The following is a 113,168-nucleotide window of genomic DNA, read 5'->3' on the forward strand; positions in this document are numbered from 1 at the left end:
CTGGCTGGCTGATTTCGCAAAAGATGTTCCTGTGGCGTTGCAGTTCCTCCAAAAATCAACCCCTCTTCTGGACAAAAGGTTTAATGTTCCCATGAGCAAGGCAGAGTTTTACTCACTTAAGGCACTGTTTGAGTCCTGTTTCTCCAAGGTTATTATCAGAGAATAACAGTTTTTTATTGTCTGAAATTCTCAAAAAATGTAAGCTTCCGAAATTTAATTCGTTTTTTTGGGGGCTTGCATGCTCGGTTTATCAGGATGGGCAGTGCCGCTTGGGTTTATACTCATGCTTGCCAGCGCTGTACTCTGTATTGTTTACGGAATAATGAACTGGAACAAAGGCTACATGACTGATGAGGAATTTCTTCAGGAACAGGAATGGGCCGAAGAGGAAAGAAAAGTTGAGGAGACGCTCTGATGGAAATGAGTCTCCCTCTTCTTACCCTCGTGGTGATCGTTTACCTCGCCATTGTGGGCGGACTAACTGTAAAGGCATATAAAGGAACAGTCAGCGCCGCAGACTACATGGTTGCCGGGCGAAAGATACACCCTTTTGTCATGGCTATGTCATACGGAGCCACATTCATCTCCACATCCGCAATTGTCGGCTTCGGCGGGGCTGCTGCGGTTTTCGGAATGAGCCTTCTCTGGCTTACTGTTCTCACCATATTTGTCGGAGTCTTCATCGCCTTCGTCTTCTTCGGCAGACGCACAAGGGTCATGGGGCTTAACCTTAACGCACATACATTCCCCGAATTTATCGGTCTTCGTTTTCAGTCCCGCACTCTTCAGGGTTTATCAGGGCTCCTTATATTTGTTTCAATGCCTCTTTACGCAAGTGTGGTTCTCATGGGCGGAGCAAAATTCATAGCGCAGATATTAAGCGTAAACTACAATGCCGCTCTGTTCTTTCTCACTGTAATTGTTGCCGTTTATGTCGTTATGGGCGGTTTGAAAGGGGTTATGTACACTGATGCTTTTCAGGGGTCTGTGATGTTTGCGGGGATGATTATTCTCCTTTTCTTCACCTACTGGAAAATGGGCGGAGTTGTGGAAGCTCATCAGAAACTTACAGATATGGCGGATATAGCAGTGAACATCTTCGGTTCTCAGGGGCACACAGGCTGGACATCCTTTCCCACCCTGGGTTCCCCGTTCTGGGTCACAGTGGTCACAACCATGGTTATGGGCGTGGGGATAGGCGTTCTGGCGCAGCCACAGCTTATTGTCCGCTTCATGACTGTTAAAAGCAACAGAGAGCTTAACCGTGCGGTGCTTATTGGCGGAATATTCGTTCTGGTGGCAGTGGGCGTGGCGTTTATAGTCGGCGCATTATCAAACGTGTATTTCTATTACATGAATGAGGACACCGCCGGAAAAATATCCCTCATAGCCGCTAACAAAAATGTTGAGGAGATTATTCCTCTCTATATAAGTAAGGCTATGCCCCAGTGGTTTACCGCTGTTTTCACAATCACCATGCTTTCCGCCGCCATGAGTACCCTCAGCTCGCAGTTTCATGCAATGGGAACATCATTAGGCAGAGATATTTATGAAAAATGGCTGGGAAAAACCGGCAACTCTGTGCTGATAACAAAAACAGGCATCCTGTTCACCATTATGCTAAGTTATTTTTTCGCATGGGGGCTGCCCCTCTTCTTTGACGGCGGCACGGCGATAATCGCAAGGGGAACGGCAATCTTCTTCGGAATATGCGCCGCTGCATTTCTGCCTTTATACTTCGGAGCTATATACTCTAAGAGAGTAACAAAATTCTCCGCATTTACAGGCTTTACAGCGGGTACGCTTATCAGCTTTTTCTGGCTGTTTTTCGTCCATGAAAAGGTTTCCGGACCCATGATGATGTGCAAGGCAGTGTTCGGAGTTGACTCCCTCGCCGCAGGCTCAATATGGTCAGCGGTCGATCCGCTTGTTATAGGTCTGCCTGCATCAGCAGTGATAACACTGGCAACAGCGTTCATAGGTAAACAGCTCCCGAAGGAGCATCTGGACAAGTGCTTTCACGGCATCGGGAAATAAACATAAATAAGGGATTTATCTGTTGACAACGGATTAAGGAAATCATAATATTTCTTTCCTTATTATACTACGCCGTGGTGGTGGAATTGGTAGACACGCAGGTTTCAGGTACCTGTGGGAGTTAATCCTGTGGGGGTTCGAGTCCCCCCCTCGGCACTATAAATAAAGGGTTTCAGCGCATCGTCCACCGAAACCCTTTTTTAGTGGAGTGACTACAAATGACTACATTGACCACGGCAAAAAAACAGACATTCGAAACCCTTCTGAACAGTTCCGAATCATTCCGAACCTTTCCCGAACCTCGCCTTCACTTCCGCCACGTGGCTTTCCCATGTTCCGGCATACTGTTTATCAAGCTGTTCCTGCCAGCTTCCATATGCACCCCTGCGGAGAGCGGCATAATGCCTGATTCGGACATCCTCAATCTCCTCTGCCGAAGGCTCATGAGCGACATTCCCGTCATCGTCATATTCCGTTAGATGCGCCGCAATTGCCCCGTTTATCTCTTCATCCGTCATTGAAGCCGCAAGCCTTTCAAGCCATTTTTCAAAAACTTCCATCATCCGCCCCCTTAAAATTTGTTGGTGTACGCACTCAACGCCCACCACTGACTACCGTGATTGCCGTATGGGATACAAAGTATCTGCGTAGCGTTAAAAGGTATTCCGTATATTTTGCCGTTCGGGGCTAAAACGCCGCCATACCATTTTGATGATCCGGTCAGATTCCCGATAAGATCGGTTGTGCCAGTCGCAGGATCAAACTCAAGTATCTGCGTAGCGCTAAAAGGTATTCCGTATATCTTCCCGTTCGGGGCTAAAACGCCGCCCATCCACTTGCTTGTGTCGCTCAGACTGCCGATAAGATTGGTTGTGCCCGTGGATGGATCAAACTCAAGGATCTGCGTAGCGTTAAGAGGTATTCCGTATATTTTGCCGTTCGGGGCTAAAACGCCGCCAACCCATTTTGATGTTTCGGTCAGATTCCCGATAAGATTGGTTGTGCCCGTGGATGGATCAAACTCAAGTATCTGCGTAGCGTTATAAGGTATTCCGTATATTTTGCCGTTCGGGGCTAAAACGCCGGCAACCCATTTGTTAGTATCACTGCTCAAACTACCGATAAGATTGGTTGTGCCTGTGGATGGATCAAACTCAAGGATCTGCGTAGCGTTAAGAGGTATTCCGTATATTTTGCCGTTCGGGGCTAAAACGCCGCCTCGCCATTTGTTAGTATCACTGCTCAAACTACCGATAAGATTGGTTGTGCCCGTGGATGGATCAAACTCAAGTATCTGCGTAGCGTTAAAAGGTATTCCGTATATTTTGCCGTTCGGGGCTAAAACGCCGCCTGCCCACTTGTTTGTGCCGCTCAGACTGCCGATAAGATTGGTTGTGCCCGTGGATGGATCAAACTCAAGTATCTGCGTAGCGCTAAAAGGTATTCCGTATATCTTCCCGTTCGGGGCTAAAACGCCGCCTGCCCACTTGTTTGTGCCGCTCAGACTGCCGAAAAGCAGTCCGCCGCCCAATGCGCCCGCAGGGTCTGTTGATGCGTAACCTTCAAGCGGGTTGGAGTACGGCGGGATAATCTGCTCAAGTGATTTGCCGCCGAGCTTTGCCGAGTCCAGCGCCTGTTCGGTTTTGCCGAGCTTGCCAGCAAGGGCAGATTCATTTGCTTCAGCCGCCGTTTTTAGATTTACAAAATTCGCATCAAATTCAGATGCCGAAAGCGGCGCACCTTTTTCATTTACTGTCGTGATATTCACTGCCATTTCTTATTCCTCCCCTATTTCTATGCTGTTCGTATATAATTAATTTTAAACGCAATGGTTATATCGCTAAATATCTGCGCACCGTTATCGGACAGCGGGTTGCAAAAAATTATAACTTCATAAAGCTCCGCATCCCAAAAATTATCAGGGAACAATTCAAGATCCAATTCGACAAGACCTAAATCTGTCATACCTGCCGGCGCTGGTGTCGGCAAAATCTCTTGTCCCTGAATAAAAATACCGTTTTCATTCACTCTTAAAACTTCATGAACAAGACCAAAAGGCTTATCCTGCCTAATTTCTAAATAAAAATCTTTACCAGCCAGCACTATAGGGCGTGACCACAGAAACGTCACCTTCTCTATTTTATCTGCCTCATTCGGCAAAAATAAAGACGGAAGCCTTACATAATCGAGTCCCGTGATATATTCTGATTTAATATAACTAGACCAGATCACACCATCCGACACTTCCAGATATTTGTCCGCTGTAATAGACCCGTTCGCTACAAGATCCATATTCAGTACCAAAACTCCATCTGACATGTTAAAAAGCGCAAATTTATCATTACCTTCCGCCGGACTTACAAACTTCACTTTATCCGCCATGAGTGCTATTTCTGATACATCCTGCGCAGGGTCTCCCAGAACCTTCAGCCCGCTTATTGCCTTGCCCGTTGCGGCGTCGACCACAGCCAACATAAACTGGCTCTCCGTCTGCTGCATCCGGCTCACAAGCCCCGTCTCACTGTCATAAACAGTTGTCTGTATCTGCCCGATTTCCGCCGTTATATCCGTGAGAGCATCGGCAATAACGTTCATATCTCCGTCATACTCTGTTTGAGCCACCCGCAACGCTATCTGCTCCGCATTTTGCAGGATTGCCGTTCCCTGCGCTATGAGAGTACTCCCCTGCTCTGTCAGCTTTAAAAGAGCCTCGTTAATGCGGGGATGAAGCGGCGGTATATCTGAAAATTCTTCCACAACTCCGGGCTCAACTATGTTTTCTTCAAGAGCCAAAACACCCGTTATTTTATTTTTAATCTCCGGAAGATTGACAACATCAGCAAAACCCGCACGCACATCATCCGGATTAGCATCACCCGCCAGAGCATCAAAAAGCTTTCCCGGATCTGCATCTGTTGAGCCATGAACACCGGAAGAAAAGCTTGAGAAAAACCCGTAAATATCATGAGTACGCACAAAATAATAATAATCATCTAATGCGCCCAAACCGCTGTCTATGTACGCATTGTTCACAGATGCGCCGACAAGATGTTTTGTGCCATCTTCTGTATCTGCCCGCCAAATCTCATAATAATCAGCATCAGCAACAGCAGCCCAACTCAATTTAACCGCAAATAAATCACCCACAGCCGCTAAATCAGCAGGTGCTGAAGGAGCAGTAATAAGAACACTTACGCCCGCCGCTTCACCATCGTTCCCCCACGGGTCTGTGGGGATGACGGTGTAATTATAACGCCCCGCCGTAAGTGCGGACGAGTCTGTGAAAACAGTGCCGTTAAACTGCTCAACCAACAGCACCGGCGGCTGAATCGGCGCAGTTGCACGGGCTCTATCTATACGATAATGAGCAACATCCGCAGAAACACCGACCCTCCAACTTAGACGGATACCCTCCGGAGTGCGCACAGCGGCTAAATTCTGCACAGCCGCAAAAGTGTTTTGTTCGCCGCCGAGAGTGATAGAATATAAAGTACGGTGCGGATAAAGAGATTCCGGAGCATTCACAACGCCGTAGTTTGTGCGACTACGGATTACAAAATAATAAGTCCGCCCGACAAGAAGCCCGCCAAGTTCAAAACGGCTGCTCTTCGTCACCCCTGCGGAACGCCAGTTCTCCGCATCTTCAGAATACAGAAGCTCATACTCTTTGACATAAACAGACGGATTGCCGCTTATTTCAACCTGCCTGAACGACACAATAACCCCACTTAAAGGGTTTTTCGGCGTGTACACTGCGAAATCTTCAGCAATAGTTATATCTGTGACAAGCGGCGGAGTGATGTTCACCGGCTGACTGCCGACAACAATTTCCCCGATTTCCGCAACGTCCCCGACCGCACCTAGTTCATATTTTTTTTGAACTTGAACTTTGCTGTATCTTTCAGAATTTATGAGCGATGTAAAATCATCTGTGTAAATACTTTCGTTATATTCTTCCAAAGTCAGCTTGAGAGAAAGCCCCTCCTCTTTCTCTATACCTATGAGTCTATAAGGTTTATTTTTAGCTTCGCCAACGCCCATAATCCACACATCGCCTTTATTTACAGTGTCGTTATGAACTATAGAGATAGAGCTTATTTCAATTGACGTCATAGCAGAATACGCCACTTTCAAAATTTCGCCGTCTGCCCGCCGGACCTTGAAAACAACCTGTTCACCCGCAGCAACCGAGACAGGCACATCAAGAGTCAGCAAATTCCCGTCTACAGCCTTCACACGCCCGCCGTAACCATATTGCGGGGTATCATGCTGAAATTCGATTATATCGCCTATTTCCGCCACGACAGCATCAAGCCCTGCGGAAAATTCCAGAGCCTTCTTTTTTGACTTTGCTTTCCGCAGTGCGAAAGCAATTTCTCTTTTTACTTGTGCTTTGTCTGTGAAACCGTAGAGCTGAATAGTGGTACTATTAACCGGCTCTGCTATTCTGTCAGCATCAAAAACGCTGACCATTTGCTGTTCATAATCGCTTGATTCATCAAGATATTGCGCCTCAAGCTGATTCGGAATACTACCGAAATCGGCATATGATTCCGAATAGCTGTCTTCAATAATATTCCCCATGCTGAAAATCTGCGAAACTTCAGCCGGACGATCAATCACGATACGCAGCTTGTCACCGCTCCAAATACCCGTTGCTCTGCATGAGCCGAGGATTTTTTGTATCATCTCTGTGAGACGAAACTCTTTATCAATAACAAGGTTCATTTCAAACCTTTTCTGATAAACCAAATCACCGTTATCATCGGTGTAATAGACCTGTTCATCACAGAAATCTGCAAATTCCTGAAAAGATTCCAAGTCTATCTGATCAGCATCCAGAAACCGCCCCGCTCCGTAGCGTGTGTTTGTGAGCAGATCATAAAGTATATTCGCCGGATTTGAGCTTGAAAAAGATTCAGCGTCTAAATCCCGCACATCTTTTATCAGTCTGCCTGAAATTACAGTTGTGACCGAAGGAGTAGAACCGCTTATCGAGTCCGTAGCACGCACACGCAGAGCTAACAGAGCCGTGTTATCATACGCCACATCAACAGACTGGATTTCAACAACACGGGAAAAGTACGAGTCCGCCGCATTTTTTGTATCCCCATCAGACACATCCGCAGTCAGACGTGTAACCCTGATCACCCGGCGGGCAGTCGAATTAAAATTAAGCCGATAACTAAAAATAACTTCAGCTCTTGTTGCCGCCGTGCATATAAACTCTGTGTCTCCGTCCTCCGGGTCAACAGCAGTAACCCAGTTTTCAGATTCATCATACAGCCGATACTCAATAATAAACTTTACAGACTTATTTTTAAGATTTCCTTTATCATCAAGGTTATAAAGCGCAGGAAACGCAACAGAAACAACAGCAGAATCGCACACATCAACAGTTGTAAAAGACTGACTATTGTTATACGTGATCTTCTTTCCGCTTATTGCCGTGTCTCTCCGGATATCCGAAAAACCCTTTATCGGCGTCTGATCAGCAGAACCGAGGCGGGACGCAAGATAATATATTCCGCCTTTTCTTGTGTATGAAACACGAACTATCTTTTCCCCTCCTAACGAAACTAAATCACCGTCTTTTCTTAATTCTGCACGACAATTAACAACCCATCCCGTATCTGCAAAAGGTAAATCTATAGACACTTTGAAATTCCGATTAGACTTATCACCGTCTCCGCTGCACAAAACAACTTTTTTAGTTGAACTGCCGAAAGTAAAATAAAGCGTCAACTTAAACGATGAACTAGAAACAACCGGCTTTCCCTCATCGTTTATAATAATCTCCTGCCGGAAAAGTTTATCAGGCACAAAAACGCTAACGTTTATCTTATCAACAGAATATACCGCAAAATCATTGTTAGCATTAAATATTTCCTGCTGCTCTGCTGATAAAATAATATTCTTTTCAACTGATTCAACATAAGACGCATCAGCGAAATCACTTAAAAAAGTGTCGTTCACCTTAACTGTCTCTTCGCCTATTCCGCCGATTTCACCTTCAGACAAGCCGATAAGATAATTCAAGTATTGCCCCGTCTGTTTGCCGGATTCCGCATCTCCGTCAATAAACCCGCTGATTATCACCCCGCCAACTCTATGACGCCCATAGACAACAGGAACAACATTCCCCTCGCCGACAATATTCTCGATTCCGCCCCAGTTATACGTCCGGCTGTCCTCATAATCATTGCGCAGGGTGTTGCCGGGTATGCTCGGCGTAAAAAGCCCCAAAGCCCCGATAGCCCCGGTTGCGAGCATCGACCCGCCGAAGGCATAAGCATATACAGCCCAGCTTGCGCCACCGCTCAAAAAACCCGCCGCTATCGCCGCCGTGCCGAGAACTATATTAAAAAGATTTCCATCACCCTGAATATCATTTATAAAAATAACTTCATCACGGGGATTAACCCGCCTTTCCCATTCAACCCTTTTTCCGTTTATAACGGGGTAAAAATCACCTGCGGTAAAGTCTGTGCAATGCTCAGAAAACAGATCAAAAACTGAAACAGGCTCATATTGAACTTCTTTTTCTATACGATTCCGTTTTTCAAAAACGTTCGGGATAACCTTAATTTTTACGATAAAATCCATGAATACGCCTCCCCCATCTGCGTAAATGACTTGTATAAACTCCATGCGGCTGCATAGAGTGAATAAACTGAAAACGGTTGATAACAATACCGATATGCCCCGGTACTTCCCCACTGTTGCAAATCAACACAAAATCGCCGGGCAAGGGCTTTTCTACCCGCTCAAACCCTTCGTGCATATTTTCTGCTATTAACGCCGCTGTTTCGTCCTCCGCATACTTTGCATCGGGCAAATCAACGCCGTACACCTCTTTATAAAAAAGCACACACAGCCCCCAGCAATCCACCCCTGCCCGGCTTCGCCCGCCGTGAGCATAGGGTATTCCGAGAAAACTAGCGCACATAGACATGAGCTTTCACCAACGCCGGAAATCCGCCGAAATTCTGATTATTTCCCTTTGCTATGCAATCATCAAAAAGCTTTGTGCATGTGCTGTCAGTTCCCGCATATTTGCAGTTAGAATCACGAAACTGATTGTAACAAAAATTTGAGTAAACTTTCCGCCCCGGCACTGTCACACCGAGAACATCAACCCCAACGCCGAGGGTAAAAATAGCCTGTTTCTTAGAAACTTTTGCAGATTTAATACGATATGTGTACACAACAGAGCCCTTGATAACGTCTTCCGCATCCGCAAATACTTCACGTATCTTTACCGCCCGCCCCATCATTTCATACTGTTCCAGATAATATTGCATGAGTCTGTCAAGATTTCCGGTAGTCAGAGTGACGTCATTCAGCTTTCCGTCAGAGCTATATGTTATCCCGCTACTCTGCACTGCCGCCGGAGCATAAACCACGCCGTTGTAAATGGTTTCCTCTTTAATATCCGTAAGATACAGAGCATCCGCATCTGTATAATAAACATCATACAACGTAAACCGTTTAACTATTGATGAATAAAGAACAGAGTTATCGCCGATATTACGCATTAGGGTCTTCCTTGATTTTCACTGTCAGATTAAAGCTTTTTGCGTTATTATGCGTAAAATTAAGCTTGTCTTCCGCAAATAAACATTGATAAGTCACACCGTTATTGTGATTCACAAACCAAAATGGCTTCAGCCCGCCTTTTCTGTCTTCAAAAAAAGCTTCAAGCAAGTCTTTCTCAGCAGTCGTTAAGTGTACATGCCGCAGCGTAAACGCTTTTTTCCCACTGTCCCACGCTGCGGAACGCTGTTCATAACCCCTTCCGAATGTTACAGATTCCGTCTTAAACTCTATAGTCGTGTCTTCTATTGCGTTCGGTTTTTTTGGGTATGTATCCATAAATCACCTACACATATCTTTTAATCGCTTTGCGAACTTCGCCATTATTAGCAATGTTTTCTACCATTGTTGATACAATCTGCTTTTTCATTTCCGGCAGTGCTTTCAGCACCCCTTTTTCATCACTGCCATTTATCGTTATTCCGCCCATGTTTATAGTCACCCCGCCGCCGAATTTTCCTTTTTTAAACATCTGCGTTGTACTTTCGTCTATTATTGACTCACCCGCCTTTGCATAGTACGTGCCCGTTTCCGGCAGATCAAACCACCCGTCATGCGCCTGCCCCACGAGCCCGCCAAGCAGTGTTCCCGCTGCTATAGAACCAAACAAAGCCGCCCCCGCAAAAGCCCCTGTTGATGCCACTTGCGCCGCCGCCGCAGACATTTTATACTGCCCCGCCAGAGCCACGTTAGCCGGGTTCACAGATGCCGCTGTGTAAACACCGGCTATATACTGTTGATAAAGTCCCTCTATAGTCAGAGACATTGCTTTTTGCACTGCCTCAGTTTTCACCACGTCATAAATGTTCTTAAAGAGATCATCCACGGCAAACTTGCCCGTTTCACTCAAAACAATCACACTTTCCGCAAGCTCCGCAGTTACGCCGCTCATAACATCTTTAACCGCAGATGCCACCACAAGCTGACTATCAAGCTCACGCTGAAAAGTTGCTGTAGCCTCCGTCATTGCTTCCGCAGTGTTGATTATTTCATATTGCAACGCCTTCCACTCGTCCGCCGCCGCTATGATACGTTCATCCCCCATTGCCTGCATAACCATATCTTCATACTCAAATTCAACCTGTATGCGCTGTTTGCTCTTGTAGTCCGTTGCTCCGTTGATAAAAAGCTGACGTTCCGCCTCTTTGATTTTATCCATGATCGTCATGCCAAGTTTATCCGCTTCCTGCTCCTGCCCCCAGTTCGTTGCGCCACGGTCTATATCATATGTATCTTCCCGCCCCACCTGTTTAGCCAGTTCGATAGCCGCCCGTTTCTGCTCATTGTTCTTACGCAGTGTTTCCGTTGCTTTCGCTGTTTCAAGACTCACAGAGAGCCACTTATCAGCCAGATTTTTTAAAACAGCGGTAGACTTGTCCATATCATCATACTCAGCTTTGATGCGCATTACCGCCGCTGCATAGCCATCAAGCCCCACCTGCATTTTTGCCAACTGTGCTGCACTAAGGAGCTTTTCAAGCTTCTCCTGCGCTTTCGGGTCTGTGTATTGCGGAGTAGTGATATACGATGCCGCAAGAGCTTTTATTCTTTTAACATCAGCCTCATAGGCTTCTTGCGCTGCCTTCTCCGCAGCCTCATAACCTTTTTCAAGTTCATCAAGCCCGCTGACACCGCCATTTAGCAAAGCGTTTAATTCTTCCGCATTTGCGTTTATATATTCCTGCCAACTGATTAACCCTTCGCTTGCTGCCAAAGCACCCTGCAATGAACTTGAAACATTTTGCCCACGTTGCCAAACCCACTGAACACTCTGAACACCTAAATCATTTAAGTCTTTAAAATACTTACCCCAGAACTTAACCCCTTCCCACGATTCCGCCGCAGTTGTCATAAGCATATTCTTTGATTCATCAGAAACATTCTGCATTTCTGCACGAAAACGGGCAAATTTGTCTGCCGCAGAATCAACTTCCCCGCCGAGCATCGGCAATTTTTCCTGCATCTGCCGCATAGCTTCAGCCAGAAGAATTTGCCTTTTTTCAGTGTCTGTCAGCTCACGCCCGTACTCTTCTGTTTTCTGCTTCATAAGTTCTGTCTGACTTATGATAATCCCTGCATCATCAAGCAACTGTGTTGATCCACGGGTCAAACCAGTGAATATTGTTGATGTGAGCTGACCAAAATCTTTCCCTGTCTGCTTTGAGTACGCCCGCAAATACGAAAGCGCAGTAGTGATCATTTGCGGGTTCATTCCGGCAATCAGAGCCTGATTCGCAACAGTCATCATCTGCAAATCGCTCATTGTGCCCCGAACAGCTTTACGCATATCGCCAAGCAAAATTTCAGAAACAATGTTCGCTGATCTTGAAATTCGGTCAAACCCTGTGCTTATCTCGCTTATGCGTGCGCCTTCTTCAAGCGTACTCCAGAGTTCTTCGGAAGCACCTTTTACAATCCCCAGAACATTACGCATACCCTCAAAGCTCTGGTTTATCCGTACCGATTCTTTATAGAGTTTTCCGGCGGCGTTCTCTATCTTGCGAAAACCTGTTACCGCTCCGCTTGAATCACTCGTAAATTTAAACTGCGTTTCCCGTGTGTTCTTATTCATCTGAAACCCTTCCGAACCCTTTCAAACTGTTCCGAACCTTTCAGAACCATTTCAAATCCTTTTCTTTTTCCTTGCGGGCTTTTATAGCCGCTTCGATTGCGGCGTCCATTTCCTGTTTCTCAGTGTCGTTCACAACGTTGTAAAGTGCGGTCTGCATCTCTTCCAAAATCTCTTTTGTTGCGTTTGCACATTTTATCCGGCGGAAATCCTCGGTAATGGCGATATAACCTATCTGCCTGTAAAGCCTAAAAAAATGACCGAGCGGAAGCATGTTCAACTCGGTCACCGTAAGTCCGTAAAAACGGAGCAGCGAAGCATAAACAAAGTCATACTCATATTCGTCCGCTTGTTTTTCTATTGCCCGCTGTCCGTCTCCAAGTTCTCCGCCGTCTGCTCCCCCGCTGTTATAATCTCCGGATCAAACCCCTGCGCTATAAGCATCAGCGCATCAAGCATCCCGTTATCACACTTCGCTATAACAGCCGCCGGAAGCCCGCATGTTTCGAGCAGTTCCGCATATTTCGCACGTATAGCCATGAGCGAAGGCTTTTCCTTAAAAAATTCCTGAAGCTCAAGTGAACGCACATGCGCAAGCCCGCTTAATTCAAACTGCTGTCCGTCTATCTCAATGGGCGTTTTCAGGGAAAAACTGTTTACGTTTATAACCTTAGCCATGCAACTACTCCGCCGTTACGTCAGGATCACCGAAACGGTAAAGTCTGTCTGACGTGTCAGATTCCGGAAGAGCGAGAAATGTCACTTCAAACACGCTCATTTCCCCTTTAGTATATTTACGATTTACATTTTCGATTTTCGGAGCTGCTTTAAAAACAACCAAGCAATCATCAAGCACGCCGGATTTCGGCACAAGCTTCAGCACAGCAGCTTTGCTTGATATTTTCGCACCCGTAGCGTCATAAACATCCACAGCCGTTTTTTCCGCATCAACAGAGTCTGTCACAAGCTGCGCACCGTACAGCATCGCCACAAGGTCTTCTTTTGTGTATGCCACCATCGGCACTTTTACCGTTACGGTTGACTTGTCTACTTCCGAGTCAATTGGCATCGAGAGCTGATCAACTTCCGTATCTGCGTACTCTATGTTATGTACAAATTCCACTCCGCCGGCAGTGTACCCCAGTTCACGGGTCCCGAATGTCACTTCGCACGCACCAAGCTTTTTAACTGTTCTTGTCTCAGGCATTTCTAATCCTCCCACATATCCGTTTCATAGTCGGCATCCAGAAAAACCGTAGCCGCCCCAACCTTTTCAGTTCCGAAAACAACTTCGATGTTATCACCCTTGGGCGTCAACATCCCGGTTGCCCCGCCCAGTGTTTCATCATTGCCGATAATTTTATACATCTCCGAAAGCCCTGTCCGAAGCCTCTGGCGCAGGTCTGCCCCGCCTTCAAGCAGCAGAGTAACCGCCACTGCCGTTTTCCGCTCCTGAAAGTCCGCCTCCGTTACCTGACATTCACCGTCTTTTATCACTACAAGCGGGTATTCCTTCGGGTCATAATCCCGCCCCTCGTCTTCTTTCACTGCCCGTACTGTCAGGCTGTAGCCGTTTACTTCGGTATAGCCCGTCAAAGCAGTTTTAAGAGCGTCTATTATTTCCTGCCTTTTGCTCACGGCGCATCCTCACTGATATAAAGCAGGGTTATTGAATCCTGCTCTTCTACCCCGGCGATGTAACACACATCCCCACGGAAGCTTACTTCAGTGCCGATTTCGGCATCCGCCACATCCGCAGGCACGCATACTAAGTGCGGCTCTATCACAACAGAGCGACCGAGATCAAAATCATGCTCCGTCCGCTCCGCAAAATACAGCACCGGGACGGGTTCACCGCCACCGATCACCGCCGTTTCTTCCGACATAGTGTCAAGCATCACCCGCATATCATCTGCGCTGATCAGACTCATTTTTCCCTCAAATTCATAAATATTTCCGTTTTTTTATCGCTGTCATTGCTTGATCCGAAAAAGAACTGGATAATAGCGGCAACAATAGTACCGAGAAGAAACCCGACAACAGTATCAGCAAGCCTGATATTTTCCGGCGGAATCGGACAAAAAATCAATGCCGGAATCAACACAAACGCAAACAAAGACCACGCCAGAGCCAGATAATACACAAACCTTTTTGAAAAAAGGTCAGTTTGCATAAGTGCGGTTCTCTGCATTTCCCGTGCATCTGCTTTATCGCCGAACATCAGCGCATCAAGCTGTTTTGATTTTTCCGCTTCGATTCTGCGAAGCTCCGCCGCACCGGCTTCACCCTTTTCAAGCAAAGCCCCTATATCTATACCGAGCTTGTCTTTTACAACGTCAAGTCCTTTATCTTTCACGACATTGTAAAGCTTCGTCAGCCCCAAACCTGCGAGAGTTTCCAAAATCATAAAACCCTCCCCCCTTTTAATAATTATTTATAAAATTCGCCTGTTTCCATCTGACTGGCAAGTTCCGCAGCCCTGCCTTTAACCTGCCTCGCCCATGCACTATCAAGCATTTCGGCGGCAGCTTCTTTGTATTTACCCGCTTCGATATAAGCGAGAGTCTTTTTAAACCCCTTAAGCTTCGGTGCGCCCATATTAAACGCCATATTGACAAGCACGCCCTGACGTACTTCGTCTAGTTCATCAAACCACGGAAAAGCCGTCCGGAGTTCACTTTCAGCCGTCAGTATATCGTTTCTTAACAGTGTGCGGGCTTCAGCATCGGTTATTCCGTTGTCTTCGATATTGCGCCCGAAACCGATCGTCAGCTTGCCCGCCGGACACTTATACGGCATATGCTTTTCGCCGCTTTTTTTCGTGCCTTCATGGCGTATTAACTGATTTATAAATCTGTCTGAAATCAACACTTTCTCCCCCCTTCATGGCGTATCTCACAACCTTTTTCCAGAGCCGAGACACGGCTTTCCACTTTATTGTATTTTGAAAAAAGGTCTCTCTGACTCTGCACAAGCGAGTAATACGCACCTTTTGCAAACCAAGCGATTACTGTCAATAAACCGCCTATGAGTGCTAAAAGCACGGTGTTTAAATCTATCGTGAAATTCACACCCTCCCCCCATCCTTTGAATCACTCCAAACCCTGCCCCGTGGGCAACGGGGCAGGGTACAGGGAAACCCAAAGGGTCAGGCAGACGGGTTATCGTCCCCACCACCCTCACCGCTGTTATCATCAGCGGGAGGCGCAGGCGGTTTGTCATTCCCGCCGCCTTTTTTGCCCTGTTTTTTATCGCCGGAGGGCGAATTCAGTTCCATAAAAGGTTCAACTTTTCCTTCACGAGTAAGTATCTTTGCTGTTTTTTCCGATACAACTTTACCATCAACACTAACAACTTCACCCGCCTTACGGTCTTTTCCGCCAAGAACTATAGCTTTAAGAACTTTGAGTTTCATACATCACCGCCTCAAGCTATCACTATATCTTTGCAGACAGAGAACGATGCAGAGCGAGCAAGCTTGACATCTCCATACTGACTGGCATGAAGAATGATAAAGTTTTCTCCTGCTGCCGAATAAGGATCTACAAGCAGCCTCAGACCGCCCCAGAAACCTATTTTAATTGCAGAAAAATCACCATAAACAGCCGCATGGCATTTACTTACAGACGTGCCCTTAGTCAGATTTGTGGGCAAATGAGTAGTATCAATAGCATTCCTACTTGCTATCCTGCCCATTCCCTCAATCGGCACAGCCCCTGCGAATTCCGTCCATATCGTCTGACTGCCGTTAACATCATGGCGCAAAGTTTTTTCGCAATAACCCATTGTTTCAGGAGTAATCAAAAACGCAAGCTTGCCCATTTCAGCAAGCTGCGCTCTGACTTTTGTCTTCATGTCAACAGCAGTCTCAAACGTGAATGCGCCGCCGTTTTCGCCGATCTCGACCACTTCAACGCCGTCTGTGTAGAGAATACCTGTGGGGTTATAACCCGTGCCATCACCCATGATTGCCGCTTTGTCAATGGCGAGAGATATAGCCTCTGCCATCGTGCGGAGAATGCGGTCTTCAGATTCGACACCCTGCATCTGCAACAGCATGTGAGACACTTTAACTTTCGATGCGATTCTTGTCGGCTCAAGAGCTATATCATCCCAGTCTGCGTCGCTGCCGCTTACGGCATCATTTTCGCCAAGAAACTCAGCCGTAGGGGTTCCGGACTCCACAGGGAATGACTCTTTACCGACCAACCCGTAGATTGCATCTGCGCCGAGTCTCAGAACGTATGCCTTCTGCTTCAGCATTGTGATATAGTTCGGGTTAACATTAGTCTGGATAAGCGAGCCGCCTACACCGCCAACGCCACCGACGGTCATATCACGGGAAAGAACATCGTACGGAATATACGCCTCATTCCTTTTCAGATTCAGCCCGTACGCTCTGGAAACGTCCTGAACAACGCCGTATTCAAATTCTGCTTCACGGGCATTTCCGCCCGCAATAGCACTGATATAACGGCAGATATTGAACCTTTTGACATCAGAGCGGCTCAAACCCTCACTCGGATTTTCAACAGTGGAAACAGGCTTAGAACCATCCTGCTTTTCCCTCATCGCACGGCAGAAATCTTCAAAAGTTTTGCCATCACGAACAAACTGCTCCGCAAGATCTGTTTGACCAAATTTACGACCCATAAGCGTTATGTCATCCGCTCTCTGCCTTTCCGCCATGATTGCATCCTGCACACCCGCAGGATCTACCGGGTTCTGTGCGCCTCTTGCGCCTGTTTTAACAGTGTCTTCTTCTTCGTCATCATCCATCTTAATCCCTCCCTGTCTTTCGACCTCTATTTCGTATTCTCTGCCGTCTTCCCTTGCCCTGCCTATTCCTACCGATGTGTCCGCCGGAATAGAAACAATAGACACTTCATACGGCATCCATCTTGTAGCCGTATATTTCGGAGACTCTTTATCATCATGCGGGTTTTCATGAGTCAGTTTCAAAATCTGAAAACCGACTGAAACATTACGCATAATGCCGTCTACCACATCTTGAAAAACTTCTTCCGCTTTCGCATTTTTGCTGAAACGGACAGTACACATACCCTTGTTTCCGTCTATCCACGCCTTTTCCACAACGCCGATAGGCACATTCGCATTGTGCTGAAACAGCAGCGGCGCACCGTCATTCATGCGGCTGAAATCAACAGCATCTTTAGTGTGTTCCAGTTTTACCCATCCCCACCAGTGATCTATGTATTCATCACTGGAAAAGGAAAATGTCACCGTCCGGTCTTCCGCCGTCACAGACTCACGGGTGAGGCTGAACGACCGCCGGAAGGGTTTAACCTTCATTTTGTGAAGCATCTCCTCCCCCCTTTTTCGTTTTCTCTATTAATTCAATCTCTTTTTGTCTCTGCTTAATAACATCTTCCCAATCCTCACCTTTTTTGCCTACTTCAGATGCAAGCGTAGTAAGGTTCGCTTCAAGTGCAAGGCGAATCCCGTTCACATCTTTCACAGGGTCAACCCAATCAAACCCACGCCCGATGAATTCAGGAACAAAAAGGCTCTCTACTTTCCGCAGATCGAAACGGGGCAGTCTGCCGAATAAAAACGCCTGCCAGAACCAAGCTTTTGCAACAGGCTCAAGCACAAGCGAAATCAAATCATCATGCTCAACATATGCCATATCCCGCTCAACAAGGGCTTCCTGCCTTAAGCTGCTATAGTTCGCACCTTCATAATCCTGCGCCAATGCCGAATAACTAACGCCGACAGCGGCGGCTATATCACGCTTAACCGCTTTTGAAAAACTTGTGAAAGATTCAGGGTTTATGTTCGGCTGAAAAGCGTTCATCTTGTAACCGGCGGGCAGAACCTGAAACATGCCGGGTGCAATCTCCATTACATCACCGTATTCAAGATCTGAGTCATCGTCATCACCGCCGGAGTATGAGGCATCGGGGTCAATTTTTTCAATAAACCCGCCCACTGCCGCCGCCGCACGGTTCTGAACAAGCGTCCCCTCACGATATTTTTCCAGATGTTCAATATCTTTTATAACAGTGCGAAGTTCCGGCGCACCCGTAGCCTGACCTATCCTTTCCGGCAAATAATATTCGATTATATCTTCCGCAGAAACACGGATAACCTTTTCGTTATACGGGCTTTTTTTCTCTTTCAGATGCACCGCCCGCAGTGCGCCCCATTCGTCAAATTCCCTACCGCTGATTATATTGCGGTGTTCATCGTTCAAATTCTCCGCAATCTGATCCGGCTCTATAACCTGCAATGCAAAACCATAGGGGTTATCAAAACCCCGCACAAAACGTATCAGCGCAGAGCCGTCACGAGCCGCACCGATAATAACAAAATTGCAGACACGGCGGAGATTATCACGCCTATTAACGCTTGCTACCTTTGCCCATTTCCAAAATTCCGTTTCCACGGCGGAGTTAAATTCAGCGTCCGAACCCGTACACCGAAAAGCGAACCCTTTGGGTCCGACAACGTTACGCACTTTGAGCTTAAACGCTCTTACAACTATGCCGCTGTTATTATGCAGTCCCCTCGCCATGCGGCGGAGAACAGGTATCTGGTTTACGCTTGCGTTCGGGTTTCTGGAATCGCCGAGAGACCAGTCAGAGCGAAGCCGCCCGCCGATAGCCGCAGAGTATGACCGCCTTGCGCCAGTGCGGATAATATCTTCTGTGATAGGCACATACACAGGCATAACATCACTAACAGCAACAGCAGACCGCACCAGTTCCTTAATCATTTAAAAACCTCATGCGCACCGGGCGAAACGGGCTTTTCCCGCTCTTACGGCGTTTTTCTTCCGCAACTTCCGCTTTATATTTCGCCCGTATCATCATCAAATCAGTAACGGGCATACGCTCAATACGCACCCCGTTCACTTCCTGCTTAAGCTGATCATGTGTTGCTCTGCGCTCCAGAACCGCTTCGATAGCATCGAGGACTTTCTGCGCATGGCTCCGCCCGTCAAATGCGCCTTCCTGCGCTTCCAAATCAGCCGTCAGGCGGATTTCACCGCTCGCCACAACATAGCGTTCATTATTTTTTGTAATATATGCTTCGTAAAGATAAAGCCCCTGTAAGGGCTTCGGTTCGATAGAAGAGATAAGAGAAGAGGAGATAACAGCAAGAAAGCCGTCACCGTCCGCAGACGCAAGCACATCAAACGCACCGCCACGCCCACGGAACGCATATTTCAGCGTCCATCCCGCAGAGGCGGGATAATCCGCATGATTGAACCGCCACGCCACAGTTTCGTTAATTCTGAAAGTTTTCGGAATAGCATCACGTATTATCATGTAAGCATGATAAGGGTATCTCTTGCTGTTTACATCACCGTGTTTTCCGTAATTTCCGTATTTTCCGCACTTTTTTCAAAAAGCGAAAAAAACTTTTATTCTACATCATCAGAGAGAAAAAAGGAACTGCGGGAATATACAAAACCCGCAGTCACAAAAAAGGATATTCCGAACCATTCGGAACGATTTAAAAGGATTCGGAAGGGTTACGCCACACACAAGGAACGGTCAAATAAACCCGCACAGGAAAAGTATTTTCATCTCTCGCACGGATGAATTCTTTACCCTTTTTACATACACGCCCTCCCGCATCCACACAGATATAATGTTCATCTATAATTCCGGTAGACTGAAACCACGAAGCCGCCTTATTCACCCATTCGTCAAATGATTGAAATTCAAATGCAAACATAGCCTCAATTTCAATTTTTTCCATCACTCACCGTCCTTGAGGGCTTCGTCAATCATTGCATTGATAGCCGTGAAATCTTTGTTAGTCTCCCTTGCAACAGCATCGATAACAGTGCGGCTTAATATTAACGCACGATTAAGCCTTCGGTTTTCCTCCATTATTACTAATACTGACATTGCGTTTTTTTTCGGCGTTTTCTATTTCTCCCTCACCCCTGCAAAACGGGCACGGTTTAAGTTCGCTCATGGTTTCACCGCTCCTATCCGTTAAATTCAGGCAATTTTGCTATTTCAAGCCTTGTCATTGTTTTTGCCGTAATAATCCTCTGTTCATCGTCATCCAGATCCACCAACGCCAAACAATCTAATGTGATTGTCTCTGTAATCAGTTTCGTGTAATCATCTCCATAATCGATCTCAAAAACACGGACAGGCGTTTCGGCACACGCTATACATACACGCTCCCCGGCTATGTCATAGCCGCAAAAATCCCCCTCACAGCCGCAATAAGCGCACGGAGCAGATGCCTTGAGTTTTTCTTCAAGAACATCCGCAAGTACTATATACCCGTCTTTTCTCACAGCATCAGCAAACGCCTTTATTCCGGCTCTTGCGTTTTTGTCATTCCACTCCAGAACTATGCAACCCGAAACCATTGGTTTACCATCAAGCCTTTCCACATAGTATTTTTCAAAAAGCCCCTGTTTACGTTTGTCCATCTATATCCTCCTTAAAACTCTATTCTCACGCCGCTATGAAAGCGGTTATGCAACACTTCACCAAAAAACCACCCGTACCGCACCCCTGCCCGCAGGAACACATCAGGGAAGTCCCGTCCGTAGCCACTACCTTTCGCCGAACTGTCAAAAACTCTGTCATGCGCCGCAAGCCCGCCGTAAATCTCCGCTCCGCTCACTTTCGCCAGAGCATTAAACCCGACCATATTCAAACCCTTGTCATTTCTGTTCGGAAAGCTTGATAAATGCTCTCCGTACACCTCCACATTTCCGAACCGATAGTTTACGCCGATAAACCCAAGCGGGTTTTTCAGCCCGTTTTCTGCGTCACTCACAACGCCAAACCCCGCATAAATGCCAGTTTCCGCCGTTGCTGAAAATGCACACACCAGTATTGCCATGATAAATAACACTTTTTTCATGTTTCACCTGATTCCTTTATTTATTTTTCAAATAGATTTCATGCCGCCGAGTTGTAATATCTGGCAGGCTTCAGCGGTATATCCCCTAATGTTTTATATCTGCCGAAGTGCCCGAACTGCACAAGCATTGACGGGAAAGTAGCAGAATTGTTACTCCCGTTTCCCCCGGTAAACTTTAACCGCCCCTCCAGAAACCGGATCGGATTACCGACAACATACTTATGAAACCATTGTGTATCAGTCCGAGCCGGAACAAGCATTATCACAGCCGCCGCCTTATATTTTGAATACTCTGATTCTTCCGCCGCCTTCTCCACCCACAGGGCTATTTCAGAGCCATACGGCGGATTCATCCAACACCTATAACCCGCCCAACTCTGTTTTAAGCCGTCACTTTCTTTTGTAAAATACTTCTCACACTTAGCGTTTTTATCTGATGCGCACACATCCAGAGTAAAATTAAAAAAACTATCAAGCTCATTAAAAAGCCCTTGCGGTGTCCCCCACTCTACAGATGCCGATGAAAAAACTATCCCCGATTTCATCCCTGCACCTCACGCCACTGCCGAGGCTTCCAGAGCCATCGGTTTATAATTTGCAGATACAAGCACAGCAGCCATAGGCGGGCATACACTGTTCCCGCATTTCTCGACCTGCGCCGCTGTGCTGAGTTTCTTACCATTTGCGCCGTATTCGATGATGTATGAATCCGGAAAGCCCTGCGCACGAAAAAGCTCACGGGGTACAAGCATACGCATACCTATGTCATAAATCGCCATCAACTCCCCACGGATATAGACACAAACAACTGAAAAACGGTCTTTTGTTACTACCGTGCCCAGAGGATCGGTTACTGCACCGCCGTGCTTGTCCTGACCGTAGTATGACACCATAAGCGCATATACTAACGCATGATGCCCACCGCCTGCGCTCACTGTATGGAGCGGATTATCAAGTTTGTCCCCGGTGTTTGTTCCTCTCATTTTTGACATATAAGCAACCGTTAGCTTTAATTTACCGCCACCGCTTGTCGTTATTGTTCCTGCTGGGTCATTCAATGAGTGACCAATGCTCTCACTGAACTCTCTTGTCATATACCCGGTAACAAGTGTCTGCTGATTACCTGTGGTAACTGTCGGCAAAGGATCTTTTACATCACTCGGAGCATGTTTTGATGTATTCGTCATGATGTTTGCAGTAACAAGAGCATGATGATCCCATGCCGTAACAGTGCGAAGGGGTTCTTCAATGTCATTGATTCCTGCGTTGCTTGAATTCTGGTGATGCACGATGAACGGCGATATTATGTTGGGGCTGTGTTCTTCGGGTACGATATACGGGTCTTTATTGTTCACGACAAATTTGTCTGTACCCGCCGCAATGCGCATCATGCTTTTATCTGCGAGAGGACGTTTGCAGGGTAGCTTCCGCTCCTTGACTTCCTCTTTTGTCAAAAAGATTGAATATGTAGGCAATGACCAATTGATTATGTCTGCAACAGGAATCCACGGCAGAAGTCCGTTCTTCCCGCCTTTGCTGTGTGTAGGTTTCGGGAATGTAATAGGCTGTCCGTCACAACGTGCAACGAGAAACCAGCGTTTACGAATAGTCGGCACACCGTAGTCAGCAGCACACAGAACTTTCGATTTTGTCTTGTAGCCGAGGGCATGAAGCTCCGCTATGAAACGTTTATATGTTTTCCCTTTTCTCTTTGTGTCAGGGCGTAATTCCTGCTTTTCGATCGGCATATATTCGCCTGTTTTGTTTGATGCCCTGAGAGGTCCCCACGTCATGAACTCCTCAACATTTTCCATTATGATCACACGAGGGCGTACAGTACCCGCCCAGCGTTTAACAACCCAAGCAAGACCCCGGCGGCGTTTTGAAACTGGCTTTCCGCCTTTTGCTTTACTAAAATGCGTACAGTCCGGAGAAGCCCACATAAGCCCCACGGGACGACCTTTTGTTACTTCGTAAGGGTCTATTTCAAATATATCTGAATGAAAATGCTCTGTATCGGGATGATTCATCATGTGCATAGCAACTGCATTTGCATCATGATTGATTGCGATATGCGGACTCATACCGAGAGCCGTTTCTATTCCGAGAGATGCCCCGCCGCCGCCGGCAAAGAGATCAACTATCAATTCACCTGCGCTGTCCATGCGTTCAGAGCGGTCTATATAGTCAAAAACCGATTTCATCCTTCAAAACCCCCGCTCTTCTATAAAAACAAGCAAGTCATAGGGCTCTATAACCCACTTTCCGCCGGGCTTTTTCGCCCGCAGGCTGCCAAACTCTATATGATTACGGACGGTGCGGTCTGTGCAGTTCAGCAGCAATGCCACATCTGCCGTTGTGAAAACAGTAAAGCGCAAGCCTGCCCGCTGATTCTGCTCAATCGTTTCCTGAATTTTCTGTTTAACCCCGCCGGGTGTTATGCCCGCCTCTACCCGTTTATCCATCCGCTCACCCTCCGTTTTGTTCTGTTTTTCTTTTCTCTTTTCTTCTCTATCCGCCGTTCCGTAATCTCGTCCTGTTCGTTCGCCACTGCCGTTTCAGCTTCCGCCGTTGCCGCCTCAATCTCTTCCCGCAGTGCCAAAACTCTCTCATACATCTTGTCAAAATCAGGGTTCAGAATCGTCAACGCTGCCGAAGCATATACACGGCAATCAAGCGGCTCATTTCGTCTGCCGCTAGGCAGTTTCCAAGTCCATTTACCCGTCTTATCGTTATGCTCTTTCCGCTCTGCCGTGAGCTGCTCAAAATGCTCCAAAACATACTCAAACGGAAAGTGCATATATCCATATCCGTATTCCTCAATTTTCAAGCGGCTATATATCGTATCCTTGAAACCGTCCGTTCCGATGTTTGCAAGACGCACCCTTGCAGTAGTTTTTTTAGAAAACTGCACAGGAGGCGCACCCGCCGTACTCGCACCTTTAACAGCGAAAATCCGCCGCCCCTGCCTAGGCTGAACATACCTATAAACTGTTTTTGTATGATGCCCGCCGCTATCAATACAGGTACAAGCAATCTTAGCCGTCCGCCCATCTTCAAAAGTGTATGTACGGTCAAGCAAGCTTGAAAGATGCTCCCATACTGTTTCTTGTCCTGATATGCCGCCGCTTGTCAGCATTGCGGGATTCCCACGGAAGGTTTTATAACAAACGCTCCATGACTCTTCACCACGCCCCCACGCAACAACTTCAGCTTCAAGGCGGTCATCCTGCACATCCACTCCGCAAGTGAGAACTAAAGCCTCTTCAGGCAGGTTATCCCAGTCATAAGCACCCGGATTGCTGCGGTTTTTCTCAAAAATAAGTTGAGCATCCACAGTTTCAATCCTGTCAAACCACGGTAAAGCCTTACGGGTATTCACAAATGTTTTCATTAAGCTTGTATCACCCGTCCGCATAGCTTTCTTAGCAGCGAGATATTCCTTTACAATCTGCCGCCAAGACACCATACCGAGCGGTGAATACAAAGCATTGATATGATAGCCACGGGTAGGGTTTCCCGGATTATGTGGAATCCATTTTCCGGCTATCATCATTTCGTGTTTCTCACTCTCACGAATCAAGCACCCGCAGGACGGGCAGCAATATTCAACATCACTTGCCAAATCTCCAGCAGCGTTGACATTGTATTTCAGCCCATCAAAATCAAAAACAAACTCACTCTCACAGTGCGGGCACGGGACGTAATAATAACGCTGATCAGAATCCTGAAACGCTACCCAGATATGCCCTTTTGAAGTTGTCGGTGTGGAGTTTTTATATCTTTTGGCACGTATGCCGTAACTGTCACTTCGCTTTGAAAACAATGATATAGCGTTTCCTTCTTCGCCCAGTTCAGCGGGAAATCCGTCTATGTCATCCATGCAGATCACACGGGCAGAGTAAGAGCGGGCAGATGTAGCAGAGTTTGAAGAAACAATCTTAAGAAGCCCGCCGGCGAATTTCTTTTCTGTGATGCTGTCTTGATTCCTCTTGCGCCCAAATGTGCGAATACCGGACGAAGCCAAAGCAGGGTCAAGCTTTGTTTCAACATGCGTTTTAATCACTCCGTCAGAAGGCATTACAAGCAGAATATTAGTAGGGTCAATATCCATATAGTAGAGCAGCATATTTTGCCCAACTTCTGTCCCGCCAATCTGCGTTGGTTTCACTGTCACAACGTCAGTCACAGGGGACTGCGGAGACAAAACATCCATCACCTCTGTCCAGTACGGAGTTACTTCATTCCGCCATCTGCCCGGCATTTTTGCAGATTTCGGAAGAAAGCGTCTTTCATTCGCCCATTCTGAAATAGTCTTATTTTCCGGCGGCTGAATTGCCGCACGGTAAGCATCAAGACAAACTATCTTTGCATTTTTGCGGAACTTTGCCGCTTGTTCATCAAGCTTCGTCTGCAATAGTGCCAAGCTCATACGCTTTATCCTCAAAATTTTTAAGCAACTGTCTTATTTCCGTTTCAAGAATAGCCCGGCATGTGTGAGCATCGTCACAATCTGCAAGCCGTTCTGAAAGTCTATCCGGCATTGCGAAAAGAGAATCCTTTGTCATACCCGCAAGCCCCGCCACGAAAGCCTCAACGGCTTCAATATCAACTAACTCACCTTCAAGCTTTTTAAGTTCAAGCTCTTTCAGCGTTGTTTCCGTCACCAGTTTTTTAAGCTCCGTTTCGTTTTTAACTGCCTGATAATCAACCGTAGCCGCCAGATTTCGGTCAGTTCGTTTTTCAGCGGCTTTCTTTATCTCGTACTGCACATAATCCTGAACAACCGCCCGCAAGTCATATTGACCGTGACCAACCTTTTTAAAAACTCCTTCTTTAGCAAGTATTTGCACATTGCGTTCTGTCATCCCTAACAGTTCGCCCACATCCCTCGCCCCGACAACAAACTCCATCCCTCTATCCCCTCAAAACGAAACCGAACTCTCTAACTCACTACAAAAAAACGGCAATCCCCTGCGCCTCCGTCGACCCGTAGTTAGAGGGGGTGTAGAAAGGACCCGTGATTCAAGAGCCATCATCTTAATCTGACCCCGCCGCTATAGACTGACGTTGCTGATTGCGCCCGCTGATAATTGCGGTATCTTGTGAACTCTGTATCAAACCTGCTCACCATGTGAGCATTTGCGAATGCTTCAATATTCCTATGTGAAAGAATCCTGCCGAGACCGGGACCGTGCCAAACTTCAAGGGCTTCCTTGCCCTTACTTGTCTTATACCCTGCACGCCTAAAGATACCTTCATAGCCTGATTTCATCTGCGCAACAAACCATCCGTACCCTTGTTTATTCCTCGTCTTCTGCCTGCCTTTTGCTTTTGTGATTTTGTAGCTTACACCTGTATTTGCATACATAGCTTTCCGAGAGCGGGCTTTCTGCCTAATACCGACTATCTTAGCTCCGTAGTATTTCGTAAGACTTACGCCGAGCTGACCAGAGCCACGAACATAGACAGCCCGTCTTGACGGTGTAGCCCGCTGAACACTCAACATGCTTTTAATCTCTGATTGATTAAGCTTTATGTCATAGATATCCCTTACCTGTTTTGGCAGATTAGAACGCACTGAATCAGCCGCACGGTTGAGAGAGCGAGCAATAGCCAGATTCAGTTTATCCCTGTCAACCTCGTCCGTGATGCCGCTGAAATCCACATGCAAATTAATAGCCATATCACACCCGTCCGAATTCGGTCTTGAATACAACCGTCCCTGTTCTGTCAGTGATTCGGTTCTTTGCTATATTAACTTCCATGCCGTCATTGCCTTTTTCCGGATAGTAATACTTGTCACGATAGAGAAGCATAACCACGTCTGCGTCTTCTTCAAGACTGCCTGTTTGCTTCAAGTCTGACAGCATCGGGCGTTTATCCTGCCTTTGCTCCACACCTCTGTTTATCTGCGACAACAGAATGACAGGAATGCCCAAATCTTTGCTAAGTGCCTTCAGCCCGTTGACATTACGTCCATACCCTTCAATTGAATCTCTGCACCCCTTCGGAAACGGCATCTGAGAGAGCTGATCAATCACAATAAAATCAACTTTCCCTAACTTCTCCAGTGCAACAGCCCTTACCTGTTCTGCCGTGAAACGACTGTCTGAATACTCCATCGGCAATACAAAAAGCTGCTCAAACGCCGGGTTCAAATCATTCCGGCTTTGCTTCGCATACTGCAAATCATACTTTGTGATACCCGTGAGCAGAGCTATAACCTTTTCAAGAAAAACATCTAAGTTGTTCTCCATCTGAAAATAAAGTCCTTGTTTGCCGTTTGCAGCCAAACCCACGCTAACCCTGATACTGAATGAAGTTTTTCCCATCGAAGGACGCCCGGCGATAACATACAAACCCGCCTGAAACCCGTTCAGAGCTTCATCAATCGGTTTAATACCGCATAGTGCCCCCGCCTGTCTGCCCTCGTAATAGCCATCAATGCGAGACTGAAGAGCGTCAACCCTGTCCGGAAACGTCTGAAACCTAGCTCCGGTGCGTATATGCCCCTGCAAACGCTGCACAGCGTCCATGACGATTTCTCCGCACGGCTCTGACTGATACGCAGACTCGGAAACATCGGCGCAGATAGCGATAACAGCCCGCAGCCTCGCTTTTTCCGCCACTATCTCCGCATAATCCGCCGCCTTCCGCCCATCCGGCAGAATCTCAACAAGAGAAGAGAGATACTCAATCCCTCCGCACCGCTCAAGTTCACCTTTTCCGTTCACATACGCTGCTACCGTGACTACATCAACAGCCTTGCCCTGACGCTTCATATCACTGATAACTTTAAAAATATACTGATTCACCGGAGAATAAAAAGACTCCACAGAGATAATTGCACTGATACGCTCTATCAGGTTTTCATCAAGCAGACAGCAGGACAAAACAGCCTGTTCAGCTTCCGGAGAATGTGGAACAACACGTTTCATATTAACCACCGTAACCTATTATATTTTTTGGTTTTTTAGCAGGTTCACCGCTCTGCTTAGTGCCGTTTTTCGCTTTCATCTGCACAAAGAGCTTGTCAAACTTTTCCCGCAGACTTGCGGGGCTCAAGATAACCGTAGACCAGAAAGAATCATTGTTTGCAAAAAGAAAGACCGCTTTGATTTCCTCAAAAGTGCGCTTATCACGTTCACGCATGAGGCGTATTTCTTCCGCCCATCTGAAAAGATTCGGCTTGCGCATTTTCGGATTGTTGAAACGAAGCTCCCGCTCCATGAATTGAACAAAATCATAATCCCCTTGCCCGTAAACAGGGGAGGCAGCCGGTTTCCTAACCGGCTTTTTCTTTTCTTCTGTTTCTTGTTTTATATTATTATTTATATTATATATATTATCTTCTACTTCTACTTCCTCGGAATGATTCCTAACCCTTCCGAACGCTTCCTTAACTCTTTCAAATCCTTCCGAACCGTTCAGAACGCTTTCAAACCCTTTCAAGATGCTTTCAACACCACGCAGCATATTTTTGTTATACGACTGATGTTTAGTGAAGTTCACTATAATCACTATCTCTTTCTCATAATAAACCTTGCCCGCTGATGCGAATTTTTCAAAACCTGCGCTGATTTCTTCCGCAGTCAAACCCGTGTCAAACATGAGAGGGCGCATCTTAAGCTCATAAACCCCCGCAAGGTTCGACCTCGGAGAAGTTAAAAGGTATATAAATAAAAGCTTTTCTTTAGGCGACAATGAGCCGATGTAATCATCTTCCCAAAAACCGCCGGAAACAACCCGCCGTGGATATGCCATTTCTTAAACCCCCATCGCTCTTGTCAAACGCCTTATATCCGCCTCATAATTTTCAGCAGGAATTAACAGTTTCAGACGCTCATAATCGCAGTAATTAAACCTTTTGCCGCTCTTTTTAGCAGCTCTTATCCTTTCCAGAAGCCTTTCAAATTCGGTATTTTTTCTCATTTTCTTTGCTCCTCAAGAATCAGGACAAACCTATATTGTCCCGATTCCAAAGGCTCAAAATGCTTCTTTTGATTAAGTTTGAGTTAAAAAATCAGCTATGCAGTATTAATCATCTCTCAACCCCGCAGAAAGTATCCCCATAACTTCAAATTTCTGTCCTCTCAAAGCTGCTGAAACTCTTTCTTCTCCCCACCCGCCGGAATATGGAATCTTATTCAGTGTGCATATTGCGTCTTGAATAACATCCTTCAGCCGCCTGTTTTCTTTTTCAAGCCTGTTCACTTGCTCTTTATCAGTCATCACCGCACCCCGCCTAATTCCCTATTTTCGGCACTATCCCGCCGTTTTTCATAAACTCGTCAAGCTTTGAATTGTCACCCCTTGCCAAAGCCTCTATAGCTGTCTGAAAATCTCCGGTATCCGGCGCAGATTTACCCGTCATAGCCGCTTTTGCCATTGCTTCTATAGTTGCTATAGCCGCTGTTGCTCTCGCTTCGATACGCTCCATAGCCTCCTGATAACGCTTCTCCATGCGAAGCATGACCGCATCATTACTGACTTGTTTAGTTCCTTTTTTTATAGCCATGATCCTCACCCTCCACATTTACTGTATCCGCAGTTCGGGCAGAACATACATCCGCCGTCATGCGCTAAAACTGTTTTATGACACTCCGGACAAAGAGCCGCCGTTGCTCTCGCCTTAACCGTCTTTTCTCCGGTCTGCCGACTTAAAACTTTGCCCGCTTCCTTGCCAAAACTCACTTTCATCTATGCACCTCTCCGCCCGCAGAAAGCGCAGTTGTTTTAACCAACCCACTACCCCGCAGACTCCATCTTAAAAATTTCTCATAGTCAGTGAACTTAACACCTTTCTTTGCTCTATCTATCTGTCCCGTCAAAAACCAGAACTGAACATCCCTGCGGATTCTTTCATCTTTATGAAAAGTCCAATCCGGATAATCCGTTTTGCCTTTTTCAACCCTGCCTCTGCTGTCATATTCCTTATGAAAAAGCTTTTCATAAGCCGCTCTGCATTCATTACCGCAGACAACCCTTTTCCGCTTATTCACTCTGAAAAACTCTTTCCCGCAGATTTCGCAAATGAACCGAACAAGCGGTTTTTGCGCCGCCTTTTCCGCCTTTCGCTGATTTGCAGCTTTCTGCTTACACAGATTGCCGCAAAACTTAACCTGTGCCCTTTTCAGCGGAGTCCCGCACACTTCGCACGGTCTCCGTTCCGGTTTCTGCCGTGCTTTATCTCTGCATTTATCAGAACAGTATTTCCGCCACCATTTCCCCGGTATCTCCATACCGCAAACAACACATTCCGCCATTTTCCCCGCCTTAAATAACTAAACAGATGCCCCCTGCCCCCGCACAGAGCATCTTTTTAACTATCCAAAACTAAACAAACACAGGCATACACACCCCCTTTTAAAAAAATCCTTGCCCGCCGACAGAAGGAACAACGAGCAAGGCAACGGTGGGTCAAACACTCTTTACGCTGTAAGCTTTAACATCCTTAATCCCTGTGATAATTTTAGTCACAAGCCTGTCTACTGCATCCTGCACAACGTTTTCATAGTCATAGCAATACATCTGCAGGATGATTCCGCCGGAGTCGTTCGTAGTGCTGTAAAGCTCACACTCAAACGCTGCAGTAATCTCTTCATCATTGCGGTAAACAGGTATGGTTATGAGGATTTTTTCAGGCAGACGCAGGTCCTTATTGTCCTTTCCGCTCTTTATCTCCACAGAGATAATTGCGCCCCTTTCATGGTTTTTCTCAGTAGAGACGACCTTTCTTGTCGCCGAGAGGGTTTCGAGGATATCTGCGAACGCTATGTCAGTGACCTTTGAATCTCTCATGCTGATATGCGGATAAAGCTTCTTCATGGACATTACAAAATCCTGATGCGAAGCCTTTTTATTGATGATTCCTGCAAACTCCCTAAACTGAAAAGTCGGCATCATCTCAAGCGTAGCCTTACGCTTGCGCCAGTCCGCCGCATCTTTCCCGCTGCCGTAATCAAATACAGCCTGAATTTTGGCGGAGTCATAGAAAATTTTGGTATTTTCGACTTTATATTCGTTCACGAACTCCGCAAAATGCCCGCAGTCAACGATGTTTACATCGATTGAATCATCCTTAAACCTGCCGACTCCGTTTTCAAATTCCTTAATTTCGTAGCCGTTGCGAATAAGCACATGACGCTTATCAATTTCCTTGAACGGCGGTAAAAATTCTTCTAACTCTTCCGCCGGCATCGGCTGAATTATCCCTTCTTTATGCAAGCACATATTCTCAATCCTCCTTTTTCAAAACTTGGACACCCTCACGCATTGCCGATGGCTCGTAGCGTGATGTTATAAACGCACTGCCCGCCAACTTTTTCGGCGGCACCGTGAATTTGCTGTAACCTTCCATATCCATCGTAAGCGAACCATCCGGCATTGTTTTGCCCTGCTTAAACTTAATAGACATAACTACTTCTGCATTTCCACGCCCCGCATGAATAGCCATACCTGCTTCTCTGATATAACTGACAAGCTCAGTGATCAATGTTCCGTCACCGATCCCCGCCACAGTGCGCACAAGACACTCAATATCAGCATCCTCCACAAGCGGGCTAACTTCCGCCTGATAAAGCGAAAGCACTTTCTTTTCTGCCTGCGTTTCCGGCGCAGACTCTTTTACTGCCGCTTCTGCCATTTTTTACCTCCGATTATTTCTTTATGTTCATAGCAAAACAGGCGGTAAGCCACATTAACGAGAACCCGAAGCCGAACCCTGTTATTATTGCTATAAATGTTTCACCGCTCATGCCGCTTCTTCAGCCTCTTTATTCATGCACTCAAGCGCAAACGGAGCATCCGAAACAAACATTTCCGGATAACGCCCGAAAAACGTTTTTGCCTCGTTTGCGTCCCATTTTCCGTTTTCTGCGTCCGCCAGAGCCCAAGCTATAAATATTGAGAAATAAAGAAGTTCAAGCCGTATAATGCGCTCTCTGTAACCGGCGGGGCTCATTACACAACCCCCTGCACACGGCGGAGAAAAACCATTGTTTTCTGCACAGCCTCACGCCCTTCAGCGAGAATAATAGTGCGCTCCTCCGGTGTTATTTTGCCGTCCTCAAGCCCTGCGGAAGCAGCGGCGGTAAATTCCGAAACTTCTTTCATAGTATTTAGAAATGATTTTGAAATAGTTTTTGCTTCAGACCGCATTTCCGGCGCAGGCACAAGCATAAAACCCAAGCTATCAGCCAAAAACCGCACCGGAGCGGAATAGTCTTTCTTGCCCCTTGCCTTTGCAATCCGGCAGACCTCAAGGATTCGTTCAAGCGGATTTTTCATGCTTCCGCAGTCCACGCACCAATGCTGTATAGTTGACTGGCTCAAGCCTACTGTTTTTGCCACAAGTGCCGTGTCACGCCCAATGACTGCCCTCATAGCCTCGTGAGATTCACGATGTTCCATAACACCCTCCGTGTTTTATGTATTCCCGCAGTTCCCAAAGCGGCAAAAGCGGGGTATGCTCTATTTAAGCGGACTTTGACAGCAGGATAGTTTCAAGCGAAGCATCAACACCCCTTTCACGAAGAAACAGCACTATTTCATAAGCTGTTTCAGGTGACGGGCGACGCCGCCCCGAAAGGTACGACCACCAAGCTTGATCACTGACGCCTAATACCTCTCTCAACTCAGACCGAAGATTTTTAGGCACTATTTCCCGCAACTTTACATAAGCCATTTTGTAAACCCCTTAAAAATAGGTTAGTACATAATGTAAAGGGTGTCAAGAAAAAAAGTACAGTTTGTAAAGAGTGAAATATGAATTTGAATTAGAGCAGTTAAGACTTGTACAATTTGTATAGAGGATATATAATTTATCTATAGAGCGTATTTTTTATAAATATCTTATATATCAAATATATAATCTGATTTTACTACAGGATAACCGAACCGTTCTTAAGCATTTCAAATCATTCTGAATGGTTCGGAACATAAGAGGAAAAATGTCTTTTAGCGAATTACTGAAAAAAGCTATTTCTGCAAGAAACCTTTCATATAGTAAACTGGAAGCACTTACGGGAATATCATCAAGCAGTATCTCGCACTACTCAAACGGACTAAGAGAACCGGATATTGAAAAAATCAAAACACTTGCAAAAGCCCTAAATGTTCCCGCCGGCTATTTTTTCGGCGAAACCGATATAGACAATAAAAACGAACCCATCCCCGCTATATTACCAGAACCCACGGTTCATTGGGGTTCAGCTCCTCCGGATGCGGCAAATCAGCAGAATTTTACTTTCATACCTATTTTTGAGAGCAGAGCAGCAGCAACACCGGCTATCGTGGAAATCAGCCGAGATAATGTGGACGGATGGGTCTGCATCCCTAAAATTAATCACACAGAAGACACATGGCACGCTTTCAAAGTGCGGGGCGATTCCATGAGCCCGTATTTACTTGAAAATGACCTCGCAATAATTCAGCCATACACAATGTCACCCGACTATCTTCAGCCTGACAAAATCTATCTTGTACATATAATTGACGATAACGGAAACACAGGCTTAATGCTGAAAAAAGCAATGATAAAAGACCATTACCTCTTTCTTACATCTGAAAACAGCAAGTACAAGCCCCTAATAATCGACTTGAGAGAAATCAACCACAATCCGATAAAAGGCATACTGCGGAGAGTTTGGAGAGAAGCATGAGAGAATATTCAAGATTTAACAAAGAGCAGAATTTTAATAAAACAGTAAGCGAATTTTATGGCATAATAAAAGGTATTATATCAGATGGAACGGTAGTGCAGAGAGAGGCGGAATACCTACTTAACTGGATGCGAAGGAATGAACCCATCTTTGATCACACGCCCGCACTGCGAATATATGAAGACTTAAAAACATACCTCTCTGACGGCTTTTTAGATGACAGCGAACAGGCAAAACTGACCGCCCTGATTGATAATTACAACATGTTTGAAGCACAGGCAGGGGATGTTACCCATCTACTAGGATTATGCAAAGGCATAGTGAGTGACACAATCATTAAGCCCATTGAAGCACAAAAACTTTTCCGTTTTCTTCGCTCTCAGAGTAGCCATCTTTACGAATTTCCTTTCAATGCACTTTTCCACCGCCTTCAGCGGTTCATAAATAAAGCAACTTTGGAAGAAAACGACCTTGAAGCCATATTAGCGCACATAGAAACCTTCACAGGCGAACAGGCAGGCATAACAGACCTTTATGCCGACCTTTCAACACGCCTGCCTATAGATAACCCTGAACCTCATGTCTATTTTGAAAATCACCTCTTTTGTCTCACAGGCGAATTCATAACAGGCACAAAAAAAGATTGCGAAAGCATACTCAAACAACTTAATGCAGTTCCGCAAAAAAACGTAACAATGAAAACTGAATATGTGGTAATCGGGCTTATAGAAAGCCCAGATTGGAAATATGGCAATTTTGGCAACAAAATTAAAAAAGCTATGGACTACCGCAATGATTACGGAAGGCAGATAAAAATAGTGTCTGAAAGTCACTGGTTAAAGCATTTTTAAGGAACAGCCCCCGAAACCGCAATCAAAAACCGCTGCACTATTTTCTCAACTGTTTCCGTTATCGCTCTCCCTTTTCCGGAGCTTGAAAGAATTTCCGCAGACGGTATATCAGTAAAATCACTAAAACGGTATCGAACACCCGGATTATCGTTATTAACAAACTCAATATCCATTTTACAATAATCAAATTCTCTTTGTGCCGCCGCCGCTGCTGTACCGCTAAAAGTGTATTCAAAATCAATAATATTAAGCTTATATTCAGCCTTTTCACCCGAAGCACCGGAATAAAACATTGCTTGCTTTAAATAAGAATCAAAGAGACTTCCGAGATCAAACCGGACTTGAGCAGCGGCACCGACAAAACCGGAAGGGTATTCAGCAACAAACAAATCTTTTGATTCATTATCAAGTGAAATCACGCCCTTTTCCCTCATGTCAATCTGCCTGAACCTCTGCTCAGAATCAAAAGTAACACGGTCATTCAGCACCGCTTTTGACGCACACCCGCCCGCAATCAGCATCATAATAATCAGCAAATAACGCATATTCCCGCACCTCCGGTTTTTTTTTCAAATAATACCCGAAAAGTGCAGAAACATCACCCGAAAAAGAAAAAGCCCCGCCGAAGCGGGGCTTGGGAACATGGAAGGAGAAAGAATCCAACCATAAGAAAAAATACATATCTATTTCGGCTTTGGCAAGACATATTCCTTGCCTGTGACAACCCCGCTGCCTTTCCAGTGGGGCGCAATCCATGTCAGGCGGCGTTCTTTATGCCCGCTTCCGTGCGCCTGTTGCCGCCAGTGTCCACGGACAATCCAAGCACCTTGAAGCGCTCTGCCTGTTCTGAAGGCTTCCCGCTTTTCCGATGTTGACTTCCAGCCTTGCAGATAAACCCTGTTGAAAGCGTTTGCGTGCGCCACAGCCCGCTTTTTCGGATTTGTGTATTTGCGCTGAAGCGCTTCGGTATATTCCTTTTCAATAGAGACAGGTTCAGCCCTGAAGCTCTCCTGAACAAAGAAATATATGGAAACCATCCAGTTCACAGCCGCTTCAAAATCCGCCGGGTCAAAAGCCCTTGCCTGTCTGCGGACATGATTCAGCATCGGTTCATCGTCCCGTGGCAAGCCACAGAGAGGAAATATAGATACCCCGCCGTCTGTTTCCGCAAGGGGAAAGAACCCCTTTTCCCTGTCCGGCTCATTCCAGACAAAGAAGCCCTCTACATCGCTTTCGTTTTTTTCTCTTTTTGTTTTTTGTTCTGCATCCATTGCTATGTAGACACAGCCGAACCCGCCCACAGACTCAAGACAGTTGCCGGAGAGCTTCAGTGAATCTGTCTCTTTCAGCATTTCCACCAGATCGGCGGGAATACGGATCACAATCTTTCCGGAATCCTTGTGTGCGGTCAGCACACCGAGGGAAACAGGGGGCAACGCCGCCCCCTTTTCAAGATTCAGGTGTAGATCAGCAAGATGCTTCATCTTCCCAGAGCGTCCCAAAGCTCTTTTGACACCCTCTTCACCTTCGGGTATCTTTCCAGAAGGTCTGTATGAGTGCAGTGGTTGAACATAGCACCATCAGAGAGGAGTTTTTCTATATAGTCTTTTCCCTCTTCAAAAGTAGGGAAATGCTCAAAAAATGTTGCGCCGGATGCAACCATGAGCTTGACAGAATATGGACAATATATCATTTCGACACCTGCCTTTGTCGCCTCGTTCAGCAGACGGTCTCTCTGGCTATCTGCCATGCAAATAGCAGACCATCCCTCACCCTTTTTTTCCCTTTCTTTGTAGTCTGCGGGGATGCAGAAACCGCCCTCTCCGAGTTCCCATTTTATATAGTCTATCACATACGTAGTTTTCATGAATTCCTCCGCTGCATATTTCAGCAGATCTTTTCTTACGGGGTCATTTTTCCCCATCAGGTATACGGCGTTGGGTGTGATGCCTAACAATTTAGCCAATTCTTTATCTTTCATTTTACCGCCTTTTTATAGCCCCGCCGGAGCGGGGCTTTTGGGTCTATTTATTCAGGACTCGTGTCCTGTAGTAATACTGGAGTGTTCCGCCACCGCCGAAGGTGTGACCTGTATGTTCCACTTCCGTTTCCTCTTCAAAATTGCGGAGGATATAGTTTTCATGCCTGTTCAGGCTGTAGCCGCTTTTGAAACCGCAGCCGCCAACAGATACACTTACCATGAGTTCTTCGCCGATTTTCAGAGTTTCTGCTATTTTGTGAAGTTTTCTCATCCTTGTCATTTTCTTTCTCCTTTCTTTTTTTTTCAGGGCGGTGTTCCCGTCCACCCTGTCTATGAGATAATAATATCTAAATATTTTTAGATTGTCAACACTTAAATCTAAATATTTTTAGATTATTTTTCAGATAAAAAAAGCCCCGCCGAGGCGAGGCATGTAATTACTTTTTGTTTGTCAGCAGTTCAAAAAACATATGATCGAAATCAAACGCTGATTTTTCTATATTCTTATCCCTTGTTGATTCAGCAGCATCTATAGCCATATCCCCTATTATGCTCCATTTTTTTTCTTTAGGGAGACTATCAAAAAGCTCCCGAATCTGACGACATTTTGCTGCTACTGCCGCTTCGGATGCTCTTGTGCTTTCATCGAGAAGAGACTGATATTCTTCTTTTGTTACATGCAGCTCCTGTTCTCCTACATAAATTCTATGATCTGCTTTCTCTGATTTGTACGTTTTACCGTTCCAAAAACCTGTGACCCCTTTGATTGTAACTGTTGCCATTTTCTTTCTCCTTTCTTTTTTTTTCAGGGCGGTGTTCCCGTCCGCCCTGTCTATAATGCAATAATATCTAAATATTTTTAGATTGTCAACACTTAAATCTAAATATTTTTAGATTTATTTCTCTCCGCTTTTCAACCGCTCCCGCAGTTGCTTTATGTATCAGATATATGATACATAACAACATGAGCGTAAGACGAGATAAAAACGGCAAATTCATCATTGACTACTACCCGAACGGGCGAAAAGGCAAAAGAGAACGTAAGGTTCTTCCTGCCTCAGTCGTGACCGAAGAACAAGCGAAAATGATCGAAGCCGCCCTTTTAAATACATCAAAGAAAAAGGTAAATATAAAAGAAACTTACACAATAAATAACCTTGCACAACGATTCTTTGACTTTATCAAAATCTACAAGCGTAAAAACACAGTCATTGATTATGAAATAGTCTTTAATGCTCAAATAATTCCGCATTTCGGCAAACTAACAATACCGGAACTAACTACCGGGCACATAGAGCTTTTTAAAGCACAACGGCAAACTGACGGCGTTTCAAACCGCACAATAAACAAAGAACTCTCTTATTTCTATGCTTTTTTGAATTGGGCAGATGATGAAGCCGGAATAACAATACCACCGCTAAAAAGAAGGAAACTTCCTGTCACAGACAAAAAACCTTTAGTCCTTTCACAAGAAGAAGTTATCCGTTTTTTAAACGCTTGCGGAGGCTACCACAAGCTCTTTTTCTGCATACTCTATTATTGCGGACTCAGAATATCAGAATGCTGCAATATCAAAATTGAAGATGTAGACACCGGCAGTAAAAAAATCTATATCAGAGAAGGAAAAGGCGGAAAAGACCGCTTTGTCCCAATCCCCGATTTTCTGACCGAACCGATAAACTATCATGTGAATATAACCGACTCTGAATACCTCTTCCCCTCTCCATATGACTCAAAAAAACCGCATTCAAGAGACCTCAGAGGCATCATTGAATACGCAAAAAAACGAGCCGGAATAACAAAGAAAATATACCCGCATCTCTTCAGACACACATACGCAACACATCTTGTAGATGCGGATGTAACCGACTCCGTAATTCAAACAATTCTCGGACATGCAGACGCAGAAACGACAAGAATATATCAGCAAATCGCAATAACTAAGATGAAATCAGCACAAAGCAAACTCACTGACTACAATAAAGAACTGATAATAAAGAAAACTGACTACAATAAATTTAAAAAAGACTGATATATCAATAACAAACACGTAATTCAGGTACCTGTGGGAGTTAATCCTGTGGGGGTTCGAGTCCCCCCCTCGGCATATGAAAAAGCCTCTGACATTTGTCAGGGGCTTTTTTGTTTACAGGGGACGAGAACGGGAATTTACGCCGACCGAACAGGGAGGAAAAGCCGCCACGACGGCGGCGGAAGTAAATGCTCTGGACTTTTATAAGCTTTCAGGACGAAAGCGAAATAAAAGCGAGTCCCCCTCTCGACACTTTAAATAAAGGGTTTCAGAGATTTTTTCTTTGAAGCCCTTATTTCATGAAATGACTACATCTGACTACATTAACCACCCTAAAATAATCTTTGCTGGCGTTCAGAAAGCAGTCCTAGATATTTTTCCTGCATAGCAGCAGATAAAAAGCTCGCCTTAATCATGCTTTCCCAGTCTGAAGAAACCGATTTCAGTTTAGAAACTGCCTTATTAATTATTTTGTCATTTAAACCAAGCCTTTCAGCAGCAAAATAATCTATCAGATCTTCTTTGCTTATTTTGTTTTTCTTCGCTCTTAACGGCAATGCAAGCTCTTCAATCGGATTCGGAATAGCTATGGTTGTATTCAAAAGATCATAGATACCCCCGGGTAAACCCGGGGTTCTATGCTTTCGCCATGCTATCGCATGTTTTTTACAGCTCAATCTTGAGCTGTCCTGAATCCTGTTGCCCTTGCATTTCGACGTAATTTTTAATTACGTCTTCATTCAAACCAATACTGCTAACGAAGTAGCCTGGCGACCACACTATATTTTCATTCCAGTATACTTTTTCTAACCAATCAAAAAATTTTCGCATACGGGAAGCCAATTGGCTTTTTAATCTACCCATAACATCTGAAATACTATATTTGGGAGGAATAATTATAACCATATGCAAATGATCTAAGTCAAAGCCAATGGCTTCTATTTCAACGCCAGGCATACTTCTCAATAAACTGGGCAACGTTTTACGAATATAAGAACAGACACCAGGCTTCAGGATCTTTCGACGGTATTTACAAACCCAAACTACATGATATTTCAAGTAATAAGCACTGTGAGAGGTCTTAATGATTTCCATAGAAAAGTATACCGTCGAAAGGCTCATTCATCCACGCTTAAAAGCGTGGTGTTCTGTCTTCGACCGCATAAACGGGTGAAAGCCGGACTTTGCCGCCTTCATATAACAGAGAAAAGTTCTTGAGGTGCATATCCTCATTGCCTGTAATAAATGAAAACAAAGCCAGCCTGAAAAGCTTTTCTTTTTCAACCTGTGGGAAGGTGCAGTATTTTTCTATTATCTTTGCAACCTGTTCCATACTGGAGCGATACTTAGTGTTTCTGGTGGCACCGGATAACTGGGCATTTTCCGGTTCGCTCGCTTCAACACTGCAAAAAACCTGTAAAATTTTAAAAACAATCTAACCAACCCGGACAGGCAAAGCAGAGATGATCCTTTCTATATTATCCTGATTTTTGCCGAAATCGACCAAGGTAAGCTTCACCGAGGAGCTGCTGGTAAAAACCGCATGAGTACCTTTTCCGGAATCAGGAGTCAAAACAACTTCAATGGTTTCTCCCCAGCTTTTCCATGTCATATCCGTTTCCGCATTTATTTTGCCATTCTCTATATCTTTCTGTGTAACTCTGTATTTCAGACCAGTTTCGAGAGTATTGCAGACAGTATCAAAAGCTTCGTCAAAACTCAGAGGGATATTCACTGTAACAGATGCAGACGGCTTGACGGTTTTGCATGCTGAAACTTTGCCAGAGCCACTGAAGCAGCTTATTACATAAATTATGCTGCTGAATATCAGCCCGAAAAGAAAGCCTGCGGTAACTCCGATTGTGAAAGCACTCTCAAACCCCAATACCGGCACTTTCAGTAAAAAGATGATCAGCCCGAAGGTTGCCCCTGAAACTGCAAATAAACGTACATAGACTCTCAAAGCTCTCTCTCCTGAGTTCTTAAAAGTTAAAACCGAGACTCATATAAACATCATCTTTATTGTCATCAGCCAAGCCGGTTTTAAATCCGGCAGATAATGATAAATCCGGAGTAATATAATAGTGCGCATCAAGTTTCAGGGTTCCTTCAGAGGTGTCATAACCCAGTCCGTAACGCATTATGTCTGCACTGAGGCGTACTTTGAAACCACCAAAGGACTTACTGAACCCGCCTTCCAGACCGGCTCCGGCGGAAAAACCCTCTTCATATCCTGTTGAAGCACGGATCTTTGTATTAAAAAGTCCGTAAAGCAGTCCTCCGTAAACTTTATAAGCCTTGCCGCCGCCCGGATTTATGAAAGCGGCGGTTGAGTGCAGTTCATCCAGATGCTCCAGACCAAAATTCATTTTCCATGACACAGGGCTGAAAATTTCCGTAACAGAAGCAAGGGAATATATATCAACAAAACTAAGCTTTTTCAGAATGAGATCCTCATTCTCTTCTTTTCTCACGGTTATATCAAAAAAAGCCAGTGAAGAGCCCTCAAGAAACCCGATGTCGCTGTCTTCAGGTGTATGCAGAGCCGGACGCCAGTTTATTTCACTGAAAAGGTTTCCGTTGCTGCTGCCTGTTTTTAAACTGACCTTTGAGGGTCTGTGCCCCTCAAGAGGCTCTTTTGGGACAGAGAAATTATACTCTATTTTTTCAGGTATTGCAGCACGGCGGCGGAGTACGCCAATAAGCTCCTCCGTGTACCGGTTTACCTCTTTTTTTCTGTTTTTGAACTGAGTGTATTCAATCCAGAAGTCCAGCAGACGGATTTTATCCTTGTTATTAAAATCTTCCGGTATATCTAGCTTATCCTGTTCAATTGCCTGAACTGCTGCCTGATAAATGGCCGGTTCCATGTCTTTGAGCATTTCTGCCATTCTGGTGGATTGTGACGGACGGAAAACAGCTTCGCCGAGCAGCCCCTTGTCTCTCAGAATATAAATGGTATCTATAGGGATAACCCACAAAAAGCCCTCTGTCAGATGGGACTCCGGTTTTGCGGCTTCAATGATAAACAAAAGGTTATACGCACAGTTTTCATCAAAAAAGTAATAACGTGACCATGTGAGCTGTATTTCATAAGAATGCAAAACCATCCTGCGGACCTCTTCAGGGGTGAGTTTAAGCTCATACTCCCATATGTCTCGCTGATTGATGTTATCATATTCTCTTATTTTTCTGTGATACGGTAAAATTTCAGAACGTCCGGCGTAAAGCCCTGTAACGCCTTTAACAGCATACATTATCCCGCCGTCTGTGCCGTTGTAATCGGCTGCGTAGGTGATCGCTGTGGAAACGAGCTTACTGTCAAGGGAGGAGTCAAAGCGTATTAATGTATGACCAAACATAGATGCAGGGCTGTTCATATGGTAAAACGGAAAAATAATGCTGGCCTTAACAGGGTTTATGCTATCCATAAACTCTTTGAGTTCAATACATTCATCAAGATGAAGATCTGATAAGGGTTTCCCCAGCTTTTCAGCAAGAAATTCCGCACGTAGCGGAAAACGGCACACGGCAGAGCCGTCACCCCTTAAATTGTCTCCATATATGTTTTCATACAAAGACAAAATCTCCGCATACGGATCATATTTGCCGTTTTTGTTAAGAAAAAAATCTGGATCGTCCACAAGGCTCCGGTTGCCGAAAACTCCTCTTTCATAGTGCAGGAGAACCTGCCACTCGTGAGAGCTTGCAGCTTTTGATAAGATATCATGCTCATCTGAAAAAGCAGCTTTGAAAGGCAGGAGCAGAAAAAGACACAAAAGGAAGGCACACCTCGCGGTGCGCCCCTCTTTAGTTTGTTTAGATTGTTGCATATATTGAATCTACTACCTGAGCATATTCAACATCAGCGGAAGGGAAAATAACAGCAAAGTTAGCCTGAAGTTTTGCAGAGAAAGCGTTAACATCAGCAACTTCCATGAGTTCAGCAAGGCTTGTTAAAGTTTCGCCGCTGCCTTTTGCTATATCAATGGCAAGAAGGTCAAGGTTAGCCTGAACAAATTCATTCACTTTTTCGGAAGAAGCAAACTTAGAAGGTTTTTCGCATCCGAGAGTACCGGAAGTGATACCGAAAGTCTGGTTACCTGAAGTTCCATTAGTTGTCACAGCAAAAGACTGAACAATAACGGAGTCCTGCTCACCGAGCAGATGGGTTCCGAGTCCGCAGCCTGTATTTCCGGCAGCAAAAGCGGCTCCGGTAAATACTGCACTTACAGCAAGGGCTACAAAGATTTTTTTCATAATTATCCTCCAACAGCTTTCAGGTTCATATGAATACAAAAGAACCGAAACTGACATGAATAATGTTATCATATAGCCCAGAAAATGCTTGTTATTTCTCACAAAAAATTAACTTTTTTTAAGTTAATATCCTCTTTATCGTATGTTCAAATTTCAGCAATAATGATTTAACTCACGCTGAACACAGGACAACTCAGCCGTCCATACCCACTAATTCACCATTGAGCTGTCATCAAACACAATCATATCTCCTTAAAATACTAGTGCAAAAGAGGATATTACTGCAAGTCTCTTTTCCCCATTGTTTGAAGGAGTACAGCAGTACAAAATGCCTAAACACTAATGGAGGTTAAGTATGCGTAAAGCAGCTTTAGTACTTTTATTTACGCTGATTTGCATTGCCGGCTACGCAGGCAAAAAATCAGTAGACAAAGCAGACGTTACATTTGTTGACTCAAAAAATTGCTTTGAATGCCACGAAACGGTCAAAACACTTCACGAAAGAGGCTCACACGCAGGTGTGAACTGCGGCTTCTGCCACTCTGTTCCGAAGGAACATTCCACAGAACCGTCCGAAAAAAACCGCCCGACTGTGCGCACAGACCACAGGGCATGCGCTCAATGTCACGATGCTGAACTTAATGACATGCTCAATACCAAGTATCATATGTCATGGGCAGGAAAAAACGGTGCTGCAAGTTACCAGCTTGTAAAAAGAGCCGACGGTTCATTCCAAAATGTCCAGACACGCATACCTCGTTACCATGTGGGAATTCTTGCTGATCTGACAGTAAACCGTATGGGCGGAAGATATGACTACAAACCCGGATATTCCGAAGCTGTTCCCGTTGAAAAGCTTTGGGACTCTGTGCAGGATCTTCATCCGGAAGACGGCGATAACATGTACAGAACAAGACCAAGCACCGCATGGCGTCCCCAGAAAATGAAGGGAATAGCAAGCACCGCCTTCTGCCTTAAGTGTAAATCTGCTGATAACATACTCGATTATTCCTACCTCGGCAGAAAGGGAACAGGAGCGCCCCTTGACTTAAAATCCCCTATCTTCCCGACAATTAAAAAAATGGAGACAAGCTTTAACTGCAACTTCTGCCATGATCCTCATTCCGCTGAACCCCGTGTTGTAAACGACATCCTTATTGAAGGGATGACCGATCCGAAATATAAAGACAACGGCTACCAGAAGAATGCAGGCAAAACAATGGCAAAAGCTGAAATTATAAAAATGGGTGAACGTGGTTACGAACGCCGTATAGCTATCCTTGAGCGTCCGGATTCAAACCTTATGTGCGGTCAGTGCCATATGGCATTCCACACTGCTGTCACCTACAAGGACAGAGACACGGATGAAAAATTTTCAGGTACGGATTTCGGTAACCTTTCGACAACCCTTTTTACGAAAAGCCCGCTTGAAAACCAGGAATATTATAAAAAACATAACCTTTACAACAAGGTTCATCCCGTAACAGGAACAAAATACGCCTCAATGGAAGACCATGCGCAGCTTGAAATAGTTTCCCAGTCTGCACACGGTAAAGCAGGAGTAGGATGTACAGACTGCCATTTTGCTAAAACTGCTGACGGACATATGGAGCATCAGCCATCGCTTCCAACTGAGAAAACAGCTATGACATGCCTCAGATCCGACTGCCATGGTGCAGGAACAACATATAACTGGACACAGGCTGAACAGGCTCTCTATCAAATAGAAGTTATCCAGCAAAAAGCACGCAATCAGCTTACATATCTGCGTACAGAGCAGGATAAAATTATCGCTTATATGAAGAGAGTAATAGACGGAGAAATCAGCGTAAGCAAAGATTCATACGCTAAACTTGACAATGCTCTGGAACGCGCTCTTACTGTTGTGGATTTCTGGCAGACAGACTACTCACAGGGAGTACACGATCCCAAACTTCACGAAGAAACTGTTTTCACTTCAATGAAGGAGCTTAACACTGCTCTGGCTGAAGCGAAAAAAACCGAAAAGAAATTAAAATAATAATTCAGACCCGCAGGCATCCCTCCGGATGCCTGCAATTTCTTAAAACTATTGAATTCCCGGGCATTTAAACTATTATTAATATTTATTATATCAAGGTTAATTTATTTATGGAAATCATAGACGAAATCATAAAAACTCTGACTGATCGTTCAGCGCTTAATAAGTCAATTGCTCTTTTTCATAGAGGGCTGACATCAGGTGACAGGGAAATCTACAGCGATGACAACTACCGTGCAGAAAACATGCTGGCGGCTGTGGAAGTGATAAAGCATTACAAGGGCGATGTAGACTATTTTGATCTGCTGCAGAATCCCGGCATAATGAAACCTCTGCTGGATATGGCGGAGACGCATATCAGCGGAGGCACACGAATCGATTTTCTGATTGGGGTAACAAAAACTTATAACATATGTTATGAGCATATGCTCCTTGAATCGTCAATTCCCAGAACAGAAGCTCTTAACTTTATAATAAATTACAGAAAAGTTTTTGACGCCTTTGAGCTTTTATCCATGCGCAAATGGTTCATGCAGATAACAGAAAAATACCATGAGGAAATAAACAATCTAAGCAGCGACTTTCGGTTTGCCGAATCACAGTTCAGAGCCATACTAGAAACATTTGACTACCCTGCTGCCGTTGTCTGTTCAACAGGCAAAATAAGCATGATGAACCAGCCGGCCTATAAATATTTTGCTTTAATAGACAGTCTGGAGAAGCAGATCTGCAACTTGCTGGATTATCACTATATTAATTTCTGTGATTTTGTTAAATCCTACGGAAGAGACACTGATAAGTATGTGCGTTTTATGAACGGCGAGCAGTTTCTCACCCGTCTGATGAAACTTACTCCTGAATCATATATATTCAGCATGCAGCCCGTTCAGGAACGTGACATGGTAAAAAGCCTCAAGGAAAAACTTGCAGGTCTTACACCTTCCGAAACCGTTGTATGCTCCTATATAATAAGGGGCTTAAGCACAAAAGAGATTTCGGATGAACTGTTTATATCGACAGATACAGTAAACACGCACAGAAAGAACATAAGAAGAAAACTCGGATTAAGCGGCAGAAATGAATCAATAGCTGACAAACTTTGCGAAATAAGGGACATTAAGTTCTGAAAAACGCAAAATGTGCTAATTCTTCAGCAGTGTTCAAATGATAAATTCTGCCGGAGAATAAAAATCAATAAGCCAGACAGCCTCTGCACCCGTTGTACTGGCAGTCGGGCAGAACTTCGATCTTTCTGCCCGCCATTCCGCTTAAGAAATAGATCAGGGCGCTGTTTGATGCCACTCCGCCGGAGGCAAAGATCTTCTCGTTGCGGTATTTCTTCATCAGAGGATAAAGCCTCCGCGCGATAGATTCGTTCACGCCTGCTCCGATCTCCTCTGTTGTGTACCCTTCAGCTATTTTGCCGATTATCTCACTTTCGGAGAAGATGGCACATGTTGAACTCAGTTTAACAGGATTATCAGTCATTTCTGCAAGCTGATCCAGCGAGATCTGTAGAATACTGCAGGCATTTTCCAGAAATCGTCCGGTGCTTGCGGCACACTTATCATTCATCACAAAATCTTCGATATAGCCTTCCTGCACACAGATCACCTTGCTGTCCTGCCCGCCGACATCCACCAGAAGGAAGTCTCTTTCGCCAGTAGCTTCAAGGGCTCCTCTGAAGTGAGCTTTGATTTCGGAGATAACGTTAGCATTAGCAAAGTTAAGAAGATTGCGCCCGTAACCAGTTGCAGTTATTGAGTCTGCGTGTTCAAGCCCCGCTGCATCGAGATCAATAACAAGTCCTTCTGCTCCTCTTCTCACGAATGAGCGGTAGAACTCTGCTGTGTCCCAGCGCCTGTATGTTATTTCTCCGTCTTTGAGAAAAGCAAGCTTAACATATCTGCTGCCGAGGTCTATTCCCGCTTTAACGGTCATTTTTACGTGCCTCCAGCATTTCTATAAATGATTCTATGCGTATCTTCGTCCGTGCATCTATCCCGGAGGGCGAGTCCCCTTCGATGGTAAGAACCGGTACGTCCATGTGCTTTCTGATCGTGATATCCTGCATCTGGCGGTAGCAGAAGGACTGAACATAATGTATCAGCCCGTCTATACGGCGTTCTGCCGTTTGTTTTCTCACATCCGCAATCCGCCCGAAGACATCATAAGGGTAAGTGTATTCGGCATATCTTGATATATAGTCGGCATTGGTGCTGGGAATTGCGAACTGCCGCTGGATTTCATTAAACACCACAGAAGCGCCCTTCTCCTCTATAAATGCGTACATGTCATCATATATTGTGGGAACACCCAATACACCGAGGCGTATTTTCCGTCCGGCACTGTCTCGTGTTTCTATCTCAGCAAGTTTAGCATCAAGTTCAGCCTCGTAGCTGACGGGCTCTGTATTAAAATCGGTGGAGGTTACAAGCCACAGATGATTTTCAAATCCTGAAGCTTTTTCTTCAACAGTCAGAGTATCCAGCCTGCGGAGTTTTGTGCGTATGGGGTCTGTTATTTTAGTATATTCCGCCGCAGCCTCATAAGTTGTGCCAAGTGAAGACGCCAGAGAGCGGAACTCCTGCTCAAGAAAGCTTCGCCTGTCCTTCTTGCCGAAGGGATATGCAAAACTGTGAACAGGTATGCCGTGTTCCATAAAAAGCTCTGCCAAAGCATGAGAGTTGCTGCAGTCGCCTTCTGTAACGGCGATCACCTCATCTATGCTCCCACGGACGACAGCAGTGTAGATCCCTTTGATCCATGCACATATATTGCGGGGAAGCCCTTCGGTTTCGGCATAGTCCACAAAAGCAGTGGGGTCGGAATCGGTTATAAAGATATTATTAAGATCCACCGGGACCTGTCCGGCAGCGAGAATAATTTCAACGGGAATGGTTGTTGTAAAGCCGATGCGTTTTTTCATGAAAGGCTGAAGTCTATGTACCTGCGGACCTCTTTATGAAGCCCTCTTCTATTGCGGAATATCACTCCGTTTTCCTCAAACATTCTGTCCATCTCCGCAAAATCGACTATATCATAAGTTTCGTCAGTTACCATGTCTTTAAGCCTGTAAACCTTTGTTGTTTCATTAGATGAAACAAGGGAGCATTCCAGATCCCTTCTTTTTTTATAAAGATGAACAAGGTACACCCCGTTTTTTTCTTCAAAGCGCACCTCATCCCATGTCATGTCCTCACGGACAAGCATCCATCTTTCCTGATACATAAATCACCTGTTTAAAAAAGTAAGAACGGGGATAAATATACGCACATATGTGCGGGAATGCAATAACCGCCGTCAGAAGAATCTACTTCTTTATCTTTTTGTTTTCACGGTAAACGGCGGCGTATTTTTCTATATCTTTGAGCAGGCGCACGTTGTACTGCCCTTCAAACTGTTCTGAGGTTTTCTGCCCCATTACTATGTCAAAGAGGTCGTTATCGAAAATTTTAAGCAGAAGCTCACAAAGCTCTTCCATGTCCGTTTCTGTATAGTGTGAGGGGAGATTATACTCCACAAACTCACGGACTACCATTTCGTTTTCCAGCATAGCACGTCTGGCTGCGAGAAAGAGAGCTTTTTTAAAAAGAGGAGTGTCTTTCATCCGTTACCGCCCATTAAATGTTTTTGTAATGTTTCCCTCATAATATCAATACTTACAGGCTTTGCAAGATAATCATCCATTCCGGCCTCTATAAAACGCTCTCTGTCCCCTTTTATGGCGTATGCGGTGAGTGCAATTACGGGCACATGTTTAAAAAAACTTGCTTTCTCATACTCATTTATAAGTTTCGCCGCCTCTATTCCACCAAGTTCCGGCATGTTTATATCCATAATAACTATATCAAAGCCGCCCTGCTTGAATGCCTCCACAGCCTTTCGCCCGTTGTCCACGCAGACACTCTCAAGTCCGAGTTCTTTTAAGATCAGACGAACCATCTTTTGATTTACCGGATTATCCTCAGCCACAAGGGCAGTTCCGCTGAAACCACCTGATTTCGGACCTTTCTCTTTAATGTCGGCAGCGGGTTCATCGTGCATATAGCTCACAGCTATATAAACCGATTCATAAATATCTGTTAATCCTATTGGCTTAAGCAAAACAGAAGAGGAGCGCTTTCTCAGTCCTTCTTCTTCAAAGCGCCTGTGCATGTCCATAACCATTACAATAGGCACGCCTTCGTGGGTGCGTATGCTTTCAAGAAATTTATCCTTGGTGCTTTCGGAGTAAACATAAAAAACAACATCCAGAAACGGAAGCTGCTCAATATCAGCAAGAGATGAGAAATATGCCGTTTCATTGCCGAATGCATTGAGATAGCTCATTATCTGCTGTTCAGTCACACCCGGTTCGCCGAGTTCATCATCAACATAAACAGCAGAGTAACAGTCGCTGACACGTTCCACATCCGCCACGGGTTTTTGATTCATTATTTTAAAATCAATCTCAAACCAGAAAACAGTGCCCTGCTTTTCTGCCTCATGGAAGCCTATTTCGCCGTGCATAAGTTTAACTATATTTGATGAAACACTTAAGCCTATGCCTCCCAGCCCCTCAAATCTTTCTGCTATCTCAGTATCATATTCCGCAAAAAGCCGTCTAAGCTCTGCCTGTTTTTCATTATTTATCCCTACGCCGTTGTCTTCAACGCTGAAACGCAGACGAACGGTCTCATCACTCCGACCGACACTCACCACATCGAGCTTTGCATATCCGCCGGGGTTATTGAACTTTACAGCATTTTCCACAAAATTAGACAGCACCTGGCTGATACGCACAACATCGCCGTTAAGCTCGGAAGGTATGTTGTGATCTATGTAGAATGCAAACTCCACACCGCTTTCGGATGCCATAAACCCGAAAAGCTCACTCATGGATTCAAAGGTGCTTAACGGATTGAATCTGTCGTAGTTGAGATCAAGAGTGCCGGTCTCAAGCTTGGAAAAATCGAGTATGTCATTAACAACACCCACAAGGTTGCTTGAACTGTGCTTTATTATGCGCAGGAACCGTTTCTGGATCTTATCAAGCTCGGTTCCGTCCAGAAGCTCAATGAACCCCAGAACTCCGGTGAGCGGGGTGCGAAGCTCATGACTTATATGGGCAATAATTTCGGATTTGGTGCTGCTTGCTCTGCGTGCGGCGTCCATTGCTTTTTCAAGTTCAACGGTCTTTCGCATGTTTTCTTCATTCATCCGGTTAGCATAGTGAGCCATCTGCTTAAACTCTTCATAATTCATGCTTTCGGCGTCTATCATGGCTCCTTTTTCTGCCGCTCCGGAGAAAAAGTCCATAAACTTGGTGAATTCACTCTCAAGCATCCCTGAAAAACGGCGGGCGATAAGGTAAGCAGCACCGAAGACTATCAGAAATGATAAGCCGACAATCGCCATTGATTTCAGCAGCCCTAGCTGGAGTTCGTGTTTACCTTCGTCTATAACCCGTCTTACATCGTCGACATAAATAGCAAAGCCTATCACCCAGTTCCAGTCCGGGTATTTGAGATTATATGCAGCCATGGAAGAGGGAATAACAGCCCCCTGCTTAAGCCAGTCAAATCCGAAATAGCCTTCCCGTTTGTCTGAAATAAAGTCCAGAATATCACGCAGGGCGGACTGTTTTACCGTACTGCCGATGTTTCTGATGTATTTGCCTGTCAGTTCATCTTCCGAATGGGTTAGAATTTTGCCGTCATCACTGAGTATATAAAAAAAAGCTTTCTCACTGCCCACAAGGTGAGCGATTCGCTGAAGTGCTTCTTTCTTAACATCTTCAGCTACATCCTCCACATAACCGCCCGTACCCACAATCAACCCATAGGGTTCAAAGTAACTGACGTAGGAGATCTTGCCGTGTGAGAAATCACTTTCGCCGGGTTTTTTCCACTGATAGCTGACAAACCCGCCGCCCCTCATGGCTGTATCTTTGATCTCTCTGATTACATATCTACCTCTGTAATCAGTAACACTTGCAAGGTTCATGCTGCGGGGAATGCCGAAATCGCCTATTACCTGATTGAAATCTTTGTCAAAAATGAAGAAATAGCTGTCTGCACCAAATGTAAAATCAGAAAAAGCCTCTTCCAAACGCTTTGTCACTTTTTCCTTTGATTCTGTTTTACCGTACTTTCCATATATATTTTCAATGAACCCCATGCCGTAGCCAAGCCTGTTTTTAACCTGTGTTTTGAGCTTTTCTTCGGCGAGGCTCTTCTCATTATCAAGAAAGGTGGCAACCTTAAACGCCATTATCTGAAGATTATCCTTTCCGTCTTTCAGGAGTTTTTCATCAACCTGCGCACTTTTTTCGGTAAAATCTCTGTACTCATAATAGACAAGGAAGGATGAAAAGAGAATTATAAACAGAAAAACCGCTGCGAGGCTTGTCAGAAAATAGGTTCTGCCAAGTGAGTAAGATTTTGACACCTTTCACCCTGAATAAATTTTTTAAATAATTTTAACACTAAAAATATGTATTATCCAAGCATAACCAGAAAGTTAATCTGCTTTAACTTTATCGATTTCTGCTTCAACAGCAGGTTGAACAGTTACTGAGCCGAATTTATGGTAAATAACGAATCCCGGCGGTGTGCCTTTCGGCTTCTTCACATGCTTTTTCCTTGTATAATCCACAGTTACCCTTGCCTCATGCCTGTGCTTACTGAATGCGGCGGTTATGGCGGCTGCGGTCTGTATGTCTTCTTCCGAAGGCGGGGTTTCGCAGCGGAGTATAAGGTGAGCGGAGGGAATTTTCTGAGCATGAAACCAGTAGTCATCAGGCTTTGCAAACTGAAACACAAGACGGTGATTGGTAACAGAATTACGCCCGGCGTAAGCCTTGCCGCAGGGAAGCTGAAAGCACATAAACTGTTTCTGCTTCATTTCCTGCTTCGACTTAACCTTATCTCCCCTGCGCATTTCATCCTCAAGGGCTAAAAGTTCCTCTTCTCCGGCGGATTCCTCAATAAAGTAGATCTGTTCCTCAATTCCTTCGAGAAACTGGTCAATCTCCTTAATTCTCTCCTCTATCCTGAAAACAGAGCGTTCCATCTTTGCCGCTTTTTTAAAGAGCTTGGCAGTATACGCAGAAGGATTTTCCCCTTCAGGCATAAAAAACTTTCGCTTTTCCACCCCTTTTTCGGTGTAGAAGCTGAGTTCCATCTCTCCGGAACGACCGTCTATTTCAGCCAGATTATCCCGCAGAAGAACCCCTTTTTCATATATGTCCTTCCAGCCCTCGGCGTCCCTAAGCTCTTTCTCCAGCTCTGCACGGAGGGAGGTATATTTTTTACGCTGCTTTTCATAAAACTTCAGCAGCCGCCGTTTTGCAGCACTGCTCTTTCTTATTTCCGCATCACCGTTGAGAACACCTGCATATTCAGCCAGACTCATGCTTTCTTCCGCTTCCGGCGATTTAAACGGAATTACCTTGCCGTTTGCTGTGATATAAAATTTGTCATCATCAAAAAGGTAACTGTCTATGTAAGCGCAGGTTTCCGCAAACGTAAAGCCTGATGATTTCAGTTTTTCCGCATGCTTTACAGTAAGCGGATAAAACCCGGCAAGCTCACTGAAGTTACCGCAATTCTCGTGATTATCCGTATTAAGGCGCTTGTTTGCCTTCGGAGCAGTATATTTCTCACCTATGCCGAACGCTCTGTCCGCATCGGCATTGCTTTTATTAAGCAGGTAAAGAACAGTTCCTTCGCCGTCAACAACGGCAACATTCGACATTCTGCCGATAAGCTCTGCCATAAGCCAATACTGAATTATCTTTCCGCTCGGACGGCGCTTAAGGAAAGTAAACCGTACCAGACGGTCATATTTACGGCAGTCTATGGATTTGAGAGTTGCCCCGTTCAATGCCTCAAGCCTGTCTGACTGAGAACCATCGCACTTGGGGGAAGGAAACACAGCAGGAGTGTCCCCGCAGCGTATGCGGATACACTTCACGCCCTCTGCATAAAGGGAAAGATAAAGCGAATCATCCGTTACACCTATGCGGTTGAGCTTACTTCCGGCAAATTCCGCATTGAGCAGGCGAACAGTTTTCGTAAGAGTCAGTCCGTCCATTAACCTTCAGCTTCCGCAGGGGGTGTATCCAGATATTTGGCAAAAGCCTTCTTATCAAAGCACTTTGCGTATGCCTCTTCCGGCGATATCTTACCGTCGGTCAGAAGCTCCTTTATAGCTCCGTCCATAAGCTGCATACCTTCCGCCTTCCCTGTCTGGATGCTTGACGGAATCTGGAAGGTTTTCCCCTCCCTTATCAGGTTAGCTATGGCGCTGTTCACGAACATTATTTCCAGCGCCGCAACACGCCCTGGTTTATCGACTCTTTTAAATAGCTGTTGGCAGACAACACCTTTGAGAGATTCACTGAGCATGGCACGGATCTGCGCCTGCCTTCCTTCGGGAAAAACATCTATAATCCTGTCAACTGTTTTAGCGGCGGAATTCGTATGGAGGGTACCGAAGACAAGGTGTCCTGTTTCGGCAGCGGTTATGGCAAGCTCAATTGTTTCGAGGTCACGCATTTCACCCACCAGTATAACATCAGGATCCTCACGGAGAGCCGCTTTCAGAGCAGCTGCAAAGCTCTGAGTATGTGCCCCGACCTCCCTGTGATTGATAAGACACCTTGCAGGTTTATGCACAAACTCCACAGGGTCTTCCACAGTTAATATATGATCGGGACGGTGTTTATTTATAAAGTCGATTATTCCTGCAAGTGTGGTTGATTTTCCGCTGCCGGTTGCACCTGTAACAAGAATCAGCCCCCTGCTGTAATCTGCAAACCTGAGAACCTGCGGCGGCAGACCAAGCTGCTCAACTGTGAGTATTGTATCGGGAATTATTCTGAAAACAGCGCCCATGCCTCTTTTTTGGCAGTAGTAATTGGCACGGAAGCGTGCCTTGCTCGGAATTTCATATGCGAAATCAAGGTCTTTTTTATCAAGAAACTTTTTCCATTGTTCCTCGGAACATATTTCAGAAAGAAGCTCAGTCAGCATTTCATTGGTCAGGCGGTCATACTTGAAAGCTATCTCAGTAAGCTCGCCGTGCTTTCTCATCTGCGGTTTAACCCCTGCGGAAAGGTGCAGGTCACTCCCGCCTTCGTTCATCAGGTGGTTGAAAAAAGCGTCTATTTTAGCCATGATTCCGCTCCGAACAGTAATTATGTCAGTTTACACCACATTTGCAGGGATTTAAAGAACTTATGGCGAACGGGAAAGTTAGCGTGTAAATTTTTTTGTGCTGAATTCGGACTTTTTTTGTTGACAAAGAATATGCAACGACCAATGTTATAAGCAAGGAAATTTTCCCTCCCCTCCTTAACACACATGCTTGGCCGGTCGCTTCCCCAACGCGGCCGGCATTTTTTATGCAGAGAAATGAACCTATTTCACAACTACACTACTTGATGTAGCGCTGGATGGTTCCCATCAATTCTTCTATGATTTCGTCGGGGTGGTTTTCTTTTATAGCGGAGGAGACACAGCTTTTCAGGTGCTTTTCCAGAACCATGAGCGTAACCTTATCCAGACCGCCCCGCACGGCGGAGATCTGGTTCACTATATCAATACAGTATGAACCTTCCTCCACCATACGGATGATACCGCCAATCTGACCCTGAATTTTTTTCAGTCTGTCGAGAGTATCGGCGTGTTTCAAGATTTTACCTCGTAGCCTTCGTCTTCAATCGTTTCCTTGATAGCGTCAAGGCTTGTTTTGGCGCTGTCAAACTCAACAGCAACTGATTTAGTTTCAAGTGTCACCTGAACCGAAGCAACACCAGCCATGCCACCGAGGGCTTTTTCCACTGCCATTTTGCAGTGACCGCATTTCATTCCATCAACTTTAAGTTCTGCTTTTTCCATTACTGCACTCTCCTTAAATATTTATCAGGGTTCCACCTCTTCAGCCTCAAAGCATTCAGCACCACCGAAACAGAGCTGAATGACATGGCTGCACCGGCTATAATCGGGCTCAAGTAGCCCATAGCAGCAAGGGGAATGCCCAGTATGTTATATATCAAAGCCCAGAACAGGCTAAGTTTTATATTAAGCATTGCACTTCTGCTTATTTTCAGAGCAATGCCCAGTTCCTTCATTGTTCCCTTAAGCAGTGTAACACCTGCGGTTTCTATAGCCACATCTGTGCCTGTGCCCATCGCTATGCCCACATCAGCCAGAGCGAGGGAAGGAGCGTCATTTATGCCGTCACCCACCATAACAACCGTGCGTTCTTCCGCTTTAAGGCGTTCTATCACATCCTTCTTGCCGTCCGGCAGAACACCTGCAATTACATTGCTGATACCTGCTTCATGAGCTACCGCATGCGCTGCCTTCTCTGTATCTCCGGTGAGAAGGTAAACATCCATGCCAAGCCTTCCGGCATATTCCACAAGCGCTCCGGCACTCTCTTTTATTTTATCCGAAACTGCGATCAAGCCTGCGGCTTTTCCATCAACCGTAACAAAAATCATTGTACGCCCAAGAGCCTCAAGCTCCTCTGCACGCTTTTCAAGGGAAGAAAAATCAGCATCAGCAAGCCTTCTGCTGCCGACAGTGACATCATGCCCCTCAACCGCAGCCCTGATCCCTTTACCTGCATCTGTAGAAGCATTCTCAGCGTTCGGCAACTCAAGCCCTTCTGCCGCTTCAATAACAGCCTTTGCCAAAGGATGTTCGGAGAGCATCTCGGCTGCGGCGGCAAATTTCAGTACATTTTCCCTGCTGAAACTGCCTGCTGTCTCTATTTCACGCACTGCGGGTCTGCCTTCGGTAACTGTGCCTGTTTTATCAAGAACAAGGGTGTCAGCATGGCTGAGTTTCTCAAGATATTCGCCGCCTTTAAAAAGAACACCGAAGGAAGCCGCCCTTCCCGTTGCGGTCATGACAGATGTCGGTGTTGCAAGACCAAGTGCGCAGGGGCATGAGATAACTATTACGCTGGTGAAGATGATGATAGCTTTGGTGAAGCCCGCTCCCATTATAAAAAACCAGAATGTAAATGCCATCAGGGCGAATATTATAACAAGGGGAACGAAGTATGAAGAGATTACATCCGCCATTCTCTGAATCGGCGCTTTTCCTGCCTGCGCTTCTTCCACCATGCGGATTATTCTGCTTAAAAGAGTATCAGCACCCACACGGGTTACTTTAACAAAAACCGTTCCGCCGCCGTTTACCGTGCCTCCGGTAACAAGCTCCCCTGTTTCTTTAAGAACGGGGAGGCTCTCACCGGTAACCATGGATTCATCTATATAGGAAGAACCGGAGATTATTTCTCCGTCCAGAGGTATCTTTGTTCCAGGTTTGACAACCATTGTCTCGCCCACCATGACAGACTCAACGCCGACCTCTGCTTCTTTGCCGTCATGGAGAACAATTGCTGTCTTTGCACCAAGTTCCATCAGGCTCTTAAGCGCATCGGCAGTGCGTGCTTTTGCTATAGCTTCCAGATACTTGCCTAGCAAAACAAGGGTGATCAGCATAGCTGAAGCCTCAAAATAAAGATGCCCGTCAAAGAACATGCTGACAACGCTGTAAAGGTAAGCAGTGGTAGTGCCCATAGCTACGAGGACATCCATATTCGCCGACTTATGTTTCAAGTTGGCGTAAGCTCCTTTATAGAACCGCCATCCGCCGACAAACTGAACAAAAGAGGCAAGTACGAACTGAACCCATTTATCCATAAAAATATGCGGAAACAGATTAAGCTCAAATACATGATCCACCATGGCAAGGCTCATGGGCAAGGTAAAAATAATAGAAAGGATCAGAATTATCTTTGTTTTTTTCTCCGCCTCGGCAGTGTCTGCTGCTTCTCTGGAAGCCCCGAACCCTATATCTTCAATAAGGCGGATAATATCCTCTTCCTGCAGCGTGTCCCTGTCATAAGTAACACGCCCTTTTGCGGTGCTTAGATTCACCGCAACTTCTTTAATCCCCTGCTGCTTGGAGAGTTTTCTTTCTATTCTTGACGAGCATGCAGAGCATGTCATTCCTGTGATGCTGAGTTTTACACTTTCTTCTTTCATACATATACCCCGTAAGGGTATAGTACGCCGATTATCCGTCAGATCAAGAGAAAACTTGTCCGATAAATTTATCAGGTTTTCAAGCGCTTAATTTCAGCGGCTTTATGACCTGCTTCTTTAAGAACACTCTCAAAGTCAGCAAGGGTAAAAGGCTTTTTAAGAAATCCGAAAATCCCCAGATTTTCAGCCCTGCTCTCATAATCTGGCACATCGTATGCAGACATCACCACCACAACAACTTCCGGATTCTGAGCCTTCATTCCGGCTATCATCTCAAATCCTGTCATTTCAGGCATCCAAAGATCGGTTATGACGATGTCGATACTATTTTCATGGAAAATGTCCAGACCGTTTCTGCCGTTATCAGCTAAGATAAGATTTCCGAAAAGGTTCCGCAGTATTGTTGCCATGGCTGTTCTGGCGTAGCTGTCATCCTCGACAAACAACGCCGACAGTGTTTTTAAATCATTCATTTCAGGCATTTTAAACTCTCTTCAAATAAAATAAAAATATATGCCGGATAATATACCGGTTTATAAGTATAGCTTTTCGTCCATATCTTTCAACCTTTCACACAAAGAATTAATAATTCTTAATGAAAGTCTGTGGTTCAGCCCTATTAATTCCCTGAAAGCTTCCGGCTCAATTTTGAATATTACTGAGTCTTCGCCTGCTGCTGCCGTTGCTGTACGGGGTGTATTGAGCAGGTTCGCCATCTCACCCAGAATGTCACCCTCGCCCACTGACGCCACAGGAGTTTGTGCGCCTTCTATAAATATATCTACTCTACCCCTGTAAACATAGTAAACATCCTGAGATATTTCCCCCTGACGGAAAAGTTCTTTACCCTTCGGATAAAAGTCAGAATAACGCTTTGCCACAGAAGATTTATGCCCGAAAAAGAAACGCTCAATAAGGTTTTTCCGTTCTTCGCTGTGGACACTGAAAACTTTGTTTATCACCAGTATGTCTGTTCTGTCAGACACATAAACAAACTCGGCGCAGATAAAAAACACCTGACACACCAGATAAACCCATATGAGCAGAGCGATCAGAGCGCCGATTACTCCATAGAGTATGTTCATTTTCGCCATTCCCGCCATAAATCCGAATGCGAATTTGAGAACAAAAAGCAGTAACGCAAAAAGAAGTGCCCCTTTAAGAGCAGCAGAGGTGGAAGGACGGCGCACAGGCAGATATCTGTAGCAAACAAACGCACCGGCAAAAGCGGCAAAAACAGGAAGTATGAAACCAAGACCTCCTAAACGTTCTATCAAATCCGCACCTATGCCTAACTGAAGAAGCATTCCGCTGATAAAACCGAGAACAAGCCTTAAACCTGCAAAAAATGTTACCAGCAGGAAAAAAGCAGGGATTATGACTATGGAAATGAAAGAGGTGATTATAAAATTTCTGTTTTTGGGAGAAGGAAAGATAACATCAAATGCCCTTTGCACAGAAGTGAGTATGAGCCTTGATGTCCACAGTAGGTTCAACGCCCCGAATATCCCCACAGCCCCAGCCGCTCCGCCGCTGAGTCCGAATTTTTCCAGAAATTCTCTGTCCAGATTTGGACTGAAACTTTGAAGAACCCTGAAAAAATCATCAGAAAAAGCAGCATGACTGTTAAGGAATGATTCAAAAATAGTAAGCATCAGCAGGATGATCGGAATAATAGAAAGAAGGAAGTAATACGCCACAGCCCCCGCATGATTGGTAAGCTCATTCTCCGTATAACGGCTAAGGGCTATATAAAATCTCTGAATAAACGGAGTTCGGTTTTTCATCTGTCCGGCGGATGTGTCAGACAACTTTAACATGCCACGGCTCAAAGCGCACACCATAAGGGTTTTTCCTGTCATACCTTATGCGCATGTAGCCCTCCTCAAGCAGTCTTGAGTATTCTCTCGTGGTGGCGAATCTGTCTGTGAAGTTAAAGTGTCCCCAGCCTTTTATACCTACGTCAAAGTCTCCTGTTCCGTGAAATGAATAGCCAATGGGAGCGATAGAACGTGAAGCCATGGAGATATTACCTTTTGTGTCAACTATTTTGGCGAGGAAAAGTCCCGCCTGTTTAACAACACTCCTCACACCGGAGGTAAGTATCAGGGTTTTCATATCCGAAGTAATCTTTGCGTAAGTACCTTCAGCCTTGCCTTTGTAGATATAGTGACCGGTTCCGGGAACTTTGAAAACATGCTTTTCATTAACCTCGTCATAGAGACTGTTGAAGATTCTGTCTCCATAGAAGCCGTAAACGGATGCGCTGCGTCGGAAGAAATCCTCCATAAAACCTTTTTCCTGCGGTGTAAATTCTGCAAGAGAACCACGCAGGCTCATTGTCTTCAGTGCGTCACGGTAGGAAAGTATATTGAAATTTCCGAAACCGACAAACTTCATCAGCTCACGCAGCTTGGTATTACAGCTTGTTATGAGGGCAAATTCCGCAGGAGAGGCAACGATATCGTCCTTGAAACTCCGGTTGAACTCTTTGATTTTTTTGAAGTATTCACTGTTGTAAAGAGTCTGTCCGTCCTGAAGGCGGCAGACATCAGTGCTTAGTTCCTTTTTTTCCTCTGTAAAAGGGTAAACGAAGCCCAGCACCTCTTCCGGATTAAGCAGGAGAGAGGCGGCGGGGAGTGAAGCTGTAAGTTTCAGAAATGTTCTTCTGTTCACGGCAAAGCACCATGTAAATTATTCTGCAGAGCAGTAAGCGTCAAAACCGTTACGTTCGGCATAAGCAAAAATATCAAACCCGTCAGGGGCGCATCCGCTTAGATCACATGCGGCGGCAAAGCTTTCCCACCCTTTTCTGATCTTTGCGGCATCTTTTTCAGCGGGAAACCCTTTTTCACATATATCAGTAAGGACAAGCTCCGTCCTGCCGAAGTTTCCGTCTATAAAAGCGGTTCTGCCGCTTTCAGCAGGGATGAGTTCTGTTTTTGCTCTGCCCTCTGCTGTGGAATAGTAAAACAGACCTGAGCCTGAATCCACCGCAGCAAAAGGCTTCTTCTCGCCTATTGCGTAAACGTACAGTATGTCTTTGTTTTTGTCGGTTTTATTGTCAGAAACATTGTCGCCTATATCTATCCGCACATGATCAGACCTTACACTCAGGAACAGTTCACATCCAAGAACCATAAACATAAGGATAACAACAGGCAAAATGCGTTTCATAGCCTACTATACAGCATTACGAAACAATTTAAAAGAAATTAGGGATAAAAAATATTGGAGATGAAAACGGGAAACCCCGCAAAGGGCTTCCCGCAGTTAATATTAGAATTTGTAAGTAAGGTTCAGTGCGAAGATATGTGCGTCAATATCTTTGAATTCGCCTTTGATTCTTGTTGCATCGTTGCCCTTCACAACATTTCCTGCTTCGTTATCGAAGGTTCTGTTTTCATCATCAAGATAGTTGTAAGCAATATCAACATCAAAGCTGCCGAAATGGAAACCCGCACCGATTGTATAAAGCCATCTGTCACCGGAGGGGAGCATGGGGTCAACCCACTCATCGGGAATGGGGCTGTAATCTCTGATTATTCCCGCACGAAGATCAACTTTTTCATTCAGCTTGTACTGACCGCCAAGACGGAGCGCCCATACATCATCCCACTTTTTAGGTTTTACGCCTATGCCGGGAAGACCTTCGGGGTTGAGTTCGTCATACGAAGACCACTCAGTGTACTGACCGTCGAACTCGAATGTCCATTTGCCGTTAGACCATGCAGCAGCAAGGTAAGTAACGGCAGGGAGGGTAATATCTGCTTTGAAATCTCCGGTTACTCCGGGGATATTCATTGTTGTTTCACTTGTCCCGTCAACTTCGTGTTTCATTTCGGGTCTGTAGCTTGCGCCGAAACGCCAGTTTTTACCGAGTTTATAATGAGCTGCTACGTTCCATCCCCATACGCCGCTGTCACCCTCAAGCTTGAGAGGAAGACCCGCTCCGGAAATATCGGTAGGGAAATTAGTTGGTATTGAGCTTTCAATAGTTACATCCATTTTCTGATACACAAGACCCGCTGCAAGGCTGAGATCATTCGTAATCTTATAAGCAAGAACAGGATTAAATGTGTAGGTAGCTATTTCTGCGTTTTTACCGCCAACAAGATGAGCGCCCGCCCAGTCGTCCTTCCAGTCCATACCGAGACCGAAGGTGATGAAAGAGCCGAAACCGAACGAAAGCCTGTCGTTAATTTTTGTTGTTATGTAAAGGTTAGGGATAACAAATGTCTTGTCTTCTGTTTCACTGGAAACATCCCTACCCATAAGTTCGCCTTCAAAGGAGGCAGTTGGCTGAATAAGAGAAAAACCTAAAGAAACCTGAGTCCCCTCAAGCTGTGTGATGCCTGCGGGGTTGTAGTAAACGGCCGTGGGGTCGTCAGCCTGAGCAGCGAAAGCTCCTCCCATCCCCAGCGCTTTTGCGCCCTGCTCGTTAATCGCAAAACCGCTTGCGAATGCTGCTGACGGCAAAATAAAACACGCAGCGGCAATAACTAAAACTAAACGTCTGAACATAAACAATCTCCTGACTTTTCTGACGGGATATCCTTTGCAAATAATTGACAACTTTATTGTTATTTAACAAAAGCAAAACCCGTACATAGATAAGACAAAGTTTTAGAATATGCAAGCAGAAATCGTCAGCACCCCTGAGACCCCCTTTTATAAAGGGTCAGAAGCCTTTTTTATCTCATTAAATTCACTTTTTAACCTCTGTTACGGGACATTTTAACAAAGATCGGTTATCATTAATGAAACAGGCAATTTTCGGCGGTATAGATACAATGAAATCTCGTGTGATTTTTACAAGCATACAGCAGAAGATCTTTTTTTACGCTGTCCTCCTGTTTTTCGGAATACTGACATTAAGCAGCTTTACGCTGTATTTCATTATCGAAACCGAACTTCAGGACAGGATCTCAGAACAGCTCAATATCTATGCGGACAGCCTTGCAGATATGGTCAAAATATCCGTAGACAGCGCATCGGAGCAGTATTTGACAGGTGTTCTTCTTGAGCGTTCATCTGTTATTGAAACAATGGAAACATACGGAGCAGACAAAAATAAAGTATTGGAAATCGCCTCAAAGCCGCCCCTCAGGGATGCCTCCATCAGTATCAGAGACAAAAAAGGCATGCTCATGGTTTACGGCATAACCGGTGAAGCATCCTCCTGCGGAAAATCCAGAGTCACAACCCAAAGATTCACAAAAAATGACATATATTATATTTCAGGAACCTACACCACACCCTCACAGGGCTGGTGTATTACTGTATCCGTTCCGTCATCCTCATTTAAAGACATTCTCCAGGTTGAGGAGGTGAGGCAGGCTATACTTTCAAAAAAATTTGGAAAAAGCGGTTACGCCTACGTTCTTGACTCATCCGGCAATGTGCTGATTCACCCGCTCATAGAAAATACAAATGTTTACAATGCGGCAGATGCTAAAGGCAGATTTTTTATAAGAGAAATGATTCATAAAAAAGACGGGGAGACCTACTACCCATGGAAAAATCCGGGTGAAACAAAACTGCGTGAAAAAGTCGCCAGCCACAGACATATCCCCGGGCTGGGCTGGATAGTAGCCTCTTCGAGTTATCTGGATGAAATCTACCTGCCGTTATTCAGGCTGAAAGTTTACCTTACTGTTGTTTTCTTTATATCCGTAATCACCGTTATCCCCCTCACAGTATGGCTCAGTGCCAGTATTACAGATCCGATAAAGGAACTTACCCATGTTATAGAAAAAGGCGGCACAAATATAAGGCTGAGGAAGAAAACTGCTGATGAAACAGGAAAATTGATAGATCACTTTAACAGATACATGGAAACCATAGACGAATACAGGTACAAGCTGGAACAGGATCTTCAGGATAAACTTAAGGCAGAAAATGCACTTAGAAAAGGTCTGGAGATGGAAAAAGCAGTAAGTGATATATCTGCCGGTTTCATCAGCTTTTCATCCATGCCCACTGATGAAATATTCCGCAATGCATTAATAAAATTCTGCATGCTTATAGGCGCATGCAGAGCCGCTGTTTACAAAAAGACCCCCGACAGATGCAGGATGCTTTACAGGTTTGATCCGTCAGACTACCCTTTGGGAACAGAGGAATGCAAAGCCTTCACAAAATGGCTGTTCGAGAGGCTTGATGAACATCCTGAACTGTTTATAGAGTCCGTATGGCGCAGTAATGAAAGCCCCTATGCCATGCACTTCCTAAAAAGCAGACGCACCGAATCCGCCGCCGCATCCTCCATGAGCATAGAACAGGAAAACGACTCAGTAATCCTCTTTGAATTTGAAGAGCAGCTTAACCGGGAAAGATATGAAAACATACGTTCAACGATGAGGCTTTTCAAAAATATCTTCGACAGCGCAATGAAAAGAGTCGTATGGGAAGATTCCATAAAAAAAGCCTATGATCATCTTGAGCGCAAGGTTCAGGAACGCACTGCGGAACTTACGGAAAAAACCATTCAGCTCGAAGAGCTTTCAAAAAATTTAGAGAAACGTGTTCAGGAGGAAACAGAAAAACTCCGCACGCAGGAACAGCTTCTTGTTCAGCAGTCCAAAATGGCTGCAATGGGTGAAATGATCGGTTCCATAGCACACCAGTGGCGTCAGCCTCTGAACGCACTTGCCCTGCTTATTCAGGATATAGAAGAAGCTCACTTCTGCAGCGAAATAACTGATAAATATATAACATCCTCAGTTTCTGATGCCATGCGCCAGATAAATCATATGTCAGTAACCATTGATGATTTCCGCAACTTTTTTAAGCCTAGCAAGCAGAAAACAAAAATTAACGTGCCTGACGCTGTGCTTGAGGTTGTCTCCCTGATGGCGTCACAGATCTCCAACAACGCCATAAGCGTTGATTTCAGATGTTCATCACACAGGGAAGAAGATGGCGAATCCGCATCTGTTCATCCGGCTATCTACATCAACGGCTATTCCAACGAGTTTAAGCACGTTATCATGAATATTTTAAACAATGCAAAAGACGAAATAGTAAAAATGAAAGAAACTGAACAGAAAACAGGACAAATATCAATCAATGTCTCCGCTGAAAGCGGGTTGGTAAAAATATCAGTAAAAGACACAGGCGGAGGAATAGCCCCGGAGTTTATGGACAGAATCTTTGAGCCCTATTTCACCACCAAAAACCCGGAGAAAGGGACAGGCATAGGGCTTTATATGGCAAAAGTAATAATCGAAAACAACATGGGCGGAAAACTTTATGCACGTAACAGAGAAGAAGGAGGGGCAGAGTTTATCATAGAAGTCAGTGAAACAATGCCGGATACGTGAGCTTTAAGACCTTCTTGACTTTTATCTATTAAATCTATATTTTAAATCAACAAATATCTTTACTGAACTTTTGACAATTATTTTTCAATGATCGGCTTGACATAATCCTACCGCTTGGGTATATTTAGGCATACCTAACTTATTTAGTATTGTTTAAGGAGACATATTATGACGGTATCAATAGTTGGCGGACTTGACAGGCTTGAGAAAGACTACATAAACGCCGGAAAAACTCTTGGGGTTAAAACCAAGGTTATACTGAAAAAACAGACACATATAGCGGACATTCTGGAAAACAGCGACGCCATCGTTCTTCTTACCTCCAATATAGCTCACGGTGTTGCCAGCAAAGCCAGAAACATCTCCAAACAGAAAAATGTTCCTCTGTTTCAGGTCCACAACTGTAGTGTCAAGAGTGTCGGAGGAACCATAGAAAAGTGCCTCAAACTCTTTGACAGCGGCGAATGTATGGGAGACTGCATTAACTGCAGCCAATTTGCCAAAAATGCCTGAAGCTTTTCTCTGCTTCATAAAACAATGAACGCCGCTTTTCCTTATTGCCTCCTTAAAGCGGCGTTTTTTTATATCTCATCCAAAAGCGTTACTTATTTATAGCTATTATCACTTGCGTAATAAGCTCTTTGAAACTAGGATGTGTAGATAAGCACATCTTTAGTGAGAGTTCCGGATGCAAAGAATTCTTTTATTATTCATTCTGTTTTTTTATACGTCAGCGTCTTTCGGTGCGCCGGATGATGTGATGACTGTGAACTTCTGCGTTTATGACAACCCGCCGATGATAAAGCTTGATGACAAAAGCGTGGGCGGCATAGGTGCGGATATCATGAACTATGTGGCGGAAAAGGAAAATCTCAGAATTAATTACATGGCGGCATCATGGGATGAATGTCTCGGAATGCTTGACACAGGCGATGCTGACATCATATTCCCCATTGCTTTTTCACGCGAAAGAGCGGCTGTTTATCACTTCAATGACGAAACCGTTCTCACCAACTGGGGTCAGATATACTCCGGCAATAACGAAAAAATAACATCAATCCCCGATCTCGACGGTAAAAGGATAGCCGTGATGGAGACGGATATATACTTCAAAAGCGACCAAGGGCTCAAAAACCTTGTCAAAGCATTCAATGTAAACGCAGTTTTTATATACGCCAAAAGCTACCGGGAAATCATTGAAGCGGTGGATTCGGGCAAAGCTGATGCAGGGCTTATGAACAGGCTTTTCGGTCAGATGAATGAAAACAGCTATAACATACGCCGCACGCCTATTCTCATTCATCCCATTGAAATACGTTTTGCCATGCCTAAAGGTAAACAGAAAAGCCTTGTACTCTCCGTGATGATTGACAAGCACATTTCAGAAATGAAAAACGATAAAAGCTCCCTTTACCACAAATCCCTTGATAAATGGATGGGCGTGAAGGAAAAAGGTGATTTTTCATCTACTCTGCGGGTAATAACAGTGGGGCTCGGAGTGCCTCTTATTCTTCTTTTTCTCATAAGTCTCTTTCTTGAAAAGAAGATAAAGAAAAAAACCGGTGAATTAAGCGAAATGAACGGACTGCTCCTCAAACAGATAGAGGAGAGAAAGCAGGCGGAAGAAAGGCTCAGAAACAGTGAAGAGAAATACAGCAGCCTTTTCCAGACATCCACAGACCCCATAATTATCATGGACTCTGCGGGAGTGATCCAAAACGCCAACAATGCTGTTGAAAGGCAGATAGGATACACCTGCGAAGAACTCAAAACAAAAAAAATAAGCTACCTTTTTCCTGAATTTGAACTGGACGATAACATGCCCAGCCTTATCAGAGAGGGAAGGCAGCAGTTTGAAAAAGAACTTTACCGTAAAAACGGTGACAAGTTCGATGCTGAAATTTCTACTAACTCATTCACAGCAGGTGACAACAGGTTTGTCCAGATTGTGATAAGAGACATAACAGTCCGCAAGAAAACCCAGCAGATACTTGCCCAGAAGAAAAAAGATCTTGAAAAGCGGGTGCAGGAAGAGGTTGAGCATAACCGAATTCAGGAACAGATGCTTATGCAGCAGTCTAAACTTGCCGCAATGGGACAGATGATAAATGCAATCGCACACCAGTGGCGTCAGCCTCTCACCACCATCGGGCTTTACGTTCAGGATGTGGAAGATGCTTTTGAGTACGGTGAGCTGAACATGGACTACATTGCCCAGTTCAGAGATCACTGCATGGAGCAGGTTGCCTATATGTCTAAAACCATTGACGATTTCCGAAACTTCTTTAAACCTGACAAAGAAAAAGAGATTTTTGACATATGCGAAATAATGCGTGAGGTTCTTTCGCTCATTAATCCGCAGCTTATCAATAACAATATAGAGCTTAAAATCTTTTACGGTGAGCATCAGGTTATTCTCAAGCCCGGTGTAATTGAACTGCCCAGCCAGATAAAATGTGTAACATCATACGGTTATCCCAATGAATTCAAACAGGTTCTCCTCAACCTTATCTCAAATGCAAGGGATGCGATTATCGAATCCAGAAGTGCAGGAGCAGAAAACTCAGGACTTATCAAGCTCATTGTCGAACCCGAAGGAGATATAATCAGAATCACCCTTGAAGACAATGGCTGCGGTATTCCGGAAGATATAAGAGACAGAATATTTGAACCTTATTTTTCAACCAAGGAAGAGGGACAGGGTGTCGGCATAGGTCTGTATATGTCCAAAATCATTATTGAAAATAACATGGAAGGCAGAATTTACACCAACCCCTGTGAAAAAGGGGCAAGCTTCACCATTGAGTTAAAAAAATGGGATATGGGGAAGCCTGCAGCGGGCAATTAAACTAGCCTTTGGCGATTACAAATTCCGCCTCAAGCATGTCATAACTTATCTTGTCAGGCATAACTTCAATGTAGTCCCCGACATGAAATCTTTTTTTCCTGCGCCTTCCGACGAGGGCGTTTCCGTCATCACTAAGGGCATAATAGTCATCCTCAAGTGACGAGGTATGCACATACCCCTGAAGCATCAGCTTATCAAGGAACACGAACATTCCGTTGGAGTTAATCCTGCTGATATAGGCGCTGAAAGGCTCATCAAAATGTTCGTAAAGATATTTGAGAGTTTTGAATTTCTGGATATCTCTTTCCGCCTGAACAGAGTTCTGTTCCGCAGTGCTGCACATGGATGCAAGACTCTCCAGCCTTCCGCCGTCAATATTATATGGATCATTAAACAAAACTGTACCCAGAAGCCTGTGAACCAAAAGGTCGGGGTAGCGGCGTATGGGGCTTGTGAAATGAGTGTATGATTCGGAAGCAAGCCCGAAGTGACCAATGTTTACAGTGGTGTAAACAGCCTTTGCCATTGCGCGCACAAGCTGACCGCCGAGAACATGGGCATACTGCGAATCATTGATTTTTTCACTGACCTCACGCACTGCAAGGCTGTCAACAGATTCACCGAAATCCACGGGCATTCCGAATGCGGCGCAGAGATTTTCATATTCCTCAAGCTTCTGCCTGTCGGGCTTGTCATGCACACGGTAAATGGAAGCATCAGCGTATTTTTCCAGATACTCAGATACCGCCTCATTAGCCTCAATCATAAAGTTTTCTATAAGCCTGTGAGCAATATTTCTGTCAAGCGGGTGAACATCTTTCAGATCTCCGTTCTCATCAAACTCAAAAACAGGTTCCGGCAGGTCAAAATCAAGCATGCCCTCGCCTGCTCTGCGTTTCATTATCTTTCCCGCAAGCTCCGCAGATTCGGATATCAGGAAGTTAAGGTCCTTGCTGCGGGTTTTTTCTCTGCCTTCAAGAACATCGAAAACGTATGTATATGTGAGCCTTTTATCGCTTTTTATTATCGAGCGGTAAAACTTCTGCCCTGTTCTTTTTCCGTTATTATCAAACTCCATGGCAGCGGTCATTGTGAGTCTTTTGGTATTGGGTCTGAGGCTGCAAAGGTCATTTGAAAGCATTTCAGGCAGCATGGGGATTGCAAATTCCGGGAAATATGTGCTTGTTCCTCTCTTAAGTGCTTCTTTGTCAAGGAACGTGTCAGGGCGAACAAAGTGGCTTACATCCGCTATATGAACATACAGCCTGTGACCGTTCTCTGTTTTTTCTATGGAAATCGCATCATCAAAGTCACGGGCGCTCTCGCCATCAATAGTTACAGTGAAAAGTTCTGTAAAGTCAGTGCGTTTCCCTGTATTTTTCTTCAGTTTTTCAGCGTTTTCCTCAACTTCCTGAATAACACGCTTGGGAAACTCACGCTCAAGATTGTATTTAGCGAGAACAATTTCATTCTCGATCCCCTTGTCTTCAATTGTTCCCAGTTTTTTAACAACTTTGCCTTCGGGGCGGCGTTTTTTGTCAGGGTATGATGTCAGTTCGACTATGACTATATCACCCTCTTCCACCTCTTTTGCGTGGATTTCAGGTATAAAAATGTCATATAGAAACTTTTTATCCAAGGGCATGCAGTAAATAGCATAGCGGGACTTTTCTATGCGCCCGACTATTTTCTGCATACTGCGGGTGATAATCTTAACCACTCTGGCTTCTGTTTTGCCCCTGAACTTTTCAAGGCTCACGGCTACTATATCACCATTCAGGGCGTTGCCTACCTTCATTGAGGGAACAAAATAATCGCTCCCGCCACCGGTGAGAGGAGTAAGAAAGGCATAACCTTCGGGGTGAATATCAATTTTACCGGTGATAAGGTTTATTTCCTTTGCGGGTGCATATCTGCCGGACTTCAGTTTAATCAGCTCACCGGAGCGGGTGAGTTCGTTTATTATTTTTTTTACTGCTTTTTTATCAATCCCCATCAGCTTGGCTATTACACCGGGGGGGAGAGGGTTGTCGCTTTTTTCAAATACTTTAAGAAGTTCTTTTTTTAAATCAGTCAAATCCATGTTCCTTCGCTTTTTTGCGCAGTGTGTTTCTGTTGATTCCCAAAAGTTTGGCGGAGACAGACTTATTGCCGTCCGTTCTTTCCAGAACAGCCCGCATCAGGGGAAATTCAACAATTTTCATATATTCTTCAAAGGCGTTATAGCTCTCTGAAAGTGTTTCAGCCTCAACAATGTTTGAAGCAAGCTTGTAGAGTTCATCCGAAAGACAGGAGGCATCCTTGTCCTGAGCCGTGCTGAAAATTTTCTGCGGCAGCCCCTGTTTCGTGACTTCATCTGTGTCTGTGTTTACTATTGCGTACTGTATAATATTTTCCAGTTCTCTGATGTTTCCCGGCCAGCGGTATTTCGCCATGGCTCCCAGAGCTTCGCTGCTTATTTTCAGTACCCTGTTTTTTATCCCTTTATATTTGCGGAGAAAATGGTTGGCAAGGTAGGGTATATCCTCTTTTCTGTCACGCAGCGGCGGAAGCTCAATGGAAACAACATTGAGTCTGTAGAACAGGTCTTCTCTGAACTTTCCTGTATCCACGAGCCCTTCCAGATTTTTATTGGATGCGGCAATAATTCTGGTATCCAGCTTAACTGTACGGCTTGAGCCGACAGGACTAATCTCTTTTTCCTGAATAACTCTCAAAAGTTTGGACTGAAGTGCAAAATCCATTTCAGATATTTCATCAAGGAAGATGGTTCCGCCGTTAGCTTCTTCAAATTTTCCTTTTTTATCAGTAACTGCCCCGGTGAACGACCCCTTAGAATGACCAAAAAGCTCGCTCTCCATGAGATCAGAAGGAATAGCCGCCATATTGATGGGCACAAAGGGCTTTCCGCTCCGGTTGCTCATTTCGTGTATCATATGGGCAACAACCTCTTTGCCCGTACCGGATTCACCGCAGATCAGCACATTGATGTTAGCTCCCGAAATTTTGCCTATGAGCTTGTAGATTTCGAGCATCTTACGGTTTTTTGTTTCAAAGTCATAATCTGCGCTTTCTGTTTCTTCTGTTTCAAAATGGTCTCCGGCAAGGTTGAGGATCTTAGCCCGAAGCTCTGCAAGATCAAAAGGCTTAGGAAAAAAGTCAGTAGCACCTGACTTAATACTTTCAATAACATTTGAACCTGTATCCTGAGCCGTCATGATTATGAAATGAATATGAGGGTAAGTCTTTGACCACTCCCTCACAAGCGCTATGCCGTTGCTTTCCCCCAGAAAGAGATCAACAAAGCATATGCCTACACTGCCGGAAGAAAGGACTATCTCTCCGTCTGAAGGGTTATCCGCTGTTACAACGCTTATTTTATCATCTTCAAGCCCTTCTTTGAAGAGCCATAGAATATTTTCCTCATCATCGATCACTAATATTCTGATTTTGTCTTTCATTTTGGTTTCCTGAAAAGCAGCAGTCAAAAAAAATCATCTGCCTATTTATTATACACCTTATAATCTACCCAATTAACACCGGTTCCGCCAGCATTTACTACATAAGAAGGTCTTTTTTCTTTATTTTCATCACGAAAACAACCGGTCTCTATATTAAAATCATGGGCAGAAATCATGGGAAGAGTACATATTAATAACCACCATTACGTCAATTATTCCTTTTATTAATAATAATATAGTTTGTATTGTAATATTCTTTAAATAAAGTTAAAATCATCACAATACGTATCCGGACTCTTGCTATGAAAGTTGAACGTAAGATACACATCTCCGAACTTAAACTCGGCATGACCGTGAGCAGAACAGAAAAGGACGGTCTGCATTTTCCTTTCTTTGATAAAGAACTCACGGATACCCGCTCTGTCAACGTACTCAAAAACTCTGGTGTATCATGCATATACATCCTTGAAGAGCAGGAAGTTGAGGAAGATAAAGAGGGTGAGCTTTCCGGCAGACTGTCACAGCTCATGAGCGTTCCTCTGGAAACATCCGATTATTTCCTTATAGATTCATCCCCCGCCGTTGAAGATATTGTTCAGGCACGCACAATATTTGAAAACATCAGAGGCAAAGCACGGCTTCTGCTGGACACAGTTAAAAAAAACGGCAGGGTTGACTCACACTCCGCAGAAGAAATTACCGGAGAGCTTGTTGAGGTTTGCACTCATAAGCCGGGTATCTTCACTGCAATGACCCACCTTAAAAATCAGGACGACTACACCTACAGTCATTCGCTGAATGTAGCCGTTATCTCTCTTGCTCTCGGCAAAAGGCTTGGCAAATCATCTGATGAGTTAAAAACGATCTGCCTGTGCGGTCTGCTGCATGATGTCGGCATGACAAGAATCAGCGAGCAGATTATTACAAAACCAGGAAAACTAACCGAGGATGAATACTCCGAAATAAAAAAGCATCCCGAATACGGGTACAAGATACTTAACAACGGAGTTCTGCCCCCTGAAACCGCTACGGTTGCATTGCAGCACCATGAAAAATCGGACGGCAGCGGTTATCCTTTCGGTCTGCATGAACGCCAGATCAGCAATATTACCAAAATTATTTCCATTGCGGATGTTTATGATGCCATAACAAGCAAGAAAGCTTACAACCACGAGAGAACGCCATCTGAAGCGTTAAAAATCCTTTTCAGCTGGTCCGGCAAACACTTTAACGAAACATTGGTAAAATTTTTCATCAATACTATAGGAATTTACCCGGTGGGAACCTTAGTGATGCTTGATTCCGGCGAACTGGGCATAATCTTAGAACCCAATAAGAAAGATCTCACACGTCCGAAGGTACTTGTTGTTACTGACGAAAAAAGAGACAAACTCGATAAATCACATATATTTGATCTTGCCCGTTATGATCTTAAAACCATGAAGCCGATAAAAACAATCATATCTTCCCTGAACCCCAAACAGCACGGGATAAACAGCGAACATGAACTGGACAGATTTGCAGGACAGTTCAAAAACACAGTCAGAGAAGCATTCTAAGCCTCTTTTCAGGCTGTTTTCTCGCTGTAGTCCTCAACATTTACGCAAATGTAGCAGACTTTGCCTGTTTCCGAACATTTGCCCGCCCTGTAAACTTCACTCGCATTAAATTCATTTTCCAATGCCTCGTCTACTGCATCGGAAACCGCCTTAACAAAAGCTTCGGGAGAATCCACAAATGAAAGATCTGCAAATTTCAGTTTTTCCCTAAACTCATCCTTTCCGCAGGAACGGATAAACTCTTTAGAATAATCAAAACTGAAAACTCCCGGAGCCGTTTTTTCACCCAAAAACAGCTTGATATACATCAAGTCAACTCCGTAATAAAATTAGTGCCTGTATATAACCTGAATAAACCAGCCAAGTACAAGTAATTTAAATAAAGCGCTTCTTCGCTGGATATTTCATATTATATAATATGACAAGCGAAGGTAAAAATAAATCAGAAAAAATTGTTACATAATGAATATTTTAATCAGAGGCTCATTATATCTAATCAACAGAAAAACTTATATAAAAATATTTTTTGCCCTTCTTTGTTTTATTCAGCAGTGAATAATAAGCATAATAATATCCTTCTTTAACATATTTTAAAGCCTCTATTGCCGTGCAACGATCTTTGGAGTATAAAATCCGAATGGCTATAGGCGTTTTCGATTCAGGCATCGGCGGACTCACTGTTTTTAAATCTATTGCGGAGCATTTTCCGGCTCTGGACATATATTATCTCGGAGATACGGCACGAGTACCTTATGGCAACAAATCTCCTGAGACTATAATAAATTACAGCATTGAATGTGCCCGCTACCTCATATCTGAGTGCGGTGCGGAAGCAATCGTCATAGCCTGCAACACAGCCTCTTCCTACGCAGTTGATATAATTGCCGACAGGTTTAAGGTTCCGGTCACAGGCGTTGTTCTCCCCGGTTCAGAACAGGCTCTGAGAGTGTCTAAAAAGGGTAAAATAGCCGTCATAGGAACCCGAGCCACCATACGCAGCGGTTCGTACCGTGCTGCCCTTGAAACCATGTCTGAAATAGAGCTGGATATATACGAAAACGCATGCCCCCTCTTTGTACCCATCGTCGAGGAAATGATGACGGAAAGTCCCATAGCGGAGCTTGCCGTAAAAATGTATCTGGATGACCTCAGCAAAAAAGGTGTGGATACCCTTGTTCTGGGCTGCACGCATTATCCTATGCTGAAAAGAACAATATCAAAACTTTACCCGCAGTTTAATATTGTGGATTCTTCTGAAGTAATCATTGAACACCTTATAAAAAGCGGTCTGAATACCGAAGGCAGGGGTTTGAGAAAATTGTTTTTTACAGATGAATCACCTGCTATGGAAATGCTCAGAAATGAACTTGCGGCAGGTGCGCCGGTTGAAATAATCAGTCTTCCCTGAATCCTACTTCCCTATATAAACATGCAGGTTGCCGAATATCGAGGCGCTGTATGTGACCATTTTCTGCAGCATCCATGGAGCAAAAACAATCACAGCCACCACAACAGCAACAATCTTGGGAATGAAAGAAAGGGTCATCTCCTGAATCTGGGTAACTGACTGGAAAATACTGACAATCAGCCCCACCGTAAGCCCGAAGATAAGCATAGGCGAGGCTATTAGCAGAGCCATTTTGAGCGCATCAGAAAGAAGAGCAATTACAGTATCAGAAGTCATATCCCGTCACCCGTATTATCAGCTTAGCACTACATAAAACTTTTTACAAGGGACGACACGATCAGCCCCCAGCCGTCCACAAGGACAAACAGCAGTATCTTGAACGGAACGGAGATCATAACAGGGGGCAGCATCATCATACCCATCGAAAGCAGAACGCTCGCCACTACAAAATCTATTATAAGAAACGGCAGAAACAGCAGGAAACCCATCTGAAAAGCCGTCTGAAGTTCACTGACGACAAAAGACGAAAGCAGGACAAAATCCGGAATCTCCTCCACTGTTTTCGGTTTTTCCCCTCCAGCTATGTCAATAAACATACGCATATCTTTCTTGCGTGTGTTTTTAATCATGAACTCACGGAACGGCTTTTTAACCTCGTTCAGCATCTCAATAAAGCCCATCTGCTCTGCAAAATAAGGCTGAAGACCTTTCTCATATGCCTGATTAAACACGGGCGTCATAATAAAAAAAGTAAGGAAAAGAGCAAGACCCACAAGAACCTGATTAGGAGGCATCTGCTGGGTTCCCATTGCTGTGCGGAGAAACGAGAAGACAATAAGAATCCTCGTAAATGACGTCATAAGTATAAGGATAGAGGGCGCAAGGGTAACAATAGTTATGAATGCGATAATCTGCAGAGTAACCGCCACATCATCTGGATTCGCCGCTGATTCCAGCCCGAAACGGAAAGCGGGAAAAGGCAGGGGATCAGCAGCAGCCGCACCCAATGGGATAAGAAGCATTAAAAGAGTGACAATCAGCGTTTTTTTATTGATTTCAGTCTCTCCCTTATGATGTTTCTTGAAGCCTCTATATCTGTTTTAACATCAGACCCTTTTGCGAAGAAGTTCAGATATGAACCGAATTCGCCTTTTCTGGCAAAACCGGATTTAATTCTGTTGACCTCCGCTTCGTCCGTAACTTTTTCAATGAGATTAACAGACATATCTGTAACGCCGAATATATAAACAGCATCCCCCAGTTCATAGAAAAACAGGCTTTTACGTATTTCGAGATCCACCTTGCCAAGCAGCCTGCCGGAACCCGGAAGCTCTGACAACACCCTGCGTGAAAGCATTCTGCGTGTAAACCAGTAGATAACAAGAATAACTACAATGACAAAGCCAAGTCCGGTGATCATCCGCACATATGCGCCGGTACCCACAGCAGAAGGAGCCTCCGGTGCGGGAGCAAAAGAAAAAGACGCAACAACAGACTTTTCAGCGGTTTCAATCTTCGGTTCATCCGCCGCTGTGGTAAAATCCACGATAAGCTTTTTTCTGTCCCCTTCTGAGTGTATGTACGCCTGCGATACGGGAGAATCCCAGAACTCCTCGGAATATACGACTTCTTCAGCTGTCTGGAAACTGATTATATAGGATTTATCAAGCTTTATGACATTTACGTCAGAATAGCCCTTTTCAAATTGAATGCTGAACCTGACGGAGCTTTCCGTAAGCTCCGACTTAACCTCCGCTGCAAAGGCGGGAAATGAACATAAAAAAAGCAGGCAGACGGCGAAAAAAAGCCGAATTTCAGCCATAGATACCGTCTTTGTACATTTCGGTAAGTTTTTCCTTGTCCAGTATTTCAGTGATACGGATGGCAAATCTGTCATCCAGAACCATAACCTCGCCAAGAGCAAGGGGCTTGTTGTTAACAAGATAATCCACAGGCTCACCGGATGTTTTGTTGAACTTAAGGATCGTTCCTTTCTCCCAGTTCAGCATTTCCCTTATGGACACTTTCTTGCGCCCCAGCTCAACTCTGATATCGAAAAGGACCTCACCGAACTGGTTTTTCGCATGATTTATCATTAAAACCTCTTACTGGATTACAAATTCAGTTACATAGACGTTGGCTATCTGCCCTGATGCAAGCAGAGAGTTGATCCGTCTCATTATCTGCTGTTTCATAATCATCTTGCCCTGAGCAGAGTTGATCTCCTCAAAACGCTTGGATGAAAGTATCGTGATAATAGCGTCCCTTATTTGGGGAACACGTTTGTCAATCTCGTCTTTCAGCCCCTTGGTCATAGTAAGCTCAAGCTGAAGGGTAACACGAAGATATCTGCTTCCGCCGGGGTCTGCAAGGTTTACCACAAAAGGTTCCATGGGGTAAAGCTCACCAATCTGAGCTACTGCCTCTGCCTTCGGGGCTTCCTGCTCCGCCGCACCGGGTTGTCCGGCTGCCTGAGGTTTCGGTTTAAGGAACATAAAATAGGCTCCTGCCCCCGCTCCTCCAAGCACTATAAGAAGAATGAGGATAATAATGATCAGTTTTAGCTTAGACTTCTTCTTCCCGCCCTCCGGCTGGGTGTCTTTTTCTTCTGCTGCCATTACTGCCCTCCGTGGTCTTCTTCAAAAATATTTTTATTGGTTTCCGCAAATTCGGGGCTGACAAGATTAATCTCAACCCTGCGGTTTTTTGCTCTGTTTTCAGTTGTTATATTCGGCAGAAGCGGATGAAACTCGCCGAATCCGCCCGCTGAAAGCGTCTGAGGGTTTATACCTTCTTTGATTAAATAACGCACCACCGAAACTGCTCTGGCTGTGGAAAGCTCCCAGTTTGACGGGAAACGGGCAGAACGGATGGGTGTGTCATCTGTATGTCCTTCAACATGAACATAGTAGGGTGAGTCTATTATAACTGTGCTGACTTTATTCAGAAAAGGCACAGCGTCACTCCTCACCTCGGACTGACCGGGCGCAAAAAGGAGGGAATCCAGAACACGGATGGAAACACCTTTTTTTGTTTCTATAACGCTGACTACTTCTGAAAGGTTTGATGATTTGACATATTCCCGCAGGGTTTCAACAGTTTTCGCATTTGCGCTTCCTGTCTGTTCAACAACATTGATACGGGTCATGATGTTCTGTGCGCTCACTTCATTAGGGCTTCCGTGGAGGATTCCAGATGAGCCCTGAAAAGAACCGAACGATTCAAGAATTTTCTTTTTATCCAGCGTAGACATGGAAACAAGCAGAACGAAAAAGGTAAGAAGAAGCATGTTCATGTCTGTGAAAGTGGTCATCCACTTAGGAGAACCCTTTTCACAATCGCAGGATTTTTTCTTTTCAGACATTAGATTAAACCTGCCTTTCCATAAACCGGATTATACACCCCGGCACAAAATCAGTCAAACTGGGACTTACGTTTATTAGGCGACAGGTATGCGTTAAGCTTCTGTTCAACAATTCTGGGGTTATCCCCTGCCTGAATCGCCATAATTCCGCCTATCATTATCTGTCTCTGAAGCACTTCCTCACCGGAACGTACTTTGAGTTTGCCTGAAATAGGTGCAGCAAACATGTTCATTATGATAGAGCCGTAAAAGGTTGTGATCAACGCAACCGCCATGGCCGGTCCGATCGCTGAGGGGTCGCTAAGGCTCTGAAGCATCGCCACAAGTCCCACAAGCGTACCTATCATACCCATCGCAGGGGCAAAGTCGGCAATTGCGGTAAAAATAGCCGCTCCTTCCTTGTGCCTTTCCTGCATATATTCAAGCTCGGTTTCGAGTATTGTTTTTATAACTTCCGGCTCTGTTCCGTCCACCGCAAGGCGTATACCTTTTTTGAGGAACTCATCAGAAACTTCATCCTCCGCAGATTCAAGAGAGAGAATACCGTCTCTCCTTGCTTTAACTGCAAAGCCAACAAGCTGCTGAATAAGTTCTGCTGTATCAGTGGCTTTATTGAAGAAAGCCTTCATCAGAATTTTGGTGATACCGGTTATTCTGTCCAGCGGGTAGTTGATCATGACAACGCCCAGCGTACCGCCTATAACGATAAGCACAGAAGGGTAATCAACATAGACCCCTACACCCGCACCTATTACAAGGGCAGAAATAAGAAGGATATATGCTAATAGAAACCCGATAACCGTTGCTAAATCCATACACTCCCGTCCGGCTGCTTTATCAAAAGAATAAACTTTGATATAAACATCTTGTAGTATTCTACCCTTAAAAGATACAGGAACGCCAGCAAAAGAGTCAAGCTTATTTTAAAACAGCCTGCATCCGCCTAAAGAAGCGGACTTTAATTAAATCACAAAGACGCCCACTATATTGTTTTCGGCTTTTTTTCGTAAAAGAATATATTTTTTAAAGGCTTTAAATAAAAAAAGGCGTCCGAAGACGCCTTTTTTGTATTTTCAGTGTGAATCATCATTAACGTTTGAGAGTAAGAAGCTCCTGAAGCATTTCGTCACTGGTTGTGATAACCCTTGAGTTTGCCTGGAAGCCTCTCTGGGTTGTAATCATGGTTACAAACTCATTGGAGAGATCAACGTTGGAGTTTTCAAGGGCTCCGGACATTATCTCACCTCTGTTGCCGCTCTGAGGTTTGCCAATGGCGGCAGTACCTGAGTTGCCCGTTTCCGCAAACAGCGTGTCCCCGACTTTCAGAAGACCCTGGTTGTTTGTGAATGTGGCAAGAGCAACCTGAGCAAGAGTCATAACCTCACCGTTGGTGTAGTAACCCACAATTTCACCCGCAGGGTTGAACATAACTTCCTCAAGAGAACCGACAGCATATCCGTCCTGTTCTGCGCTGTTTTTTGACGACTCCTTAGCGGAGATGTAAACCCCGTCATAACTGGACGGAGTGCCGAGGAACATGGAAATATTGCTTATGATTCCTGCTCCGTTTGCCGGGTCAAAATTAAAGCTGAGGTCAGTAACCCTTGTTCCCGCAGGTGACGTAAGGTAATTGAACGAACCGTCATTGTTGAAATGAAGAAGGATTTCGTTCCCTCCGGTTTCGTTGAATGATACAGCAGTATTGTCATCAGTGGTGGAAAGAGTAAGCTTCCATATGTTGCCGGATGAACTTACCATATCATAGGTATATTTCAGCGTGTGGGCGTTACCCTGAGCATCATATATTGTCTGGGTAGTTGCCATCTGACCGCCGCTTGCAGTCTGCGTGGTCTGATATTCAAAATAGTTATAGAAGTTAAGATAACTTTCAGCGCCGATTACTTCAAATTTAAGAAAGTCCACCGCATTTGAAAGCCCTTTTTCTCCTGTAACCTTTATCTTGCCGCTGTTGTCCTCAATATCACTTATGTGCTGCTTGATCTGCCCTTCGGTAGAATTTTCAAAACCAAGATACCCTGCCATCATAGCACGAAGATCATCCACAGTTGAGCCAAGGGCAGGTATTGTTCCGGTTCCCTGAAGGTCTGCTCCGCCCACTGATCCTGTGAACTGGAGTATTGCAGTGGCATCAAGACCGAGACTCTCACCGGCATTGGTATAAAGTTCTGTGAGAAGATCCGACCCCTCGGCATATCTGAGGAACTGTTCTGAATATCCATAATCCATAGAAGCCACGAAACTGGGATCATCATCCGGATCAACAGGCTGTATAGTCAACGAACCCGCCGGAGTGATGTTGCTCTCAAAGATAGAACCGCTGTAGGCCTTGTCCACCATAAAGTTTGAAAGAGTGAGTCCCTCTGTTGTTCCGCTGGCGGTGAGGTATTCACCAACATTTCTGAACTCAAATCTTCCTGATGTTTCATCAAAGCTCACGCTGAATCTGTCGGCCTGAATCACGTTTCCGTCTATAGCCTGCTCAATAACTGCGGCAAGCTCCGCCAGAGTATTGAAATCCCTTCCTGCGTATTTTGTCTGCTCAAAGAGGATCTCATCACTGTTTCTGGAAGTTGAGACTTCATTGTATGTTCCGGCGAGAGACTGCATTATAACAGCGAGATAAGGTGTTCCGCTGAAAGAGTTAAGCTGAACATCTATGCCGTTGTCCGTATCTCTGGTGATCTTAATCTTTCCGTTGACAACATCAACAGAAAAGTCTGAAGCAGGGGCGGCGGTGGTATCGAATGTCACTGTCTCTCCCGCTGCCCAGGCACCCGTCCACGCTGTAGAGGGTATGGTAAAGAGGGCTTCACCGGTTGCAGGGTCGGTAGCTGTGTAGGTCTGCCCCACAACACCGCTGTTCACTGCGCCTGAAACTGAACCCACGACATTAAACCTCGCAGGGTTTGTGGGGTCTATGGTGACAGTCCAGCTTTCTGTTGTTGCGTATGAAGCGTTGGGAGTCACAACTGACTCATCAAAAACACCGTTCACTGTGGTCTCAACAAAATTGTTTGCAACTGCGCCGTTACCCACAGCTGCTTCGAGTTTGTTTTCAATCGCAGTGGCGAGTTCGCCCATTGTTCTGAAATCCACACCGTAAGTCAGGGTATGAGCAGCTCCGTTGATGTAAACCATTAAATTTGACTCAGAAGCCAGATTGAGGTTCACATCAGAGTCGCTGTAAGCGTAGCTCATATCTGTAATATCTGTGGCGTGGGCCTTTATCACCACCGGCTCGCTTTCAGCAAAGTCCATTTTAACCCCGTTTGTTGAGAAAACAGAGAAAATATCGTTTGAGCTGTCCGCCGTGTGGAGCAGAGCCGGATACTCAAGCACAGATGAGTTGGCAACTGTGTTAAGAACGGCATTCATGGAAACTTCCGTAGTAGCCTTAGCCTGAATTGTCTGGAAGGCGGAATTGATAACGATGTCGCTTACTTCGCCGTTGTCAATAAGCTCTCCGGTGAGAGGATCAGCCATCCACCCCTGAACAGGGTATCCGGCAGCATTTACAAGGGTTCCGTAACGGTCAAAGTTAAAGTCTCCCGCTCTGGTGTAGTAATATTCGTTCATGCCTTCACCGCGTACGACAAAAAAACCTTCACCCTGAATAGCAAGGTCGGTGGTTTTCGATGTTGTGGTTGGTGTGCCGGAATTGAATATATTATCCACAGCAGCAAGATAACCACCCATACCTACCTGACGGGGGTTGACCCCTCCTCTGGCATCGGTGGGTGTTTTACCGCCCACAAGAGTCTGACTGAACAGATCCTGAAAAACGGCACGTCCTGCCTTAAAGCCTGTGGTGTTGACGTTTGATATATTGTTTCCTATAACGTCCATAGCCTTCTGATTGGTGTTCAGACCGCTGATGGCCGAGTACAGTGAACGCATCATAAGCGCACTCCTTAAACCGCTGATTTAAACAGGGGAGTGCTTCTCCCCTTTACAGCCTTAGTAACTTCTTACCGCAATAACTTTATCAGCGTCGAGTTCCTGTCCGAAAAGGTCGAAAACTATTTTGCCGTCCTTCTGAGAAACGCCGGAGACATAACCGTTTCCGTAAGTTGTTGCATTAATCTCATTGCCACTGGAATCATACGCCTTTACAACGAACTTGTACTGTCCGGCGCTGACAGTTTCACCGTCACCGTCCGTACCGTTCCATGCGATGCTGTTTCTTCCTGAATCAAGCTGACCGGCGTCAACAGCGTTTATGAGATTTCCTGCGGAGTCATAAACATAGATTTCTGTTCTGTAGCTTGCCGTATCAAGGTCAAAGTCAATTAACGAGCTTTCACCGTCAAAAACGACACTGTTGCCTTCGTATTCCACCATTTTGCCGATGAAGCTTGAAGCACTGAACAGAGTATCCATGCTGCTGGTGTCTGCACCGCCGTCAACAAGCTTATTAACAGCCTCGCTTATGCCTACAAGCTGTTCAACCATTGAGAACTGGCTGGTCTGGCTGGTAAGCTGGTTGTTATCCATAGGTTCAAGAGGGTCCTGATTCTTAAGCTGTGCAACAAAAAGATTCAGGAAATCAAGCATGTCCATTTCGGTGGAGCCTGTCTCTTTTTCATCCTTCTTAGTTGTTGAGCTTCCGCCGTTAAGAATATTTTGTACCGATTCTGATATCGTGGTGGTCATAACAGCCTCCGGATTTACGCGTAGAGCCCTCTTGAAGGGTCTGTCTCCTCTTCGGAGATCTCACCTACGGTAAATTCACCTTTTGCACCGCCGGAGTTTTTCTTCTTGAAAAACTGCTGGTCGGTTCCGTCCTTGGAGTCTTTTTCGGCAAAGAAAAATTCCATTTTTTCAAGCACAATCCCTTTCGCTTCCAGCTGCTGTCTTACGCTTTCTGCGTTATTGACAAGCAGGTTTCTCGCCTGATCGCTCTCCATAGTGATTCGGGCGCTTATCTTACCGGCATGTTCCACCAGCTCGATATGCAGCTTACCCAATTCTTTCGGCATAAGCTGTATGGTAAGCTTTTTCTGATCCCCTGCCTTTGTATACTGGACAAAGTCGGCGATCTTATTAATATCACGGGGTGATGTTATTCTGATTTCAGGTTGTTCCTGCTCATCAAAAATACTCTGTCCCGTCTTAATTACGGTTTCCCCGGCATCCGTGTCGGGTATATCCGCGGTAGTGGTTTTAATAATCTGCTCCTCTTCAGGAGCGGTCTCTGCGGTCAGCGGTCTTACAATTTCGGCAATCTTAACCTCTTCCCTGCTTATCTTTGCCTCTTTAGGCATTGAAAGCTGTTCAAAGGCTTCGTTTGCCGCCTGCTGCTCGCTGTCTGTAAGGGTTTGATCCGCCTGTGTGTACCCTTTTGCTTTAAGGGCTTTTAACATTGCGGAATCAAGAGCCGTGCTGCCCGCTGCGTTGTTCGCATCTTCCGCAACGAATGACTCTGCAAACTTGTTAACAGTTTCTGCCACGCTGATTCCGTTCAGCATAAGCACTTCCTCAAGCTTTTCGAGGAAGTTAACCGCATCCTCTTCGGTTTCAAGAGCTTCAAGTTCCTTCTTGAGCTGCTCTTTCTGTTCCGCAGGGATATCAAGTTCGTCAATTACTTTTCCGGCTTGGGCTTTCGGGTCGGTTTCCTTAGCGGCCTGCGCCTGTGCAGATACAGCGCCTGTCTCAGCTGCTTTAAATGTGCTTTTGAGAAAATCATCAAAAGAGCTTTTACCGCTCTGGGCGCTGTTCTGTGCGGAGATGGCTGTGCCGAATGAAGGTACGCTTCCCGTACCCGGCGTGATGAATGACATCAGATCCATTGACACACCTCCGCTGTGTATATAGAAAAGTCTGTGCCAATTCACTGTTTAAAGGGGTTTTGATCAAAAAGATCCGTAAGAATCAAGGGTTTGATTGTGATCCGGCTAAAGTTTTTGTTCCATCAGCCGATATACGATCAGGAACTTTATTCCTGATCCTGACAGCAAAATTTGCCATCTATGGAAATTTTTACATATAGACCGGAGCAGGCTTTAAAAGCATTCTCAGGAGCTATTCTTTTCCTGCAAGAAATTCAGCGGCGATTTCAGCACCCCTGCGTGAAGGGTTGAGCCCGCTGAACAGTAAACCGACATTCTCCACATCAGCTTTCACTTTAGCGTAAGAGCTAAATATTTTCTCAGTGTAATCAATAATTTTGCTCGGAGTTGCATCATCCTGAACAGCTTCAGGAACTATAGCCCTGCCTGCAATAAGATTCGGCAGCCCTATAAATTTTGTCTTAATAAGCATTCTGCCCAGAAAAGCTGTAAACCTGCCGACTTTGTAAAGAATAACCATCGGTGTCCCGCTGACGGCTGTTTCAAGACTCGCAGTACCGGAGCATACCCATACAAGGTCAGTGTGCTTCATTATATCCGCCGTCAGTGTGGCTACCTTATAGCCTCTTTTCTTTAAAATACCGGAGAGGAGTTCCTCGCTGACCGATTCCGCTTTTGAAACTATAAACTGGTATTTATCCTTCAGAGAATCCGCAGCAGTAAGCATTAAAGGAAGGAGTGTCTCCACTTCTCTCCGCCTGCTGCCGGGGAGTATACCTATTGTTTTTTTATCTGGATCAAGCCCCGCAGCCCTGAAAAACTTTTCCCTGCTTTCGTAACTGTATTTAAGATGATCTACAACGGGGTTGCCTATGAAATGAGCGTTTATTCCCTCTTTTCTGAATATATCCTCCTCAAACGGAAGGATGCAGAGAAGAAGATCAACGCATCTTTTTATAACCTTGACTCTCTTGTAGTTCCACGCCCAAACCTGCGGAGCTATAAGATAGATAACAGGGATACCGGACTTTTCAAGCTTTTCTGCAAACCGGAGATTAAATCCCGGATAATCCACTAACACGACTGCGTCGGGCTTAATCTCTTTTATTTTTTCCAGAAGAACATCACGGACCTTAAAGAAGAAGGGGAGCTTTTTGATTACACCATCAAACCCTATTACGCTTAAATCATTGATATCGTAGTATTGTTCCTGACCTAGCGAACGGAGGCGGGCTCCGCCTGTGCCGTATGATTTGATATCATAAAAACCGGAGAGTTCTTTGATGAAGTTTGCCGCATGAGTATCGCCGGACTGTTCTCCGGCGATGATAAACAGTTTCTTACTTTTCAACATATGGTGTCAGAAATACCAGAAGTTCTTTTCTTGTACTTCTCTTCTGAGTCCCTTTAAAAAGATGCCCGAGTACAGGAAGCTTGCTGAGTCCCGGAACTCCCTGAATGTAATTAATTTCCTCATCTTCGTAAAGACCGCCTATTACAGTGGTTTCCCCGTTAGCGAGAAGCACTTTTGTTTCCGCCTTTTTCTCATCAGCGGTAGCAGTTGTTGCCGTTATTTCGCCGAGTGTACTTTTTTCCACAAGAATATCAAGGAAAACCATGTCGTTTGATGTGATGTGCGGTTTAACGGTGAGGATTATACCCGTGTCAATCTCCTCCGTGCTGGTGTCGTCACCGGAGGGGACTATCAGCGCCTTGCTTCCGCTTTTTATTGTTGCTTCCATATTGTCCAGAGTGGTAACCCTGGGGCTGGAAATTGTTTTAGCTTTATTCTGGCTCTCAAGGGCGCTTAATGCAAGATCAAGCCCGAAAGTTCCGGTACGGTTCATAATCCCCAGAGCGAAAGTCCCCACAGCTTCTGTTGCGGGTATATTAACCATATATCCGCTTGAATCGCCGCCTACGTTTACTGTATTAGGGAAATGAACCTTTGTTGTGTCTTTTACTGTTGCCCCCCACTGAACACCGAAATTAAGGCTGTTCAGATCGGAAACTTCAACAATTCTTGCCTCGATTGTCACCTGAGGGGTACGCTTATCCACAGTTTTCATAAGTCTTTTAACTTCTGTTATAACCTCGCCTGTGTCACGCACCACAAAGCTGTTTGTTCTGGCCTCCACCTCAACGCTGCCCCTTTTGGAAAGCACTGATTTGAGTATACCTGTGAGCTGGGACGCATCAGAGAAGTTAACAGGGACAATTTCCGTTTTAAGGGGCGCAAGCTCTTTTGCCTGTTCGGCGGCACGGAGTTTGGCGGCTTCGGCGTTCTGTCTTTCCTCATATTTCTGGCTTGAGGTAATCCACACTATGCCGTTTTCCTCGATCCTTGTGAGGTTTCTGTCACGAAGTATAAGCCTGAGGGCAGTTTCATAATCAACCTCTTTAAGATAAAGGGTGACTTTGCCTGCAACCTCTTCCCCGAAAATTACGTTTTTTGCTCTGCCGAAATATATCAGTCGGATCGCTTCACGCAGATCCATATCCTTCATATTGAGCGTTACCAGATCCTCCGGTTTCGGTTTATCTGCCGTTTCAGCAGAGGCGGACGCCTCCGGTTCTGAAAGGGACATATCAGCTCTGGCAAATTCCTCAAAGCTTGCACTTACCAGTATGCCGTCCTGAGTTTCATCAACCCTTGCAAAGATATCTTTTTCCGGTGTGAAGACAATAACCGGTTTGCCGTCTATTTTAAGCACTTCCACATTTCTGAACGGAAGCCTTGCGAAACTGAACCTGTTCTGCACAGTGCCGAGCATCTTAACATCGGGGTCAAACTCAAGGTGCAGAGCATTATTGACTACTTTTTTCGTGTAGTTCACTCTGCCTATTACCCTGATGATTATGCTCTGAACATTTTTATAGCTGAGGGCATCAATGGCGGCTATGTACCTGCTGTCTGCGGGAACAGCACCCATTTCGCTGGCAACTGTCAGCTTGTCACCGTCCTGCCCAGCGAAAAGAGGCATACGGGAGGAAACTCTCATAAGAAAACGTACTTTCTTGGGCGGATAGTATTCACCGACCCTTATATCCGACACGATCCCCTGAGAAGAGTATCTTTTTTTATTCAGTGAGCTTGTGACATCAAACAGATCCACATACATAGTGCTGTCATCAAGATAGCCGTAGTCATACTTTGTTATGCCGTCAAGCCCGAATTCAAGTTTGAGCATCGAAGCATCGGAAAGGTTCCTGAAACTGCGCACAGTTGAAGCAAGCCCGGCTTTTTCCGGAGCAACTGCGCTCACATCCATTCCGTATTTTTCAAGAGCCGCAGTCTGCTCGCTGTAAACACGGAAAGTAAGACTAAGCATATTCTTATCCTGAGAGTAGTCATAGTCCACATTATCAGTGAGAAGAATCTCTATCTGGCTTGCATCCTTACCGGGAAGAAACGCCAGTCCCTCCACAACCTCATCAGAGAAGTTGTATTTAAGAACCTCTTCATTCATGGAAGTACCGGGGGCAAAGATCACAAGTTTGTAAGGGCTTTTGGAATACAAAACCCTGAACGTGGTTTCCTCGGCGGAACGCAGGCTCATGGCATATTCACCGTCGCCCAGATCAACTATCCTGATTCCGGAAAGCAGGTTGCCCTTAACGGAAGCTTCCTCCACAGGCTGTTTCCCCGCACAGGAAAGCACGGCAAAAAGCGTCAGTATCAATACTAAAATTCTGTATCTGCTCATGAGGTTTTCTCCTTTGAGGAATCTGCTTTAAGATGGTCGAGCTTTATATCCTTGATTTCGGTTTTAGTGTTTCCGAATATATCTTTGCTTGTATCACGCACTTTTATAAAATCCTGCCCTATGAATATAATTGTGCTTCGGTTGGCACTGAAAATATCGCCTGTTTTAAGGTAAAAGCTTTCATCCGCCACAGCAAGAACGGCAATATTACCTATCTCTCCGGTGAGGATACCCACAAGCTTGAATTCATCAAATTCAGGTATAAGTATCGGGTTGAGGGTTTCGGCTTCCGCTTCCTGCGCCTGTCTGTATTCATCAACAACACTGGTGAAAGGGTCCTTTGAAAAGGTGTATTCAGGCGCCACATAAACAGTGCTGAAAAGCTCAATAAGCTCACCTTTCTGTTTTTCGAGCCTCTCAAAATTCACTTCAAGGGGCTTGGCAGGTTTAACCTCCGCCCTGTTTTTCATAAGCTCTTCACGGTCAATATCAGTACAGCCCAGAAGAACAACGGAAGCTAAAAGAAAAATAAGCTTTTTCATTACCTAGCCCCCTTCTTCGCTGCTTTGACAGGTTTGGTTTTTGCTGCGGAATCAGCAGAACCGCCTGAATTAAACCTATATGAGTTAAGGCTTGCCGTTACATCCAGCACCTTTTCTCCGGTTTTGCTTTTTAAAACTTTTATCTGCATATCCTGAAGATTAATTATTTTGTTGAGGTAATTTATGTCATAAAGAAAACGCACAAAATTCTGGTATTGAGTTTCCATACGCACATTGAAATTAACGCTTGAGTGAAAGCCGTCGATTTTTTTCTCTCCGCCGGGCTGGAAGAGTGTAACCTTAACACCGTCCTTTTCGGCAAGCCCGACAGCCTCATCATAGAGCAGATAATAGCCCTTTTCATCCGGCAGAACCTTCAGAACTATCTGAAACTGTTCCTCCATCATGGCAAGCTGTTTTTTGAAATCATCATGCGCCAGAGCATAGGGCTGAACATCGTTAATTTTATATACAAGGTCATCATATTCCTTTTCCAGCCTCTCCATTTTTTCCTGAAGCGGCATCAGAAACAGGTAATAATATCCACCGATTATAACGGCTATGACTGCAATTTCTATCATCAGCCTGAAGCGGAACGGAATGGAGGCAAATTTTTTCAGCATTAGTCCAACCTCACGCCGGCAGTAATAATAAAGTTATTTATTTCGACTGTTTCTTCATCTTTTTTGTCTGCTTTTTCAAGATCGATAGTGGAAAACATCTTGGTTTCGTACAGGTTCATAACAAACCTGTTCACTGATGAAACACGCAGTGAGGAACAGTTGAGAACTATCCTGTTTGTTTCAAAACTTATACTGCTTGTCCATACATCTTCCGGCAGAGATTTTTCAACATTGGTAAGTATTTTATAATAGCCCTTCTGCCCTTCCTTGAGCTTGCGGACTATCTCAATTTTTTTCTGTATATCATCCATCTGAGAGCGGAATCTCTCGACTTCCTGTTTAACCTTCTGAAGTTTGCGGAGTTCGGTCTGTTTTTTGTTAACCTGTTCTTCAAGGTAGGAGATCTTAGCGTTAACAGTCATGTTAAACAGCATTATGCCTGCAAAAACGGCTGCAATAGCCAGAACAAATGCGCTTAACTCGATCTGAATGGGCTTAATCTTCTTTTTATGCTTCCTACCGAGCAGGTTAACCCTTATCATTTTTCCCCCGCACTCCTGAGAGCAAGCCCCGCCGCAACAGCGAAGGAGTGAAATTTTTCCTCTATAAGTTTTTTATCAGCAGAGCCGGCTATCTCCATTCTGGCAAACGGATCAAAAATTGACACATCTGTCTCAACAGCTTTTTCTATCCTTTCACGCAGACCGGGCAGAACAGCAGCACCGCCGCATATAAAGCATCTTGCCGGTTTTGACTGGCTTGCTGCATCAAACATTTCTATAGAGTTTTTGATTTCCATCGCTATCTGAGAATTAAAGGAGTCCACAGTATCTTTGAGGTTTTCATCAGATTCTATTGCTCCGGTGTTTTTCACCATCCTTTCCGCTTCGTTATAGGTTATGGAAAGGGACTGGCTCACCATTTCACAGAGGTTTCGGCCGCCTTTGAGAACTTCTCTTGAAAATTCATAATTTCCGTTTCGGGTGATCGTGATAACAGTAGTTGAGTGACCTATGTTAACAAGAACCGCCGTTTCGTCGTCTGTTTCATAATTTTCGGTGAATGCGTTCATCATAGCGAAAACTTCAAGATCAACCACCAGAGGTCTGAGTTTAGCTGCCTCAAGAACCGACTTGAAATCAACAATCAGATCTTTTCTGGCAACAGCAAGTACAAGGTCGGTCTCACCCTTTGCTTCATCAATCTCAACTGTTTCATAATCTATGCTCACATCTTCTATATCCATCTGGATATACTGCTCCGCCTCCCACATAAAGGTTTCACGAAGCTCATCCTGATCTGTTATAGGAACGGAGAGTCTTTTGGCAATAACCGCACTGCCCTTAAGCCCTGCTGCTACATTTCTGGAAGAGAATTTCCCTGATTTATAGGCTTCTGAAACGGCTCCGGCGACTTCGCCGTAGTCCATAATTGCGCCTTCGACTATGACATCGGGTGTAAGAGCTACCTCAACGGCGCTTTTAACCACATATCCTTTTTTCTTGGGCTTAAGCTCGACAATCTTCACCGAACTGCTCCCTATGTCCACACCGATAAGCTGCTGTTTTCCGCCCAACATCTATACTCCCCGATAAAGCTCAGTAAAAAAACAGGTTCTTTCTCCGGTGTGGCAGGCGGCGCCGGTCTGATTTACGATGTAAAGCAGGGTATCCCCGTCGCAGTCAAGCTTCACAGAAACAACCTTCTGGAGGTTTCCCGAAGTTTCGCCCTTTTTCCAGAGAGAATTTCTGCTTCTGGAAAAATAATGGGCGTATCCTGTTTTCTTGGTAAGCTCAAGCGCATCTTTATTAGCATAAGCAAGCATAAGCACATCTTTGCTCGCCTCATCCTGCACAACAACAGGAAGAAGCCCCGCCTGCTTTCCCCAGTCTATTTCAATCATATCACTAATCCTAAGTCAAATTTCGGCAAATTATTTCAATTCTTTAAAAGAAAATTCTCTGTGAGAACCTTCATAACATCCTGTTCTTCCTGCTTTGTAAGAACAAGTCCACGCATTTTCATGCCGTGGATGACCCTTTTCCAGTCATCCTCAGTGCGTTTTTTTTGGTAAACGATTGATGCAGTATGGCACTTGCCGCATTTCTGTTCGATAAGCGGAAAAGTCTTTCCGCCTTCAGAGCATGCGAAAATAAGGCTAGCAAATACGGGGAAGAAGCTCACCCGCAGGCATATCGACAACACGTCTGCCGCCCACCGCCGTTTCAAGTATAACACGACCTTCTCCATTTACAAATCCGATGATGCAGGCATTCCTGCCTTCGGGGAAACTTTTCAGCTTTTCAACAACATGAGAAGCATCTGAAGCTGCTACAATTATAACAGCTAATCCTTCATTAGCAACAGACAGAGGGTCAAAACCGAGAATTTCACACAAATTTCCAACATCCTGCCTTAAAGGAAGATCGTTTTCACGTATAAGAAATCCTTTGCCGGCACCTTCGGATATTTCATTCAGTACCGCAGCCACACCGCCTCTGGTTGCATCTCTGCAAAAGTGAACATCATATTCATGAAGAGACTCAAGCATTTTATTCAGCGGAGCGCAGTCGGATTCTATATTTCCCTCGAACCCAAGCTCTCCTCTTGCAAGAAGAACACTCATACCGTGGCGGGCAAGATCGGAAGTGAGGATAACGGCGTCTGCTTCCTTTATATTTTCAAAAGACGCCCAATCCTTTACAACCCTGCCTATCCCCGCAGTATTTATAAAAAGACCGTCAGCAGCGCCTTTTTCCACTACTTTCGTATCACCGCAGACAATTTTCACACCCGCTTTCTCAGCCGTTTCCGCCACAGCATCAACGACTTTTTCAAGCTTTTCCGCCTCGTAGCCTTCGGGAATAACTATACCCAGTGAAAGGTATTCCGCCTTTGCCCCGCTCACGGCGAGATCATTCACCGTGCCGCATACGGCGAGCTTGCCGATATTTCCGCCGGTAAAAAATTCGGGACGCACCACAAAACCATCTGTAGTAAAAGCGGTTCTGACGCCTGTTTCAAGATGCGCCGCATCGGGCATTTTTTCTGATGCCTCATTCCCAAGCCGGGAGATAAAAAGCTCTTTTATAAACTTATTGGTGGCACTTCCGCCGCCGCCCTCTGCAAGTCCTATTTTTTTCATTACCTGTTTCCTTGAATATTTTATATAATGAAAAGATTATTAGTTTTTGTTTTGTTTTGCAACTTTCTTGATACAAAAATAAATTTGATATGGTAGGCTACTTATAAATGAAACCTATAACTGATACCTATCCCGAAAATATAAAGCCTTCAGCAGAAGATCTTTCCGGTTGCGGGCATGCAGTTGAATTCGCAGCAGAAGCTGTCCCTGAACCTGTAATCATACTTAACCATGAAAGACGTCTGGTGTCATTTAATTCTGCCGCAGTCAATGTTTTCGGGCAGCAGAATGATTTCTCTGGCAGGCTGCCCGGAGAGCTTTTGGGCTGCTCCCATGCGGTTTCGTCGCACGATCAGTGCGGAACAACAGAGTTCTGCAAACACTGCGGAGCTAACAAAGCATTTCAAGAAAGCCTGAATGAAGTCAAAGCAGCCAGAGAATGCAGTATCCTCAAGACAGACGGTGAAGTGATGGAGCTAAGAGTCACATCAACTCCCATGAAAATGGACGGTCTGCTTTATCTGTTTGTTTATATAAAAGATTTGAGTGATACAAAGCGTAAAACTATCCTTGAGCGTCTATTCTTCCATGACATAATGAACATGCTATCAGGCATAAGCAGTGTTTCGGACATCCTTGAATCTGCTGAAAGCGTGACGGAAATCAGGGAACTTTCCTCCATTATGCGTATGACTTCGGTGAGCCTCACTGATGAAATACGCTCACATAAACTTATCTTTGAGGCGGAAAACGGTGAACTGAATATCAGACCGGAGGAAATTTCGCCTCTTGAAATAATAAACGAGCTTAAAGCGCTGTACTCCGCAGGAACAGTCTGCATTGATAAAGCTATAGTGGTGGACCCTGAAAGCATTGATATCCGCTTTATCACAGATAAGACCATCCTGAAACGTGTTCTGGGCAATCTCATTAAAAACGCACTTGAAGCAGTGGGAACAGGCGGAACAGTCAAAATCGGCTCATACCCCGCTGAAAACGGAGTCGAATTCAGAGTATATAACAAAGGCTTTATCCCCAAGGATATTCAGACACGCCTTTTTCATAAAAATGTTAGCACAAAGGGAAGCGGACGAGGGCTCGGAACCCACAGCGTTAAACTGCTCAGTGAAAAATATCTCAGAGGCAGGGTAAATTTCTCTTCATCTGAGAGCATGGGAACTGTATTCCGTGTTGTTTATCCTTATGAGATCAAATAAAATATATCAGCGGTGTTTCAGGCAGGGTTTTCTCTGTTCATTTTTCAGCAGATCCGCCGATACAGTTATAGAATTAAACTCCCTGCGAGGTTGTATTTATGCGTTATTGTAAATTTTTTCTGCTTATTCTCTCAGTTTTCATAACTGTTTCCTGCGGCTCCGGCAGCAACGGAGGGGAGACAAACTTCACTGACGGCAGCATGAGATCAGTCGCCAGCTTCACCGAAGACGGAATTTCTCACACTCTGGGCACTTATGAAGAGGACGGGGACGGAATACCTATAACAAATGCGGAGCTGAATCAGAACTCACCTGATGTAATTTATCTTAACACTCATAACCTCTGGCTTGCTGTGTGGGAGGACGAAAGAAATGCAGGAACCCCCGGTAAGCAGAATGACATATACGCAAGATATATCAATGCAGACGGAAGCACCTGCGGAAGCGAAATAGTTATTTCATCCACAAACGGAATGGAAGTTGCTCCGAAAGCTGCCTTTGATGATGTCAATGATGTTGCTGTTATCACATGGCAGGACAGCAGAGGGGACAGCAACGGCGGTAAAATATATTTTAAAACCCTCACTCTCACTAATCCATCAACCTGCGCTGCTACAGTAGGCAGTGAAAAATACTTTGGGTTTACAAACAGCACAGTGGGTGACGGACTTGTTGTGAGAGAATCACCGTTTATTAAATATTATGACGAAGCATTCTATTTTGTCTGGATTGAAGAACGTCAGCAGGCACATACAGTATTGCATACGTGTACTCTCGGAGCAGGTACACTTTCCGTAGGGAATACTATTTCCAGTCATTCCTATCTTGGATTTGCACAAGTTGACACAGCAGACCTTAACAACGCTTCTCCGTTTCCATCGGAATTCATGCACACATCAAGCGCTTACAGCCCCCTTAACAGCGGTTACACAACAATGAAAGTAATAGCTGCTGAATACGGAGTTGATGAAGAGCTTATCACTGTGGAAAGGTATTCCAGTATAGAAAACCCAAGTATTGATTGTTCAAACTCAGGTTCATGCATGATTGTTTTTGAGGGTCTAAGATCTGAATATACATTTGGGTGTGAAGAGAATAGCGGAGTGGTTGAACCAATTGCGTGGGAAAACACTGATCTTGATACCACAGCAAACATATATGCTTTCAGGTTAACGGAACTCGCTGACACCAGCAGTCAGCGCAGAGTCAACGTCAGAGAAGATGAGATATCCAACCATGCTCCTTCAGTAAAGTTTGACAGTGTAACACAGCGTTATCTCATTGCATGGGAAAAACACGAAAACTCTGTGAAGCCTAAAATATTTGGTCAGTTACTCTCCTCTACAGGGAGCTATTATTCCGGCAATTTTCAGATAGGCTATGATTACGAAACTACAGAACATGCCCAGACAAGCCCAGACATTGCCTATGACAGCACCAACAGGCGTTTCCTTGTGACATGGGCAGATGCCAGAACAGGAGCAACATCCATTGAAAACATTGATGTTTACGGACAGTTTGTTAACAACTCCGGTGCCCTGAGCGGAAACAACTTTCCTCTGACTACAAACCAGTACAACCAGCAGAACCCTTCCGCTGCTTATAACCCTGCAAGCCAGAGGTTTATTACCCTTTGGGAAGACGCAAGAAACCTTAGTAAAAGTGACTGCGGTTCAGCACAGCCGTGCGGTTCAGATATATATGCCATACGCTATGCACTTGGTCAGCCCCAGATAACTCTTTATAATGAAACAGGTTCTATACTGAATCCGGCGCAGATAAATTTCGGTAACATTAATACTTCAACCACTCTTCAAAAAAGCTTCAGAATAAGAAACTCTGGAGATGATGTACTCAGACTTAAGTGCTTCAGCGCCCTTAATTCACCATTTTCTTATATTAACCTGCCCACCGTGTTGAGTGCATGTGATGATAACTATCAGGATATTAACCCCGGCACAGAACAGACATACAATGTCACATTCTCACCCACAACCAACGGAACATTCACAACAAGCTTTGAGCTGGTGTCCAACGCAGGATACAGAACCATATACCTGACAGGAACAGCACAGCAGGCAGCCATAGAAGTACCTAACCTCACAAACAATACACTTAGCTTTGCTGATACAACTATTAACACAACTTCATCAATGTCATTCAGAGTGAGAAACAGCGGACAGGTAAACTATGTTATCAATATTCAGGCGGGTTCCCCCTTTTCGGTGGATACGGCAGGAAGCCCTGCAATGCCCTATACTCTTAATGCAGGCAGTGAGGCTGTTTTCTACATTAACTTTACACCTGCCTCCACCGGAGCAATCACCAGAACCGTTACGATAACCACAGATGCCGGCATATCAACCAGCTTCAACGTAAGCGGCAGAGGCTTAGCTGCATCTGACGGAGGCGATAACGGCGGTGACAATGGTGGAGACGGAGGCACAGGCGGAGACGATGACGACGGTGAACCCAGCGGCGGATGCTCCGCAGGGGGAAGCGCCAACCTGCCCATAGCTCTTTTTGCCCTTGCAGGAATTGCTAAAGTAATGATGAGAAGAAAAGAACAGGAATAACAACAGGGCGGGGCAGAAACCCCGCCTTTATTTTATCTTTCGTATTTGTAGTATGCCGAGCATGAACCTTCGGAAGAAACCATGCAGGGACCGTAAGGATTCTGCGGTGTGCATCCGTTATCAAACATCGGACAGGCACTGGGTTTCATCTTGCCCTTAAGAACATCCCCGCATTTACAGCCTTTAAGGTCAGTGACACCTGTTTCAGCTATTCCAAACCGGGCAAGAGCGTCCACAAACTTGTATTCATCCCTGAACCGGAGACCGCTCTTAGGAATCCTGCCCAGACCTCGCCAATCTGTATCAGCCTGATAAAAAACCTCTTTCAGAAGAGCCTGCGCTTTCACATTCCCTTCGTTTTTAACCGCTCTGGTATAAAAGTTCTTAACTTCATACTCGCCTTTATTGTGCTGGCGCACCATCTCAAGTACGGATGAGAGGATATCAAGAGGCTCAAAACCTGTAACAACTGCACTTCTTTTCTTTGCCGTCACAGGCTTGTATATATCAAGCCCTGTAACTACGGAAACATGACCGGGACAGAGAAAACCGTCAATCTCCAGTGTTTCATCCGAGAGGAGAACATCCATAACCTCCGGCACTGTTTTACAGAACGGAGCTATAAAAACATTTGTCCTGCCCAGCTCCTTAGCCGTCTTAGCCAAAGCCGCCGCAGTGGGTGCTGTTGTTTCAAATCCTATACCTATAAAAACCGTGTCTTTCCCCGTTTCCTCCGCTATCTTCAGCGTATCAAGGGGTGAGAAGATAATTCGTATATCTGCACCTTCCGCACGGAGTTTCTGGAGGCTTTCGCCCCTGCTGCCGGGAACACGGATCATGTCTCCGAAAGTGACTATGGTTACATCATCACGGGAGGCGATTTCAAATATCGCATCTATCTCCCACTGCGGGGTAACGCAGACGGGGCATCCGGGACCTGAAACAAGCTCGATATTTTTCGGCAGAAGGCTGCGGAGACCAAACCTTGAAACAGCCATAGTATGACTTCCGCAGACTTCCATAAACCTGTAAGTTCTGGAAGGTTCTGCCTCATGATTTATGGCAGAGAGAAGCTTTTCAGCAAGCTCCCTGTCCCTGAAATCCTTGACAAATTTCACAGCTGTCCTTCCTCGTCCAGAAGATCGGCAAACTCTCGGAGCGCCTCAAGTGTTTTCTGCGCCTCATCAGGATCCATCTTGGCGATGGCGAATCCTGCGTGAACCATCACATAATCCCCGACAACCACCTCATCAGGCAGCATCATAAGAGATACTTCTCTGGTTGTGCCGTCTATATCAACAACGGCTTTAAAATCATCCATTTCAATAAGCTTTCCGGGAAAACCCAAACACATATATATGACTCCTGTTTATATATAAACTTCTTTTTCCTGCGTCTTGAACCGCACTGCGTATAAAAGTCCGAAAATGAACCCTCCCACATGCGCCCACCATGCAACACCGCCGCCGTCATAACCAACAGATACAGCACCGTTCATGAACTGGATAAAAAACCAGAACAGCAGGTAGAACACAGCGGGAATATCCACAAATGTTATAAAAATTATTATAATGAGCAGTGACTTAATCTTAGCATGAGGATAAAACACCAGGTAGGCGCCCATAACACCCGCAACCGCTCCGCTTGCCCCTACCATCGGGATAAGAGACTCGTAAGCGAGGAGAAACTGGCTTGCTCCAGCAAACAGACCGAAGAGGATATACATAAAAAAATATCTGGCATGCCCCAGCCTGTCCTCAACATTATCACCGAAAATGAAGAGGATGTACATATTACTGAAAATATGAAAAAAACCGCCGTGCATAAACATATGTGTGAAGAAAGGGATCACACTGTCACTCAGCAGGGATTCGTAATGGGTTACCCTCTTCGGCACAAGCCCGTATTCGTAAATAAACCAGTTAAGCTCATATCCCAAACCAAGCTGATAAACGAATACTGCGATATTAGCAAGGATTATAATCCAGTTAACAAACGGAAATGTCCTGGAGGGTACGTTATCCTTTATTGGAAAAAACAATCTGCACCTTCATCTTTAGAAATTATCGGCGTATATTACACTGCCGGAGTTTATAAAGTATAAAAAAGATTAATTTTTTTAAAGTATATTCTTAAATTTTACTTCCATTTTACTTTAAAGATACTATCATATGCTCATAATACTTTTATTAAACCATTGGAGGTAAAAGGTATGAAAATATGTTTCCCCATAGCAAAAGACAACGGACTTGAAAGTAAAGTCTACGGACACTTCGGCTCCGCACCAGCTTTTATAATTGCTGACAGCGAAACAGGCACAGTAAGCCTCCTTGACAATGCTGATCTTCAGCATGTACATGGCGCATGCAACCCTGCGATCGCTCTTGCGGGAAAAAGCATTGATGTAGTTGTGGTCGGCGGCATAGGCGCCGGGGCCATCTCAAAGCTTAACAGCCTTCGCACCAAAGTGTACCAGTCTAAGGGCGGCACTGTTAAAGACAACCTCGAAGCGTTTAACAAAGGCGCTCTCAATGAACTTGTCTCAGCATCATGCTCAACCGGGCACGATCATGACCACGGGCACGGGCACAGCTGCGGACACCACTAAGCAACCGCACCCCCTGCCTGCCTGATAAAACGACGACAGGGGGTTGTTCATTTTTTCACAAATATACCGTTGCGGCACGGGGCATTTCCTATTATCATGACCCTTTTTAAGAGGCGTTATGACAATCATAAAGAAAATCTGGTCCTACTTCAGAAAACATCTTCTTCTGCTCATCCTTGCGGTTGTTTCATCGCTCTTTGTAGCGGGAACTGACGGAGCGTCCGCATATGTTCTCAAGCATGTTCTGGATGATATTTTTATAAACCAGAATGAAAAGATGCTTACCGTCATTCCAATTGTCATATCAGTGATCTTTCTTTTCCGTGGCGTTTTCCGGTTTTTACAGCTTTTTCTTTTAAGAAAAATCGGTCTGAAAGTAGTTCAGGAAATGCGCTACAACCTCTATACAAAAATGATACGCCTGCCCATGAGCTTTTACGACAACAACAGCACAGGGGACATGATGTCCAGAATTGTCAACGACATCAACCAGATTAAATCATCAATCCCCTCTTTCATAAACGTGATGAAGGACTGCTTCTCCGTTATTTTCCTCATAGGTGTTGTATTTTATCAGGACTATGAGCTTGGTCTTTACGGACTCATTGCCATCCCCTTCATGCTGGTGCTTATCAGAAAAACCAGTAAAAAAAGCAAAAAGTACAGCACAAAAGGGCTTGAAAAAATGAGTACCCTTGCATCAGTTCTTCAGGAATCATTCTCCGGAATCAAAGTTGTGAAATCATTTGTTATGGAGAAGTTTGAGGCAGGGAAATTTGCTGATGAAAACGATAAGGAGACAACTTACCAGATAAAACGTGCCAGAGTTTCCGCCATAGGCTCACCGCTTATGGACATTATCTCCGGTCTTGCGCTTGCGGTAATAATTTACTACGGCGGATACAAGGTAATCACCGGAGAGTCAACACCCGGTACTTTCTTCTCTTTCATTGCGGCGTTTGCGATGATGTTTGAGCCTTTTAAAAAAATTAATCAGGAAAACTACACCATACAGAACTCAATAACTGCGGCGGAAAGATTCTTTCATATCATGGAAATGGATAATGAGATTCTCGACAGAAACGGCACAAAGGAATGTGACGCTGTAAACAAAGAAATTGAGTTCAAAAATGTGGTTTTCAGCTACAAAGGGCATGAGGAGAAGGTTATCAATGACTTCAGCCTCAAAGTCAGCCCCGGACAGACAGTGGCTTTCGTCGGCTCAAGCGGCGCAGGTAAAACCACTATAGCCAGTCTGATACCCAGATTCTATGATGTCACAGGCGGCAGCCTTACAGTTGGCGGAACAGATGTGAGAGAGTTTGATGTGTACTCTCTGAGGCGCAACATCGGCATAGTTTCGCAGGAGCCCTATCTGTTCAATGATACCATACGCAACAATATAGCCTACGGGGCATCGGATATTACGGATGAAGATATCAAGGCGGCAGCAGATTCCGCTTACGCCACCGATTTTATAATGAAGCTCCCCGAAGGGTTCAGCACAATGATTGGTGAAAGGGGAGACAGACTCTCCGGCGGACAGAGACAGAGGATTACAATAGCACGAGCCCTTTTGATAAATCCGCCTATCCTCATCCTTGACGAGGCTACAAGCTCACTGGACACCGAATCGGAACGAATAGTGCAGCAGGCACTGGCAAACCTCATGAAGGGAAGAACAAGCTTTGTGATCGCTCACAGGCTTTCGACCATACTCAGCGCAGATATGATTGTGGTGATGGATAAAGGAAAAATAGAATCAATCGGCAGACACGATGATCTGATAGGAAAGTCGGAAATATATACTAAGCTTTACAACATGCAGTTCAGCGAGAGCTGATTATCTGTTCAAGAAGTTCCACGAGCCTGCGGGTATTCTTACCCAGTTCGTAGCCTTCCTCCGCTCTTGCTCTGGCTGCTGCTCCAAGCTTTATGCGCATTTCGGCGTCATCAGCAAGCATGATCATCTTTTCTGCCAAGGCATCCGCGTCTCCAGCGGGAACAAGAACTCCGGCCCCGTCCAGAACCTCCTTGACACAGCCTGTGTCAAAGGAGATCACAGGCAAGCCGGCAAACATAGCCTCAATAACTGTGTTGCCGAAACCTTCGTTCAAGCTTGTAAGAACACATATATCAAGAGTAGACATGAAACCCGGAATATCCGTAACAAAGCCTGCAAACTTTACGCTTTCCTCAAGCCCCGAAAGCCTGATCTGTTTCCTTATCCTTTTTTCACGTTTTCCTGTACCTGCTATGTAAAGCTTCGCATCGGGCACTGACTGTTTAACTTTTGCAAACGCCTCAATGAGTATGTCATGCCCCTTTTCAGCCTCTAGCCTGCTTTTTATTCCGAAGATCCGTCCGTTATTTACCTTTTCTGCAAGGGGGAAATCGGCGGCGGGCTTGCTGTTGGGCACAACATGCACACGTTCAGTATCAAACCATTTTATCTCCGCCAGCTCGTCCTTCAGAAACTGGTTAGGCACAATAACCGCATCGACTATTGTTTTATGTAGAGCCCTGTCTTCAAGCTTATTTTTAATCTCCTTGAAAAGTCCCACACGGTGAACAACCGGAATGCCCGCCAGCTTTGACGCCGTGGCACCGATGTTAAGGTCTTTCGCAAGACTCACTATGGAAATATCTATGTCATTCTTTGTCAGAATTTTTGAAAGTTTATATATGGTCGGAGGGTTGTACTTCATTCCAAGACGGACTTCATAAACAGTGAAGCCTGCCGCCTCGTAAACACTTCTGTGAGCAGTGCCTTTGCGGATAATCATAATGACCTTATGACCAAGCCTCAGCAGCTCCCTGCCGTAGTCCACAGTCATTGTTTTTGCACCGGTCCATCTTTTGTTAAAGTTAATAAAAGCAATATTCATGGATTTATTTTAGCATAATCTAAGCTTTAGGAAACAAATAAATTTCAACCTCTTTAATGCTGTATTTTAAAGGCATATTCTCTTGTACGTTTGGCTTATTTCTATTATGATCGCCTTTGAAATTCATTTTTCGGAGGATGCGATGAATTATTTTCAGGAATCTTGCAAATATATGCCCGGCGGTGTCAACAGCCCAGTGAGAGCCTTCGGCTCCGTAGGCGGAGAGCCTGTTTTTGTGGACAGAGCAAAGGGCTCAAAAATATATGACGTAAACGGAAAAGAATACATAGACTACGTCTGCTCATGGGGTCCTATGATACTGGGACACACTGATGAGGACGTTCTTAAAGCAATAAAAGACGCAGCAGAAAAAGGAGCAAGCTTCGGTGCGCCAACTGTAAATGAGCTTAACATGGCAAAACTCATCACAGAGATGGTTCCATCCATAGAAATGGTGCGTCTAGTAAGCTCCGGAACCGAAGCTCTGATGAGTGCGATCCGTGTTGCAAGGGCTTATACAAAAAGAGATACCATTGTTAAGTTTGAAGGCTGCTACCACGGTCACTCAGACAGCCTCCTTGTAAAAGCGGGAAGCGGTCTGCTCACCTTCAACCAGCCCTCAAGCCCCGGTGTACCCGAAGATTTCGCAAAGCACACACTCATAGCCCAGTACAATGATATAGACAGCGTAAAAGCGCTTTTTAAAGAGAATAAAGACAAAATCGCCTGCGTGCTTGTTGAACCCGCTGCAGGAAACATGGGACTTGTTCTTCCCGAAAAAGGATTCCTTGAAAGCCTTAAAAACCTTTGCTCTGAAGAAGGCGCACTTCTTCTTTTTGACGAAGTAATAACAGGCTTCCGCATGAGTGCAGGCGGAGCGCAGAAATATTACAATGTTCAGCCTGACATTACCACTCTTGGCAAAATTATCGGCGGCGGTCTCCCTGTCGGAGCATACGGCGCAAGGAAAGAGATCATGGAAATGATCTCACCAGTCGGCGCTGTATATCAGGCAGGCACACTCTCCGGCAACCCTCTGGCAACTGCTGCGGGACTTGCTACACTGAAAAAACTCAATCAGCCCGGCTTTTATGAGGCTCTTAAAGCAAAGTCAGATATTCTCTGGAACGGATTCGGCGAAAACTGCAAAAAACTCGGTCTCAAATACGCCTTCAACAGTGTGGAATCCCTCGGATGCATGTTCTTTACAGACGGCGAGGTTAAGTCCTTTGCACAGGCAGTAAAGTCAGACACCAAAAAATACGCTTCCTTCTTCCACGCAATGCTGAAGAGAGGTGTAAACCTTGCTCCTGCGCAGTTTGAGTGCATGTTTGTTTCTGCCGCCCACACAGACGAGGATCTGGCAAAAACAATCGCAGCCCATTACGACAGCTTGAAAGAAATAGGCTGACAGTAATAAAATTTATGTGGGGAAGCCGTTACGGTTTCCCCTTTTTCATAATTTCTTGAGAAAAAACATACGTTGTGATACTGTCCCTTCCTCACGGAGATAAGATGAACAGCGAAGAAAAAGAAAAAACTGAATCAAAACTCAAAAAAGCCGACAAACTAATGCACGCAAGCTCAATAGGGATGTCGTTCGCATTCAGCATAGTGATCGGAACGGGTATGGGCTGGTGGCTTGACAAGTTTTTCGGAACAAAACCTGTACTTACCTTTATTTTTATGCTGTTCGGAATAGCCGCAGGATTTAAAAACATGATCTATTTTATGAAAAAAGCCGGCGTTTTTGATGAAGATAACAAATAAAATCATCATTCTTTCGTTGATCTTTTTTGTTATCTTGTATACAGTATGCACGATCTTTTTTAATAAAAGTTTCACGGCTGGGGTTTTGTGCGGTTACTTAATTGCCGGACTAAACTTCTTCATGCTTTCACGGAAGATAAAAAATGCCTTTGAAGGTAAGATCTTCAGTGCCCTTGCCTTTAATACTCAAATAAGGCTTCTGGGTACCGGAGCCGCAGTCTGGGCAGCTTATGAATATCTTCATGTCAGCATGATAGGCATACTAGTAGGGATCTCTGTTGTACCCCTGTGTATCCTTCCGGTCGCCATTCATCACTACCGCTCCGAAAATGATGATACATCAGACGGATGCGGAGGGTCGGCTTGACTTTCACCTGACCTAAAAAGTTTTAAATTGTTTTTACGGAGAACTTGAAGATGGAACACCCGCTTAATATTTCCATGCTTTTTCCCGCGGAAATCGGACACACATACTGGCATGTCATGATGACTTTCCTTGTTATGGTGTTTACCCTTTTCCTCGGAAGCATAGCCTCCAGACAGGGCAGCGAAGTCCCCGGCAGAACGCAGGGCGTATTTGAAATGGCTGTTGGCGCAGTCTACAACATGGGCGTAGATCTCATGGGAGAAGAAGGCAAACCTTATATACCTCTTATTTTCGGTATAGGTGTTTATGTACTCTTCTCAAACTGGATGGGACTTATACCCGGTTTTCTTGCGCCCACATCAAACCTGAACTCCACCATTGCTCCCGCACTGGTTGTTTTCTTTACTTATCAGGCAATAGGAATTAAAAAACACGGCTTCCACTACATCAAACACTTCCTCGGACCCGTGGCTTTTCTTGCCCCCCTTATGTTTATAATCGAAGTCATAGGCCACCTCGCAAGACCTATGTCGCTCTCCATGAGGCTTTTCGGTAACGTTTTCGGTGAGGAGCTTGTTATTGTTATTCTTTTCATGCTCGTTCCCTTCCTCATACCGCTCCCCATGGTTATGCTCGGCATGTTCACCGGCGCTCTTCAGGCGTATGTGTTCATGATGCTCTCTATGATCTATATCAGTGGTGCACTTGAAGAAGCACACTAAAAGATAAACTAATATCAGGAGGACTTAAATGTCTAAAGCAGCAAAAATTCTTTTCAACGTAGCAGCAATCATGGCTGTATTTTCAGTAAGCGCATTCGCAGCAGAAGGCGGCGAAACTTACAAATGGGCACACTACATAGCAGCAGGCTTCGGCATGGGTATCGCTGCTCTCGGTACAGGTATGGGACAGGGTAACGCTATCAGAGGCGCAGTTGAAGGTATCTCCAGAAACCCCAGCGCATCCGGTAAAATCTCCACTACTATGATCATCGGTCTTGCACTTATCGAGTCAATCGCAATCTACGCACTCGTAGTTGCACTTATCCTTCTTCTTGTTGTTTAATAACAGGCACTAATAAAAGGGCAGGGGCTCCTCAAAAGGATTCCCTGCCCTTCTTTCACCATAACGGAGGCTTAAATGTGGCAGAAAGTCAAAAACTTCAGCCGTAAAGACCCTCTCATCTTCGTACTTGTCATTATTGTTATTGTTGTGGGAGCCACGTATGGCGGTCTTGAGGCTATGCACATGACAGGTAAAGATACGTTCTGTAAAATTTGTCACGCAGAACAGAGAGTAGGCGTACGGGGCGAACACTACACCTGGGACAAAAACATCCACAGCAAGGCGGACGTAAGCTGTCTTGACTGTCACGGTGATCCCGGTATACTCGGTTATCTTGACGCTCACGTCATAGCGGGTACAAAAAGTCTTTTATATGAGATATTCGTTTCAGAAGAAAAAATTCAGGAACTTCTTACCCACGCAGCTACTGACCCTGTTGCAGCTGAACACGCAGCACCCGATGCGGCATGTCTTTTCTGCCACTCAGATGATGTAAATCAGCAGCTCCGCAGGGAGAAGCTTATCTCTGTCGGAATCCACTTCAGGAATCTCGACGAAGTTAAAAACCCCACTTACAGAACAGAATACGGTCTTGCCAGCATAACAGGTGAGCCTGTAACAAAAGGTGTTGAACCGAATCACGCTGCCCATATTCAGGCAGGTCTTCTCTGCACCAACTGTCACCTGGGAGTGGCGCACGGCGGCGAGCTTTATAACAAACCTAAAATGCAGACATGCTTCGACTGCCATGACAATGTAAGAGAACAAGTGCAGACAGTTCCCGCAAATGAGGACTGCGCTGCTTGCCATACAATGCAGAAAGGTCTTCAGGAAGGCACTTATGTAAAAGGTGTGGACGAAATGAGATGGTACATGGCTGACCTTGAGTGCGGTGATTGCCATGACTCGGCTTTTGATCGTCCCAACACTGACAAATGCGTTATGTGCCATGATGAGTCCTATGCGGATATAATGACAGACACTCAGGCGGCTTTTGCTGAAAGACTTGAAGAAGTTAAAGCGAAATATGCACAGCTTTTCAATGAAAGAGAAGATATGCCCATGGGCAAACGCGCTCTTTTCAATGAGTATGCACGCATTATCAGAATAGCCGAGATGGACGGCTCAAAAGGCGTCCACAACCCTGACTACCTTGACGCACTCTTCACAAGAGCTATTGAGCTTACCGAAGCCATAGATACTTGGACAGAGCCAGTTGCAGAAGAAACCGCAGAACCTATGGTTCAGCAGGCTGCTGCAGTCGAGGAAACCCCCGCAGAACCCGCTTTTGCAGGAAACCCTGAAGAGCTTATGGAAATTGCTTCTGCTATGGAGATAATCAACATAGCTGAAAAGTATGTCCCTGAGCCTACAAAACCCGCAGTAAACTTTGAACATCTTGTCCATGCTCAGAAAATGGCATGCACAGAATGCCATTCAGAGCCTGAATCAGGTACTCTGAAGTTTGAACCGGGCGAAGTAAAAGGTATGAAAAACGCTTTCCACGAAAAGCTCTGCATCGACTGCCACACAAAACAGCGTGTGAAAAAGTCCTGTAACACATGCCATAAGTAATCTAAAAAACAGACAAAAATATAAGGCGGCTCCCTGAATAAGGAAGCCGCCTTTTTTTATTTGATTTCTGCTGGATTAAGGGAAAAACTACAGTCCTGCAAAAAGAGGAGCAGCGGCGAGTATGGCAAAACCTGCAACAATAAGCCAGAATGGACTAAAAGACATAATGCTGATGCTGACCACTCCGAAGTAGATAAGAAGCCCCAGAACACCTAAAAAAGTTCCGAGAAGCCATGTAATAAATTTCGGTGCAGTAAGTTTCATTGTGTACCCCACAAGTTTAATTATATAAGATATTATTCGGCAAAGACTATATTTTCAACCTTTTTCATGCTTAACAAATCTTTTACTCATTTTGGACTAAACGATAAAAATTATCCTTTGTATTTTTTAAAAATTGAACTATATTAATCTCTATGCATAATCGTTGCGAAATAGCACGATTTATATTGTATCATTGGGAAAAAGGACAAGGAGGATAAAATGCCCGATTTTGGAAATCCTTTCAGCGGTTTGAAAAGTGATCGCAAACTTACTGATCAGGAGCTTGTCAGAGCAATCCGCTTTATGGTAGCGGCAGAGTACGAGGCTATCCAGCTTTATCAGCAGCTTGCCGAATCAACAGACAACAAGCTGGCTCAGGCGGTTCTTATGGATATAGCCGATGAGGAAAAAGTGCATGCAGGAGAGTTTCTCCGTCTGCTTAAGGAGCTTGATCCTCAGGAAGAAGATTTTTACCAGCAGGGATATAAAGAAGTTGAAGACGAATTTCTTTCCGGAGCAGCTCCGGAAGGAGCAGAACCTGCGTCCGGCACTAGCGGCGGGCTGGGAATAGGCAGCCTGAAAAAGAAATAATTTAAGGAGGTAAGTATGAATCTGCTTAGAAAAAATTTTGCACCCATCAGCTCTGCTGCATGGAAAGAGATAAATACACTCGCAAAAGAAACACTCTCCGCCAACCTTTCAGCAAGAAAATTTGCTGATGTTGAAGGTCCTTACGGCATTGACTATACATCAGTAAGTGTTGGACGTCTCGCTCTGCCTGCTAAACAGAAATCAGGTGAAGTATGCTTCGGCGTGCATAAAGTTCTCCCCCTTGTTGAAACAAGAGTCAACTTCTCACTTGATATCTGGGAACTTGACAATATAGACAGAGGCGCAAAAGACCTTGAGCTTGAACCTCTCACCGAAGCAGCAAGAAAGCTTGCAGCATTCGAGGAAAACGCTGTATTTAACGGATTTAAAGACAGCGGTATTGTGGGTTTAAACCAGCTCACAGCCAAGTCAAAAATTGCCATGACTCTTGATAAAGACAGCATTGTGGACGCAGTGAGCGAAGCTCAGACACGCATGATGAAAGAAGGTATAACAGGCGGCGCAAACCTTGTGGTTAACCCTGCATTGTGGAAATATCTCGCCCGCCTGTTCCCCGGCGGCACACTGGGTGACCTTGTGAAAGAACAGATTAAAGGTTCTGTAATATACTCCGAAGCTGTTGACGGGGCACTGCTTGTCGCAGACAGAGAAGGAGATCTCGAACTCACAATTGGTCAGGATTTTGCAGTGGGATACCACAACCATGACTCAGAAAAGGTGCATCTGTTCCTTACTGAATCATTCACTTTCAGAGTAATCACACCGGAAGCCGTAGTCGGTTTTTCTGTAAAATAAGTTTAAAGGGGAGCGGCCGCTCCCCTTTTTTTACCTATATTCCTTTATCTTCTGTTTCTTTTTTGTGGTCTTTTCTGGAGAGGTATCTGTTCAGAGCATAAACATATGCTTCTGCACTTGCCACAACTACATCGGTATTTGAGCCTCTGCCTGTGACATCATACCCGCAGCCTTCAAACTCAACAGAAAGCACAACTTCACCCTGTGCATCCTTACCTGCTGTGAGAGCATTGATTTTGTAGCTTTTAAGCCTTCCTGTGATGCCTGTGGTGCGTTCTATTGCCTTAAGGCAGGCATCTACAGGTCCGTCACCTATGGATGCGTCCACAAAGGTCTCTCCTTCTTCGTTCTTAAGCTCAACAGTCGCAGTGGGTATGCCTGCGTTGCCGCTTGCGAAGGTAACTGTTCCAACAGTAAAATGCTTGATAGATTCATTAAGCTGCTGTTCAACAAGCATCTCAAGGTCTTCATCAAATACCTCTTTCTTTTTATCTGCAAGTACCTTGAATTTGTTGAAGGCAGTTTCAGTCTGTTCCGCATCCAGAGTAAAACCAAGAGCCTCAAGCCTCTTGATGAACGCATGACGCCCGGAGTGTTTACCCAGAACCAGAGCGTTTGAAGGATAACCGACACTTTCAGGTGTCATTATTTCATAAGTGATCCTGTTTTTCAGCACGCCGTCCTGATGTATCCCGGCTTCATGGGCGAATGCGTTTTTGCCCACTATAGCTTTGTTGGGCTGCACACCAACACCTGTAATGGATGTCAGCAGCTTGCTTGCTCTGTAAATCTCTTTAGTGTTTACGTTTGTTTCCACATTAAACAGATCCTTACGCACGTTCAGAGCCATTATGACTTCCTCAAACGCTGCATTACCGGCTCTTTCGCCTATTCCGTTGATGGTACACTCAACCTGTGTCGCACCGGCACGGACGGCCGCCAGTGAGTTAGCAGATGCCAGACCGAGGTCGTTGTGACAATGTACGCTTATTCTGGCTTTATCAATATTAGGAACTTTGTTCATTATTGTTGAGATAATTTTTTCATACTCAAACGGAACAGTATAACCGACAGTATCAGGCAGGTTTACTGTCGATGCTCCGGCTGCGATAACAGCCTCAACAACCTGACACAGGAAGTCCAGATCCGTTCTTGTGGCGTCTTCTGCGCTGAACTCAACATCTCCGCAGAGGTTGCGGGCGAATTTCACTGCACCTGTGGCTATTTCCAGAACCTCTTCACGGGTCTTTTTCAGCTTATACTGCATATGGATGTCGCTTGTTGCGAGGAATGTGTGGATTCTGGGGCGTACAGCGCCTTTCAGTGCATCCCAGCCCACGGAAATATCTTTCTGATTAGCTCTGCAAAGCCCTGCTACTCCGGCATTTTTAACAACAGCCGCAACCTTCTGCACAGCCTCAAAATCTCCTGGAGAAGAGATGGGGAAGCCCGCTTCCATAACATCAACCCCCAGCTTTTCAAGCTGGATTGCCATCTTGATTTTTTCTTCGGTATTCATGCTGAAACCGGGTGCCTGTTCGCCGTCTCTCAGTGTAGTATCAAAAATTATCACTCTTTTCTTATCCATTTTAATTCTCCTTATGTATTCATTTTATCAGTTATTAATTTTTATGTTTTATCATCATAGAGGAAGCCATAGAGCCTGTAGCACCGTAGTTTTTCTTTTCGGATGGTTTTTGCCGATCATTTTCCGCCTCCTGAGTTAAATTTCTGTCAGTTTTTACAAAAAAAAAGGTCTCATCCCTCTGAAGGGTGAGACCTCTTAATATAACTTAAGCCTGTATAACAGGATATTCTTACAGCTATACTTCCTGCGCCTCTTCCTCCAGATGAACTTTATTTTTCCTTAGTAGTAGCGTAACTATACCGCTTGCAGCATAAGCTGATGCAAAGAGGAACAGAAACACTTCGGGATAGAGACCAAGGACAAATATGAAAAGAACAAAAGCCACCAAGGAGTTAAAAGGCTTTTTATGGAAATATTCAATATTTTTAAAGCTGAAATATGGAACGTTGCTCACCATCAGGAAAGCTAAAATATAGATCATGAACGTGAACCACAGGGGAACTTCTATTGCTGTGGGGTCACCGAAGAAATGACGGGCAAACAAAACGCTTGTCACCACAACACCAGCAGCTGCGGGGCTGGGCAGACCAACGAAAAACTTGTTTGAAATTCTCTTAGACTGCACATTAAAACGGGCAAGCCTCAGTGCGGCACAAGCCACAAAAAGGAAAGCAGCCATCCAGCCGAGCCTTCCGTATGGTTCCAGAGCCCATTTATAAACAAGCAGAGCAGGAGCAACACCAAAGGAGATGAGATCCGCCAGTGAGTCAAGCTGAATACCGAACTCACTGGATGCGTTAAGCATCCTTGCGATCTTTCCGTCCAGTCCATCAAAAACGAACGCAACGAGAGTGGCATATGATGCCATCACATAGTTGCCGTTCAGAGTCGCCACTATGGAGTAGAAACCGCTGAAAAGCCCCAGAAGCGTCACGAAATTGGGGAAAATCGCATTACGGTTCAATTCTGCCTCTTTGTTAAATACCTTCACTGACATCGCCTTATATTATTAATCGTCTGTATCAAGTTTTTCGTTATACTTCGCTATAACAGTTTCACCTGCTTTTACAATATCGCCATTTTTAACGATGATGTCAAAGCTTTTAGGCAGGAACAGATCCACACGGGATGAAAATTTAATTATACCCAGCCTGTCACCGAAGCATACTTTATCGCCTTTCTTCCAGTAGCACACAGTGCGTCTAGCTACCAGACCGGCGATCTGCTTGACAACCATGGGACCGTATTCCGTATCCACATAGATAACATTCTGCTCGTTTCTGTCACCTGCATCAGGTCTGTCAGCAGGGATGAACGAACCGGGTTTATGACGCATTCCGGTAATAGTGCCCGCAACGGGCATTCTGTTAACATGAACATTAAAAACATTCATGAAAACACTGAGCTTGTTATAAGTTCTTCCTTCAAACTCAGTTTCCGCAATGTCGATAACCTTGCCATCCGCCGCTGAAACAGCTATTTCGTCAAACGGGGGAATATCTCTTTCCGGATCTCTGAAAAACCAGAGAAACAGGGCAAGAACAACAAGCGAAAGGAAAGTGAGCAGACCTTTCGGCAGGAAGAAAATGAGGATGAAAACAACAAGGGCCGTAAGAATAAACGGATAGCCTTCTTTTGCAAACAAGGGAGAACTCCGAAAAAATTATTTCAGGGCGGAAACACCGCCCTGAATAATTACAATATATTAGTTTTTATCTTTGTCAACAATCTTGCTCTTACCCAGCCAGCTCATCATGCTGCGGAGCTTTTTGCCCACTTCTTCAATGGGGTGTTCCTCACCGATGCGCTCAAGGGCTTTAAACAGGGGTTTATTCACACTGTTTTCAAGCATCCACTCATTAGCGAACTGACCTGTCTGTATTTCTTTAAGCACCTGTTTCATAGTTTCTTTTACTTCAGGGCTGATAACTCTGGGTCCTCTTGTCATGTCGCCGTACTGGGCAGTGTTGCTGATTGAGTAGCGCATGTTGGAGATACCGCCTTCATAGATAAGGTCAACAATGAGCTTAACTTCGTGAAGGCACTCAAAATATGCCATTTCAGGAGCGTATCCGGCTTCGGTAAGGGTTTCAAAGCCGTATTTGATAAGCTGTGCGAGACCGCCGCAGAGAACAGCCTGCTCACCGAAAAGATCAGTTTCTGTTTCTTCCTTAAAAGTAGTTTCAAGAACACCGGCTCTTGCTCCGCCTATTGCGTTTGCGTATGAAAGGGCAGCTTCTCTGGAGTCGCCTGTTGCATCCTGATAGATAGCGATAAGGCAGGGAACACCGCCGCCTTTCTGGTATTCAGCTCTCACAAGGTGACCGGGTCCCTTGGGGGCTATCATAACCACGTTTACATCCGCAGGGGGAACGATCTGGTTGAAATGGATGTTGAAACCGTGAGCAAAAGCAATGGTATCGCCAGCTTTAAGGTTGGGAGCTACAGCCGTTTTATAGATTTCGCCCTGAGTTTCATCGGGAGCGAGGATCATTATAAAATCAGCCCATGCAGCGGCTTCAGCCACTTCCATAACCTTAAGACCTGCACCTTCTGCTTTTTTCCATGAAGGGCTGGATTTTCTCAAACCCACAACAACCTCAACGCCGCTGTCCTTCATGTTGTTGGTGTGTCCGTAACCCTGTGAACCGTAACCGATTACGGCAACTTTTTTACCTTTTATGAGCGAAAGGTTAGTGTCCTTCTCATAGTAAACTTTCATCGTGAAATTCCCTCCGGCTGTTTAGCTTAATTTTATATTTTTATAACTTATATCTTTTGGGAAAATTTTTATACATATCTTTTCCCCGATTGCAATGCAGATAAACGGCTATGAGCAAAAGCACTATTTATCGCTGGTGGCTTTGCTGCCCCGTGCGATTGCCACACTTCCGGTGCGGACCACTTCGATTATTCCGTATGGCTCCATCACTTTGAGGAATGCGGTATTCTTATCTTTTGTTCCCGTGATTTCTATAACAAGAGACTCGCCGTTGAGGTCAATAGTTTTTGCCCTGAACGTGCTGACAATGTTGAAAATCTCCGGTCTGGTGCGTCCGTTTGCATGGACTTTCACAAGGAGCATTTCACGCTCAATGTGATCCATAGCCACAACATCACGCACTTTTATAACATTTACAAGTTTGCGGAGCTGTTTTATGATCTGCTCGATCACAGCGTCATCGCCCCATGTAACTATTGTCATGATAGAAAGTCCTTCCTCCGCAGTCACACCCACGGAAAGGCTCTCAATATTATAACCTCTGCCGCTGAAAAGACCTGATATGCGGGAGAGAACGCCGAATTTGTTTTCAACAAGAACGGATATGATATGTCTCATCTGTCTGCCTCCCTACTTAAAGATCATTTCATTGTTTGAGGCTCCGGCAGGAACCATCGGGAAAACATTTTCCTCTCTGTCAACACGGAAATCCATGATAACAGGGACATTTTTGACCTTGAGGGATTCACGGAGAACAGCCTCGACTTCGGAGGGCTTCTCCGCACGCAGACCAACGCACCCGAAAGCTTCTGCGACCTTAACAAAATCCGGCTGGCATTCAAGGCATGTGCTGCTGTAGCGTTTGTTAAAGAACATCTGCTGCCACTGCCTGACCATTCCGAGGAAGAAGTTGTTGAGGATAGCCACCTTAACGCCGACTCTGTACTGGACAGCAGTTGTCATTTCCTGAATATTCATCAGGAAGCTGCCATCGCCTGCTATGTCGAAAACTTCCTTGTCGGGTCTTCCGAGTTTAGCGCCGATTGCTGCGGGGAAACCATAGCCCATTGTTCCGAGACCGCCTGAGGAGATAAACTGGCGGGGACGGTCAAACTTATAGAACTGACCTGCCCACATCTGGTGCTGTCCGACCTCGGTGCAGATTATCGCATCGCCTTTTGTAACCTTGTAGATCTGCTCCACAACGTACTGAGGCTTGATGACTTTATCGGAATAGACATAGGAAAAGGGCTGTTCCTTATTCCATGCGTCAATTTTTGACTGCCATTCGTTTCTTTCCGTTTTATGTTTTTCCCAGTTGAAGCTGCCGACCTCTTCCAAGGCCTGTTCAAGAACGACTTTGCAGTCGCCTACTATGGGTATCTCAACGGGAACATTCTTACTTATGGAAGCGGGGTCAACATCAATATGAGCTATTTTCGCATGGGGAGCAAAGCCGCTGAGCTTGCCTGTTGAGCGGTCAGAAAACCTTGTGCCCACGGCGATTATGTAGTCCGCTTCGGTTACAGCCATGTTGGATGCCTTGTTTCCGTGCATTCCAAGCCAGCCTACGCACTGTGAGTGAGTTCCGGGGAATGAGCCGAGACCAAGGAAAGTTGTTATAACGGGAACGCCTGTGATCTCCGCAAGCTTTTTGAGTTCTTCGGAGGCATCTGCAAGTGTGACACCGCCGCCGGAAAGGATAACGGGTTTCTTTGCTCCTTCGAGGAGCTTAAGCATTTTACGTATCTGTCCGGGGTGTCCCTTGGTGCTTGGGCTGTATCCGGGGAGATTGATCTCTTTATCCCAGTTAAATTCAGCCTTGGCAGCCACTACATCCTTCGGCAGGTCAACCACAACGGGTCCGGGTCTGCCTGTTCTCGCCACATAGAAAGCCTCTTTGATGCTGGGAGCTATATCTTTAGCATCTTTAATCAGATAGCTGTGCTTAACTATGGGTCTGGTTATGCCCACTATATCTGCTTCCTGAAAAGCATCGCCGCCGATGAGGCTTGTGGAGACCTGCCCGGTGAAAATAACCATGGGTATTGAATCCATATAGGCATTGGCTATCCCGGTAACAAGATTTGTTGCTCCGGGACCTGATGTTCCGAAGCACACTCCGACTTTGCCTGTGGCTCTTGCGTAGCCTTCCGCTGCATGTACCCCTCCCTGCTCATGGCGGGGGAGGACGTGGAGCAGATCCGCGTCAAAAAGTGTGTCGTATATGCCTAAAAGCACACCGCCGGGGTATCCGAATATAAGGTCGGCTCCCTCTTCGTGCAGTGCTTTAACTAATATTTCCGCTCCGGTTATGGGCATTGTAATTCTCCTGATTGCTACAAACTATAAATAAGTTAGATAAACGGTTCAGTCCCTTTTGAAGATGGCGCCGTCTGCC

The 113,168-nt window shown here is 45.1% G+C and carries 126 protein-coding genes, 1 tRNA gene and 1 pseudogene (2 of these 128 only partly in view); 26 read left to right on the top strand and 102 right to left on the bottom strand.

The features are described 5' to 3' along the window. From ACYRYY_RS06265 to ACYRYY_RS06280, 4 genes are all read left to right on the top strand, one after another. Window positions 1-166: the 3' end of an anaerobic ribonucleoside-triphosphate reductase activating protein gene (locus ACYRYY_RS06265; protein WP_460214753.1), read on the top strand. 524 nt of this gene lie to the left of the window's left edge; 166 of the gene's 690 nt are visible here — the last part of the coding sequence; its start codon lies beyond the left edge, outside the window; its stop codon occupies window positions 164-166. 72 nt (window positions 167-238) lie between these two features. Next, entirely contained in the window at window positions 239-415 is a 177-nt protein-coding gene (locus ACYRYY_RS06270; RefSeq protein WP_460214754.1) for a symporter small accessory protein, read from the top strand. Window positions 416-420: 5 nt separating this feature from the next. Continuing rightward, window positions 421-2,037 (top strand): sodium:solute symporter family protein, encoded by a 1,617-nt coding sequence (locus tag ACYRYY_RS06275; protein WP_460216463.1) that lies wholly within the window; start codon window positions 421-423, stop codon window positions 2,035-2,037. 71 nt (window positions 2,038-2,108) lie between these two features. Then, a tRNA-Leu gene (locus tag ACYRYY_RS06280) sits at window positions 2,109-2,193 on the top strand. 122 nt (window positions 2,194-2,315) lie between these two features. On the opposite strand, the gene ACYRYY_RS06285 is transcribed toward ACYRYY_RS06280, so the two are convergent. From ACYRYY_RS06285 to ACYRYY_RS06485, 41 genes are all read right to left on the bottom strand, one after another. Further along, window positions 2,316-2,600, bottom strand: a complete 285-nt coding sequence (locus ACYRYY_RS06285; RefSeq protein ID WP_460214755.1) for a hypothetical protein — start codon at window positions 2,598-2,600, stop codon at window positions 2,316-2,318. 8 nt (window positions 2,601-2,608) lie between these two features. Beyond that, complete coding sequence (locus ACYRYY_RS06290) at window positions 2,609-3,811, bottom strand: Kelch repeat-containing protein (protein WP_460214756.1); 1,203 nt, start codon at window positions 3,809-3,811, stop codon at window positions 2,609-2,611. Between the two features lie 20 nt (window positions 3,812-3,831). After that, window positions 3,832-8,643: a host specificity factor TipJ family phage tail protein gene (locus ACYRYY_RS06295; RefSeq protein ID WP_460214757.1), complete on the bottom strand. Its 4,812-nt coding sequence runs from the start codon at window positions 8,641-8,643 to the stop codon at window positions 3,832-3,834. Further along, on the bottom strand, window positions 8,621-8,992 hold the full coding sequence (locus tag ACYRYY_RS06300) for a C40 family peptidase (RefSeq protein ID WP_460214758.1): 372 nt from the start codon (window positions 8,990-8,992) through the stop codon (window positions 8,621-8,623). Before ACYRYY_RS06300 ends, ACYRYY_RS06295 begins: the two co-directional genes overlap by 23 nt. Further along, a complete protein-coding gene (locus tag ACYRYY_RS06305) occupies window positions 8,976-9,575 on the bottom strand; it encodes a phage minor tail protein L (protein WP_460214759.1) in 600 nt (199 codons plus the stop codon). Before ACYRYY_RS06305 ends, ACYRYY_RS06300 begins: the two co-directional genes overlap by 17 nt. Then, complete coding sequence (locus ACYRYY_RS06310; protein ID WP_460214760.1) at window positions 9,568-9,912, bottom strand: DUF2460 domain-containing protein; 345 nt, start codon at window positions 9,910-9,912, stop codon at window positions 9,568-9,570. The genes ACYRYY_RS06305 and ACYRYY_RS06310 overlap by 8 nt, the downstream gene beginning before the upstream one ends. A gap of 7 nt (window positions 9,913-9,919) precedes the next feature. After that, window positions 9,920-12,205 (bottom strand): hypothetical protein, encoded by a 2,286-nt coding sequence (locus tag ACYRYY_RS06315; protein ID WP_460214761.1) that lies wholly within the window; start codon window positions 12,203-12,205, stop codon window positions 9,920-9,922. Window positions 12,206-12,245: 40 nt separating this feature from the next. Further along, window positions 12,246-12,482 carry a hypothetical protein gene (locus ACYRYY_RS06320; protein ID WP_460214762.1) on the bottom strand — a complete coding sequence of 79 codons (237 nt, stop codon included), beginning with the start codon at window positions 12,480-12,482 and terminating at the stop codon, window positions 12,246-12,248. Between the two features lie 77 nt (window positions 12,483-12,559). Beyond that, the gene (locus tag ACYRYY_RS06325; protein ID WP_460214763.1) at window positions 12,560-12,880 is read right to left on the bottom strand and encodes a hypothetical protein; all 321 of its coding nucleotides are present in this window, start codon (window positions 12,878-12,880) and stop codon (window positions 12,560-12,562) included. A gap of 4 nt (window positions 12,881-12,884) precedes the next feature. Beyond that, complete coding sequence (locus ACYRYY_RS06330) at window positions 12,885-13,409, bottom strand: hypothetical protein (protein WP_460214764.1); 525 nt, start codon at window positions 13,407-13,409, stop codon at window positions 12,885-12,887. 2 nt (window positions 13,410-13,411) lie between these two features. After that, window positions 13,412-13,840 carry a hypothetical protein gene (locus ACYRYY_RS06335; protein WP_460214765.1) on the bottom strand — a complete coding sequence of 143 codons (429 nt, stop codon included), beginning with the start codon at window positions 13,838-13,840 and terminating at the stop codon, window positions 13,412-13,414. Further along, the gene (locus ACYRYY_RS06340) at window positions 13,837-14,133 is read right to left on the bottom strand and encodes a hypothetical protein (protein WP_460214766.1); all 297 of its coding nucleotides are present in this window, start codon (window positions 14,131-14,133) and stop codon (window positions 13,837-13,839) included. The genes ACYRYY_RS06335 and ACYRYY_RS06340 overlap by 4 nt, the downstream gene beginning before the upstream one ends. Beyond that, complete coding sequence (locus ACYRYY_RS06345) at window positions 14,130-14,609, bottom strand: hypothetical protein (RefSeq protein WP_460214767.1); 480 nt, start codon at window positions 14,607-14,609, stop codon at window positions 14,130-14,132. The genes ACYRYY_RS06340 and ACYRYY_RS06345 overlap by 4 nt, the downstream gene beginning before the upstream one ends. A 23-nt stretch (window positions 14,610-14,632) precedes the next feature. Continuing rightward, window positions 14,633-15,073: a glycoside hydrolase family protein gene (locus ACYRYY_RS06350; RefSeq protein ID WP_460214768.1), complete on the bottom strand. Its 441-nt coding sequence runs from the start codon at window positions 15,071-15,073 to the stop codon at window positions 14,633-14,635. Then, window positions 15,067-15,273: a hypothetical protein gene (locus ACYRYY_RS06355; RefSeq protein WP_460214769.1), complete on the bottom strand. Its 207-nt coding sequence runs from the start codon at window positions 15,271-15,273 to the stop codon at window positions 15,067-15,069. Before ACYRYY_RS06355 ends, ACYRYY_RS06350 begins: the two co-directional genes overlap by 7 nt. A gap of 77 nt (window positions 15,274-15,350) precedes the next feature. Then, on the bottom strand, window positions 15,351-15,617 hold the full coding sequence (locus ACYRYY_RS06360) for a hypothetical protein (protein ID WP_460214770.1): 267 nt from the start codon (window positions 15,615-15,617) through the stop codon (window positions 15,351-15,353). A gap of 11 nt (window positions 15,618-15,628) precedes the next feature. After that, the gene (locus tag ACYRYY_RS06365) at window positions 15,629-17,527 is read right to left on the bottom strand and encodes a phage major capsid protein (RefSeq protein WP_460214771.1); all 1,899 of its coding nucleotides are present in this window, start codon (window positions 17,525-17,527) and stop codon (window positions 15,629-15,631) included. Beyond that, entirely contained in the window at window positions 17,505-18,941 is a 1,437-nt protein-coding gene (locus ACYRYY_RS06370) for a phage portal protein (protein WP_460214772.1), read from the bottom strand. The genes ACYRYY_RS06365 and ACYRYY_RS06370 overlap by 23 nt, the downstream gene beginning before the upstream one ends. After that, window positions 18,934-19,497, bottom strand: a complete 564-nt coding sequence (locus tag ACYRYY_RS06375; RefSeq protein WP_460214773.1) for a hypothetical protein — start codon at window positions 19,495-19,497, stop codon at window positions 18,934-18,936. Before ACYRYY_RS06375 ends, ACYRYY_RS06370 begins: the two co-directional genes overlap by 8 nt. 187 nt (window positions 19,498-19,684) lie before the next feature. Then, window positions 19,685-19,933 (bottom strand): hypothetical protein, encoded by a 249-nt coding sequence (locus tag ACYRYY_RS06380; protein ID WP_460214774.1) that lies wholly within the window; start codon window positions 19,931-19,933, stop codon window positions 19,685-19,687. Beyond that, window positions 19,933-20,085 (bottom strand): hypothetical protein, encoded by a 153-nt coding sequence (locus ACYRYY_RS06385; protein ID WP_460214775.1) that lies wholly within the window; start codon window positions 20,083-20,085, stop codon window positions 19,933-19,935. The genes ACYRYY_RS06380 and ACYRYY_RS06385 overlap by 1 nt, the downstream gene beginning before the upstream one ends. An 83-nt stretch (window positions 20,086-20,168) precedes the next feature. Further along, a complete protein-coding gene (locus tag ACYRYY_RS06390) occupies window positions 20,169-20,627 on the bottom strand; it encodes a hypothetical protein (RefSeq protein WP_460214776.1) in 459 nt (152 codons plus the stop codon). Between the two features lie 11 nt (window positions 20,628-20,638). Next, window positions 20,639-21,067 (bottom strand): hypothetical protein, encoded by a 429-nt coding sequence (locus ACYRYY_RS06395; protein ID WP_460214777.1) that lies wholly within the window; start codon window positions 21,065-21,067, stop codon window positions 20,639-20,641. Window positions 21,068-21,105: 38 nt separating this feature from the next. Then, entirely contained in the window at window positions 21,106-21,612 is a 507-nt protein-coding gene (locus ACYRYY_RS06400) for a DNA N-6-adenine-methyltransferase (RefSeq protein ID WP_460214778.1), read from the bottom strand. Window positions 21,613-21,621: 9 nt separating this feature from the next. After that, window positions 21,622-23,271 carry a DNA cytosine methyltransferase gene (locus ACYRYY_RS06405; RefSeq protein WP_460214779.1) on the bottom strand — a complete coding sequence of 550 codons (1,650 nt, stop codon included), beginning with the start codon at window positions 23,269-23,271 and terminating at the stop codon, window positions 21,622-21,624. Between the two features lie 3 nt (window positions 23,272-23,274). Beyond that, on the bottom strand, window positions 23,275-23,532 hold the full coding sequence (locus ACYRYY_RS06410; RefSeq protein ID WP_460214780.1) for a helix-turn-helix domain-containing protein: 258 nt from the start codon (window positions 23,530-23,532) through the stop codon (window positions 23,275-23,277). Further along, window positions 23,517-25,499, bottom strand: a complete 1,983-nt coding sequence (locus ACYRYY_RS06415) for a phage terminase large subunit family protein (protein ID WP_460214781.1) — start codon at window positions 25,497-25,499, stop codon at window positions 23,517-23,519. Before ACYRYY_RS06415 ends, ACYRYY_RS06410 begins: the two co-directional genes overlap by 16 nt. Then, on the bottom strand, window positions 25,468-25,980 hold the full coding sequence (locus ACYRYY_RS06420) for a hypothetical protein (RefSeq protein WP_460214782.1): 513 nt from the start codon (window positions 25,978-25,980) through the stop codon (window positions 25,468-25,470). Before ACYRYY_RS06420 ends, ACYRYY_RS06415 begins: the two co-directional genes overlap by 32 nt. A gap of 122 nt (window positions 25,981-26,102) precedes the next feature. Next, the gene (locus ACYRYY_RS06425; protein WP_460214783.1) at window positions 26,103-26,753 is read right to left on the bottom strand and encodes a phage tail protein; all 651 of its coding nucleotides are present in this window, start codon (window positions 26,751-26,753) and stop codon (window positions 26,103-26,105) included. Window position 26,754: 1 nt separating this feature from the next. Further along, entirely contained in the window at window positions 26,755-28,008 is a 1,254-nt protein-coding gene (locus tag ACYRYY_RS06430) for a replicative DNA helicase (RefSeq protein ID WP_460214784.1), read from the bottom strand. 1 nt (window position 28,009) lies between these two features. Next, window positions 28,010-28,834 carry a hypothetical protein gene (locus tag ACYRYY_RS06435; RefSeq protein ID WP_460214785.1) on the bottom strand — a complete coding sequence of 275 codons (825 nt, stop codon included), beginning with the start codon at window positions 28,832-28,834 and terminating at the stop codon, window positions 28,010-28,012. 3 nt (window positions 28,835-28,837) lie between these two features. After that, window positions 28,838-29,002, bottom strand: a complete 165-nt coding sequence (locus ACYRYY_RS06440; protein ID WP_460214786.1) for a hypothetical protein — start codon at window positions 29,000-29,002, stop codon at window positions 28,838-28,840. Between the two features lie 105 nt (window positions 29,003-29,107). Beyond that, window positions 29,108-29,302, bottom strand: a complete 195-nt coding sequence (locus ACYRYY_RS06445; RefSeq protein ID WP_460214787.1) for a hypothetical protein — start codon at window positions 29,300-29,302, stop codon at window positions 29,108-29,110. Window positions 29,303-29,315: 13 nt separating this feature from the next. Next, entirely contained in the window at window positions 29,316-29,588 is a 273-nt protein-coding gene (locus ACYRYY_RS06450; protein ID WP_460214788.1) for a hypothetical protein, read from the bottom strand. A gap of 5 nt (window positions 29,589-29,593) precedes the next feature. Further along, window positions 29,594-29,770, bottom strand: a complete 177-nt coding sequence (locus ACYRYY_RS06455) for a hypothetical protein (protein ID WP_460214789.1) — start codon at window positions 29,768-29,770, stop codon at window positions 29,594-29,596. Continuing rightward, window positions 29,767-30,336, bottom strand: coding sequence for a hypothetical protein (locus ACYRYY_RS06460; protein ID WP_460214790.1), 570 nt, complete (start codon window positions 30,334-30,336; stop codon window positions 29,767-29,769). Before ACYRYY_RS06460 ends, ACYRYY_RS06455 begins: the two co-directional genes overlap by 4 nt. A 154-nt stretch (window positions 30,337-30,490) precedes the next feature. Continuing rightward, entirely contained in the window at window positions 30,491-31,303 is an 813-nt protein-coding gene (locus tag ACYRYY_RS06465; protein ID WP_460214791.1) for a DUF2303 family protein, read from the bottom strand. A 4-nt stretch (window positions 31,304-31,307) separates the two neighbouring features. Further along, complete coding sequence (locus tag ACYRYY_RS06470) at window positions 31,308-31,715, bottom strand: hypothetical protein (protein ID WP_460214792.1); 408 nt, start codon at window positions 31,713-31,715, stop codon at window positions 31,308-31,310. Between the two features lie 108 nt (window positions 31,716-31,823). After that, the gene (locus ACYRYY_RS06475; protein WP_460214793.1) at window positions 31,824-32,033 is read right to left on the bottom strand and encodes a hypothetical protein; all 210 of its coding nucleotides are present in this window, start codon (window positions 32,031-32,033) and stop codon (window positions 31,824-31,826) included. Further along, window positions 32,033-32,482 (bottom strand): phage regulatory CII family protein, encoded by a 450-nt coding sequence (locus ACYRYY_RS06480; RefSeq protein ID WP_460214794.1) that lies wholly within the window; start codon window positions 32,480-32,482, stop codon window positions 32,033-32,035. Before ACYRYY_RS06480 ends, ACYRYY_RS06475 begins: the two co-directional genes overlap by 1 nt. A 64-nt stretch (window positions 32,483-32,546) precedes the next feature. Then, on the bottom strand, window positions 32,547-32,756 hold the full coding sequence (locus ACYRYY_RS06485) for a hypothetical protein (RefSeq protein ID WP_460214795.1): 210 nt from the start codon (window positions 32,754-32,756) through the stop codon (window positions 32,547-32,549). A 265-nt stretch (window positions 32,757-33,021) separates the two neighbouring features. On the opposite strand from ACYRYY_RS06485, the gene ACYRYY_RS06490 reads away from it, so the two are divergent. Together ACYRYY_RS06490 and ACYRYY_RS06495 are read left to right on the top strand one after the other, a co-directional pair. Next, on the top strand, window positions 33,022-33,732 hold the full coding sequence (locus ACYRYY_RS06490; protein ID WP_460214796.1) for an XRE family transcriptional regulator: 711 nt from the start codon (window positions 33,022-33,024) through the stop codon (window positions 33,730-33,732). Next, the gene (locus ACYRYY_RS06495) at window positions 33,729-34,583 is read left to right on the top strand and encodes a BRCT domain-containing protein (RefSeq protein ID WP_460214797.1); all 855 of its coding nucleotides are present in this window, start codon (window positions 33,729-33,731) and stop codon (window positions 34,581-34,583) included. Before ACYRYY_RS06490 ends, ACYRYY_RS06495 begins: the two co-directional genes overlap by 4 nt. Here the strand turns inward: ACYRYY_RS06495 and ACYRYY_RS06500 are convergent. The 6 genes from ACYRYY_RS06500 to ACYRYY_RS06525 form a co-directional block, all read right to left on the bottom strand. Beyond that, window positions 34,580-35,017, bottom strand: a complete 438-nt coding sequence (locus tag ACYRYY_RS06500; protein ID WP_460214798.1) for a hypothetical protein — start codon at window positions 35,015-35,017, stop codon at window positions 34,580-34,582. The two genes, ACYRYY_RS06495 and ACYRYY_RS06500, sit on opposite strands and share 4 nt — an antisense overlap. A 43-nt stretch (window positions 35,018-35,060) precedes the next feature. Next, a complete protein-coding gene (locus ACYRYY_RS06505; RefSeq protein ID WP_460214799.1) occupies window positions 35,061-35,264 on the bottom strand; it encodes a hypothetical protein in 204 nt (67 codons plus the stop codon). A 2-nt stretch (window positions 35,265-35,266) separates the two neighbouring features. Beyond that, window positions 35,267-36,067, bottom strand: coding sequence for a hypothetical protein (locus ACYRYY_RS06510; RefSeq protein ID WP_460214800.1), 801 nt, complete (start codon window positions 36,065-36,067; stop codon window positions 35,267-35,269). Next, window positions 36,064-36,564 (bottom strand): hypothetical protein, encoded by a 501-nt coding sequence (locus ACYRYY_RS06515; protein WP_460214801.1) that lies wholly within the window; start codon window positions 36,562-36,564, stop codon window positions 36,064-36,066. Before ACYRYY_RS06515 ends, ACYRYY_RS06510 begins: the two co-directional genes overlap by 4 nt. A 43-nt stretch (window positions 36,565-36,607) precedes the next feature. Continuing rightward, window positions 36,608-36,844, bottom strand: a complete 237-nt coding sequence (locus ACYRYY_RS06520; protein WP_460214802.1) for a hypothetical protein — start codon at window positions 36,842-36,844, stop codon at window positions 36,608-36,610. Window positions 36,845-37,001: 157 nt separating this feature from the next. Beyond that, complete coding sequence (locus ACYRYY_RS06525) at window positions 37,002-37,346, bottom strand: hypothetical protein (protein ID WP_460214803.1); 345 nt, start codon at window positions 37,344-37,346, stop codon at window positions 37,002-37,004. Between the two features lie 167 nt (window positions 37,347-37,513). On the opposite strand from ACYRYY_RS06525, the gene ACYRYY_RS06530 reads away from it, so the two are divergent. Next, on the top strand, window positions 37,514-38,596 hold the full coding sequence (locus tag ACYRYY_RS06530) for a tyrosine-type recombinase/integrase (RefSeq protein WP_460214804.1): 1,083 nt from the start codon (window positions 37,514-37,516) through the stop codon (window positions 38,594-38,596). A gap of 332 nt (window positions 38,597-38,928) precedes the next feature. On the opposite strand, the gene ACYRYY_RS06535 is transcribed toward ACYRYY_RS06530, so the two are convergent. From ACYRYY_RS06535 to ACYRYY_RS06560, 6 genes are all read right to left on the bottom strand, one after another. Continuing rightward, on the bottom strand, window positions 38,929-39,198 hold the full coding sequence (locus tag ACYRYY_RS06535) for a hypothetical protein (protein ID WP_460214805.1): 270 nt from the start codon (window positions 39,196-39,198) through the stop codon (window positions 38,929-38,931). Between the two features lie 64 nt (window positions 39,199-39,262). Next, window positions 39,263-39,718 carry an IS200/IS605 family transposase gene (tnpA, locus tag ACYRYY_RS06540; protein ID WP_460213868.1) on the bottom strand — a complete coding sequence of 152 codons (456 nt, stop codon included), beginning with the start codon at window positions 39,716-39,718 and terminating at the stop codon, window positions 39,263-39,265. 10 nt (window positions 39,719-39,728) lie between these two features. Further along, window positions 39,729-40,031, bottom strand: a complete 303-nt coding sequence (locus ACYRYY_RS06545) for a HipA domain-containing protein (protein ID WP_460216464.1) — start codon at window positions 40,029-40,031, stop codon at window positions 39,729-39,731. Continuing rightward, the gene (locus ACYRYY_RS06550; protein WP_460214806.1) at window positions 40,032-40,559 is read right to left on the bottom strand and encodes a hypothetical protein; all 528 of its coding nucleotides are present in this window, start codon (window positions 40,557-40,559) and stop codon (window positions 40,032-40,034) included. A gap of 19 nt (window positions 40,560-40,578) precedes the next feature. After that, window positions 40,579-42,375 carry an Lnb N-terminal periplasmic domain-containing protein gene (locus ACYRYY_RS06555; RefSeq protein ID WP_460214807.1) on the bottom strand — a complete coding sequence of 599 codons (1,797 nt, stop codon included), beginning with the start codon at window positions 42,373-42,375 and terminating at the stop codon, window positions 40,579-40,581. Window positions 42,376-42,415: 40 nt separating this feature from the next. Further along, window positions 42,416-42,856, bottom strand: a complete 441-nt coding sequence (locus ACYRYY_RS06560) for a DUF3015 family protein (RefSeq protein ID WP_460214808.1) — start codon at window positions 42,854-42,856, stop codon at window positions 42,416-42,418. A 355-nt stretch (window positions 42,857-43,211) separates the two neighbouring features. On the opposite strand from ACYRYY_RS06560, the gene ACYRYY_RS06565 reads away from it, so the two are divergent. Together ACYRYY_RS06565 and ACYRYY_RS06570 are read left to right on the top strand one after the other, a co-directional pair. After that, a complete protein-coding gene (locus ACYRYY_RS06565) occupies window positions 43,212-44,876 on the top strand; it encodes an ammonia-forming cytochrome c nitrite reductase subunit c552 (protein ID WP_460214809.1) in 1,665 nt (554 codons plus the stop codon). A 110-nt stretch (window positions 44,877-44,986) separates the two neighbouring features. Continuing rightward, entirely contained in the window at window positions 44,987-46,003 is a 1,017-nt protein-coding gene (locus tag ACYRYY_RS06570; protein WP_460214810.1) for a helix-turn-helix transcriptional regulator, read from the top strand. Window positions 46,004-46,067: 64 nt separating this feature from the next. Here ACYRYY_RS06570 and ACYRYY_RS06575 read toward each other — a convergent pair whose 3' ends face one another. The 15 genes from ACYRYY_RS06575 to ACYRYY_RS06645 form a co-directional block, all read right to left on the bottom strand. Continuing rightward, window positions 46,068-46,817 carry an acyl-CoA dehydratase activase gene (locus ACYRYY_RS06575; protein ID WP_460214811.1) on the bottom strand — a complete coding sequence of 250 codons (750 nt, stop codon included), beginning with the start codon at window positions 46,815-46,817 and terminating at the stop codon, window positions 46,068-46,070. Continuing rightward, the gene (locus ACYRYY_RS06580) at window positions 46,807-47,805 is read right to left on the bottom strand and encodes a 2-hydroxyacyl-CoA dehydratase family protein (RefSeq protein WP_460214812.1); all 999 of its coding nucleotides are present in this window, start codon (window positions 47,803-47,805) and stop codon (window positions 46,807-46,809) included. The genes ACYRYY_RS06575 and ACYRYY_RS06580 overlap by 11 nt, the downstream gene beginning before the upstream one ends. Then, window positions 47,802-48,107 carry a hypothetical protein gene (locus ACYRYY_RS06585; RefSeq protein WP_460214813.1) on the bottom strand — a complete coding sequence of 102 codons (306 nt, stop codon included), beginning with the start codon at window positions 48,105-48,107 and terminating at the stop codon, window positions 47,802-47,804. Before ACYRYY_RS06585 ends, ACYRYY_RS06580 begins: the two co-directional genes overlap by 4 nt. 82 nt (window positions 48,108-48,189) lie before the next feature. Beyond that, on the bottom strand, window positions 48,190-48,486 hold the full coding sequence (locus ACYRYY_RS06590; protein ID WP_460214814.1) for an FAD assembly factor SdhE: 297 nt from the start codon (window positions 48,484-48,486) through the stop codon (window positions 48,190-48,192). Next, entirely contained in the window at window positions 48,483-51,308 is a 2,826-nt protein-coding gene (locus ACYRYY_RS06595) for a cache domain-containing protein (protein WP_460214815.1), read from the bottom strand. The genes ACYRYY_RS06590 and ACYRYY_RS06595 overlap by 4 nt, the downstream gene beginning before the upstream one ends. A gap of 72 nt (window positions 51,309-51,380) precedes the next feature. Beyond that, the gene (locus ACYRYY_RS06600; protein ID WP_460214816.1) at window positions 51,381-52,955 is read right to left on the bottom strand and encodes an NFACT RNA binding domain-containing protein; all 1,575 of its coding nucleotides are present in this window, start codon (window positions 52,953-52,955) and stop codon (window positions 51,381-51,383) included. Next, complete coding sequence (locus ACYRYY_RS06605) at window positions 52,955-54,040, bottom strand: type IV pilus twitching motility protein PilT (RefSeq protein ID WP_460214817.1); 1,086 nt, start codon at window positions 54,038-54,040, stop codon at window positions 52,955-52,957. Before ACYRYY_RS06605 ends, ACYRYY_RS06600 begins: the two co-directional genes overlap by 1 nt. A 259-nt stretch (window positions 54,041-54,299) precedes the next feature. After that, window positions 54,300-54,557: a metal-sensitive transcriptional regulator gene (locus tag ACYRYY_RS06610; RefSeq protein ID WP_460214818.1), complete on the bottom strand. Its 258-nt coding sequence runs from the start codon at window positions 54,555-54,557 to the stop codon at window positions 54,300-54,302. Beyond that, window positions 54,554-54,763, bottom strand: a complete 210-nt coding sequence (gene copZ, locus ACYRYY_RS06615) for a copper chaperone CopZ (RefSeq protein WP_460214819.1) — start codon at window positions 54,761-54,763, stop codon at window positions 54,554-54,556. The genes ACYRYY_RS06610 and copZ overlap by 4 nt, the downstream gene beginning before the upstream one ends. Next, complete coding sequence (locus ACYRYY_RS06620; RefSeq protein WP_460214820.1) at window positions 54,763-56,928, bottom strand: heavy metal translocating P-type ATPase; 2,166 nt, start codon at window positions 56,926-56,928, stop codon at window positions 54,763-54,765. The genes copZ and ACYRYY_RS06620 overlap by 1 nt, the downstream gene beginning before the upstream one ends. 71 nt (window positions 56,929-56,999) lie before the next feature. Beyond that, the gene (locus tag ACYRYY_RS06625) at window positions 57,000-57,410 is read right to left on the bottom strand and encodes a response regulator (protein ID WP_460214821.1); all 411 of its coding nucleotides are present in this window, start codon (window positions 57,408-57,410) and stop codon (window positions 57,000-57,002) included. A gap of 51 nt (window positions 57,411-57,461) precedes the next feature. Then, window positions 57,462-58,748 (bottom strand): YhjD/YihY/BrkB family envelope integrity protein, encoded by a 1,287-nt coding sequence (locus ACYRYY_RS06630; protein ID WP_460214822.1) that lies wholly within the window; start codon window positions 58,746-58,748, stop codon window positions 57,462-57,464. Next, entirely contained in the window at window positions 58,732-59,604 is an 873-nt protein-coding gene (locus ACYRYY_RS06635) for a M15 family metallopeptidase (protein ID WP_460214823.1), read from the bottom strand. Before ACYRYY_RS06635 ends, ACYRYY_RS06630 begins: the two co-directional genes overlap by 17 nt. Window positions 59,605-59,622: 18 nt before the next feature. Further along, window positions 59,623-60,105: a hypothetical protein gene (locus tag ACYRYY_RS06640; RefSeq protein WP_460214824.1), complete on the bottom strand. Its 483-nt coding sequence runs from the start codon at window positions 60,103-60,105 to the stop codon at window positions 59,623-59,625. Between the two features lie 102 nt (window positions 60,106-60,207). Next, window positions 60,208-61,452 carry an OmpP1/FadL family transporter gene (locus ACYRYY_RS06645; protein WP_460214825.1) on the bottom strand — a complete coding sequence of 415 codons (1,245 nt, stop codon included), beginning with the start codon at window positions 61,450-61,452 and terminating at the stop codon, window positions 60,208-60,210. Between the two features lie 236 nt (window positions 61,453-61,688). Between ACYRYY_RS06645 and ACYRYY_RS06650 the strand changes: the two genes are divergently transcribed. From ACYRYY_RS06650 to ACYRYY_RS06660, 3 genes are all read left to right on the top strand, one after another. Further along, window positions 61,689-64,253: a cache domain-containing protein gene (locus tag ACYRYY_RS06650; RefSeq protein ID WP_460214826.1), complete on the top strand. Its 2,565-nt coding sequence runs from the start codon at window positions 61,689-61,691 to the stop codon at window positions 64,251-64,253. Window positions 64,254-64,421: 168 nt separating this feature from the next. Then, complete coding sequence (locus ACYRYY_RS06655) at window positions 64,422-64,766, top strand: DUF2325 domain-containing protein (RefSeq protein WP_460214827.1); 345 nt, start codon at window positions 64,422-64,424, stop codon at window positions 64,764-64,766. A gap of 175 nt (window positions 64,767-64,941) precedes the next feature. Next, the gene (locus ACYRYY_RS06660; protein WP_460214828.1) at window positions 64,942-67,101 is read left to right on the top strand and encodes a PAS domain S-box protein; all 2,160 of its coding nucleotides are present in this window, start codon (window positions 64,942-64,944) and stop codon (window positions 67,099-67,101) included. A 1-nt stretch (window position 67,102) separates the two neighbouring features. Here the strand turns inward: ACYRYY_RS06660 and rnr are convergent, their stop codons facing one another. After that, the gene (rnr, locus tag ACYRYY_RS06665) at window positions 67,103-69,178 is read right to left on the bottom strand and encodes a ribonuclease R (protein ID WP_460214829.1); all 2,076 of its coding nucleotides are present in this window, start codon (window positions 69,176-69,178) and stop codon (window positions 67,103-67,105) included. Further along, window positions 69,171-70,562 (bottom strand): sigma-54-dependent transcriptional regulator, encoded by a 1,392-nt coding sequence (locus ACYRYY_RS06670; RefSeq protein WP_460214830.1) that lies wholly within the window; start codon window positions 70,560-70,562, stop codon window positions 69,171-69,173. Before ACYRYY_RS06670 ends, rnr begins: the two co-directional genes overlap by 8 nt. Before the next feature lie 302 nt (window positions 70,563-70,864). Between ACYRYY_RS06670 and ACYRYY_RS06675 the strand changes: the two genes are divergently transcribed. After that, window positions 70,865-72,121 (top strand): HD-GYP domain-containing protein, encoded by a 1,257-nt coding sequence (locus tag ACYRYY_RS06675; protein WP_460214831.1) that lies wholly within the window; start codon window positions 70,865-70,867, stop codon window positions 72,119-72,121. 8 nt (window positions 72,122-72,129) lie between these two features. Here ACYRYY_RS06675 and ACYRYY_RS06680 read toward each other — a convergent pair whose 3' ends face one another. Then, complete coding sequence (locus ACYRYY_RS06680) at window positions 72,130-72,429, bottom strand: hypothetical protein (protein ID WP_460214832.1); 300 nt, start codon at window positions 72,427-72,429, stop codon at window positions 72,130-72,132. A 329-nt stretch (window positions 72,430-72,758) separates the two neighbouring features. On the opposite strand from ACYRYY_RS06680, the gene murI reads away from it, so the two are divergent. Beyond that, window positions 72,759-73,529: a glutamate racemase gene (murI, locus tag ACYRYY_RS06685; RefSeq protein ID WP_460214833.1), complete on the top strand. Its 771-nt coding sequence runs from the start codon at window positions 72,759-72,761 to the stop codon at window positions 73,527-73,529. A gap of 3 nt (window positions 73,530-73,532) precedes the next feature. On the opposite strand, the gene fliQ is transcribed toward murI, so the two are convergent. The 19 genes from fliQ to hypE form a co-directional block, all read right to left on the bottom strand. Continuing rightward, complete coding sequence (fliQ, locus tag ACYRYY_RS06690; RefSeq protein ID WP_460214834.1) at window positions 73,533-73,805, bottom strand: flagellar biosynthesis protein FliQ; 273 nt, start codon at window positions 73,803-73,805, stop codon at window positions 73,533-73,535. A 29-nt stretch (window positions 73,806-73,834) separates the two neighbouring features. Next, entirely contained in the window at window positions 73,835-74,551 is a 717-nt protein-coding gene (gene fliP / locus ACYRYY_RS06695; protein WP_460214835.1) for a flagellar type III secretion system pore protein FliP, read from the bottom strand. Between the two features lie 14 nt (window positions 74,552-74,565). Next, window positions 74,566-75,351, bottom strand: a complete 786-nt coding sequence (locus ACYRYY_RS06700) for a FliO/MopB family protein (protein ID WP_460214836.1) — start codon at window positions 75,349-75,351, stop codon at window positions 74,566-74,568. Beyond that, window positions 75,344-75,625: a FliM/FliN family flagellar motor switch protein gene (locus ACYRYY_RS06705; RefSeq protein WP_460214837.1), complete on the bottom strand. Its 282-nt coding sequence runs from the start codon at window positions 75,623-75,625 to the stop codon at window positions 75,344-75,346. Before ACYRYY_RS06705 ends, ACYRYY_RS06700 begins: the two co-directional genes overlap by 8 nt. A 9-nt stretch (window positions 75,626-75,634) precedes the next feature. Next, window positions 75,635-76,147 carry a flagellar basal body-associated FliL family protein gene (locus ACYRYY_RS06710; protein ID WP_460214838.1) on the bottom strand — a complete coding sequence of 171 codons (513 nt, stop codon included), beginning with the start codon at window positions 76,145-76,147 and terminating at the stop codon, window positions 75,635-75,637. Further along, entirely contained in the window at window positions 76,147-76,893 is a 747-nt protein-coding gene (locus ACYRYY_RS06715; RefSeq protein ID WP_460214839.1) for an OmpA/MotB family protein, read from the bottom strand. Before ACYRYY_RS06715 ends, ACYRYY_RS06710 begins: the two co-directional genes overlap by 1 nt. Before the next feature lie 50 nt (window positions 76,894-76,943). Continuing rightward, the gene (locus ACYRYY_RS06720) at window positions 76,944-77,708 is read right to left on the bottom strand and encodes a motility protein A (RefSeq protein WP_460214840.1); all 765 of its coding nucleotides are present in this window, start codon (window positions 77,706-77,708) and stop codon (window positions 76,944-76,946) included. Window positions 77,709-77,982: 274 nt separating this feature from the next. Then, window positions 77,983-80,814 carry a flagellar hook-basal body complex protein gene (locus tag ACYRYY_RS06725; RefSeq protein WP_460214841.1) on the bottom strand — a complete coding sequence of 944 codons (2,832 nt, stop codon included), beginning with the start codon at window positions 80,812-80,814 and terminating at the stop codon, window positions 77,983-77,985. Window positions 80,815-80,871: 57 nt separating this feature from the next. Further along, on the bottom strand, window positions 80,872-81,567 hold the full coding sequence (locus ACYRYY_RS06730) for a flagellar hook assembly protein FlgD (protein WP_460214842.1): 696 nt from the start codon (window positions 81,565-81,567) through the stop codon (window positions 80,872-80,874). A 14-nt stretch (window positions 81,568-81,581) separates the two neighbouring features. Further along, complete coding sequence (locus ACYRYY_RS06735; protein WP_460214843.1) at window positions 81,582-82,703, bottom strand: flagellar hook-length control protein FliK; 1,122 nt, start codon at window positions 82,701-82,703, stop codon at window positions 81,582-81,584. 232 nt (window positions 82,704-82,935) lie between these two features. Continuing rightward, entirely contained in the window at window positions 82,936-84,057 is a 1,122-nt protein-coding gene (gene lpxB, locus ACYRYY_RS06740; RefSeq protein ID WP_460214844.1) for a lipid-A-disaccharide synthase, read from the bottom strand. Next, a complete protein-coding gene (locus tag ACYRYY_RS06745; RefSeq protein ID WP_460214845.1) occupies window positions 84,044-86,410 on the bottom strand; it encodes a type IV pilus secretin PilQ in 2,367 nt (788 codons plus the stop codon). Before ACYRYY_RS06745 ends, lpxB begins: the two co-directional genes overlap by 14 nt. Then, on the bottom strand, window positions 86,407-86,952 hold the full coding sequence (locus ACYRYY_RS06750; protein WP_460214846.1) for a pilus assembly protein PilP: 546 nt from the start codon (window positions 86,950-86,952) through the stop codon (window positions 86,407-86,409). The genes ACYRYY_RS06745 and ACYRYY_RS06750 overlap by 4 nt, the downstream gene beginning before the upstream one ends. Next, window positions 86,952-87,575: a type IV pilus inner membrane component PilO gene (locus ACYRYY_RS06755; RefSeq protein ID WP_460214847.1), complete on the bottom strand. Its 624-nt coding sequence runs from the start codon at window positions 87,573-87,575 to the stop codon at window positions 86,952-86,954. Before ACYRYY_RS06755 ends, ACYRYY_RS06750 begins: the two co-directional genes overlap by 1 nt. Beyond that, window positions 87,575-88,117 carry a PilN domain-containing protein gene (locus ACYRYY_RS06760; RefSeq protein ID WP_460214848.1) on the bottom strand — a complete coding sequence of 181 codons (543 nt, stop codon included), beginning with the start codon at window positions 88,115-88,117 and terminating at the stop codon, window positions 87,575-87,577. Before ACYRYY_RS06760 ends, ACYRYY_RS06755 begins: the two co-directional genes overlap by 1 nt. After that, the gene (gene pilM / locus ACYRYY_RS06765; RefSeq protein WP_460214849.1) at window positions 88,114-89,154 is read right to left on the bottom strand and encodes a type IV pilus assembly protein PilM; all 1,041 of its coding nucleotides are present in this window, start codon (window positions 89,152-89,154) and stop codon (window positions 88,114-88,116) included. Before pilM ends, ACYRYY_RS06760 begins: the two co-directional genes overlap by 4 nt. After that, window positions 89,155-89,478: a phosphoribosyl-AMP cyclohydrolase gene (hisI, locus tag ACYRYY_RS06770; RefSeq protein WP_460214850.1), complete on the bottom strand. Its 324-nt coding sequence runs from the start codon at window positions 89,476-89,478 to the stop codon at window positions 89,155-89,157. 35 nt (window positions 89,479-89,513) lie between these two features. After that, on the bottom strand, window positions 89,514-89,780 hold the full coding sequence (locus tag ACYRYY_RS06775) for a hypothetical protein (protein WP_460214851.1): 267 nt from the start codon (window positions 89,778-89,780) through the stop codon (window positions 89,514-89,516). Further along, on the bottom strand, window positions 89,734-90,720 hold the full coding sequence (gene hypE / locus ACYRYY_RS06780) for a hydrogenase expression/formation protein HypE (RefSeq protein WP_460214852.1): 987 nt from the start codon (window positions 90,718-90,720) through the stop codon (window positions 89,734-89,736). The genes ACYRYY_RS06775 and hypE overlap by 47 nt, the downstream gene beginning before the upstream one ends. A gap of 107 nt (window positions 90,721-90,827) precedes the next feature. Between hypE and ACYRYY_RS06785 the strand changes: the two genes are divergently transcribed. Then, on the top strand, window positions 90,828-91,937 hold the full coding sequence (locus ACYRYY_RS06785; RefSeq protein WP_460214853.1) for an ATP-binding protein: 1,110 nt from the start codon (window positions 90,828-90,830) through the stop codon (window positions 91,935-91,937). A gap of 98 nt (window positions 91,938-92,035) precedes the next feature. Then, a complete protein-coding gene (locus ACYRYY_RS06790) occupies window positions 92,036-94,513 on the top strand; it encodes a choice-of-anchor D domain-containing protein (protein ID WP_460214854.1) in 2,478 nt (825 codons plus the stop codon). 32 nt (window positions 94,514-94,545) lie between these two features. Here ACYRYY_RS06790 and hypD read toward each other — a convergent pair whose 3' ends face one another. From hypD to ACYRYY_RS06805, 3 genes are read right to left on the bottom strand one after another with little or no spacing between them, the layout of a single operon-like run. Beyond that, window positions 94,546-95,631: a hydrogenase formation protein HypD gene (hypD, locus tag ACYRYY_RS06795; RefSeq protein WP_460214855.1), complete on the bottom strand. Its 1,086-nt coding sequence runs from the start codon at window positions 95,629-95,631 to the stop codon at window positions 94,546-94,548. After that, window positions 95,628-95,867: a HypC/HybG/HupF family hydrogenase formation chaperone gene (locus ACYRYY_RS06800; RefSeq protein ID WP_460214856.1), complete on the bottom strand. Its 240-nt coding sequence runs from the start codon at window positions 95,865-95,867 to the stop codon at window positions 95,628-95,630. Before ACYRYY_RS06800 ends, hypD begins: the two co-directional genes overlap by 4 nt. A 15-nt stretch (window positions 95,868-95,882) precedes the next feature. Continuing rightward, window positions 95,883-96,554, bottom strand: a complete 672-nt coding sequence (locus ACYRYY_RS06805; protein WP_460214857.1) for a rhomboid family intramembrane serine protease — start codon at window positions 96,552-96,554, stop codon at window positions 95,883-95,885. 171 nt (window positions 96,555-96,725) lie between these two features. Here ACYRYY_RS06805 and ACYRYY_RS06810 point away from each other — a divergent pair, with 171 nt between their 5' ends. After that, complete coding sequence (locus ACYRYY_RS06810; protein ID WP_460214858.1) at window positions 96,726-97,121, top strand: NifB/NifX family molybdenum-iron cluster-binding protein; 396 nt, start codon at window positions 96,726-96,728, stop codon at window positions 97,119-97,121. A 118-nt stretch (window positions 97,122-97,239) separates the two neighbouring features. Continuing rightward, window positions 97,240-98,964, top strand: a complete 1,725-nt coding sequence (locus ACYRYY_RS06815; RefSeq protein WP_460214859.1) for an ABC transporter ATP-binding protein — start codon at window positions 97,240-97,242, stop codon at window positions 98,962-98,964. On the opposite strand, the gene ACYRYY_RS06820 is transcribed toward ACYRYY_RS06815, so the two are convergent. Then, window positions 98,951-100,009: a glycosyltransferase family 4 protein gene (locus ACYRYY_RS06820; protein ID WP_460214860.1), complete on the bottom strand. Its 1,059-nt coding sequence runs from the start codon at window positions 100,007-100,009 to the stop codon at window positions 98,951-98,953. The genes ACYRYY_RS06815 and ACYRYY_RS06820 overlap by 14 nt on opposite strands. Window positions 100,010-100,151: 142 nt before the next feature. Here ACYRYY_RS06820 and hemL point away from each other — a divergent pair, with 142 nt between their 5' ends. The 6 genes from hemL to ACYRYY_RS06850 all read left to right on the top strand — a co-directional run bounded on the left by hemL (window position 100,152) and on the right by ACYRYY_RS06850 (window position 104,786). Further along, window positions 100,152-101,420, top strand: a complete 1,269-nt coding sequence (gene hemL / locus ACYRYY_RS06825) for a glutamate-1-semialdehyde 2,1-aminomutase (protein ID WP_460214861.1) — start codon at window positions 100,152-100,154, stop codon at window positions 101,418-101,420. Between the two features lie 104 nt (window positions 101,421-101,524). Next, complete coding sequence (locus ACYRYY_RS06830) at window positions 101,525-101,779, top strand: AtpZ/AtpI family protein (RefSeq protein ID WP_460214862.1); 255 nt, start codon at window positions 101,525-101,527, stop codon at window positions 101,777-101,779. Then, a complete protein-coding gene (locus ACYRYY_RS06835; protein ID WP_460214863.1) occupies window positions 101,763-102,146 on the top strand; it encodes an ATP synthase subunit I in 384 nt (127 codons plus the stop codon). The genes ACYRYY_RS06830 and ACYRYY_RS06835 overlap by 17 nt, the downstream gene beginning before the upstream one ends. Window positions 102,147-102,196: 50 nt before the next feature. Next, the gene (gene atpB, locus ACYRYY_RS06840; RefSeq protein ID WP_460214864.1) at window positions 102,197-102,868 is read left to right on the top strand and encodes a F0F1 ATP synthase subunit A; all 672 of its coding nucleotides are present in this window, start codon (window positions 102,197-102,199) and stop codon (window positions 102,866-102,868) included. A 28-nt stretch (window positions 102,869-102,896) separates the two neighbouring features. After that, window positions 102,897-103,211 (top strand): ATP synthase F0 subunit C, encoded by a 315-nt coding sequence (gene atpE / locus ACYRYY_RS06845; RefSeq protein ID WP_128465646.1) that lies wholly within the window; start codon window positions 102,897-102,899, stop codon window positions 103,209-103,211. A gap of 75 nt (window positions 103,212-103,286) precedes the next feature. Further along, the gene (locus tag ACYRYY_RS06850; protein ID WP_460214865.1) at window positions 103,287-104,786 is read left to right on the top strand and encodes a cytochrome c3 family protein; all 1,500 of its coding nucleotides are present in this window, start codon (window positions 103,287-103,289) and stop codon (window positions 104,784-104,786) included. Window positions 104,787-104,873: 87 nt separating this feature from the next. Here the strand turns inward: ACYRYY_RS06850 and ACYRYY_RS06855 are convergent, their stop codons facing one another. After that, window positions 104,874-105,050, bottom strand: a complete 177-nt coding sequence (locus tag ACYRYY_RS06855) for a hypothetical protein (RefSeq protein WP_460214866.1) — start codon at window positions 105,048-105,050, stop codon at window positions 104,874-104,876. A 219-nt stretch (window positions 105,051-105,269) separates the two neighbouring features. On the opposite strand from ACYRYY_RS06855, the pseudogene ACYRYY_RS06860 reads away from it, so the two are divergent. Both ACYRYY_RS06860 and ACYRYY_RS06865 read left to right on the top strand, forming a co-directional pair. Then, window positions 105,270-105,551, top strand: a pseudogene (locus ACYRYY_RS06860) (ferritin family protein); the annotation flags it as partial. Window positions 105,552-105,656: 105 nt separating this feature from the next. Next, entirely contained in the window at window positions 105,657-106,457 is an 801-nt protein-coding gene (locus ACYRYY_RS06865; protein ID WP_460214867.1) for a family 1 encapsulin nanocompartment shell protein, read from the top strand. A 34-nt stretch (window positions 106,458-106,491) separates the two neighbouring features. Here the strand turns inward: ACYRYY_RS06865 and ACYRYY_RS06870 are convergent, their stop codons facing one another. From ACYRYY_RS06870 to ilvD, 7 genes are all read right to left on the bottom strand, one after another. Beyond that, complete coding sequence (locus tag ACYRYY_RS06870; protein ID WP_460214868.1) at window positions 106,492-108,045, bottom strand: 2-isopropylmalate synthase; 1,554 nt, start codon at window positions 108,043-108,045, stop codon at window positions 106,492-106,494. 235 nt (window positions 108,046-108,280) lie between these two features. Next, window positions 108,281-109,009 (bottom strand): CDP-diacylglycerol--serine O-phosphatidyltransferase, encoded by a 729-nt coding sequence (pssA, locus tag ACYRYY_RS06875; protein WP_460214869.1) that lies wholly within the window; start codon window positions 109,007-109,009, stop codon window positions 108,281-108,283. A 45-nt stretch (window positions 109,010-109,054) separates the two neighbouring features. Beyond that, window positions 109,055-109,690 (bottom strand): phosphatidylserine decarboxylase, encoded by a 636-nt coding sequence (locus ACYRYY_RS06880; protein WP_460214870.1) that lies wholly within the window; start codon window positions 109,688-109,690, stop codon window positions 109,055-109,057. Between the two features lie 60 nt (window positions 109,691-109,750). Continuing rightward, a complete protein-coding gene (ilvC, locus tag ACYRYY_RS06885) occupies window positions 109,751-110,767 on the bottom strand; it encodes a ketol-acid reductoisomerase (protein WP_460214871.1) in 1,017 nt (338 codons plus the stop codon). Between the two features lie 123 nt (window positions 110,768-110,890). After that, on the bottom strand, window positions 110,891-111,385 hold the full coding sequence (ilvN, locus tag ACYRYY_RS06890) for an acetolactate synthase small subunit (protein WP_460214872.1): 495 nt from the start codon (window positions 111,383-111,385) through the stop codon (window positions 110,891-110,893). Window positions 111,386-111,397: 12 nt separating this feature from the next. After that, window positions 111,398-113,089 carry a biosynthetic-type acetolactate synthase large subunit gene (ilvB, locus tag ACYRYY_RS06895; RefSeq protein ID WP_460214873.1) on the bottom strand — a complete coding sequence of 564 codons (1,692 nt, stop codon included), beginning with the start codon at window positions 113,087-113,089 and terminating at the stop codon, window positions 111,398-111,400. A gap of 48 nt (window positions 113,090-113,137) precedes the next feature. After that, window positions 113,138-113,168: the 3' portion of a dihydroxy-acid dehydratase gene (gene ilvD, locus ACYRYY_RS06900; protein WP_460214874.1), read on the bottom strand. Its footprint extends 1,625 nt past the window's final position; 31 of the gene's 1,656 nt are visible here — the last part of the coding sequence; its start codon lies beyond the right edge, outside the window; its stop codon occupies window positions 113,138-113,140.

The organism is Geovibrio sp. ADMFC3, from assembly GCF_054687035.1.

Coding starts and splice junctions, on each gene's coding strand:
- ACYRYY_RS06270 (WP_460214754.1), top strand. CDS start 239: ATGCTCGGTTTATCAGGATGGGCAGTGCCGCTTGGGTTTATACTCATG.
- ACYRYY_RS06275 (WP_460216463.1), top strand. CDS start 421: ATGAGTCTCCCTCTTCTTACCCTCGTGGTGATCGTTTACCTCGCCATT.
- ACYRYY_RS06285 (WP_460214755.1), bottom strand. CDS start 2,600: ATGATGGAAGTTTTTGAAAAATGGCTTGAAAGGCTTGCGGCTTCAATG.
- ACYRYY_RS06290 (WP_460214756.1), bottom strand. CDS start 3,811: ATGGCAGTGAATATCACGACAGTAAATGAAAAAGGTGCGCCGCTTTCG.
- ACYRYY_RS06295 (WP_460214757.1), bottom strand. CDS start 8,643: ATGGATTTTATCGTAAAAATTAAGGTTATCCCGAACGTTTTTGAAAAA.
- ACYRYY_RS06300 (WP_460214758.1), bottom strand. CDS start 8,992: ATGTCTATGTGCGCTAGTTTTCTCGGAATACCCTATGCTCACGGCGGG.
- ACYRYY_RS06305 (WP_460214759.1), bottom strand. CDS start 9,575: ATGCGTAATATCGGCGATAACTCTGTTCTTTATTCATCAATAGTTAAA.
- ACYRYY_RS06310 (WP_460214760.1), bottom strand. CDS start 9,912: ATGGATACATACCCAAAAAAACCGAACGCAATAGAAGACACGACTATA.
- ACYRYY_RS06315 (WP_460214761.1), bottom strand. CDS start 12,205: ATGAATAAGAACACACGGGAAACGCAGTTTAAATTTACGAGTGATTCA.
- ACYRYY_RS06325 (WP_460214763.1), bottom strand. CDS start 12,880: ATGGCTAAGGTTATAAACGTAAACAGTTTTTCCCTGAAAACGCCCATT.
- ACYRYY_RS06330 (WP_460214764.1), bottom strand. CDS start 13,409: ATGCCTGAGACAAGAACAGTTAAAAAGCTTGGTGCGTGCGAAGTGACA.
- ACYRYY_RS06340 (WP_460214766.1), bottom strand. CDS start 14,133: ATGAGTCTGATCAGCGCAGATGATATGCGGGTGATGCTTGACACTATG.
- ACYRYY_RS06345 (WP_460214767.1), bottom strand. CDS start 14,609: ATGATTTTGGAAACTCTCGCAGGTTTGGGGCTGACGAAGCTTTACAAT.
- ACYRYY_RS06360 (WP_460214770.1), bottom strand. CDS start 15,617: ATGAAACTCAAAGTTCTTAAAGCTATAGTTCTTGGCGGAAAAGACCGT.
- ACYRYY_RS06365 (WP_460214771.1), bottom strand. CDS start 17,527: ATGCTTCACAAAATGAAGGTTAAACCCTTCCGGCGGTCGTTCAGCCTC.
- ACYRYY_RS06370 (WP_460214772.1), bottom strand. CDS start 18,941: ATGATTAAGGAACTGGTGCGGTCTGCTGTTGCTGTTAGTGATGTTATG.
- ACYRYY_RS06375 (WP_460214773.1), bottom strand. CDS start 19,497: ATGATAATACGTGATGCTATTCCGAAAACTTTCAGAATTAACGAAACT.
- ACYRYY_RS06380 (WP_460214774.1), bottom strand. CDS start 19,933: ATGGAAAAAATTGAAATTGAGGCTATGTTTGCATTTGAATTTCAATCA.
- ACYRYY_RS06385 (WP_460214775.1), bottom strand. CDS start 20,085: ATGTCAGTATTAGTAATAATGGAGGAAAACCGAAGGCTTAATCGTGCG.
- ACYRYY_RS06390 (WP_460214776.1), bottom strand. CDS start 20,627: ATGGACAAACGTAAACAGGGGCTTTTTGAAAAATACTATGTGGAAAGG.
- ACYRYY_RS06395 (WP_460214777.1), bottom strand. CDS start 21,067: ATGAAAAAAGTGTTATTTATCATGGCAATACTGGTGTGTGCATTTTCA.
- ACYRYY_RS06400 (WP_460214778.1), bottom strand. CDS start 21,612: ATGAAATCGGGGATAGTTTTTTCATCGGCATCTGTAGAGTGGGGGACA.
- ACYRYY_RS06405 (WP_460214779.1), bottom strand. CDS start 23,271: ATGAAATCGGTTTTTGACTATATAGACCGCTCTGAACGCATGGACAGC.
- ACYRYY_RS06410 (WP_460214780.1), bottom strand. CDS start 23,532: ATGGATAAACGGGTAGAGGCGGGCATAACACCCGGCGGGGTTAAACAG.
- ACYRYY_RS06415 (WP_460214781.1), bottom strand. CDS start 25,499: ATGAGCTTGGCACTATTGCAGACGAAGCTTGATGAACAAGCGGCAAAG.
- ACYRYY_RS06420 (WP_460214782.1), bottom strand. CDS start 25,980: ATGGAGTTTGTTGTCGGGGCGAGGGATGTGGGCGAACTGTTAGGGATG.
- ACYRYY_RS06425 (WP_460214783.1), bottom strand. CDS start 26,753: ATGGCTATTAATTTGCATGTGGATTTCAGCGGCATCACGGACGAGGTT.
- ACYRYY_RS06430 (WP_460214784.1), bottom strand. CDS start 28,008: ATGAAACGTGTTGTTCCACATTCTCCGGAAGCTGAACAGGCTGTTTTG.
- ACYRYY_RS06435 (WP_460214785.1), bottom strand. CDS start 28,834: ATGGCATATCCACGGCGGGTTGTTTCCGGCGGTTTTTGGGAAGATGAT.
- ACYRYY_RS06440 (WP_460214786.1), bottom strand. CDS start 29,002: ATGAGAAAAAATACCGAATTTGAAAGGCTTCTGGAAAGGATAAGAGCT.
- ACYRYY_RS06445 (WP_460214787.1), bottom strand. CDS start 29,302: ATGACTGATAAAGAGCAAGTGAACAGGCTTGAAAAAGAAAACAGGCGG.
- ACYRYY_RS06450 (WP_460214788.1), bottom strand. CDS start 29,588: ATGGCTATAAAAAAAGGAACTAAACAAGTCAGTAATGATGCGGTCATG.
- ACYRYY_RS06455 (WP_460214789.1), bottom strand. CDS start 29,770: ATGAAAGTGAGTTTTGGCAAGGAAGCGGGCAAAGTTTTAAGTCGGCAG.
- ACYRYY_RS06460 (WP_460214790.1), bottom strand. CDS start 30,336: ATGGCGGAATGTGTTGTTTGCGGTATGGAGATACCGGGGAAATGGTGG.
- ACYRYY_RS06465 (WP_460214791.1), bottom strand. CDS start 31,303: ATGTGCTTGCATAAAGAAGGGATAATTCAGCCGATGCCGGCGGAAGAG.
- ACYRYY_RS06470 (WP_460214792.1), bottom strand. CDS start 31,715: ATGGCAGAAGCGGCAGTAAAAGAGTCTGCGCCGGAAACGCAGGCAGAA.
- ACYRYY_RS06475 (WP_460214793.1), bottom strand. CDS start 32,033: ATGAGCCCCGCCGGTTACAGAGAGCGCATTATACGGCTTGAACTTCTT.
- ACYRYY_RS06480 (WP_460214794.1), bottom strand. CDS start 32,482: ATGGAACATCGTGAATCTCACGAGGCTATGAGGGCAGTCATTGGGCGT.
- ACYRYY_RS06485 (WP_460214795.1), bottom strand. CDS start 32,756: ATGGCTTATGTAAAGTTGCGGGAAATAGTGCCTAAAAATCTTCGGTCT.
- ACYRYY_RS06490 (WP_460214796.1), top strand. CDS start 33,022: ATGTCTTTTAGCGAATTACTGAAAAAAGCTATTTCTGCAAGAAACCTT.
- ACYRYY_RS06495 (WP_460214797.1), top strand. CDS start 33,729: ATGAGAGAATATTCAAGATTTAACAAAGAGCAGAATTTTAATAAAACA.
- ACYRYY_RS06500 (WP_460214798.1), bottom strand. CDS start 35,017: ATGAGGGAAAAGGGCGTGATTTCACTTGATAATGAATCAAAAGATTTG.
- ACYRYY_RS06505 (WP_460214799.1), bottom strand. CDS start 35,264: ATGTATTTTTTCTTATGGTTGGATTCTTTCTCCTTCCATGTTCCCAAG.
- ACYRYY_RS06510 (WP_460214800.1), bottom strand. CDS start 36,067: ATGAAGCATCTTGCTGATCTACACCTGAATCTTGAAAAGGGGGCGGCG.
- ACYRYY_RS06515 (WP_460214801.1), bottom strand. CDS start 36,564: ATGAAAGATAAAGAATTGGCTAAATTGTTAGGCATCACACCCAACGCC.
- ACYRYY_RS06520 (WP_460214802.1), bottom strand. CDS start 36,844: ATGACAAGGATGAGAAAACTTCACAAAATAGCAGAAACTCTGAAAATC.
- ACYRYY_RS06525 (WP_460214803.1), bottom strand. CDS start 37,346: ATGGCAACAGTTACAATCAAAGGGGTCACAGGTTTTTGGAACGGTAAA.
- ACYRYY_RS06530 (WP_460214804.1), top strand. CDS start 37,514: ATGATACATAACAACATGAGCGTAAGACGAGATAAAAACGGCAAATTC.
- tnpA (WP_460213868.1), bottom strand. CDS start 39,718: ATGAGCCTTTCGACGGTATACTTTTCTATGGAAATCATTAAGACCTCT.
- ACYRYY_RS06560 (WP_460214808.1), bottom strand. CDS start 42,856: ATGAAAAAAATCTTTGTAGCCCTTGCTGTAAGTGCAGTATTTACCGGA.
- ACYRYY_RS06565 (WP_460214809.1), top strand. CDS start 43,212: ATGCGTAAAGCAGCTTTAGTACTTTTATTTACGCTGATTTGCATTGCC.
- ACYRYY_RS06570 (WP_460214810.1), top strand. CDS start 44,987: ATGGAAATCATAGACGAAATCATAAAAACTCTGACTGATCGTTCAGCG.
- ACYRYY_RS06575 (WP_460214811.1), bottom strand. CDS start 46,817: ATGACCGTTAAAGCGGGAATAGACCTCGGCAGCAGATATGTTAAGCTT.
- ACYRYY_RS06580 (WP_460214812.1), bottom strand. CDS start 47,805: ATGAAAAAACGCATCGGCTTTACAACAACCATTCCCGTTGAAATTATT.
- ACYRYY_RS06585 (WP_460214813.1), bottom strand. CDS start 48,107: ATGTATCAGGAAAGATGGATGCTTGTCCGTGAGGACATGACATGGGAT.
- ACYRYY_RS06590 (WP_460214814.1), bottom strand. CDS start 48,486: ATGAAAGACACTCCTCTTTTTAAAAAAGCTCTCTTTCTCGCAGCCAGA.
- ACYRYY_RS06600 (WP_460214816.1), bottom strand. CDS start 52,955: ATGGACGGACTGACTCTTACGAAAACTGTTCGCCTGCTCAATGCGGAA.
- ACYRYY_RS06605 (WP_460214817.1), bottom strand. CDS start 54,040: ATGGCTAAAATAGACGCTTTTTTCAACCACCTGATGAACGAAGGCGGG.
- copZ (WP_460214819.1), bottom strand. CDS start 54,763: ATGGAAAAAGCAGAACTTAAAGTTGATGGAATGAAATGCGGTCACTGC.
- ACYRYY_RS06620 (WP_460214820.1), bottom strand. CDS start 56,928: ATGAAAGAAGAAAGTGTAAAACTCAGCATCACAGGAATGACATGCTCT.
- ACYRYY_RS06625 (WP_460214821.1), bottom strand. CDS start 57,410: ATGCCTGAAATGAATGATTTAAAAACACTGTCGGCGTTGTTTGTCGAG.
- ACYRYY_RS06630 (WP_460214822.1), bottom strand. CDS start 58,748: ATGTTAAAGTTGTCTGACACATCCGCCGGACAGATGAAAAACCGAACT.
- ACYRYY_RS06640 (WP_460214824.1), bottom strand. CDS start 60,105: ATGAAACGCATTTTGCCTGTTGTTATCCTTATGTTTATGGTTCTTGGA.
- ACYRYY_RS06645 (WP_460214825.1), bottom strand. CDS start 61,452: ATGTTCAGACGTTTAGTTTTAGTTATTGCCGCTGCGTGTTTTATTTTG.
- ACYRYY_RS06650 (WP_460214826.1), top strand. CDS start 61,689: ATGAAACAGGCAATTTTCGGCGGTATAGATACAATGAAATCTCGTGTG.
- ACYRYY_RS06655 (WP_460214827.1), top strand. CDS start 64,422: ATGACGGTATCAATAGTTGGCGGACTTGACAGGCTTGAGAAAGACTAC.
- ACYRYY_RS06660 (WP_460214828.1), top strand. CDS start 64,942: ATGCAAAGAATTCTTTTATTATTCATTCTGTTTTTTTATACGTCAGCG.
- ACYRYY_RS06670 (WP_460214830.1), bottom strand. CDS start 70,562: ATGAAAGACAAAATCAGAATATTAGTGATCGATGATGAGGAAAATATT.
- ACYRYY_RS06675 (WP_460214831.1), top strand. CDS start 70,865: ATGAAAGTTGAACGTAAGATACACATCTCCGAACTTAAACTCGGCATG.
- ACYRYY_RS06680 (WP_460214832.1), bottom strand. CDS start 72,429: ATGTATATCAAGCTGTTTTTGGGTGAAAAAACGGCTCCGGGAGTTTTC.
- murI (WP_460214833.1), top strand. CDS start 72,759: ATGGCTATAGGCGTTTTCGATTCAGGCATCGGCGGACTCACTGTTTTT.
- fliQ (WP_460214834.1), bottom strand. CDS start 73,805: ATGACTTCTGATACTGTAATTGCTCTTCTTTCTGATGCGCTCAAAATG.
- fliP (WP_460214835.1), bottom strand. CDS start 74,551: ATGCTTCTTATCCCATTGGGTGCGGCTGCTGCTGATCCCCTGCCTTTT.
- ACYRYY_RS06700 (WP_460214836.1), bottom strand. CDS start 75,351: ATGGCTGAAATTCGGCTTTTTTTCGCCGTCTGCCTGCTTTTTTTATGT.
- ACYRYY_RS06705 (WP_460214837.1), bottom strand. CDS start 75,625: ATGATAAATCATGCGAAAAACCAGTTCGGTGAGGTCCTTTTCGATATC.
- ACYRYY_RS06710 (WP_460214838.1), bottom strand. CDS start 76,147: ATGGCAGCAGAAGAAAAAGACACCCAGCCGGAGGGCGGGAAGAAGAAG.
- ACYRYY_RS06715 (WP_460214839.1), bottom strand. CDS start 76,893: ATGTCTGAAAAGAAAAAATCCTGCGATTGTGAAAAGGGTTCTCCTAAG.
- ACYRYY_RS06720 (WP_460214840.1), bottom strand. CDS start 77,708: ATGGATTTAGCAACGGTTATCGGGTTTCTATTAGCATATATCCTTCTT.
- ACYRYY_RS06725 (WP_460214841.1), bottom strand. CDS start 80,814: ATGATGCGTTCACTGTACTCGGCCATCAGCGGTCTGAACACCAATCAG.
- ACYRYY_RS06730 (WP_460214842.1), bottom strand. CDS start 81,567: ATGACCACCACGATATCAGAATCGGTACAAAATATTCTTAACGGCGGA.
- ACYRYY_RS06735 (WP_460214843.1), bottom strand. CDS start 82,703: ATGGATCTGATGTCATTCATCACGCCGGGTACGGGAAGCGTACCTTCA.
- lpxB (WP_460214844.1), bottom strand. CDS start 84,057: ATGTTGAAAAGTAAGAAACTGTTTATCATCGCCGGAGAACAGTCCGGC.
- ACYRYY_RS06745 (WP_460214845.1), bottom strand. CDS start 86,410: ATGAGCAGATACAGAATTTTAGTATTGATACTGACGCTTTTTGCCGTG.
- ACYRYY_RS06750 (WP_460214846.1), bottom strand. CDS start 86,952: ATGAAAAAGCTTATTTTTCTTTTAGCTTCCGTTGTTCTTCTGGGCTGT.
- ACYRYY_RS06755 (WP_460214847.1), bottom strand. CDS start 87,575: ATGCTGAAAAAATTTGCCTCCATTCCGTTCCGCTTCAGGCTGATGATA.
- ACYRYY_RS06760 (WP_460214848.1), bottom strand. CDS start 88,117: ATGATAAGGGTTAACCTGCTCGGTAGGAAGCATAAAAAGAAGATTAAG.
- pilM (WP_460214849.1), bottom strand. CDS start 89,154: ATGTTGGGCGGAAAACAGCAGCTTATCGGTGTGGACATAGGGAGCAGT.
- hisI (WP_460214850.1), bottom strand. CDS start 89,478: ATGATTGAAATAGACTGGGGAAAGCAGGCGGGGCTTCTTCCTGTTGTT.
- hypE (WP_460214852.1), bottom strand. CDS start 90,720: ATGAAAAAAATAGGACTTGCAGAGGGCGGCGGCGGAAGTGCCACCAAT.
- ACYRYY_RS06785 (WP_460214853.1), top strand. CDS start 90,828: ATGAAACCTATAACTGATACCTATCCCGAAAATATAAAGCCTTCAGCA.
- ACYRYY_RS06790 (WP_460214854.1), top strand. CDS start 92,036: ATGCGTTATTGTAAATTTTTTCTGCTTATTCTCTCAGTTTTCATAACT.
- ACYRYY_RS06800 (WP_460214856.1), bottom strand. CDS start 95,867: ATGTGTTTGGGTTTTCCCGGAAAGCTTATTGAAATGGATGATTTTAAA.
- ACYRYY_RS06810 (WP_460214858.1), top strand. CDS start 96,726: ATGAAAATATGTTTCCCCATAGCAAAAGACAACGGACTTGAAAGTAAA.
- ACYRYY_RS06815 (WP_460214859.1), top strand. CDS start 97,240: ATGACAATCATAAAGAAAATCTGGTCCTACTTCAGAAAACATCTTCTT.
- ACYRYY_RS06820 (WP_460214860.1), bottom strand. CDS start 100,009: ATGAATATTGCTTTTATTAACTTTAACAAAAGATGGACCGGTGCAAAA.
- hemL (WP_460214861.1), top strand. CDS start 100,152: ATGAATTATTTTCAGGAATCTTGCAAATATATGCCCGGCGGTGTCAAC.
- ACYRYY_RS06830 (WP_460214862.1), top strand. CDS start 101,525: ATGAACAGCGAAGAAAAAGAAAAAACTGAATCAAAACTCAAAAAAGCC.
- ACYRYY_RS06835 (WP_460214863.1), top strand. CDS start 101,763: ATGAAGATAACAAATAAAATCATCATTCTTTCGTTGATCTTTTTTGTT.
- atpB (WP_460214864.1), top strand. CDS start 102,197: ATGGAACACCCGCTTAATATTTCCATGCTTTTTCCCGCGGAAATCGGA.
- atpE (WP_128465646.1), top strand. CDS start 102,897: ATGTCTAAAGCAGCAAAAATTCTTTTCAACGTAGCAGCAATCATGGCT.
- ACYRYY_RS06850 (WP_460214865.1), top strand. CDS start 103,287: ATGTGGCAGAAAGTCAAAAACTTCAGCCGTAAAGACCCTCTCATCTTC.
- ACYRYY_RS06855 (WP_460214866.1), bottom strand. CDS start 105,050: ATGAAACTTACTGCACCGAAATTTATTACATGGCTTCTCGGAACTTTT.
- ACYRYY_RS06865 (WP_460214867.1), top strand. CDS start 105,657: ATGAATCTGCTTAGAAAAAATTTTGCACCCATCAGCTCTGCTGCATGG.
- ACYRYY_RS06870 (WP_460214868.1), bottom strand. CDS start 108,045: ATGGATAAGAAAAGAGTGATAATTTTTGATACTACACTGAGAGACGGC.
- ilvC (WP_460214871.1), bottom strand. CDS start 110,767: ATGAAAGTTTACTATGAGAAGGACACTAACCTTTCGCTCATAAAAGGT.
- ilvN (WP_460214872.1), bottom strand. CDS start 111,385: ATGAGACATATCATATCCGTTCTTGTTGAAAACAAATTCGGCGTTCTC.
- ilvB (WP_460214873.1), bottom strand. CDS start 113,089: ATGCCCATAACCGGAGCGGAAATATTAGTTAAAGCACTGCACGAAGAG.